The organism is Enterobacter sp. C3_dUdeg, assembly GCF_057536195.1.
Genome location: NZ_BAAKFX010000004.1, coordinates 111,325 through 226,667, shown reverse-complemented (window position 1 = coordinate 226,667; position 115,343 = coordinate 111,325). Strand labels below are relative to the sequence as shown.

Annotated in this window: 98 protein-coding genes and 1 pseudogene (2 of these 99 only partly in view); 68 read left to right on the top strand and 31 right to left on the bottom strand. The window is 55.8% G+C overall.

Features of this window, described 5'->3' with window-relative positions:
* A protein-coding gene (locus AC27FC_RS13130) for an aspartate:alanine antiporter (RefSeq protein WP_014169303.1) crosses the window boundary here: on the bottom strand, positions 1 to 1,676 show its 5' portion. The gene continues 10 nt to the left of window position 1, outside the view; the window shows 1,676 of its 1,686 coding nt (coding positions 1-1,676); it begins with the start codon at positions 1,674 to 1,676; the stop codon falls past the left edge of the window.
* Between the two features lie 273 nt (positions 1,677 to 1,949).
* Here AC27FC_RS13130 and AC27FC_RS13125 point away from each other — a divergent pair, with 273 nt between their 5' ends.
* Positions 1,950 to 2,324, top strand: coding sequence for an inner membrane protein YbjM (locus AC27FC_RS13125; protein WP_033145040.1), 375 nt, complete (start codon positions 1,950 to 1,952; stop codon positions 2,322 to 2,324).
* A 30-nt stretch (positions 2,325 to 2,354) separates the two neighbouring features.
* On the opposite strand, the gene AC27FC_RS13120 is transcribed toward AC27FC_RS13125, so the two are convergent.
* A complete protein-coding gene (locus AC27FC_RS13120) occupies positions 2,355 to 2,624 on the bottom strand; it encodes a GrxA family glutaredoxin (RefSeq protein ID WP_006809455.1) in 270 nt (89 codons plus the stop codon).
* Positions 2,625 to 2,808: 184 nt separating this feature from the next.
* Between AC27FC_RS13120 and nfsA the strand changes: the two genes are divergently transcribed.
* The 11 genes from nfsA to AC27FC_RS13065 all read left to right on the top strand — a co-directional run bounded on the left by nfsA (position 2,809) and on the right by AC27FC_RS13065 (position 13,656).
* Complete coding sequence (gene nfsA, locus AC27FC_RS13115) at positions 2,809 to 3,531, top strand: nitroreductase NfsA (protein ID WP_033145041.1); 723 nt, start codon at positions 2,809 to 2,811, stop codon at positions 3,529 to 3,531.
* Positions 3,532 to 3,600: 69 nt separating this feature from the next.
* Positions 3,601 to 4,503: a 30S ribosomal protein S6--L-glutamate ligase gene (gene rimK, locus AC27FC_RS13110; RefSeq protein ID WP_033145042.1), complete on the top strand. Its 903-nt coding sequence runs from the start codon at positions 3,601 to 3,603 to the stop codon at positions 4,501 to 4,503.
* A gap of 188 nt (positions 4,504 to 4,691) precedes the next feature.
* Positions 4,692 to 5,168 (top strand): YbjN domain-containing protein, encoded by a 477-nt coding sequence (locus AC27FC_RS13105; protein WP_014169308.1) that lies wholly within the window; start codon positions 4,692 to 4,694, stop codon positions 5,166 to 5,168.
* Positions 5,169 to 5,520: 352 nt separating this feature from the next.
* Entirely contained in the window at positions 5,521 to 6,633 is a 1,113-nt protein-coding gene (potF, locus tag AC27FC_RS13100) for a spermidine/putrescine ABC transporter substrate-binding protein PotF (RefSeq protein ID WP_023335062.1), read from the top strand.
* Positions 6,634 to 6,776: 143 nt separating this feature from the next.
* Positions 6,777 to 7,910 (top strand): putrescine ABC transporter ATP-binding subunit PotG, encoded by a 1,134-nt coding sequence (gene potG / locus AC27FC_RS13095; RefSeq protein WP_024907855.1) that lies wholly within the window; start codon positions 6,777 to 6,779, stop codon positions 7,908 to 7,910.
* 10 nt (positions 7,911 to 7,920) lie between these two features.
* Positions 7,921 to 8,874 carry a putrescine ABC transporter permease PotH gene (potH, locus tag AC27FC_RS13090; RefSeq protein WP_033145043.1) on the top strand — a complete coding sequence of 318 codons (954 nt, stop codon included), beginning with the start codon at positions 7,921 to 7,923 and terminating at the stop codon, positions 8,872 to 8,874.
* Positions 8,871 to 9,716: a putrescine ABC transporter permease PotI gene (gene potI, locus AC27FC_RS13085; RefSeq protein ID WP_029739447.1), complete on the top strand. Its 846-nt coding sequence runs from the start codon at positions 8,871 to 8,873 to the stop codon at positions 9,714 to 9,716. Before potH ends, potI begins: the two co-directional genes overlap by 4 nt.
* A gap of 65 nt (positions 9,717 to 9,781) precedes the next feature.
* Positions 9,782 to 10,255, top strand: coding sequence for a YbjO family protein (locus AC27FC_RS13080; protein ID WP_023310935.1), 474 nt, complete (start codon positions 9,782 to 9,784; stop codon positions 10,253 to 10,255).
* Positions 10,256 to 10,295: 40 nt separating this feature from the next.
* Positions 10,296 to 11,423, top strand: coding sequence for a 23S rRNA (uracil(747)-C(5))-methyltransferase RlmC (gene rlmC, locus AC27FC_RS13075; protein WP_064672194.1), 1,128 nt, complete (start codon positions 10,296 to 10,298; stop codon positions 11,421 to 11,423).
* 72 nt (positions 11,424 to 11,495) lie between these two features.
* A complete protein-coding gene (locus AC27FC_RS13070; protein WP_048979684.1) occupies positions 11,496 to 12,203 on the top strand; it encodes a response regulator transcription factor in 708 nt (235 codons plus the stop codon).
* Entirely contained in the window at positions 12,187 to 13,656 is a 1,470-nt protein-coding gene (locus AC27FC_RS13065; protein ID WP_196354678.1) for a sensor histidine kinase, read from the top strand. The genes AC27FC_RS13070 and AC27FC_RS13065 overlap by 17 nt, the downstream gene beginning before the upstream one ends.
* Positions 13,657 to 13,736: 80 nt before the next feature.
* Here the strand turns inward: AC27FC_RS13065 and artJ are convergent, their stop codons facing one another.
* The 6 genes from artJ to AC27FC_RS13035 form a co-directional block, all read right to left on the bottom strand.
* Positions 13,737 to 14,468, bottom strand: coding sequence for an arginine ABC transporter substrate-binding protein ArtJ (artJ, locus tag AC27FC_RS13060; protein ID WP_021240923.1), 732 nt, complete (start codon positions 14,466 to 14,468; stop codon positions 13,737 to 13,739).
* A gap of 195 nt (positions 14,469 to 14,663) precedes the next feature.
* Positions 14,664 to 15,332 (bottom strand): arginine ABC transporter permease ArtM, encoded by a 669-nt coding sequence (artM, locus tag AC27FC_RS13055; protein WP_033145048.1) that lies wholly within the window; start codon positions 15,330 to 15,332, stop codon positions 14,664 to 14,666.
* Positions 15,332 to 16,048 (bottom strand): arginine ABC transporter permease ArtQ, encoded by a 717-nt coding sequence (gene artQ, locus AC27FC_RS13050; protein WP_023310941.1) that lies wholly within the window; start codon positions 16,046 to 16,048, stop codon positions 15,332 to 15,334. Before artQ ends, artM begins: the two co-directional genes overlap by 1 nt.
* A gap of 6 nt (positions 16,049 to 16,054) precedes the next feature.
* Positions 16,055 to 16,786, bottom strand: a complete 732-nt coding sequence (artI, locus tag AC27FC_RS13045) for an arginine ABC transporter substrate-binding protein ArtI (RefSeq protein ID WP_033145049.1) — start codon at positions 16,784 to 16,786, stop codon at positions 16,055 to 16,057.
* Positions 16,787 to 16,805: 19 nt separating this feature from the next.
* On the bottom strand, positions 16,806 to 17,534 hold the full coding sequence (gene artP, locus AC27FC_RS13040) for an arginine ABC transporter ATP-binding protein ArtP (protein WP_023310942.1): 729 nt from the start codon (positions 17,532 to 17,534) through the stop codon (positions 16,806 to 16,808).
* 226 nt (positions 17,535 to 17,760) lie between these two features.
* Positions 17,761 to 18,279, bottom strand: coding sequence for a lipoprotein (locus AC27FC_RS13035; protein ID WP_045403666.1), 519 nt, complete (start codon positions 18,277 to 18,279; stop codon positions 17,761 to 17,763).
* Positions 18,280 to 18,376: 97 nt separating this feature from the next.
* On the opposite strand from AC27FC_RS13035, the gene AC27FC_RS13030 reads away from it, so the two are divergent.
* From AC27FC_RS13030 to AC27FC_RS13020, 3 genes are all read left to right on the top strand, one after another.
* Entirely contained in the window at positions 18,377 to 18,700 is a 324-nt protein-coding gene (locus AC27FC_RS13030) for a heavy metal-binding domain-containing protein (RefSeq protein WP_023310944.1), read from the top strand.
* Positions 18,697 to 19,527, top strand: a complete 831-nt coding sequence (locus AC27FC_RS13025) for an N-acetylmuramoyl-L-alanine amidase (RefSeq protein ID WP_196354677.1) — start codon at positions 18,697 to 18,699, stop codon at positions 19,525 to 19,527. Before AC27FC_RS13030 ends, AC27FC_RS13025 begins: the two co-directional genes overlap by 4 nt.
* A 260-nt stretch (positions 19,528 to 19,787) precedes the next feature.
* A complete protein-coding gene (locus AC27FC_RS13020) occupies positions 19,788 to 20,411 on the top strand; it encodes a helix-turn-helix domain-containing protein (protein WP_487160228.1) in 624 nt (207 codons plus the stop codon).
* A gap of 18 nt (positions 20,412 to 20,429) precedes the next feature.
* On the opposite strand, the gene AC27FC_RS13015 is transcribed toward AC27FC_RS13020, so the two are convergent.
* Together AC27FC_RS13015 and AC27FC_RS13010 are read right to left on the bottom strand one after the other, a co-directional pair.
* Positions 20,430 to 21,044 (bottom strand): hypothetical protein, encoded by a 615-nt coding sequence (locus AC27FC_RS13015; RefSeq protein ID WP_196354676.1) that lies wholly within the window; start codon positions 21,042 to 21,044, stop codon positions 20,430 to 20,432.
* The gene (locus AC27FC_RS13010; protein WP_196354675.1) at positions 21,044 to 22,618 is read right to left on the bottom strand and encodes an ExeA family protein; all 1,575 of its coding nucleotides are present in this window, start codon (positions 22,616 to 22,618) and stop codon (positions 21,044 to 21,046) included. The genes AC27FC_RS13015 and AC27FC_RS13010 overlap by 1 nt, the downstream gene beginning before the upstream one ends.
* A 300-nt stretch (positions 22,619 to 22,918) precedes the next feature.
* Here AC27FC_RS13010 and gspC point away from each other — a divergent pair, with 300 nt between their 5' ends.
* From gspC to AC27FC_RS12935, 15 genes are all read left to right on the top strand, one after another.
* Entirely contained in the window at positions 22,919 to 23,650 is a 732-nt protein-coding gene (gene gspC, locus AC27FC_RS13005; protein ID WP_196354809.1) for a type II secretion system protein GspC, read from the top strand.
* A 13-nt stretch (positions 23,651 to 23,663) separates the two neighbouring features.
* A complete protein-coding gene (gspD, locus tag AC27FC_RS13000; protein WP_196354674.1) occupies positions 23,664 to 25,589 on the top strand; it encodes a type II secretion system secretin GspD in 1,926 nt (641 codons plus the stop codon).
* A 12-nt stretch (positions 25,590 to 25,601) separates the two neighbouring features.
* On the top strand, positions 25,602 to 27,080 hold the full coding sequence (gene gspE, locus AC27FC_RS12995) for a type II secretion system ATPase GspE (protein ID WP_023310951.1): 1,479 nt from the start codon (positions 25,602 to 25,604) through the stop codon (positions 27,078 to 27,080).
* Positions 27,080 to 28,288, top strand: coding sequence for a type II secretion system inner membrane protein GspF (gene gspF, locus AC27FC_RS12990; RefSeq protein WP_196354673.1), 1,209 nt, complete (start codon positions 27,080 to 27,082; stop codon positions 28,286 to 28,288). Before gspE ends, gspF begins: the two co-directional genes overlap by 1 nt.
* A gap of 2 nt (positions 28,289 to 28,290) precedes the next feature.
* Positions 28,291 to 28,740 carry a type II secretion system major pseudopilin GspG gene (gspG, locus tag AC27FC_RS12985; RefSeq protein ID WP_072210895.1) on the top strand — a complete coding sequence of 150 codons (450 nt, stop codon included), beginning with the start codon at positions 28,291 to 28,293 and terminating at the stop codon, positions 28,738 to 28,740.
* Complete coding sequence (gspH, locus tag AC27FC_RS12980; RefSeq protein ID WP_196354672.1) at positions 28,740 to 29,225, top strand: type II secretion system minor pseudopilin GspH; 486 nt, start codon at positions 28,740 to 28,742, stop codon at positions 29,223 to 29,225. Before gspG ends, gspH begins: the two co-directional genes overlap by 1 nt.
* Positions 29,218 to 29,601: a type II secretion system minor pseudopilin GspI gene (gene gspI / locus AC27FC_RS12975; protein ID WP_023310955.1), complete on the top strand. Its 384-nt coding sequence runs from the start codon at positions 29,218 to 29,220 to the stop codon at positions 29,599 to 29,601. Before gspH ends, gspI begins: the two co-directional genes overlap by 8 nt.
* Positions 29,594 to 30,274, top strand: a complete 681-nt coding sequence (gene gspJ / locus AC27FC_RS12970; RefSeq protein ID WP_039261518.1) for a type II secretion system minor pseudopilin GspJ — start codon at positions 29,594 to 29,596, stop codon at positions 30,272 to 30,274. Before gspI ends, gspJ begins: the two co-directional genes overlap by 8 nt.
* Complete coding sequence (gene gspK / locus AC27FC_RS12965) at positions 30,271 to 31,290, top strand: type II secretion system minor pseudopilin GspK (RefSeq protein ID WP_039261521.1); 1,020 nt, start codon at positions 30,271 to 30,273, stop codon at positions 31,288 to 31,290. Before gspJ ends, gspK begins: the two co-directional genes overlap by 4 nt.
* Positions 31,291 to 31,305: 15 nt before the next feature.
* On the top strand, positions 31,306 to 32,451 hold the full coding sequence (gene gspL / locus AC27FC_RS12960) for a type II secretion system protein GspL (RefSeq protein WP_094934432.1): 1,146 nt from the start codon (positions 31,306 to 31,308) through the stop codon (positions 32,449 to 32,451).
* Positions 32,448 to 32,933: a type II secretion system protein GspM gene (gene gspM, locus AC27FC_RS12955; protein ID WP_094934319.1), complete on the top strand. Its 486-nt coding sequence runs from the start codon at positions 32,448 to 32,450 to the stop codon at positions 32,931 to 32,933. Before gspL ends, gspM begins: the two co-directional genes overlap by 4 nt.
* Entirely contained in the window at positions 32,930 to 33,727 is a 798-nt protein-coding gene (locus AC27FC_RS12950; protein ID WP_487160227.1) for a prepilin peptidase, read from the top strand. The genes gspM and AC27FC_RS12950 overlap by 4 nt, the downstream gene beginning before the upstream one ends.
* A gap of 257 nt (positions 33,728 to 33,984) precedes the next feature.
* Positions 33,985 to 36,750, top strand: a complete 2,766-nt coding sequence (locus AC27FC_RS12945) for a glycosyl hydrolase family 18 protein (protein WP_094934317.1) — start codon at positions 33,985 to 33,987, stop codon at positions 36,748 to 36,750.
* 133 nt (positions 36,751 to 36,883) lie between these two features.
* A complete protein-coding gene (gene iagB, locus AC27FC_RS12940; RefSeq protein ID WP_029739471.1) occupies positions 36,884 to 37,336 on the top strand; it encodes a type III secretion system invasion protein IagB in 453 nt (150 codons plus the stop codon).
* A 142-nt stretch (positions 37,337 to 37,478) separates the two neighbouring features.
* Positions 37,479 to 39,308: a chitinase gene (locus AC27FC_RS12935; RefSeq protein ID WP_029739472.1), complete on the top strand. Its 1,830-nt coding sequence runs from the start codon at positions 37,479 to 37,481 to the stop codon at positions 39,306 to 39,308.
* Between the two features lie 78 nt (positions 39,309 to 39,386).
* On the opposite strand, the gene AC27FC_RS12930 is transcribed toward AC27FC_RS12935, so the two are convergent.
* From AC27FC_RS12930 to poxB, 4 genes are all read right to left on the bottom strand, one after another.
* Entirely contained in the window at positions 39,387 to 40,400 is a 1,014-nt protein-coding gene (locus AC27FC_RS12930) for an NAD-dependent epimerase/dehydratase family protein (protein WP_045354430.1), read from the bottom strand.
* Positions 40,401 to 40,492: 92 nt separating this feature from the next.
* Positions 40,493 to 41,929: an SDR family oxidoreductase gene (locus AC27FC_RS12925; protein WP_094934316.1), complete on the bottom strand. Its 1,437-nt coding sequence runs from the start codon at positions 41,927 to 41,929 to the stop codon at positions 40,493 to 40,495.
* Positions 41,930 to 41,939: 10 nt separating this feature from the next.
* On the bottom strand, positions 41,940 to 42,941 hold the full coding sequence (gene ltaE, locus AC27FC_RS12920; RefSeq protein ID WP_196354669.1) for a low-specificity L-threonine aldolase: 1,002 nt from the start codon (positions 42,939 to 42,941) through the stop codon (positions 41,940 to 41,942).
* A gap of 38 nt (positions 42,942 to 42,979) precedes the next feature.
* Complete coding sequence (gene poxB, locus AC27FC_RS12915; RefSeq protein ID WP_039261536.1) at positions 42,980 to 44,698, bottom strand: ubiquinone-dependent pyruvate dehydrogenase; 1,719 nt, start codon at positions 44,696 to 44,698, stop codon at positions 42,980 to 42,982.
* A gap of 151 nt (positions 44,699 to 44,849) precedes the next feature.
* Here poxB and AC27FC_RS12910 point away from each other — a divergent pair, with 151 nt between their 5' ends.
* On the top strand, positions 44,850 to 45,284 hold the full coding sequence (locus AC27FC_RS12910) for a DoxX family protein (RefSeq protein ID WP_196354668.1): 435 nt from the start codon (positions 44,850 to 44,852) through the stop codon (positions 45,282 to 45,284).
* A gap of 90 nt (positions 45,285 to 45,374) precedes the next feature.
* On the opposite strand, the gene hcr is transcribed toward AC27FC_RS12910, so the two are convergent.
* The 4 genes from hcr to aqpZ all read right to left on the bottom strand — a co-directional run bounded on the left by hcr (position 45,375) and on the right by aqpZ (position 49,927).
* On the bottom strand, positions 45,375 to 46,343 hold the full coding sequence (hcr, locus tag AC27FC_RS12905) for an NADH oxidoreductase (protein ID WP_196354667.1): 969 nt from the start codon (positions 46,341 to 46,343) through the stop codon (positions 45,375 to 45,377).
* 10 nt (positions 46,344 to 46,353) lie between these two features.
* The gene (hcp, locus tag AC27FC_RS12900; RefSeq protein WP_196354666.1) at positions 46,354 to 48,006 is read right to left on the bottom strand and encodes a hydroxylamine reductase; all 1,653 of its coding nucleotides are present in this window, start codon (positions 48,004 to 48,006) and stop codon (positions 46,354 to 46,356) included.
* Positions 48,007 to 48,150: 144 nt separating this feature from the next.
* Positions 48,151 to 49,050, bottom strand: a complete 900-nt coding sequence (locus tag AC27FC_RS12895; RefSeq protein ID WP_196354665.1) for a LysO family transporter — start codon at positions 49,048 to 49,050, stop codon at positions 48,151 to 48,153.
* 181 nt (positions 49,051 to 49,231) lie between these two features.
* Entirely contained in the window at positions 49,232 to 49,927 is a 696-nt protein-coding gene (gene aqpZ, locus AC27FC_RS12890; RefSeq protein ID WP_033145073.1) for an aquaporin Z, read from the bottom strand.
* 372 nt (positions 49,928 to 50,299) lie between these two features.
* Between aqpZ and AC27FC_RS12885 the strand changes: the two genes are divergently transcribed.
* On the top strand, positions 50,300 to 51,958 hold the full coding sequence (locus AC27FC_RS12885) for an ATP-dependent endonuclease (RefSeq protein ID WP_029739481.1): 1,659 nt from the start codon (positions 50,300 to 50,302) through the stop codon (positions 51,956 to 51,958).
* Here the strand turns inward: AC27FC_RS12885 and AC27FC_RS12880 are convergent.
* On the bottom strand, positions 51,955 to 52,911 hold the full coding sequence (locus AC27FC_RS12880; RefSeq protein ID WP_196354663.1) for a VirK/YbjX family protein: 957 nt from the start codon (positions 52,909 to 52,911) through the stop codon (positions 51,955 to 51,957). The two genes, AC27FC_RS12885 and AC27FC_RS12880, sit on opposite strands and share 4 nt — an antisense overlap.
* A gap of 159 nt (positions 52,912 to 53,070) precedes the next feature.
* On the opposite strand from AC27FC_RS12880, the gene macA reads away from it, so the two are divergent.
* Both macA and macB read left to right on the top strand, forming a co-directional pair.
* Positions 53,071 to 54,186 (top strand): macrolide transporter subunit MacA, encoded by a 1,116-nt coding sequence (gene macA, locus AC27FC_RS12875; protein ID WP_196354662.1) that lies wholly within the window; start codon positions 53,071 to 53,073, stop codon positions 54,184 to 54,186.
* Complete coding sequence (gene macB, locus AC27FC_RS12870; protein WP_196354661.1) at positions 54,183 to 56,123, top strand: macrolide ABC transporter ATP-binding protein/permease MacB; 1,941 nt, start codon at positions 54,183 to 54,185, stop codon at positions 56,121 to 56,123. Before macA ends, macB begins: the two co-directional genes overlap by 4 nt.
* A 70-nt stretch (positions 56,124 to 56,193) precedes the next feature.
* Here the strand turns inward: macB and cspD are convergent, their stop codons facing one another.
* Positions 56,194 to 56,415 carry a cold shock-like protein CspD gene (gene cspD, locus AC27FC_RS12865; protein ID WP_006809408.1) on the bottom strand — a complete coding sequence of 74 codons (222 nt, stop codon included), beginning with the start codon at positions 56,413 to 56,415 and terminating at the stop codon, positions 56,194 to 56,196.
* 267 nt (positions 56,416 to 56,682) lie between these two features.
* On the opposite strand from cspD, the gene clpS reads away from it, so the two are divergent.
* From clpS to AC27FC_RS12850, 3 genes are all read left to right on the top strand, one after another.
* Entirely contained in the window at positions 56,683 to 57,003 is a 321-nt protein-coding gene (gene clpS / locus AC27FC_RS12860; RefSeq protein ID WP_006174393.1) for an ATP-dependent Clp protease adapter ClpS, read from the top strand.
* Positions 57,004 to 57,030: 27 nt separating this feature from the next.
* Complete coding sequence (clpA, locus tag AC27FC_RS12855) at positions 57,031 to 59,310, top strand: ATP-dependent Clp protease ATP-binding subunit ClpA (RefSeq protein WP_008499992.1); 2,280 nt, start codon at positions 57,031 to 57,033, stop codon at positions 59,308 to 59,310.
* 479 nt (positions 59,311 to 59,789) lie between these two features.
* A complete protein-coding gene (locus AC27FC_RS12850) occupies positions 59,790 to 60,242 on the top strand; it encodes a hypothetical protein (protein ID WP_094935403.1) in 453 nt (150 codons plus the stop codon).
* Between the two features lie 157 nt (positions 60,243 to 60,399).
* On the opposite strand, the gene AC27FC_RS12845 is transcribed toward AC27FC_RS12850, so the two are convergent.
* Entirely contained in the window at positions 60,400 to 61,674 is a 1,275-nt protein-coding gene (locus tag AC27FC_RS12845; RefSeq protein WP_126327549.1) for an IS1 family transposase, read from the bottom strand.
* A gap of 122 nt (positions 61,675 to 61,796) precedes the next feature.
* Here AC27FC_RS12845 and AC27FC_RS12840 point away from each other — a divergent pair, with 122 nt between their 5' ends.
* From AC27FC_RS12840 to AC27FC_RS12830, 3 genes are read left to right on the top strand one after another with little or no spacing between them, the layout of a single operon-like run.
* On the top strand, positions 61,797 to 63,350 hold the full coding sequence (locus AC27FC_RS12840; protein ID WP_033145078.1) for a bifunctional metallophosphatase/5'-nucleotidase: 1,554 nt from the start codon (positions 61,797 to 61,799) through the stop codon (positions 63,348 to 63,350).
* A gap of 22 nt (positions 63,351 to 63,372) precedes the next feature.
* A complete protein-coding gene (locus AC27FC_RS12835; protein ID WP_232959916.1) occupies positions 63,373 to 64,635 on the top strand; it encodes an aryl-sulfate sulfotransferase in 1,263 nt (420 codons plus the stop codon).
* A gap of 36 nt (positions 64,636 to 64,671) precedes the next feature.
* Positions 64,672 to 64,899, top strand: a complete 228-nt coding sequence (locus tag AC27FC_RS12830) for a hypothetical protein (protein WP_232959918.1) — start codon at positions 64,672 to 64,674, stop codon at positions 64,897 to 64,899.
* A 170-nt stretch (positions 64,900 to 65,069) separates the two neighbouring features.
* Here AC27FC_RS12830 and infA read toward each other — a convergent pair whose 3' ends face one another.
* The 5 genes from infA to trxB form a co-directional block, all read right to left on the bottom strand.
* Complete coding sequence (gene infA / locus AC27FC_RS12825) at positions 65,070 to 65,288, bottom strand: translation initiation factor IF-1 (protein ID WP_002211347.1); 219 nt, start codon at positions 65,286 to 65,288, stop codon at positions 65,070 to 65,072.
* A 284-nt stretch (positions 65,289 to 65,572) separates the two neighbouring features.
* Positions 65,573 to 66,277 (bottom strand): leucyl/phenylalanyl-tRNA--protein transferase, encoded by a 705-nt coding sequence (gene aat / locus AC27FC_RS12820; protein WP_033145080.1) that lies wholly within the window; start codon positions 66,275 to 66,277, stop codon positions 65,573 to 65,575.
* A 45-nt stretch (positions 66,278 to 66,322) separates the two neighbouring features.
* A complete protein-coding gene (gene cydC / locus AC27FC_RS12815) occupies positions 66,323 to 68,044 on the bottom strand; it encodes a heme ABC transporter ATP-binding protein/permease CydC (protein ID WP_196354660.1) in 1,722 nt (573 codons plus the stop codon).
* Positions 68,044 to 69,810 carry a heme ABC transporter permease/ATP-binding protein CydD gene (cydD, locus tag AC27FC_RS12810; RefSeq protein WP_196354659.1) on the bottom strand — a complete coding sequence of 589 codons (1,767 nt, stop codon included), beginning with the start codon at positions 69,808 to 69,810 and terminating at the stop codon, positions 68,044 to 68,046. Before cydD ends, cydC begins: the two co-directional genes overlap by 1 nt.
* A 114-nt stretch (positions 69,811 to 69,924) precedes the next feature.
* Positions 69,925 to 70,893, bottom strand: coding sequence for a thioredoxin-disulfide reductase (trxB, locus tag AC27FC_RS12805; protein WP_032638969.1), 969 nt, complete (start codon positions 70,891 to 70,893; stop codon positions 69,925 to 69,927).
* A 544-nt stretch (positions 70,894 to 71,437) separates the two neighbouring features.
* Here trxB and lrp point away from each other — a divergent pair.
* From lrp to AC27FC_RS12755, 10 genes and pseudogenes are all read left to right on the top strand, one after another.
* On the top strand, positions 71,438 to 71,932 hold the full coding sequence (lrp, locus tag AC27FC_RS12800; protein ID WP_000228469.1) for a leucine-responsive transcriptional regulator Lrp: 495 nt from the start codon (positions 71,438 to 71,440) through the stop codon (positions 71,930 to 71,932).
* Positions 71,933 to 72,067: 135 nt separating this feature from the next.
* Positions 72,068 to 75,778 (top strand): DNA translocase FtsK 4TM domain-containing protein, encoded by a 3,711-nt coding sequence (locus AC27FC_RS12795; protein ID WP_094935406.1) that lies wholly within the window; start codon positions 72,068 to 72,070, stop codon positions 75,776 to 75,778.
* A gap of 128 nt (positions 75,779 to 75,906) precedes the next feature.
* Positions 75,907 to 76,521 carry an outer membrane lipoprotein periplasmic chaperone LolA gene (gene lolA, locus AC27FC_RS12790; RefSeq protein ID WP_023310983.1) on the top strand — a complete coding sequence of 205 codons (615 nt, stop codon included), beginning with the start codon at positions 75,907 to 75,909 and terminating at the stop codon, positions 76,519 to 76,521.
* Between the two features lie 9 nt (positions 76,522 to 76,530).
* Positions 76,531 to 77,874, top strand: a complete 1,344-nt coding sequence (gene rarA / locus AC27FC_RS12785) for a replication-associated recombination protein RarA (protein WP_033145084.1) — start codon at positions 76,531 to 76,533, stop codon at positions 77,872 to 77,874.
* A gap of 92 nt (positions 77,875 to 77,966) precedes the next feature.
* Positions 77,967 to 79,259 carry a serine--tRNA ligase gene (serS, locus tag AC27FC_RS12780; RefSeq protein WP_008499983.1) on the top strand — a complete coding sequence of 431 codons (1,293 nt, stop codon included), beginning with the start codon at positions 77,967 to 77,969 and terminating at the stop codon, positions 79,257 to 79,259.
* Between the two features lie 210 nt (positions 79,260 to 79,469).
* A pseudogene (dmsA, locus tag AC27FC_RS12775) lies at positions 79,470 to 81,914 on the top strand (dimethylsulfoxide reductase subunit A).
* Positions 81,915 to 81,924: 10 nt separating this feature from the next.
* Positions 81,925 to 82,542, top strand: a complete 618-nt coding sequence (locus AC27FC_RS12770) for a DMSO/selenate family reductase complex B subunit (protein WP_021240882.1) — start codon at positions 81,925 to 81,927, stop codon at positions 82,540 to 82,542.
* A gap of 1 nt (position 82,543) precedes the next feature.
* Positions 82,544 to 83,407, top strand: a complete 864-nt coding sequence (locus AC27FC_RS12765) for a dimethyl sulfoxide reductase anchor subunit family protein (protein WP_487160226.1) — start codon at positions 82,544 to 82,546, stop codon at positions 83,405 to 83,407.
* Between the two features lie 275 nt (positions 83,408 to 83,682).
* On the top strand, positions 83,683 to 84,831 hold the full coding sequence (locus tag AC27FC_RS12760; RefSeq protein WP_033145087.1) for an MFS transporter: 1,149 nt from the start codon (positions 83,683 to 83,685) through the stop codon (positions 84,829 to 84,831).
* A gap of 123 nt (positions 84,832 to 84,954) precedes the next feature.
* Complete coding sequence (locus AC27FC_RS12755; RefSeq protein ID WP_023310990.1) at positions 84,955 to 85,476, top strand: anti-virulence regulator CigR family protein; 522 nt, start codon at positions 84,955 to 84,957, stop codon at positions 85,474 to 85,476.
* Between the two features lie 35 nt (positions 85,477 to 85,511).
* Here AC27FC_RS12755 and pflA read toward each other — a convergent pair whose 3' ends face one another.
* The 4 genes from pflA to ycaO all read right to left on the bottom strand — a co-directional run bounded on the left by pflA (position 85,512) and on the right by ycaO (position 91,815).
* Positions 85,512 to 86,252, bottom strand: coding sequence for a pyruvate formate lyase 1-activating protein (pflA, locus tag AC27FC_RS12750; protein ID WP_023310991.1), 741 nt, complete (start codon positions 86,250 to 86,252; stop codon positions 85,512 to 85,514).
* A 204-nt stretch (positions 86,253 to 86,456) separates the two neighbouring features.
* The gene (gene pflB / locus AC27FC_RS12745) at positions 86,457 to 88,739 is read right to left on the bottom strand and encodes a formate C-acetyltransferase (protein WP_033145088.1); all 2,283 of its coding nucleotides are present in this window, start codon (positions 88,737 to 88,739) and stop codon (positions 86,457 to 86,459) included.
* Positions 88,740 to 88,790: 51 nt separating this feature from the next.
* Positions 88,791 to 89,648: a formate transporter FocA gene (gene focA / locus AC27FC_RS12740; protein WP_008499974.1), complete on the bottom strand. Its 858-nt coding sequence runs from the start codon at positions 89,646 to 89,648 to the stop codon at positions 88,791 to 88,793.
* A 406-nt stretch (positions 89,649 to 90,054) separates the two neighbouring features.
* Entirely contained in the window at positions 90,055 to 91,815 is a 1,761-nt protein-coding gene (gene ycaO, locus AC27FC_RS12735; RefSeq protein WP_196354658.1) for a 30S ribosomal protein S12 methylthiotransferase accessory factor YcaO, read from the bottom strand.
* 127 nt (positions 91,816 to 91,942) lie between these two features.
* Here ycaO and AC27FC_RS12730 point away from each other — a divergent pair, with 127 nt between their 5' ends.
* The 13 genes from AC27FC_RS12730 to AC27FC_RS12670 all read left to right on the top strand — a co-directional run bounded on the left by AC27FC_RS12730 (position 91,943) and on the right by AC27FC_RS12670 (position 106,870).
* Complete coding sequence (locus AC27FC_RS12730; RefSeq protein WP_023310994.1) at positions 91,943 to 92,635, top strand: DUF421 domain-containing protein; 693 nt, start codon at positions 91,943 to 91,945, stop codon at positions 92,633 to 92,635.
* Positions 92,636 to 92,797: 162 nt separating this feature from the next.
* Positions 92,798 to 93,886, top strand: coding sequence for a 3-phosphoserine/phosphohydroxythreonine transaminase (serC, locus tag AC27FC_RS12725; RefSeq protein ID WP_029739497.1), 1,089 nt, complete (start codon positions 92,798 to 92,800; stop codon positions 93,884 to 93,886).
* A gap of 69 nt (positions 93,887 to 93,955) precedes the next feature.
* Positions 93,956 to 95,239: a 3-phosphoshikimate 1-carboxyvinyltransferase gene (gene aroA / locus AC27FC_RS12720; RefSeq protein WP_032658201.1), complete on the top strand. Its 1,284-nt coding sequence runs from the start codon at positions 93,956 to 93,958 to the stop codon at positions 95,237 to 95,239.
* 185 nt (positions 95,240 to 95,424) lie between these two features.
* A complete protein-coding gene (gene cmk / locus AC27FC_RS12715; protein ID WP_013097305.1) occupies positions 95,425 to 96,108 on the top strand; it encodes a (d)CMP kinase in 684 nt (227 codons plus the stop codon).
* 111 nt (positions 96,109 to 96,219) lie between these two features.
* Positions 96,220 to 97,893 carry a 30S ribosomal protein S1 gene (gene rpsA, locus AC27FC_RS12710; protein WP_008499966.1) on the top strand — a complete coding sequence of 558 codons (1,674 nt, stop codon included), beginning with the start codon at positions 96,220 to 96,222 and terminating at the stop codon, positions 97,891 to 97,893.
* 170 nt (positions 97,894 to 98,063) lie between these two features.
* On the top strand, positions 98,064 to 98,351 hold the full coding sequence (gene ihfB / locus AC27FC_RS12705; protein ID WP_008499965.1) for an integration host factor subunit beta: 288 nt from the start codon (positions 98,064 to 98,066) through the stop codon (positions 98,349 to 98,351).
* Positions 98,352 to 98,565: 214 nt separating this feature from the next.
* Entirely contained in the window at positions 98,566 to 100,830 is a 2,265-nt protein-coding gene (locus AC27FC_RS12700) for a ComEC family protein (protein ID WP_196354657.1), read from the top strand.
* 36 nt (positions 100,831 to 100,866) lie between these two features.
* Positions 100,867 to 102,615 carry a lipid A ABC transporter ATP-binding protein/permease MsbA gene (gene msbA, locus AC27FC_RS12695; protein WP_033145094.1) on the top strand — a complete coding sequence of 583 codons (1,749 nt, stop codon included), beginning with the start codon at positions 100,867 to 100,869 and terminating at the stop codon, positions 102,613 to 102,615.
* A complete protein-coding gene (gene lpxK, locus AC27FC_RS12690; RefSeq protein WP_094935412.1) occupies positions 102,612 to 103,589 on the top strand; it encodes a tetraacyldisaccharide 4'-kinase in 978 nt (325 codons plus the stop codon). Before msbA ends, lpxK begins: the two co-directional genes overlap by 4 nt.
* A 44-nt stretch (positions 103,590 to 103,633) precedes the next feature.
* Positions 103,634 to 104,863 carry a winged helix-turn-helix domain-containing protein gene (locus AC27FC_RS12685; RefSeq protein ID WP_196354655.1) on the top strand — a complete coding sequence of 410 codons (1,230 nt, stop codon included), beginning with the start codon at positions 103,634 to 103,636 and terminating at the stop codon, positions 104,861 to 104,863.
* Between the two features lie 45 nt (positions 104,864 to 104,908).
* Positions 104,909 to 105,091, top strand: a complete 183-nt coding sequence (gene ycaR, locus AC27FC_RS12680) for a protein YcaR (RefSeq protein WP_006174474.1) — start codon at positions 104,909 to 104,911, stop codon at positions 105,089 to 105,091.
* On the top strand, positions 105,088 to 105,834 hold the full coding sequence (gene kdsB / locus AC27FC_RS12675) for a 3-deoxy-manno-octulosonate cytidylyltransferase (RefSeq protein WP_023311001.1): 747 nt from the start codon (positions 105,088 to 105,090) through the stop codon (positions 105,832 to 105,834). The genes ycaR and kdsB overlap by 4 nt, the downstream gene beginning before the upstream one ends.
* A gap of 142 nt (positions 105,835 to 105,976) precedes the next feature.
* The gene (locus AC27FC_RS12670) at positions 105,977 to 106,870 is read left to right on the top strand and encodes a YcbJ family phosphotransferase (protein WP_047651301.1); all 894 of its coding nucleotides are present in this window, start codon (positions 105,977 to 105,979) and stop codon (positions 106,868 to 106,870) included.
* Here the strand turns inward: AC27FC_RS12670 and elyC are convergent.
* Positions 106,847 to 107,626: an envelope biogenesis factor ElyC gene (elyC, locus tag AC27FC_RS12665; protein WP_048979731.1), complete on the bottom strand. Its 780-nt coding sequence runs from the start codon at positions 107,624 to 107,626 to the stop codon at positions 106,847 to 106,849. The genes AC27FC_RS12670 and elyC overlap by 24 nt on opposite strands.
* A gap of 123 nt (positions 107,627 to 107,749) precedes the next feature.
* On the opposite strand from elyC, the gene cmoM reads away from it, so the two are divergent.
* The 5 genes from cmoM to ldtD all read left to right on the top strand — a co-directional run.
* Entirely contained in the window at positions 107,750 to 108,529 is a 780-nt protein-coding gene (gene cmoM / locus AC27FC_RS12660) for a tRNA uridine 5-oxyacetic acid(34) methyltransferase CmoM (RefSeq protein WP_023311004.1), read from the top strand.
* A 3-nt stretch (positions 108,530 to 108,532) separates the two neighbouring features.
* The gene (gene mukF, locus AC27FC_RS12655) at positions 108,533 to 109,855 is read left to right on the top strand and encodes a chromosome partition protein MukF (protein WP_033145101.1); all 1,323 of its coding nucleotides are present in this window, start codon (positions 108,533 to 108,535) and stop codon (positions 109,853 to 109,855) included.
* Positions 109,836 to 110,540 (top strand): chromosome partition protein MukE, encoded by a 705-nt coding sequence (gene mukE, locus AC27FC_RS12650; RefSeq protein WP_008499954.1) that lies wholly within the window; start codon positions 109,836 to 109,838, stop codon positions 110,538 to 110,540. The genes mukF and mukE overlap by 20 nt, the downstream gene beginning before the upstream one ends.
* A complete protein-coding gene (gene mukB, locus AC27FC_RS12645; RefSeq protein ID WP_196354653.1) occupies positions 110,540 to 114,991 on the top strand; it encodes a chromosome partition protein MukB in 4,452 nt (1,483 codons plus the stop codon). Before mukE ends, mukB begins: the two co-directional genes overlap by 1 nt.
* Before the next feature lie 176 nt (positions 114,992 to 115,167).
* A protein-coding gene (ldtD, locus tag AC27FC_RS12640; protein WP_196354651.1) for a L,D-transpeptidase crosses the window boundary here: on the top strand, positions 115,168 to 115,343 show its 5' end (the start). 1,648 nt of this gene lie beyond the right edge of the window; only the first 176 of its 1,824 coding nucleotides appear in the window; the start codon lies at positions 115,168 to 115,170; the stop codon falls past the right edge of the window.

The window sequence follows — 115,343 nt, the reverse complement described above, 5'->3', positions numbered from 1 at the left end:
CCAGGCCAGATGATGATGATCAGCGTACCCGCCAGCGTGAGCAGCACGTTAGCGATAGCGTACGTGCCCGCATACCCCAGCGCCGGGATGTTGCTGCGCGCGGTATCGCTGATGATTTCCATGGCCGGCGCACAGGTACGCGCGCCCATCATTGCCCCGAAGAGCAGGGCGCGGTTCATGCGCAGCACGTAGGCGCCGAACAGGAAGCAGATCACCACCGGCACCAGGCTAACGATAAGTCCGGAAACCAGCATCTGCCAGCCGACGGCGCCCAGGCTGTGGCCGATACCGCTTCCCGCGCTTAAGCCGACGCCTGCCATAAAGACCATCAGACCGAACTCTTTCACCATGTTCAGCGCGCCCTGCGGAATGTAGCCGAAGGTCGGGTGGTTGGCTCGCAGGAAGCCCAGCATGATCCCGGCGAACAGCAGCCCGGCGGCGTTACCGATGCCGAAACTGAAGTTGCTGAACTGGAAGGTGATCATCCCGATCATGAGGCCAACAATAAAGAAGGCGCAGAAGGCCAGCAGGTCGGTGACCTGGCTGTGAATGGAGATAAAGCCGATGCGGTCGGCAACGGTTTTCACGCGTCGCGCGTCGCCGCTGACCTGCAAAACATCGCCTTTGTTGAGCACGACGTTATCGTCGATAGGCATCTCAATCTGGCTGCGGATCACGCGGTTGAGGAAGCAGCCGTGGTCGGTCAGCTTCAGCTGCGCCAGACGTCGGCCCACGGCGTTATGGTTTTTCACCACGATCTCTTCGGTGACGATACGCATGTCGAGCAGGTCGCGGTCGAACACCTCTTTGCCGTTACGGAAGCTCGGGTCGAGACGGGCGTGGGCGTCCGGATAACCCACCAGCGCGATGTCGTCGCCCATCTGCAGCACCGCGTCGCCGTCCGGGTTCGCCAGAATGCCGTTGCGGCGGATACGTTCGATATAGCAGCCCGTCTGGCGATAAATCCCCAGCTCGCGCAGGTTTTTGCCGTCAGCCCATGCCACCAGCTCTGGACCGACGCGATAGGCGCGGATCACCGGGAGATAGACTTTACGTTTGGAATCGGTATCGAGACCGCGCTCGCGCGCGATTTGCTGGGCGCTGGTCTGCAGATCCTGATGCTGAAGTTTTGGCAGGTAGCGCGCGCCGACGATCAGGCTCACCAGACCAATCAGATAGGTCAGGGCATAGCCCAGGCTCAGGTGGTCGAGGGCGGTAGAAAGCTGCGCGCCGGCCATACCGGAATGGCGCAGGGTATCACCGGCACCCACGAGCACGGGGGTGGAGGTCATGGAGCCTGCCAGCATACCGGCCGTTAACCCGATATCCCAGCCAAACAGTTTACCCAGTCCTAACGCGATCAGCAGCGCGCTGCCGACCATCACCAGCGCCAGCATCAGATAATTTTTGCCGTCGCGGAAGAAAATTGAAAAAAAGTTCGGTCCCGCTTCCACGCCAACACAAAAAATAAACAGCATAAAGCCTAAGTTGAGCGCGTCCGTGTTAATGCTGAAGTGCTGCTGGCCTAATAATAAGGAGACGACTAAAACGCCAATGGAATTACCAAGTTGAACTGAACCCAGGCGCAATTTACCCAGGCAAAGGCCCAGCGCCAGTACCACAAATAATAACAGGATGTAATTCCCATTTAACAAGTCTGCGACGTTTATATTCACGGAGGCTAACTTCTTGTTTACCAGTAAGTTGTTGAATGAAAGGACTATTTGGGCTACTGTTTTCTGAGCCAGGGAACGTGTTCAACCCTCCCTGTTACCTAATTTATTCCCTAAAACATTAGCTGGCCGATAGTTTAATCGTATTAGCTACTGACAGCTACCTATTATCGCATCACCCTGTGCGTACTTTGGCAAGGATTGCCGCATTGCTTTATCTGACTGGGCGTCTACCCGACGAAGGTGTATTTGATAGAGATAAGTCAGGAGGATAGTTTGAACATTAAACGAAACTGGGCGGGGGTGATCAGCTGCTTTTTGCTGTTTACCGTCGTGTGCATGTCGCTCGCTTTTAATGTGAAGGGGGCATTCAGGGCTGCCGGACACCCGGAGCTGGGGCTGCTCTTTTTTACCCTGCCGGGAGCGGCAGCCAGTTTTCTTTCCCGTAAAGGGGAGGTGGTCAAGCCGCTTATTGGCGCAATGCTGGCGGCACCGCTGTGTCTGCTGCTGATGCGCATGCTGTATGTATCAACGCGAAGTTTCTGGCAGGAGATGGCGTGGTTGCTGAGCGGCGTCTTCTGGTGCGCCCTCGGCGCGCTGTGCTATTTGTTTGTATGCAGCCTGATTAAGCATCGACGGCACCACAAATAAAAACGCCCTCCGGGTGAGGGCGTCTTCGCATTACTGGGCGGCAAACAGGCCCAGATGCTCTTTGGCGTAAGCTTCAAAGTCAGTGCAACCGCCGATGTGTTTCTGATCGAGGAAGATCTGCGGTACGGTTTCAACCGGCTTGCCGACGGTTTTTTCGAGATCCGCTTTGGTGATGCCTTCCGCGTGGATGTCCACGTAGCGGAAGTTGAAGTCATCGCGCTCTTCGGTCAGTTTCTCAGCCAGCTCTTTCGCGCGCACACAGTAAGGGCACCCTGGACGACCAAAAATTACTGCAAACATTTCTCTCTCCTCAAAAAACAAGCCTGACGGCGAATAGGACATATAGTGCCCGATAACCTGTCGCCATTAAAGAAGGTTTCGCCTGTCGCTTTGATACAGTAAGGCTATGTTTCGCCAATTACACCGCGCAAATCATTGCCTATACTGGCTGCCATACGGTTTAAGCAAGACAAAGAGAGACAAGATGACGCCAACCATAGACCTGCTCACATCCCACCGTTCCATTCGCCACTTCACCGACGAGCCGATTACCGAGGCGCAGCGCGAAGCGATTATTAACAGCGCCAGGGCGACCTCCAGCTCCAGCTTTCTGCAGTGCAGCTCGATTATCCGCATTACCGACCCGGCCATGCGTGAACAGCTGGTCGCGCTGACCGGCGGACAGAAGCATGTGGCCCAGGCCGCGGAGTTCTGGGTGTTCTGCGCCGACTTTAACCGCCACCTGCAGATCTGCCCTGAGGCCGAGCTGGGGCTGGCCGAACAGCTGCTGCTGGGCGTGGTGGATACCGCGCTGATGGCGCAAAACGCCTTTACGGCGGCGGAGTCGCTGGGGTTGGGCGGTGTCTACATCGGCGGCCTGCGTAATAACATCGAAAGCGTGACCGAGCTGCTGAAGCTGCCAAAACACGTCCTGCCGCTGTTCGGCCTGTGCCTCGGCTGGCCGGCGGATAACCCGGATCTGAAGCCGCGCATTCCTGCCGCCATGCTGGTGCACGAAAACCACTACCAGCCGGTCGATCAGGACGTCCTGAATCAATATGATGAAGAGCTGGCGAACTACTACCTGACGCGCGGCAGCAATAACCGTCGGGATACCTGGACTGACCATATTCGTCGCACCATCATTAAAGAAAACCGCCCGTTTATTCTTGATTACCTGCACAAACAGGGCTGGGCGACGCGATAGTCCATTCCGCCTGCGCCTGCCTGCGTATATGATATGCAGGCTTTTTCCATGTCTTCAGAGAGGTGCAGGGTGAAAATTGCCATATTGTCCCGGGATGGAACGCTCTATTCATGTAAGCGCCTGCGAGACGCGGCGGCGAAACGCGGGCATCAGGTTGAGATCCTCGACCCGATGTCCTGCTATATGAACATTGACCCGGCCGCCTCGTCGATTCACTACAAAGGCCGCAAGCTGCCGCACTTTGATGCCGTGATCCCGCGCATCGGCTCCCAGATCACCTATTACGGCACCGCCGCGCTGCGCCAGTTTGAGATGCTGGGCAGCTATCCGCTCAACGAATCCGTCGCCATTTCGCGCGCCCGCGACAAGCTGCGCTCGCTGCAGCTCCTCGCCCGTCAGGGGATCGATCTTCCGGTTACGGGGATTGCCCATTCACCGGACGACACCAGCGATCTTATCGATATGGTGGGCGGTGCGCCTTTGGTCATCAAGCTGGTGGAAGGCACGCAGGGCATTGGCGTGGTGCTGGCGGAAACGCGTCAGGCGGCGGAGAGCGTGATTGATGCCTTTCGGGGCCTCAATGCCCACATCCTGGTGCAGGAGTACATCGAAGAGGCGAAAGGGCGCGATATTCGCTGCTTCGTGGTCGGCAATGAAGTGGTGGCGGCCATCGAGCGCCAGGCGAAAGAGGGCGATTTCCGCTCTAACCTTCACCGCGGCGGCGTGGCGCGGGTAGCTGATATTAGCGATCGCGAACGTGAAATTGCCGTAAAAGCGGCGCAAACCCTGGGGCTGGACGTGGCGGGCGTAGACCTTCTGCGAGCGACGCGCGGGCCGCTGGTCATGGAGGTGAACGCCTCGCCGGGGCTGGAAGGCGTAGAAAAAACCACAGGTGTCGATATTGCGGGTAAAATGATCGCATGGATCGAGCGTCATGCCACGCCGGGCTACTGTCTGAAAACGGGCGGTTAAATGGTATTGAACGCACTTTTTGCGTAATCTATACCCTAAATAATTCGAGTTGCAGGAAGGCGGCAAGGGAGTGAATCCCCTGGAGCTTACATTAGTAAGTGACTGGGGTGAACGAGCGCAGCCAACGCACATGCAACTTGAAGTATGACGGGTATATGCGAAGTTTTTAATTAAGAGGCTGCACAGCGATGGATTTACAGGTCGTACCTACACTGGATACGTTACGTCAATGGCTTGATGATGCCGGAATTACGTTCTTCGAATGCGATTCCTGCCAGGCGCTGCATCTGCCTCATATGCAGAATTTCGACGGCATTTTCGATGCCAAAATCGATCTCATTAACGACGTGATCCTTTTCTCCGCGCTGGCCGAAGTGAAGCCCTCCGCGCTGCTGGCGCTGGCCTCCGACCTGTCAGCGATCAACGCCAGTTCTTTGACGGTGAAAGCATTTCTCGACATACAGGATGATAATCTGCCGAAACTGGTCGTTTGCCAGTCTTTATTCTCCGGTGCCGGACTGTCGTTCAAGCAGTTCTCCTGGTTTATGCGCTTGAGCGAAGAGCAAATTTCCATGGTCATGATGGAAGCCAATGCACACCATCTGCTGTATAGCGCGGAAGATGATGCAGAGAATAATGATGCATCTCCCAATTTTCTTCACTGAACCTGTCTGACTTTTGCGCAGTCGCTGCCATAGCGGCTGCATAAGGCCATTTTTTCTGCTGCTTTTAACCTTTCTTTAAAGAATTTTTCACCTCCCTGAAGGCCGTTTCGGCTTATCACGTAGACATAACCTGCATAAAAAATTGATAAAAGGCGTTTTTTCGTCTGGGCTATAGCCGGAGACACGGGCTACAGTTATTCTTGCGATGCTTAAAAAAAGCGAGCGGAAGCTGCCGGGTAAAGAGGTTTCTTTTTATTTTGGGCAGAGCGACAAACTATGCATGATTATTGCATATCTTCAGATTGCACAGTTTTAGTTCGTTTGTTAACGAGCTTTCAGAAGGAATAAAGATATGATCGCCTTGAATAAAAAATGGTTATCGGGTCTGGTTGCGGGTGCTCTGATGGCCGTCTCTGCCGGCACGCTCGCTGCGGAACAAAAAACGCTGCACGTTTACAACTGGTCTGACTATATCGCGCCGGACACGGTGGCGAATTTTGAAAAAGAGACCGGCATTAAAGTGGTCTACGACGTATTCGATTCCAACGAAGTGCTGGAAGGAAAGCTGATGGCGGGCAGCACCGGGTTTGATCTCGTGGTGCCTTCCGCAAGCTTCCTCGAGCGCCAGCTGACGGCAGGCGTCTTCCAGCCGCTGGACAAGAGCAAGTTACCGAACTGGAAAAACCTCGATCCGGAAGTGCTGAAGCTGGTGGCGAAGCATGACCCGGACAACAAATACGCCATGCCTTACCTGTGGGCGACCACCGGTATCGGCTACAACGTGGATAAAGTCAAAGCGGTGCTGGGGCCGGACGTCAAGCTGGACAGCTGGGACGTGGTGCTGAAGCCGGAAAACCTTGAGAAGCTGAAAAGCTGCGGCGTCTCCTTCCTCGATGCGCCGGAAGAGATTTTCGCCACCGTGCTGAACTACCTGGGCAAAGACCCGAACAGCAGTAAAGCCGATGATTACACCGGCCCGGCGACCGATCTGCTGCTGAAGCTGCGTCCAAACATTCGTTACTTCCACTCGTCTCAGTACATTAACGACCTGGCGAACGGCGACATCTGCGTCGCGATCGGCTGGGCAGGGGACGTGTGGCAGGCGGCTAACCGCGCGAAAGAGGCGAAAAACGGCGTGAACGTCTCTTACTTCATTCCGAAAGAGGGGGCGCTGGCCTTCTTTGACGTCTTCGCGATGCCGGCTGATGCGAAAAACAAAGACGAAGCCTATCAGTTCCTCAACTACCTGATGCGTCCTGAGGTGATCGCCCACATCAGCGACCACGTTTACTACGCGAACGGTAACAAGGCCTCCGTGCCGCTGGTAAGCGAAGAAATCCGTAACAACCCGGCTATCTATCCGCCAGCGGATGTGTTCGCCAAGCTCTTCACCCTGAAAGTTCAGGATCCAAAAATTGACCGCGTGCGTACCCGCGCGTGGACCAAGGTGAAAAGCGGTAAATAACGGCGTTGGGTATTGTTGCCCGGTGGCGCTGTCGCCTACCGGGCCTGTACAACCCGTAGGCCGGGCAAGCGTTAGCGCCGCCCGGCGATGCGCACCCTGACGGTGCGTTTGCACCAGTACTGATCTATGCCGGAGAACACCCCGTGAATGACGCGATCCCCCGCCCGCAGGCGAAAGTCCGTAAAGCGCTGACCCCGCTTCTTGAAATTCGTAACCTCACCAAATCTTTCGATGGCCAGCATGCCGTGGACGACGTCAGCCTGACTATCTATAAAGGCGAAATTTTTGCCCTCCTGGGAGCTTCTGGCTGCGGAAAATCGACCCTGCTGCGTATGCTGGCCGGTTTTGAACAGCCCACCGCCGGGCAAATCATGCTTGATGGCGTGGATCTCTCCAGCGTGCCGCCGTATCAGCGCCCGATTAACATGATGTTCCAGTCCTACGCGCTGTTCCCGCACATGACGGTGGAGCAGAACATCGCCTTTGGCCTGAAGCAGGACAAGCTGCCGAAGGCCGAAATTACCGCGCGCGTGGCCGAGATGCTGAGCCTGGTGCACATGCAGGAGTTCGCGAAGCGTAAGCCGCACCAGCTCTCCGGCGGCCAGCGCCAGCGCGTGGCTCTGGCCCGCAGTCTGGCAAAACGCCCGAAATTATTGTTGCTCGATGAGCCGATGGGCGCGCTGGATAAAAAACTGCGCGACCGTATGCAGCTCGAAGTGGTGGATATCCTCGAGCGCGTGGGGGTGACCTGCGTGATGGTGACCCACGACCAGGAAGAAGCGATGACCATGGCCGGACGCATCGCGATCATGAACCGCGGGAAGTTCGTGCAGATTGGCGAGCCGGAAGAGATTTATGAGCACCCGACCACCCGCTACAGCGCGGAGTTTATCGGCTCGGTCAACGTCTTCGAAGGGCTGCTGAAAGATCGTCAGGAGGATGGCCTGGTCATCGAATCGCCGGGGCTGCAGCATCCGCTTAAGGTCGATCCGGATAACTCCGTGGTGGATAACGTGCCGGTCTACGTCGCGCTGCGTCCGGAGAAGATCATGCTCTGTGAGGATCCGCCTGCCGATGGCTATAACTTTGCCGTGGGCGAAGTGGTGCACATTGCCTACCTGGGCGATCTGTCTATCTACCACGTGCGGCTGAAAAGCGGGCAGATGCTCAGCGCGCAGCTACAGAACGAACATCGCTACCGCAAGGGGCAGCCAACATGGGGTGACGAAGTGCGCCTGTGCTGGGATGCTGACAGTTGCGTCGTGCTGACGGTATAAGGAGCTGCAAATGAGTGCACTTGAACCTCCAGCTCGCGCAGAAAAGCCGGGCGGTTTTGCCCAGTGGCTAACGCGCTTGCAGATGAACCACGGCCGCAAGCTGGTGATTGCCATGCCGTATGTGTGGCTGATCCTGCTGTTCCTGCTGCCGTTCCTGATTGTTTTCAAGATAAGCCTGGCGGAAATGGCGCGGGCGATCCCGCCCTATACCAACCTGCTGGACTGGGCCGACGGGCAGCTGACGCTGACGCTTAATCTCGGCAACTTCCTGCAGCTCACCGACGATCCGCTCTATTTCGAAGCGTATCTGCAGTCGCTGCAGGTGGCGGCGATTTCGACGCTCTGCTGTCTGGTGATGGGCTACCCGCTGGCGTGGGCGGTGGCGCACAGCAAACCGTCGACGCGTAACATCCTGCTGCTGCTGGTGATCCTGCCGTCGTGGACCTCGTTCCTGATCCGCGTTTACGCCTGGATGGGGATCCTGAAAAACAACGGCGTGCTGAACAACTTTCTCATGTGGCTCGGGGTTATCGATCAGCCGCTGACGATCCTGCACACCAACCTCGCGGTCTATATTGGCATCGTGTACGCCTATCTTCCGTTTATGGTTCTGCCGATCTACACGGCCCTGACGCGTATTGATTACTCGCTGGTGGAAGCGTCGCTCGATCTTGGCGCCCGTCCGTTAAAAACCTTCTTCAGCGTGATTGTCCCGCTGACCAAAGGCGGCATTATCGCCGGGTCAATGCTGGTCTTTATCCCGGCGGTAGGGGAGTTTGTGATCCCTGAACTGCTCGGCGGCCCTGACAGCATCATGATTGGCCGCGTGCTGTGGCAGGAGTTCTTCAATAACCGCGACTGGCCGGTGGCCTCGGCGGTAGCGATTGTGATGCTCCTGCTGCTGATCGTGCCGATCATGTGGTTCCACAAGCATCAGCAGAAACAGATGGGAGACCACGGATGAACAACTTACCGGTAGTGCGCTCCCCGTGGCGGATAGCGATCCTGGTGATCGGCTTTACCTTCCTGTATGCGCCGATGCTGATGCTGGTGATCTACTCGTTCAACAGCTCTAAGCTGGTAACGGTCTGGGCGGGCTGGTCGACGCGCTGGTACAGCGAGCTGTTCCACGACGATGCGATGATGAGCGCGGTGGGGCTGAGCCTGACCATTGCTGCCCTTGCGGCGACAATGGCGTCGGTGCTGGGCACGATCGCCGCGCTGGTGATGGTACGCTTCGGGCGTTTTCGTGGCTCAAACGGGTTCGCCTTTATGATCACCGCGCCGCTGGTCATGCCGGACGTGATCACCGGTCTCGCGCTGCTGCTGCTGTTCGTGGCCCTGGCGCACGCCATCGGCTGGCCGGCGGATCGCGGCATGCTCACCATCTGGCTGGCGCACGTCACCTTCTGTACGGCCTACGTGGCGGTTGTGATCTCCTCGCGCATGCGCGAGCTGGATCGCTCCATTGAAGAGGCGGCGATGGATCTTGGCGCGACGCCGCTGAAGGTCTTTTTCATCATTACCCTGCCGATGATTATGCCGGCGGTGATCTCCGGCTGGCTGCTGGCGTTTACGCTGTCGCTGGACGATCTGGTTATCGCCAGCTTTGTCTCCGGACCGGGCGCGACGACGCTGCCTATGCTGGTCTTCTCCAGCGTGCGCATGGGAGTCAACCCGGAGATCAACGCCCTGGCTTCCATCATCCTCGGCGTGGTCGGAATTGTCGGATTTATCGCCTGGTATTTGATGGCGCGCGCGGAAAAACAGCGCGTGCGCGATATCCAGCGTGCAAGACGCGGCTGAAGGATTTAAAATTTCCAGTGAAGTGCCGCGCATGACGCGGCACTGTTTTTCAGGGAAGTAAAACATTGGGATTATTAAAAAAATCACGTACTACGCACGCGCGTCCTAACGTACCTGCTCTGGTTCAGGTGGCGGCGCTCGCCATTATTATGATCCGCTGCCTGGACGTGCTGATGATTCTGAACACCCTGGGCGTGCGCGGCATCGGTGAATTCATTCACCGCAGCGTGCAGACGTGGAATCTGACGCTGGTCTTTTTGAGCAGCCTGGTGCTGGTGTTTATCGAGATCTACTGCGCGTTTTCGCTGGTCAAAGGGCGCAACTGGGCGCGCTGGGTCTATCTGCTGACGCAAATTACCGCCGCCAGCTATCTGTGGGCCGCCTCGCTGGGATACGGTTACCCGGAGCTGTTCAGCATTGCCGGGGAATCCAAACGCGAGATCCTGCGCGCGCTGTTTATGCAAAAACTTCCGGATATGCTGGTGCTCTGTCTACTCTTCGTTCCGGCCTCAAGCCGGCGGTTCTTCCGCCTGCAATAATGTGTATAATCGCAGCCCTCGTGATTCTTAAGGTTTTCATATGCAGTGCGCACTCTATGACGCCGGACGCTGCCGCTCCTGTCAGTGGATAGAACAGCCGGTCTCTCAACAACTCACCGCCAAAATGGCCGACCTGCAACAGCTGCTGGCAGCACAAGCGGTGGGCGAGTGGTGCGCACCCGTCAGTGGCCCGGAGCTGGGCTTTCGTAATAAGGCCAAAATGGTGGTCAGCGGCAGCGTTGAAAAACCGCTGCTGGGAATGCTGCACCGCGACGGCACGCCGGAAGACCTGACCGGCTGCCCGCTGTATCCCGCCTCGTTTGAACCCGTCTTTGCCGCGCTGAAACCGTTTATCGCGCGTGCAGGGTTAACGCCTTACAGCGTCGCCCGCAGGCGCGGCGAGCTGAAGTACCTTCTGCTGACGGAAAGCCAACTCGACGGCGGCATGATGCTGCGCTTCGTGCTGCGCTCGGAAGCCAAGCTGGAGCAGCTGCGCGCGGCGCTGCCGTGGCTGCAGGAACAGCTGCCGCAGCTGAAGGTCATTACGGCGAATATTCAGCCGGTGCATATGGCGATCATGGAAGGGGAGAAAGAGATTTTCTTCACCGACCAGCACGCGCTGGCCGAAAGCTTCAACGGCGTGCCGCTGTGGATCCGCCCGCAAAGCTTCTTCCAGACCAACCCGACCGTGGCAAGCAGCCTGTACGCCACCGCCCGCGACTGGGTTCGTGCGTTAAACGTCCATCATATGTGGGATCTCTTCTGCGGCGTGGGCGGCTTTGGCCTGCACTGCGCCACGCCAGAGATGCAGCTCACCGGAATAGAGATTTCTGCCGAAGCAATAGCCTGCGCGAAACAGTCCGCCGCCGGGCTGGGGTTAACGAATCTGCACTTCCAGGCGCTGGACTCCACGCAGTTTGCGACCGGCCAGGGCAACGTGCCGGAGCTGGTGCTGGTCAACCCGCCGCGCCGCGGCATCGGCAAGGCGCTGTGCGACTACCTGAGCCAGATGGCGCCCGAGTACATCGTCTATTCCAGCTGTAACGCCCAGACCATGGCGAAAGACATCGCCAGCCTGCCGGGCTACCGCATTGAACGCGTTCAGCTTTTCGATATGTTCCCGCATACCGCGCATTATGAAGTGTTGACGTTGCTCGTGAAATCTTAAACAAAATGTGAACTCTTCCCCCGCTCGAAATCAGGTAAGCTTACGTCATAAGAAATGATTGAAGGCTTACCCATGAAGCAGATCCTGCTGGTGGAAGACGACCACGATATCGCGGCGCTTCTGCGACTCAATTTAGAAGACGAAGGCTATGCCATCACCCACGAGCCCGACGGGGGCAAGGCCTTACAGCGTCTTGAAAAACAGCCGTGGGATGCGGTGATCCTCGACCTGATGCTGCCCAGCGTTGACGGTCTGGAGATTTGCCGCCGTATCCGTCAGATGACGCGCTACCTGCCGGTGATCATCATCAGCGCCCGCAGCAGCGAGACCGACCGCATTACCGGGCTGGAAACCGGCGCCGATGATTATCTGGCTAAGCCGTTTTCGGTGCAGGAACTCATTGCGCGCATAAAAGCGCTGTTCCGTCGTCAGCAGGCGATGGGGCAGGCGCAAACCGACGGTCAAATTCAGGCCCACGGTCTGACCATCGATCCTCTGGCGCGCAGCGTGCTGCTTCACGGTCAGGTGGTGGATCTCACCCCGCGCGAGTTCGAGCTGCTGTACTTTTTTGCCCGTCATCCCGGCGAGGTCTTTTCGCGTCTGGCGCTGCTGGAGCAGGTCTGGGGCTATCAGCACGAAGGCTATGAGCATACCGTTAACACCCATATCAACCGCCTGCGCATCAAGATTGAGAAGGACGCCGCCGAGCCGGAGATTATTCGCACCGTCTGGGGCAAGGGCTATAAATTTGCGGAGCCAAATCATGATGCGCCGCTTTAGCCTGAGTCAGCGCCTGACGCTGCTGTTCATTCTGCTGATGATGCTCTGCGCCACCGTCGCCTGCGCCGTGCAGCTCTACACCAGTACGCAGTACGGTAACGCGATGGTGCAGCGGCTGTCGGGCAGGCTGGCGCAGCAGATAGTCCAGCGTGAACCGATTCTGGACGCGCAGGGCAGGGTCGACCGAAGGGCTCTCAAGCCGCTGTTCGATCGGCTGATGACCTTTAATCCGAGCGTTGAGCTGTACGTTGTCTCCCCGGACGGCGATATCCTGGCCGATGCCGCACCGCCGGGCCACATTCAGCGGCAAAAAATCGATCTGGCACCGGTTCAGACCTTCCTGAGCGGTACCGCCATACCGGTCCTGGGCGACGATCCTCGGAGTCAAAATAAAAAGGTCTTTAGCGCCACGCCGCTGCGGCAGGACGGCGAGCTTAAGGGCTACCTGTACATTATTTTGCAGGGCGAAGAGTCAAACGCCCTGGCGGAAATGGCCTGGCATAAGGCGCTGTGGAGCACGGTGCTGTGGTCATTGCTGTGGGTCGCGCTGTTTGGCCTGCTGGCAGGTTTACTGATCTGGTACTGGGTCACGCGCCCGGTAAAACAGCTGACGGTGGAGCTCGCCGGGCTGGAGCAGGACAGCATCAGCGCTATCAGACAGCTGGCGGCGCAGCCGTCGGACGCGGCGGCAAAGGATGAAGTGGCGATCCTGCGCAACAGCTTTATCGAGCTGGCACGCAAAATCACCCGCCAGTGGGACCAGCTGGCCGACAGCGATCGCCAGCGCCGGGAGTTTATCGCCAACATTTCGCACGATCTCCGTACGCCGCTGACCTCGCTGCTGGGCTATCTGGAAACTCTGTCGCTAAAAGCCGCAACGCTGACGCCGCAGGAGCACCAGCAGTATCTCGCCACCGCGCTGCGTCAGGGACAAAAAGTCCGTCATCTTTCGCAGCAGCTGTTCGAGCTGGCGCGCCTTGAGCACGGCGGCATTAAGCCGCAGCGCGAGCGTTTCGCGATGGGGGAGCTGATTTCCGACGTGGCGCAGAAGTTTGAGCTCACCGCCCGCACGCGAGAAGTGAATCTGCATATTGACGTGCCGGGACCGCTGCCGCTGATTAACGCCGACGTGTCGATGATCGAACGCGTGGTGACCAACCTGCTCGATAACGCGATGCGCCATACGCCATCTGGCGGGGAAATTCGTCTGGCGGTCTGGCAGGAGAATGAACGGCTTCAGGTCGAAGTGGCTGACAGCGGAACGGGCGTGGATGCCTCGCTGCGCGACGATCTGTTCCAGCGGCCATCGGCGTTGAACACCCAGGCATCGCGGGAGAATCGCGGCGGACTGGGGCTGTTAATCGTGAAACGTATGCTGGAGCTGCACGGCGGTGGGATCAGGCTGATGGAGTCGGTGAGCGGGGCGCGGTTCAGGTTCTTTGTGCCGTTGTGAGAGAGTGCCGGGTGGCGGCTTCGCCTTACCCGGCCTACAGACTACCACCCCCGTAGGCCGGGCCACCCGGCAAAAAAATCTTACTGCGGGAACCACTGCTCGCTGATTTTCTGATACGTACCGTCAGCTTTAATCGCTTTCAGCGCGCCGTTCAGTTTTTCCAGCAGGGCCTTGTTATCCGGACGTACCGCGATGCCCAGACCCGTGCCGAAGTACTGCGGATCGGTCACTTTCTCGGTTGCGGTGCCCAGCTGCGGATTGGTTTTCAGCCATTCGTTCACCACGGCGGTATCGCCGAACACACCGTCGATGCGGCCATTTTTCAGGTCGATAATCGCGTTCTGGTAGCTGTCATAAGCCACGGTTTTTACTTCAGGATGTTTGTCCTGGAGGTATTTCTGGTGCGTGGTGCCGTTTTCCATCCCGATGCGTTTGCCTTTCAGCTGATCGAAAGAGGTATAGGCGCCTTTCTTCGCAATCACGACCGCCGAGTTGGCGTAGTACGGGTCGGTGAACGCAACCTGTTTGCTGCGCTCAGGCGTGATGTCCATCCCGGAGATCACCGCGTCGTATTTTTTGAATTTCAGCGACGGGATCAGGCTGTCGAAGGCATGGTTGGTAAAGGTGCAGTCGGCCTGCATTTGTTTGCACAGCGCTTTCGCCAGGTCAATGTCGAAACCCACGATCTGGTTGCTGGCATCCAGCGATTCAAACGGCGGATAGGTGGCGGACACGCCAAAATTGATTTTATCAGCTGCGGATGCGCCAGCGGCGAAGGTGGCGAGCAATGCGGCCAGAACTAACTTTTTCATTGTAATACTCCCGTCTGTCTTATTTATGCGCCGTGTCTGCGGCATGGATGTACAATGCCATTTAATGAATTTGTATGCAATATATATGAGTAAATATTTATACTTGGATAAAAAAAAGCGGATAACCAAAAAGTTATCCGCATTGATTAATCACATTTATGCACTTCTTGCCGGGTGGCGCTGCGCTTACCCGGCCTACGATCTGCGCTCAAACGCCAGCGCTTTACGCTCGATCAGGCGCATCATCAGCGTCAACAGGCCGTTAACCACCAGGTAAACCACGCCAGCCGCGCCGAACACCATCACGTCATAGGTGCGCCCGTACAGCAGCTGTCCGTGACCCATCACCTCCATCAGGGTGATGGTGTAGGCCAGAGAGGTACTCTTGAACACCAGCACCACTTCGTTGGAGTAAGAGGAGAGCGCGCGCTTAAAGGCGTATGGCAGCAGGATCGCCAGCGTGTCCTTCTTGCTCATGCCCAGCGCTCCGCAGGACTGCCATTGTCCTTCCGGAATGGCGCGGATCGCCCCGTAGAACAGCTGGGTGGTATAGGCCGCACTGTTCAGCGAAAGGGCAATCAGGGCACACAGCCACGGTTCAGAAAGCAGATGCCAGATAACCGGATACTCCTGCAGCGACGGGAACTGGCCCGGGCCGTAGTAAATCAGGAAGATCTGCACCAGCAGCGGCGTACCGGTAAACAGGGTGATGTAGCCGCGCACAATCCACACCAGCACCGGCGTTTTCAGCGTCAGGATGATGGTGAAGATAAGGGCCAGGATCAGCGCCACGATAATGGACGCCACGGTCAGCGTCAGGCTGGTGTGCAGCCCTTTCATCAGCTCGGGGAAATATTCAAGCATCAGCCTGGTCTCCGTTCAAAGCGCGTCGCACGCAGGTCAATACGCTTGAGGATGTACTGACTGAGCAACGTGATCACCAGGTAGATAGCCGCCGCCACAATGTACCAGGTAAAAGGCTCCTGGGTACGGGTGGCGATGCTTTTGGTTTGCAGCATCAAATCGTTAACGCTGATCAGGCTCACCAGCGCGGTATCTTTCAGCAGCACCAGCCACTGGTTGCCGAGGCCCGGCAGGGCATGGCGCCACATCTGCGGCATGACCAGACGGAAGAAGATGGCTGACTTCGACAGACCTAACGCCTGACCCGACTCCCATTGACCCTGCGGCACGGCTTTCAGCGCACCGCGCAGGGTTTGCGACGCGTACGCGGAGTAGAGCAGGGAGAGGGCAATCACGCCGCACAGGAACGGGCTGACGTCGAAGTTTTCAATCTGCATCTGCACCGGGATTTGCGCAAAGCCAAGATTGATCGTAAAACCGTCCGACAGCGTCAGCAGCAGCTGTGAGGAGCCGAAATAGATAAACAGGACCACCAGAATTTCCGGAAGCCCACGCAGCACGGTGACCAGCGCGGAGCCTGTCCAGGCGACGGGGAACCATTTCGCGGATTCCCACACCGCAAAGAACATCGCCAGCACGAGGCCGATAATCAGTGCGCAAACGGCAAGGCCGACGGTCATCCCGGCGGCGCTTGCTAAAGGAAAAATTTCATTCATCAGGAATTACTTCTGGAACCATTTTTTGTAGATGGTTTCGTAGGTGCCGTCTTTCTTCACTTTTTCCAGCGCAGCGTTGAATTTCTGCTGCAGCTCAGTGTTGCCCTGACGAACGGCAATCCCCAGACCGGTACCGAAGTAATCCTTATCGGTCACTTTGTCGCCCACTGGCGCCAGTTTATCGTTGGCTTTCAGCCACTCGGTTACGACCGCGGTATCACCAAATACGCCGTCGATACGGCCATTTTGCAGATCCAGCTTCGCGTTCTGGTAGCTGTCATACGGAACGGTGGTGATTTCCGGATGTTTATCCATGATGAATTTCTGGTGCGTGGTGCCGTTCTGCACGCCAACTTTTTTGCCTTTCAGCTGATCGACAGAGGTGAATTTACCTTTCTGACCAATGAACAGGGCGGAGTTGTCGTAGTAAGGCGTAGAGAACAGCACCTGCTTTTCACGCTCCGGGGTGATGTCCATACCGGCCATCACGGCGTCGATACGGCGGAACTTCAGGCTTGGAATCAGGCTGTCGAACGCCTGGTTGCTGAAGGTACAGGTCGCGTCGATCTCTTTACACAGGGCGTTAGCCAGGTCCACGTCGAAGCCAACAATTTTGTTGTTCGCATCAATGGACTCAAACGGAGGGTAAGAGGCTTCCGTGGCGAAACGAATGGTCTGAGCTGCGGTAGCGGAAAGGGTAACGCCAGCAAGCAGCACGGCAAGTAATACTTTTTTCATTATATTTCCCCTGACACAATCAATGAGATAAATAGTTTTTGAAGGCATCGGTTTGCGGGTTCGCGAAGCAGCTCGCATCACCTTGCTCAACGATATACCCGTTTTCCATGTAGACCACACGGCTGGCGGTTTTACGCGCCACTTCCACTTCGTGGGTGACGATAACCTGAGTAATATTGGTTTCCGCCAGCTCGCGAATGATGCTGACGATCTGGGCGGTAATTTCCGGGTCCAGCGCCGCGGTCGGTTCATCAAACAGCAGTACCGCAGGCTCCATCATCAGCGCGCGGGCAATGGCTACGCGCTGCTGCTGACCACCGGAAAGGTGCAGCGGATAGCGGTCGCTGTAGGGCTTAAGGCGCAGACGATCCAGCAGCTTTTCAGCGCGCGCGATCGCCTGATCCTTGCTTAACCCCAGCACGCGGCACGGCGCTTCAATCAGGTTTTGCAGGACGGTCAGATGCGGCCAGAGATTGTATTGCTGGAAGACCATGCCGACGTTTTGACGCAGTTCGCGAATCGCTTTATCAGACGGCGTTTTAGCGAAGTCAAAATGGTTACCGGCAATTGCCAGCGTACCTGAACGGGGCATCTCAAGCAGATTAAGGACACGCAGAAGGGAGCTTTTGCCTGCACCGCTTGGGCCAAGCAAAACCAGCGTTTCGCCTTCCGGGCAGTTCAGCGTGATGTCAAACAGCGCCTGGTGTGCGCCGTAGAAGCAGTTAATGCCGTTTAGTTTAATACTCATCGGGGCAGTCTTTACTCATCCAGGCAATCTATAGCAATTGAGGCCGCAGATAGTACCGTTGACAGAATAGTTATGCAATATTTATGCGTTAAAAGTTAAATATAACCCGTGTTTCCTCTTAAACATAGCACAAAATAGCGAACGGTAAGGTCGGCGAGTATAAATGTCGGCATTCCGCATGAAATGCCGCACATTTTACGGGGGTTACCGGGTTGTATCGGCGGGTTTAGCGATTCTCAATCGACTGGCGCAGCGTGCCTGCCGGGGCATGAACGCTGCCGCCAACGTAGCGCACGTCGTCTACCGCCCAGCACTGTCCTTCACGGATCATCAGCACTTCATCCTGCCAGGTTTGGGTTCCCTGCGTCAGCTTCACGCGCAGCGGAATATTACGGGCATCGGTATTTGGGATGGTTGACGCGCTGGCTACTTCGGCGCTGTCCGGCAGCGTGGTGCGGCTGGAGAACGGATCGGATTTCAGCAATGTGTTGTGCTGAGGATCGCGGGTGGCGTCGTTAAGCAGTTTTGCCAGACCGTCGCTCAGATACGGGCGCAGGCCGGTGAGATCGTTGCTGCGGTGCTGAATGCGATAATCATAGAACTGCTGCGCCACGGCGTCCGGGCCGCCCTCAATGCAGGGGCCGCTGCGGGTACCGATATCCTTAAAGGCTGGCGTGACCGTGGTGGTACAGGCGCTGAGCACCAGCGCGCAGGGCACCAAAAGTGTTAAAGCAGAATAGCGCATGTTGATTTCCTTATTTATTAACTATCCTTTCAATCATAGCGTAACGAACCGATAATGCTGTGCCTAAGGCATTGAACGCTAAAGAAGGAGAGAAACCATGCAGTTTTCAACAACGCCAACCCTGGAAGGGCAGACAATAACCGAGTATTGCGGTGTGGTTACCGGCGAAGCCATTCTCGGCGCTAATATCTTCCGCGACTTTTTTGCCGGTATCCGCGATATCGTTGGCGGCCGCTCGGGCGCATACGAAAAAGAGCTGCGTAAAGCGCGCGAAATCGCCTTTAAAGAGCTTGGCGAGCAGGCGGAAGCCCTCGGCGCTGATGCGGTTGTGGGGATTGATATCGACTACGAAACGGTCGGGAAAGATGCCAGCATGCTGATGGTGAGCGTAAGCGGTACGGCGGTGAAAACCCTTCGATGACGCGTTCGTTTGCCACGCTCCTGCTGGCGCTGCTGCTGGCAGGATGCGTCACGGAAAAAGGGATTATCGACAAAGGCACCTACGAGCTGGACACGCGTCATCAGGCGCAGGCGGCTTACCCGCGCATCAAGGTGCTGGTGATCCACTACACCGCAGATGACTTTGACAGCTCGCTGGCCACGCTGACGGATAAGAACGTCAGCTCTCACTATTTGATCCCGGCTAAACCCCCGGCACCGGACGGTAAGCCCCGCATCTGGCAGCTGGTGCCCGAGAGCGAACTGGCCTGGCATGCGGGCATCAGCTTCTGGCGCGGCACCAACCGGATTAACGATACGTCTGTCGGCATTGAGCTGGAGAACCGCGGCTGGCAAAAAACGTCGGGCGTTAAGCATTTTACGCCGTTTGAGCCTGCGCAAATTGCGGCGCTGGTTCCGCTCGCCAAAGACATTATTGCCCGCTACAACATCAGACCTGAAAATGTGGTGGCCCATTCGGACATCGCTCCGCAGCGCAAAGACGATCCCGGTCCGCTGTTCCCGTGGCGTGAGCTGGCGCAGCAGGGGATTGGTGCATGGCCCGACCCGGCGCGGGTGACGTTTTACCTGAACGGCAAGCCGCGCGATGAGCTCGTGGAGCCGAAGGTGCTGCTCGATCTGCTGGCGCGCTACGGCTATGAGGTGACCGATAACATGACAAATGCGCAGCAGAAGCGCGTTATCGTCGCGTTTCAGATGCATTTTCGCCCGGCGCGCTGGGACGGCGTGGCCGATCGCGAAACGCTGGCTATCGCGGAGGCGCTGCTGGAGCGCTACGGGCAGGGGTAATCCTTCGGGTTACCCGGCTTCACCTTTATAGGGTCTTCTTTTGGACTGCTTTTTTAATCACATTCACGGTGTAAATGTTTTATAGTTTCCTCAGTCGAAATTACTCGCAAACGTGGTTGACAATATATCAGCACGACAAATAAGAAATACGGATGTTCTAACGTCTTAGCTTTACTTTACATTTGTTAAATGGACTACGCATTTATGCGCTGTGATTGCACACGTTCACCTTTTTCAATTTAATATTAATAGGTATAACAATGTTAAGTATCTACAGTAAAAATAGCCGTCCACAAGCAGAACTTGACGCCCTTATCGCGGCAACTGAAGGTTTTGAAGAAAGAACCTTACGCAAATGGCAGCGTATCAGTACCGATAACAACGAAGATATTCATTTTATCGTTAGCGGTGAAGTTGAATTCCGCCGCGAGTCGGATGAACTGTGTATGTTCACCTTACAGAATAAATGTATTTTTGGTCTCTCCTCTATTTATTACAACTCAACGCATATGTACGGCCTGGTTCGTGCCAATAACGTGGTGCGCACCATTAAAAAAGATGATTTTGTCCGTCTGATAAGCGAAAAAAACCTGTGGGAAGCCTTGAGTAAAGTCCTCTCCTGGTACGTTTGCCTGCTCAGCAAGCGTGACGAAGTGCTGGTGGCCCGCAGCGCGTACTCGATTGTTCGCGAGTTCTTGCTGGAAATTAACGAACTGATTGTGCACCATCAGCGCGATATCAATATTTATGACTATATTCAGGAATATACCAGCCTGGCCCGCAGTACCATTATTAAAATCCTAGCCGACCTGAAAAAAGGTAATTATATTCAGGTTGAGAAAGGCCGCCTTATGTATTTATCAGTATTGCCAGAGAAATATTAATCGCTATTTACCTCCTTTTTAACTGAAAGGAAGGCTATGTTTCATTACATTATTTGCCTGCGTTCCTGCCGTGGATTCATCTACAGGAGGCGCGGGCATTTTCCCTTGCGAATAATCTTTTTCCTGCTCTTTTAACGCCTTCATCAATAATGCCTTGATCGCCCCGTCATCAACTGTCTGACCTGTATTATCCCGTTCGGGGATAGCGGAATGGCTCACTTCTGTCCCTGGCAATGTATCCCGGGAAAGATTATTCGGCATTTCACTGTCGGGCGCCTGCTGCCAGTCGGCATCGCCGCTATCAATGGGCATCTCCTGCAGCGGCGGCATCTCTTTTGTTACCGGTTCTGGCTTTGGTTCAGGCTGCGGGAACGGTTTACTGACATAGACATAATGCATATCCGATAGCGTCGTTTCTGGCTTAACGGCGCTCGCTTTTATCGGCTCAGGTGCCGGATGGCGCAGATCCCAGTAGAGATGAGCGTAGAGTCCGGCAGCGATCGTCATCACTATTCCCACCCCCCAGAGCAGGGTGGAGCAGACCGCTTTTTTCAGCGAGGGGCGCCGGTAAGAAAACCAGACCGGTGCGTTAAGGGTATAGCTGCGCTGGGCAGCCAGAGTAATCGTCGACATTATGAATGTTTCTCCTGCGCGTTGGGAGTCGCAGATATATTTGCGGACTGAATAAGTACGCTTGGCGTAGTCCTGGTTTCACGCATTAACTGCATCAATGTATCTTCACCCGCAATCCCGTCCACGTGCAGATGCATTTTCTGCTGAAACTCGCGGGTACGTTGCATCAGTTCGGCCGTCCACGCCTTTGTATGGGTTTCGGGTAGATTCAGCGCCAGGCTAAGCTGCTGATCCATCCAGCCCAGATCTTTGGCGCTGCTTTCGGCGCTCACGGCATCTTTCCCCTGCGGCGTAAGGCGGTGCAATTGGGTGTAATTGCCGGTTGCATGCTGGTTAAACCAGCTGCGGCTCACCTGCCAGGTGCGATTATTCATCAGCAGATCCAGCGAGTTATCGTCTACTCTGGCCACCACGGCATAGTTCAGGTGATCGCCTGTTTTGATCTCGCCGATCCACGGGTAACCCTCTTTTGCCAGCTCTTCGACCGGAGCGCTGCCCTCCTTACACATCAGATTGACCTGCCCGGCGTTCTGGCAGAGCGCCTCTTCCATCGTGGCGTCATAACCCCACATGGTATAGAGCTGATGCATCGCATCGGGCTTATTCACCACTTCATTATCAATAACCGGCACCGCTGGGGCGTCGGTTTTTGGTGCCTGCGGTTTCCAGCTGGCCATCACGGGAAGCTGTACCGGCAGTCTGGCGGTAATGGTGGGCATCAATGTCCAGCCGCAGGCGGCAAACAGTACGGAGGCAAAAAGGCCCATAACGGCAAGGCGTTTGCCCTTCGGTTTCGCCGGCAGAACTTCTCCTGCGGCGAGGCGCAGATGGCGCGGCGATACCTGCGCTGAACGCTCGGTCCAGGCGGCTAGCATCGCAAGGTGCGCCAGCTCGTTGAGTTTGCCTGTCTGTCCTTTGGTCAGAACATGCATCTTGCGCATGCGGGCCCGGGTGAACGGCGTCGCGTCGCTGCCATGCGCTTCACACTGGGCCTGAACATAGCTCAGGGACTCGCGGCAGGTGAGGGGCCGGAGCGTGTGATGCGTATGAAGATATTCACGCAACCCGGACTGCTGGAGGGCGGCTTCCTGGTCGGCCGATCCCATCAGCACAACCGACAGAGGCACATCCAGCTCCTGCGCGCGGGTTAACAACATGGACAGTGCCTCATGGCAATTCGCTTTCATCGACTGAATATGCGAAATGACCAGCACTTTACGCGTGGTTTTGCGGGACACCATCTCGTCCTGCCACTGACGCAGCACGGCATCAATAGCCTGGATCCGGGTTTTGCTCTCTTTAGTGGTGGCGTTGAGTTTATAGAGCAGGCCGCTGGCGCTGAGTTTTGGGAAGGCGTTAATGGCAAGCAGCGTGCCGTCACGCTTTTTCAGCGCTTCGCAAAACTGCGAGGCGAGATAGCTGTCGTCGCTAAAGAGCGCAGTGACGCCTGTTGTCTGGCACTTCTCTTTCAGCAAACCGAACACATCCTGATGATACGGAACAAAAAAATCACCTGACATCCGGGTGATAGCCCGGAAAGGCTGGGTAGTGAAATTAAAATGGCGCATATACATAGCGTATTACCGTCTCTTTGATTCATAGCAAGGAGCCGGAAAAGTAAAGGATATAGGCGGAAGGGGCAATTTGAATGCAGGATAAAAATATTCTGTCTGCGCCTCTATCATAGGTTTATTTAACAATCAACCTTTTTCTAAATTATTGTTAGCGGAAGTGTGAATAGTCGGGAGTGAGGATACTCATTAGTATTTACGCCACTTACTCATACAGCCCTGTGCTGTGAATTACTGACTGGCAGAAAGGCTCGTTAAAAAATGCGGATGTCATTTGTTACTCAATTGATTATGCCCTGCGTCATGTTTGTGCTGCTTATTTTCTGCGGCCAGCAAGGGTATATGGTTTATAAAGATTATAAAAAAGTGACGAACAGGTTGTCTGATTCAAAAAAGACTATGCAAAAAAAAAGTCACGATGAAACCCAGTTTGTACTTTTTACGCCGGCGGTGATGCCAGCGAAACAGCCAGCGGCGGTGAAAAAGCCGCTCAGTGCGGAAATCGAAGGTATTCTCAGCAGCGATGAAGCCTGGCTGTCCTTTGCGGTGATAAAAACTCCCACCGGACAAAAGAGCTATCGCGAGGGCGAAATGCTCGCCGGTTTTGACAATGCCTATATTGCCGAAATTCATCCTGATAATGTGGTGGTGAATTATGAAGGCGCGCCGCAGGTTATTTCACTTAAAAAACCAGACTATTTCAAAGGCGGCGTTGACAGCGCCCCGGTAACCAAATCGAAGAAAGATGCAGGGTTAGATAATCTGCATCTGGATGATTATCTGGTGTTAAAACCAATAATCGAAAAAGGCCAGCTGGAAGGCTACAACATTAATCCACGCAATGCGTCGCCTTTCTACAGCCATGCAGGCCTGGAAAAGGGTGATGTAGTGGTAAAAGTTGACGATGTGGATATGACTAAAGAGGCGCAGGCAAAAGAGATTGTTGCCCGCTGGTCAAAAATGAAAGAAGCGGATGTCGTAATCCGGCGTCACGCTCACCTTGAAAATATTCGGGTCAATGTTCTTAACAATTAATAAGTGTACAGACATGAAGAAATTTCCATGGGCGTGCGTAGCGCTGACCGCATTGTCGTTATATTCAGGTTCGCTGTTCGCGGCGAACTTTAGCGCCAGTTTTAAAAATACCGATGTCCGCGAATTTATCGATACCGTCGGGCGTAACCTTAATAAAACTATTCTGGTCGATCCTTCCGTTCAGGGAACGGTGTCGGTTCGCACCTACAACGTACTGACGGAAGATGAATATTACCAGTTCTTCCTGAGCGTGCTGGATCTCTATGGTCTGTCGGTGATTCCGATGGATAACGGGATGGTGAAAGTCGTGCGCTCCTCGGTAGCGCGCATGTCGGGCGCACCCATTGCCGACAGCAAAAACCCAGGCAAAGGCGACGAAGTCATCACCCGCGTGGTGCGGATGGAGAACGTTCCGGTACGTGAGCTGGCCCCCCTGTTGCGTCAGCTGAACGACGCCTCCGGCATCGGCAACGTGGTCCATTTTGAACCGTCAAACGTGCTGCTGTTAACCGGCAAAGCCTCGGTGGTTAACCGCCTGGTGGATCTGGTGCAGCGTGTGGACCAAAGCGGCGTCCAGCGCCGTGAAATCGTGCCACTGCGTTTTGCCTCGGCCAAAGAGCTTTCTGACATGTTGAACAACCTCAACAATGAAGAGCAGAAAGGGCAAAACGCCCCGCAGCTGGCGACCAAAGTGGTCGCCGACGATGAAACCAACAGCCTGGTGATCAGCGGCAGCCCGGACGCGCGTCAGCGCACCCGGACGCTGATCTCCCAGCTCGATCGCGAGCAGAACAACGAGGGCAACACCCGCGTCTTCTACCTGAAATACGCCAACGCCAGCAAAGTGGTGCCGGTGCTGACGGGGATCGGCGAGCAATTGAAGGATAAAGCGGGCGGTGGCAAGAGCAAAGCCGCGCCGATGGCAGGCGATCTGAATATTTCCGCCGACGAGTCTACCGATTCGCTGGTGATCACCGCTCAGCCAAACGTCATGAATTCGCTGGAAAAAGTGATCGACAAGCTGGATATCCGCCGTCCGCAGGTGCTGGTGGAGGCGATCATCGCCGAAGTTCAGGACGGTAACGGTCTGGATCTGGGCGTGCAGTGGACCAGTAAACACGGTGGGGTTCAGTTTGGTTCGACCGGCCTGCCGATCAGCCAGATCAAGAAGTCAAAAGTCATTGGCAGCTATACGGGCCTGGCGACCGGTTTCTTTAACGGCGACTTTGGCGCGCTGATGACGGCGCTGTCCACTAACGGCAAAAACGACATTCTGTCGACGCCGAGCGTGGTGACGCTGGATAACAAAGAGGCGTCGTTCAACGTCGGTCAGGACGTTCCGGTCCTCTCCGGTTCGCAGACCACCAGCGGCGATAACGTCTTTAACTCGGTGGAACGTAAAACCGTCGGTACGAAGCTGAAAATCGTACCGCAGATCAACGATGGCGACATGATCCATCTGAAGATCGAGCAGGAGGTTTCCAGCGTGGATAACACCTCGACGGCCGATGCCAGCCTGGGCCCAACGTTCAACACCCGCACCATCAACAACGAAGTGATGGTCCACAGCGGGCAGACGGTGGTGCTGGGTGGGTTGATGGAAAACGTCACCAAACAGTCGGTCTCGAAAGTGCCGTTGTTGGGCGATATTCCGGTTGTGGGTCAGCTGTTCCGCTATACCTCCCAGGACAGCGCCAAACGTAACCTGATGGTGTTTATCCACACCACCGTACTGCGCGACGACGACAACTACGGCGCGGCGTCGAAAGAAAAATATGAGCAGATCCAGGCGCGTCAGCAGCAGCGTATGGAAGAGCACAAGCTGGGCATCGTAGAGAATGCGGATTCACCGATGCTGCCAGTCTATCCGTCCCAGAGCCATGCCGCGCCGGTGAGCGCCAGTGCGCCGGTGTCGTCCCGCAACCCGTTTAAAGAGTAAGGCGCAAGCGACATGACCGAGATGAGTAATGCGCTCTGTACCAGCACCTGGGCGAAAGAGAACGGGGTCCTGTTCTATAACGATGAGGTTTATATCCGCGAGGATGCGCAGGCGTATGCCCTGCTGGAGATGCGCCGCGTGCTGGGGCGCTCCTATGCCCCGACGATCCTGACGGCGGAAGCGTTTGACGAACTGCTGACCAACATCTGGCAGCAGAACAGCGGCGTCTCGCAGCAGCTGGTGGACGACATGGACGCCGATATTGACCTGATGGCGTTAACCGAGGAGATCCCTGACAACGAAGATCTGCTCGATAACGACGAGAACTCGCCGGTGATCCGCCTGATCAACGCCATTATGGGCGAAGCGGTGAAAGAGGGGGCCTCCGATATTCATATCGAGACCTTCGAGCGCACCCTGAGCATTCGTTTTCGCGTTGACGGCGTGCTGCGTCCGGTGCTGCAGCCGGCGCGCAAGCTCGCGCCGCTGCTGGTGTCGCGTATCAAAGTGATGTCCAAACTGGACATCGCCGAAAAACGTCTTCCCCAGGACGGTCGTATCTCGCTGCGCATTGGTCGTAAGGCCATTGACGTGCGCGTCTCCACTATCCCGTCTCAGTACGGCGAACGCGTGGTGATGCGTCTGCTGGACAAAAGCAACCTTAAGCCGGACATCAACAAGCTCGGTCTGATTGACGAAGAGCTGGTGAAGTTAAAGGGACTGATTGAACGTCCGCACGGCATCATCCTGGTGACCGGCCCGACCGGTTCGGGGAAAAGTACCACCCTGTACGCGCTGCTGTCGGCGCTTAACGGCCATGAACGCAACATTCTGACCGTGGAAGATCCGATCGAGTATGAACTGGAAGGGGTAGGGCAGACCCAGGTCAACCCGCGCGTGGACATGACCTTTGCGCGCGGACTGCGCGCCATTCTGCGCCAGGACCCGGACGTGGTGATGATCGGGGAAATTCGTGACGGGGAAACCGCGCAAATCGCGGTACAGGCCTCGCTCACCGGTCACCTGGTGATGTCCACGCTGCACACCAACAGCGCCGCGGGCGCTATTACCCGTCTGCGTGATATGGGGCTGGAGTCATTTTTAATCGGTTCGTCGCTGCTTGGCGTCATTGCCCAGCGTCTGGTGCGTCGGCTGTGTCCGCACTGTCGCACGACCAGTCCGCTGGATGACAATGAGAAAGCGCTGTTCACCTTTATGGAAACGCCGCCGAAAGCGATTTATCGCGCCGTGGGCTGTGAACAGTGTCGCCAGAGCGGCTACCAGGGACGCGCAGGCATCCATGAATTTCTGGTGGTCGACAGCGCCATGCGCCGTGCGATCCATGAAGACAAAGATGAGATGTCCATCGAAACGCAGCTTTTCAAAGAGGCCTACAGCCTGCGTGAAAACGGTCTGCTGAAGGTGATCTCCGGCGTGACCTCGCTGGAAGAGGTGATGCGCGTCACCGCCGAGCGCGGGGGGGATGCGTAATGGCCTGGTATGCGTGGTCCGCGACGGACGCTGCGGGGAAAACTCAGCGCGGCACCCTTCAGGCCGAAGGGCCAAAGCAGGTGCGCCAGATGCTGCGCGAACAGAAGCTGATGCCAGTGAACATTGCGCCGACCAGCGATCCGGCGGCGGGAAAAAACGCCCGTAAAGGGGCAAAACTGTCGATTCCGGTGCTGTCGATGTTTACCCGACAGCTCGCGACGCTGGTCAATGCCGCGCTGCCGCTGGAGAGTGCGCTGAAGGCGATTGCGAAGCAGACGGAAGATAAAACCCTGGCGGCGATGGTGACCGAGATCCGCGACAAGATTGTAGAAGGTCACACGCTGTTCGACGCCTTCAGCCAGTTTCCGCGCAGCTTCGACAAGCTCTACTGCACCCTGGTAATGGCCGGTGAAAAGACCGGTCATCTCGGTGGCGTGCTGGAAAAGCTCGCCGAGTACAACGAGCAGCGCCAGAAGATGAAAAGCAAGCTCACCCAGGCGATGGTCTACCCCATTACCCTGACGGTGGTGGCGATCGCGGTGATCTCCATTCTGCTGGTCGCCGTGGTGCCGCAGGTCATCGACCAGTTCACCCACATGAAACAAGAGCTGCCGGTAACCACCCGCACGCTGATTGCGGTGAGCGATTTTTTACAGGCCTGGGGCATCGTTATCGCCAGCGGCCTGTTCGGGGCGTCGGCGAGCTTTAAATTTTGGATAAAAGTAGAAAAGAACCGGTTTGTTTACCATCGGTGGCTGTTGCTAAAGTCACCGCTGAAAAAACTGGTCTGCGCCATCAACAGCGCGCGCTACATCCGTACGCTGAGTATTTTGCAGGCCAGCAGCGTTCCGCTGCTGGAAGGGATGTACATCGCGATGGACGGGATTGAAAACCTCTATGCCCGGCAGGTGCTTGAGCAGGCGGCGGACACCGTGCGCCAGGGGGCATCCCTCTACAACGCGCTGGAACAGGCGAGAATTTTTCCACCCTCCATGCTCTACATGGTGGCCTCCGGGGAGGAGAGCGGCGAGCTGGGCTCGCTGATGGATCGTGCGGCGGAAAACCAGGAATCTGCATTACAGCATCGAATTACGTTAACGCTGTCGGTATTTGAACCGGCACTGGTAGTAACTATGGCGACCGTTGTTTTATTTATCGTTCTTTCAATATTACAACCGCTTCTTCAACTTAATAATATGGTGGGTTAATCATGTCTTTGAAAAAAAATAGCCTGAAGCGTCAGGCGGGGTTCACGCTGCTCGAATTAATGGTAGTTATCGTTATTCTCGGTGTGCTGGCCAGTATGGTTGTGCCTAATTTAATGGGCAATAAAGAAAAAGCCGATATTCAGAAAGCGACCAGCGATATTGTGGCGCTGGAAGGTTCGCTGGATATGTACAAACTCGACAACCATCGCTATCCGACCACCGAGCAGGGGTTGCAGGCGCTGGTGACCAAACCTGAAATTGCGCCTGTTCCGAAAGGCTACCGTGACGATGGCTATATTCGTCGCCTGCCGCAGGACCCATGGGGCAATGACTATATTCTGGTCAGCCCGGGCGAGCATGGCGCTGTCGATATTTTCTCAGCCGGTCCGGATGCAGAAGCTAATACTGCCGACGATATCAGCAACTGGTCTTTTGATAAAAAAGCTAAGTAATGAATAAGCAACGTGGATTTACCCTGCTGGAAATTATCGTGGCGCTGGTGATATTCGCCCTGAGCGCCATGATGGTGGTCACCACCATTCCATCACGCAGCGGCGCAGATACATTTGGTCAGCAGCTAAAATCCCTCGTTGAATATGGTTCTGACCGTGCGGTAATGGACGGAAATATTGTCGGGCTGGTGATGACCTCGTCAGAATTTGAACTGGTGACGCAGGTTGTAAATAACGGCGAGCGCCACTGGGCACCGTTAAAGTCGGGGCGGATCGCCACACGCGGCGAGTTTCCTGAGGAGATGCATGTCTCCCTCTCATCGCGAACGCTGGCGGCCACGCAGGACGATGAACCGCAAATCATTTTTTTGCCGGACGGCGAGCTTAGCCGCTTCACGCTCAGCCTCGAAAGCCTGGATAAAAAGCAGCGCTTTCACGTGACGTCACAGGGCTCTGTTCCCGTGGTGGTGGAAAACGATGACTAAACGCAAAACCAAAGAGCAGGGGATGACCCTGCTGGAAGTGATGGTGGCGCTGGTGATTTTCTCCACCGCGGCGCTGGCGCTGATGAACTCCGTCACCCTTAACGTGCGCTTTACCCACAGCCTGTCGGAAACGCTGCAGGCCGGATGGGTGGCGGAAAATCAACTGGCGCAAGCGCAGCTGGCTCAGACCGACTTCCCGGACGCCGAGCAGGTGGGTACCGAAACCATGGGCGGACAAACCTGGACCTGGCATATCCAGCGGGTGAAAACCGCCGAAAATACCTTTGCCGATGAGGTACGGGTTTACAGCGAAGCAAGCGATGCGCAACCGGTGGTGGCGCTTCAGCTCGCCGAACCGGAGGTGGATCGTGAGTAAGGTGCAGCGTCAGCAGGGCTTTACCCTGCTGGAAATTATGATTGCGCTGGCCATCTTCGCGGTGATCAGCATTCTCGCCTGGCAAACGCTCGACGGCGCGATGCGCACCTCGACGGCCAGCGACGAGGCGGCGACAAAAGTGACGGCGCTTCAGCGCACGTACAACCTCCTCTCGCGTGACTTTTATCAGCAACAGGCGCGCGCGCCGCGCAACAGCGGCGAGGTGTTCGTTCAGCAGCAGAATGGTGTGGAAATGACAACCCTGAACGGCATCAGCGGCCAGGTGCAGCTGGAGCGGGTTAGCTGGACGTTAAAGGACAAGCGCCTGTGGCGCAACGTCTGGGCTGCTATCGACGGTCCCGCCAGCGCGCAGCCGGAAGAAGTGCCGATTCTGAGCGATGTGAAAGAGATGAAATGGCGCTTCTGGCACGAAGGTTGGCAGGAAAAATGGACCGACATCGCCCATCAGCCTGATGGCGTTGAGCTGAATCTGACCATGGAAAACGGCGAAACCTGGCGCTGGGTTTTTCTCACTCCCGGCGATATGCCTGAGATCCAGACCGCGCCAAAAGAGACGAATGCGGACCCGGCGCAGCCGGCAGCGGAGCATGCGGCCCAGCCCGTAACAACCCCGCAGCCCGATACGGCAGCCGATCCAGGAGTGAGTTCATGAGCGGCAAAACAGCGCGAAAAGAGCGTGGCGTGGCGCTGCTGGTGGTGCTGATCCTGCTGGTGATGATGTCCGCCCTGGCGGCGAAAATCAGTCAGCAGTTCTGCCGCCACCTGCAAAAAACGCATTATCAGGTCAGCCAGCAGACGCTGCGCTGGGCCATTGCCCGTCAACAGAAGGTACTGGAAAACGTGTTGCAGAAAGCGGCCAGTTCAGAAGGGGCGGGGCTGTCGCCGCAAGGTGACTGGGCACAGCCGCTGAAAACCCACGGGGATAATTACACCGTGGTGAGTCAGGTGGAGGATGCCCGGACCTGCTTTAACGTCAATAGTCTGCTGGGCGGGGACGCGGCGCCAGCGGCCCCGGCCGACCCAACTGCGCTGCCGGAAAAACCGGTCAAAGAGCAGATTATCGAACAGCTGCTGGCTGAAAGTGGCGTCGGTACGCTGGCGGCAGAAGAGATTTACCAGCAGCTGGTGGATTATCTTGACGCCGACGACGTGACGGCGAAACAGGGCCAGGAGGTCGACGCCTGGGCGAGCGTGACGCCCGCCCGCGGTCCGGCGAATCAAATGATGCGCACCATCAACGAAATCAGACTGCTGCCCGCCTTTCCGCAGGCAGCGTGGCCGAAGGTCGGCAAGCTGCTGTGCGCCTTGCCGGATACGGATGGCACCATAAATGTCAATACCTTAACACGCGAACAGGCGCCGCTGCTGGCGGCGGTTTTTACCGGCGTGCTAAACACGGACGACGCTGCCCGCCTGATCGATTCACGCCCGGAGGAGGGGTGGGCGTCGCTGGAGGCATTCAGCAAAGTGCTGGAGAGCAACTATCCGCAGACCAAAGATATCCTTGCGCAGATTCAGGACAGGGTTGCGGTCATCAGTCGCTATTTTCGGGTGGAAACCACCGGCAATACCGATGATTTAACGCTGCGCGTCGTCAGCCAGCTTCACGTTGACAGTGAGGCTGGCAAGGTCGTGACCTGGCAACGCCGCTACCGAATGGTTGAATAAGATAAGTAGATGATAATGAAAAAGGTGCTTTTTATTCGTCCCGACACCCGTGAGGACGGCAAAATCTGGTGGTGTGAATCCGGTAACGATCGGGTGGAATATCTGACGGGCTGGAGCGCACTGAGCGAACTTTCCTGCCACCCGCTTTCTCAGCAGGTGTGCCTGCTGCTGCCGGCGAGCGAGACGATCTTTCGTCATTTTACCCTGCCGAAAAAAGGACTTTCCGCCCAGACGGCGCAGTTCTCGTGGATGGCGGAAGAGACGCTGCTCGGCGAGGTAGATACGCTGCACTGGACGGTGCTGAACAAAAAGGGGCCGGAGGTGGATGCCGTGGCCATCGAGGCTGAACGTCTGCGCCACTGGCTGGAGCTGTTCGCTCAGGCGGGGCTCACGGTGGCCCAGGCGCTGCCGGATGCCTGGCTGCTGCCGGTGAGCGAAGGGGGCACGACGCTGGTGAGCCTGGAGGAGAGCTACTGGCTGCGTTTTTCCCCCGGCAGCGCTGGCGAAGCCGATACGGTCCTGCTGCCGCTGCTGTTGAGTAAATGCCGGGCGGGTGAGGTGTGCTGCTACGGCGATGCGCCGCAGGAGGTACAGGTGGATGAACGGCTGGCGTGGCAGCATCCGCTGGTGCTGATCCAGCCCCAGTGGCAGGGCTGTCGTATCAACATGCTGCACGGGGAGTTTTCCGGGCGCAGCGCCAGCGGTCCGCGTTTTCGCCACGCGAAAAAGGCCCTCGCGGCGGCGGCGCTGCTTTGCGTCGGACTGCTGATCGGCCCCCGCGTTGGTATGGCGTGGATGCTCACTCATCAGCAAAACGAGATCCACCGGGAGATGACCACCGTAGCGCAGCACTATTTCCCGACCCTGCGCCAGACCAGCAACCTGAAATACTACGTCGGGCAAAATATCAGCAAGGCGAAGAAAGGGATCTTCCTGCAGCTCGAAGCGCTGAATCAAATCAGGCAGTCATTGCCGTCGCTGGAGATCAATAACGTGGAATATGACGAAACGCAAAATCAGCTGACGCTGAATGTGAAATCCATGGATAAACAGACCCTGCAGGATTTTGTCGCCCGCAGCGCCGAAACCTTTGAATTTACGATGCAGCCGATTTCCGGCGAGGCGCCTTATACCGCCATTATTACCGGGAGCTATAAATGAAAACGCAAATAGCCCAGTTAAAAAACCGCTGGCAACATTACAGTCCACGCGAGCGTAATTTATTTAAACTCTGCGGCGGGGCACTCTGCTGCGCGATGGTTTATTACGGCGCGATGATGCCGCTCGATACTCTCATCAAAAATAACGAGGCCGTGTTATTTAAGCAGAAGCAGACGCTGAACTGGATGCGCCAGGAAATTGATAAAAACCATCTCCAGTCCAGAATCGTCAATACCCCGAACCCGCGCAGCGTGGTGGAAGAAAGTGCCAAAGTCGTGCACGTCGCGTTGACAAGCGTGCGTCAGGAAGAGCAGTCGCTGACCTTTGATGTCGAGCGCGTCAGCGTTTCTGCCCTGCAAAACTGGCTGCGTGAGATGAACGTCTCTTCCGGTATCCATCTGGAGAAACTCGCGTTGACGCCGGTGGATCGTCAGAGTGACGTGAAAGCGCACATTACGCTGAGCTGGGCGAAAAGCGCATGAGCCCACTAATGCTGTTGCAGCAGGCGAATCTGCCGGGTCTGTGCGTCATGAGCGGAGCGCTGGGCGCGATCCTCGGCAGTTTCCTCGGCGTAGTGGCGGAGCGTATTCCGCCGCTGGTAATGGAAGAAGAGGGGGCAGGCAATCTGCTGTTTCGCGCCTCTCACTGCCCGGAATGCAACCACGCCCTGAGCGCGTGGGAAAATATTCCCATCATTAGCTGGTGTGCGCTGCGCGGCCGCTGCCGCCACTGCCATAGCGCGATTCCGCTGCGACTGCTGCTGGTGGAAGTCTGTAGCGCTCTCTTCTTTGCCGCCAGCGCCGCGCTGGCGCCGTCGTTTTTGGCGCTGATCGCGCTGTGGGTGATGTGGAGTCTGCTGCTGCCGCTGGTGGTGATCGACGCGCGCCATATGCTGCTGCCGGACTGCCTGACCCAGCCGCTGCTGTGGACGGGGCTGATGTTCCATGCCCTGTTCCGTACGCTACCGCTGACCGATGCTATCTATGGCGCGGTGGCGGGATATCTCTCGCTCTGGCTGGTTTACTGGGCATTCCGCCTGCTGACCGGCCGGGAAGGATTAGGCTATGGTGATTTTAAGCTGCTGGCGGCGCTGGGCGCCTGGTGTGGCTGGCAAGCGTTGCCCTCTATTGTGCTGATCGCGGCGCTGGGGGGCATTATCATGCATTGCCTGTTAAAGCCCTTTGAGAATAAAAATAACCTTATTTCCTTTGGTCCATATATTGCATTTTCCGGGCTGGTTGTATTTATCGCGCAAATCCCACATCTCATTTTTTAAATAATGTAGTCAAGTTTTTTTTGAAATTTTTTCATCGGGGGAATGAAAGGCGAAAATAAATTCCCCGCTGTATTCTTCTCTACGCAATAAAACATTTGTCGAAGTTTATGAGTGGAGGAAGGTACAGCGCAATAATAAGCAGGTCTTTCGCGAACCAGAAACGTTCACGATTAATTTATCAGTAAATAACGTTTGTCCATGTTTAATGGAAAAGCATGGGTATTTAATTTCACAAATCGTATTATCAGGATCAAATAATGAAATTTCTGAAGCCTAAATATCTGGCACTCTTCGTTGCAGCGGCTGCAAGCCCGGTGTTCGCAGCCGTGCCAGGTAAAGCAACTATCGCCAGTGGTAATGATAAATTTGCCATTGTCGAAGTTGATCAGTCTGCTACTGCTTACAACAACCTCGTCAAAGTCCATGATGGCGCCGATGTTAAAGTGCAGTGGGATGTCTGGAGCGGCGCGGCGCCGACTTCAGCGAAAGTGTTGCTCGACGGCAAAACCGTCTGGACCGGTGCAGGCAGCATGTCCGGCACGGCAACATTTAAAGTGACCAAAGGCGGTCGCTATCAGGAAACGGTTGAACTCTGCAACGCCAGTGGGTGCAGCACCAGCGCCAGCAAACTGATTATCGTCGCGGATACCGACGGTAGCCATCTGCTGCCGCTTAACACCACCATGCAGGAAAATAATAAAACCCTCTCTAAGCATACCGATAAAGTGGTCGGTGCCTATTTCCCTGAGTGGGGCGTTTATGACCGTAAATTCCCGGTGGATAAAATCCCGGCAGCTAACCTTAACCACATTCTGTATGGCTTCATTCCAATCTGCGGCGGCGATGGCATCAACGACAGCCTGAAAACCATCGAAGGGGGTAACAGCTTCGAAGCGCTGAAGCGCGCCTGTGCGGGCCGTCAGGACTTCCAGGTGGCGATTCACGACCCGTGGGCCGCACTGCAGCAATCCCGGACTGGCCTCGACAGCTGGGACGAGCCCTACAAAGGCAACTTCGGCCAGCTAATGGCAATGAAGAAAGCCAATCCAGGGCTGAAAGTACTGCCGTCTATCGGTGGCTGGACCCTCTCCGATCCGTTCTTCAAAATGCATGACAAAGCGATCCGCGATCGCTTCGTGGCTTCCGTGAAAGATTTCCTGAAAACCTGGAAATTCTTCGACGGCGTGGACATCGACTGGGAATTCCCGGGCGGCGGCGGTCAGAACGAAACGCTGGGCAACCCACAGCAGGATAAAGAGACGTATACCGCACTGATGCGCGAACTGCGCGCCATGATGAATGAACTGTCAGCCGAAACCGGCCGTACCTTTGAACTGACCTCAGCAATCGGTTCAGGCGGCGACAAAATTGAAGACGTTGATTACACCACTGCCCAGCAGTACATGGATCACATCTTCCTGATGAGCTACGACTTCTACGGCGGCTGGAGCAATACCGATCTGGGTCACCAGGCGGCACTGCGTGCGCCGGCGAACAAACCGGATACCAATTACACCACCGAAAACGGCGTCAATGCGCTGCTGGCGCAGGGTGTACAGCCCGGCAAAATTGTCGTGGGGACGGCCATGTATGGTCGCGGCTGGACCGGCGTTCACGGTTACAGCAATAACAACCCGTTCACCGGCACGGCAACGGGCATGGTGAAAGGGACCTGGGAACCGGGCGTGGTTGACTATCGTCAGATCGTTAACGAGTACAAAGGCAAAGCGGGCTGGGAATACAACTATGATGCCACCGCTGAAGCGCCGTATCTGTTTAACAAAACCACCGGCGATCTGATCACCTATGAAGATGCGCGTTCCGCAACGGCGAAAGGTCAGTATGTGCTGGCGAAAAACCTGGGCGGTCTGTTTGCCTGGTCTATCGACTCCGATACCGGAGACATTCTGAACGCGATGAATGAAAGCCTGACAGGCGGCGCTGCGCCGGTTGATCCGGTGGTGACCAACCATGCGCCGGTAGCGACTTCCGCTGACCAGAGCGTAACCGGTCCGGCGACGGTGACCCTGGATGGCTCGGCTTCTACCGATCCGGATGGCGATGCCATTACCTACAAGTGGACGCAGATCTCTGGCCCGTCGGTGACCCTCACCAACAGCACCAAAGCGAAAGCGACCTTCAACGTTGCCGCTGTCACCAGTAACCAGACTCTGGCGTTCCGCCTGACGGTCACTGATGCGAAAGGGTTGAGCAGCACCGCTGACGTCCAGGTCGTGAACAAAGCGCCGAAAGCAAACCAGGCGCCGGTCGTGAACCAGATGGAAGCCGTGACGCTGGAAGCGGGCCAGAGCTACTCTCTGCACGCTCAGGCTAACGATCCTGATGGCGACGCGCTGACCTACTCCTGGAGCGTTCCTGCGAATATGCAGGCGACAGGCGCAGACACCGCGAACCTGAACATCACCGCACCGGACGTGGACGCGGAATCAACGTACACGCTGACCGTGGTGGTAAGCGATGGCAAGTCCAGCGTACAGACTAACGTGCAGGTGACGGTAACGCCTAAAGCGGCGGAAACGCCGTCTGACGAAGGCAATACCCCTTCCGATGAAGGCAACACGCCGTCTGACGAAGGTAACACCCCATCCGATGAAGGCAACACGCCGTCTGACGAAGGTAACACCCCATCCGATGAAGGCACTACGCCGTCTGACGAAGGTTCTGCCACCAATAGCTGCGATAAGCCTGTTGACGCCAACGCCAGCAAATACGCTGCCTGGAGTGCAAGCAAGGTTTACAACGCGGGCAATACCGTCAGCTTCGACAACCTGGTCTGGAAAGCAAAATACTGGACTCAGGGCAACCAGCCGGGCTTCGGTGTGGATGCATGGGAGCTGGTAAGTCAGGTGAAATTCAACTGGCGCTCCGACGTGGTCTATAACGGCGGCGACACCACTACCTACAACGGTTACTCCTACACCGCGAAATGGTGGACGAAGGGTGATAAACCCGGTAGCAGCGATGTATGGGTGAAAAAAGGCCCTGCGGCTGACTGCCAGTAAGTCATAGCCATAACGATGCGGGTAAGTAACTTGCCCGCCATCACGGTCCACGTCCCGAGACGGGCGTGGGCCGTAAATCAGGAAACAGCGCGATAAGCGCGTAAGGAGACAATGAAAAAGAGCCGGACTGAAAATGAAAACGTTATTTTTATTGTTGCTGATAATAAGCCATAGCGTCTTTGCCAACTGCTGGGATAAAGCCGCCAGTTATTACCATGTGGATCCTTATCTGTTGTATGCCATTGCTAATGTTGAATCGGGAATGAATCCCAATGCGATTGGACAGAATAATGATGGAACGCGTGATGTCGGCCTGATGCAGATTAATAGTTCACATTTTTCCGAGCTGGAGCGAAAAGGCATTAATGAGTACCGGTTAATTACCGAGCCCTGCACCTCGATTATGGTTGGCGCATCGATATTATCCGGAATGATTAAAGTTTATGGCTATAACTGGGAGGCGGTCGGCGCCTATAACGCGGGTCTGAAAAAAGAGAATTACCCGCAGCGCATGGTCTATGCCCGTAAGGTCTGGAATAAATATCAGAAATTAAAACGTAGCACCCGTAACCGTTATTATTATTGATTTTTGTTTTTTGAAGAGTACCGACTGGTGTTCTTCATAAAACGAAAACTGCTCCCGGGTTTATTTATTAAATGATTAATAAATAAACCGCGAAACAAATTAACTTTTATATACCCTTAATATAATTAAGAGGACCATTGACATGAACAAAAGAACATTACTCAGTGTTCTTATCGCGGGCGCATGTGTTGCACCGTTTATGGCTCAGGCAACCCAGCTGCAGGCCAGCAGCGAACCTTACACCGTTAAGGCCAGCGATCTGCAGAAGAAGGAGCAGGAGTTGACCAACTTCCCGCTGATGGCTTCAGTGAAGTCAACCATCCGCACGCTGGACAACAGCCTGGTGGAACAAATTGAGCCGGGTAAATCGACAAACCCGGAAAACGTCAAGCGCGTGGAAGGGATTATCAAGGCCAGCGACTGGGAATATCTCTTCCCACTGCGTGCGCCGGAATATACCTACAGCAACTTCCTGAAAGCGGTCGGTAAATTCCCGGCACTGTGCCAGACCTATACCGATGGTCGTAACAGCGATGCCATCTGCCGTAAGTCTCTGGCAACCATGTTCGCGCACTTCGCGCAGGAAACCGGCGGCCACGAGTCCTGGCGTCCGGAAGCCGAGTGGCGTCAGGCGCTGGTTTACGTGCGTGAGATGGGCTGGAGCGAAGGTCAGAAGGGCGGCTATAACGGCGAATGTAACCCGGATGTCTGGCAGGGTCAGACCTGGCCGTGCGGTAAAGACAAAGATGGCGATTTCGTTAGCTACTTTGGTCGCGGTGCGAAACAGCTCTCCTATAACTACAACTACGGCCCGTTCTCTGAAGCGATGTACGGCGACGTCCGCGTACTGCTGGACAAACCTGAGCTGGTGGCGGACACCTGGCTGAACCTTGCTTCCGCGATCTTCTTCTTCGCCTACCCGCAGCCGCCAAAACCGAGCATGCTGCAGGTTATCGACGGCACCTGGCAGCCGAACGATCACGATAAGGCGAATGGTCTGGTTCCGGGCTTCGGCGTGACCACGCAGATCATCAACGGCGGCGTGGAGTGCGGTGGCCCGACTGAGATCGCCCAGTCTCAAAACCGTATCAAATACTACAAAGAGTTCGCCAACTACCTGAAGGTGCCTGTTCCGTCTAACGAAGTGCTGGGCTGCGCCAACATGAAGCAGTTCGACGAAGGCGGTGCCGGCGCGCTGAAGATCTACTGGGAACAGGACTGGGGATGGAGCGCGGATACCCCGTCAGGCCAGACCTACTCTTGCCAGCTGGTGGGTTACCAGACGCCATTCAGCGCCTTTAAAGAGGGTGACTACACCAAATGCGTGAAGCATTACTTCAACGTCAACGTGGTGGGTGAAGACGGCACTTCCGACGGCGGTAGCGTCACGCCAGCTCCGACGCCGACCCCTGTCGACCCAACGGACGAAGGCAACACCACGCCGGTGCCGGACGATAACACCCCGGCTCCGGAAGATAATACGCCAGCGCCGGTAAACCATGCGCCGGTAGCAAAAATCGCCGGTCCGGTGGGGGCGGTTGAAGCGGGTAAATCTGTTTCTCTGAACGCGTCTGGCTCGACCGACGAAGACGGTAACCACCTGACTTATACCTGGACGGCTCCGAACGGGCAGACCGTAAGCGGCGATGATAAAGCGATTATTACGTTCAATGCACCGGAAGTGGCGGCGGCGACGCAGTACCCGATCAACCTTACCGTCAGTGACGGCGAGCTGAGCAGCACTACCACCTATACGCTGAACGTACAGGCTAAGCAGACCAACGGCGGCCAGACCGGGACTTACCCGACCTGGACCTCCAAAACCAAATGGAAAGCAGGCGATATCGTTAACAACCGCGGCCAGCTGTTCCAGTGCAAACCTTATCCGTACAGCGGCTGGTGCAATAACGCGCCATCCTACTACGAGCCAGGTAAAGGGATTGCATGGCAGGACGCGTGGACTGCGCTGTAATCAGCACAACAGCAAAATGACAAACGGCAACCTTCGGGTTGCCGTTTTTTTTCTCATCGTAAAAATGCAGGACCCGATCTACCGATGAAGCTTCCCGTGATCCCGCAGCCACGCCGCCGTGCGCGTAATCCCTTCATCCAGCGTCACGATCGGTTTGTACCCAAGCTCGTTCTCCGCCCGCGAAATATCCAGCGTGAAATCAAAGTTCAGCTTCGATACGCCGTAATGCGTCAGCGCAGGCTCTTTGGCCGATTTACTGCCAAAACGCTCCATGCTGCGGGCAATCATATCCAGCATTGGGTAAGGGACTGAACGGATGCGGCAGTCGATCTGCAGCTCGTCAATTAAACGCTGCACAATGCTGCGCAGCGTGCAGGGTTCGCCGTTCGTGATGTTGTAGGCGCGACCGGAGATCAGCTTATCGCAGTCCGGCTGGCTTGCCAGCCACATGGCGTGAACGGCGTTTTCGTAATAGGTCATATCCACCAGCGCATCGCCGCCGCGCGGCAGCAGCACGCTGCCGTAGTGGTGCATCATCTGCGCCAGGCGCGGAATAAACACTTTGTCGTGAGGCCCGAACAGGCTCTGCGGACGTAAGACCGTAAAACGGGTGTGCGGGTTCGACTGTGCCAGCAGGTCAATCACCTCTTCGCTGGCCGCCTTGCTGCGGGCAAACTCACAGGCAAAGCGAGCCGGACGGAAATCTTCCTGCACGTCACGATGGTGGTGATAGTCGAAATAGAGCGACGGTGACGAGATATGAATAAAGTTGCGCACGCCCCAGGCAACGGCCCATTCGCCCAGACGGCGGGTTGCCCGCACGTTGGCGAGATCGAAGGCTTCCTGGGTACCCCACGGGGAGGTGAAGCTGGAGCAGTGCCACAGCGTGTCGATACCGGCGAGCATCACTTTCGCCTGAGAGGAGACCAGCTCCGTCAGGTCAGCATGGACGAACTCCGCGCCCATTTTTTGCAGCAGTTTTCCCATCGCTTCGTTGCGACCGGTAGCCCTGACGCTGATGCCCTTGTTGCGCAGAAATTCGACCGCATTTCGGCCTAAGCCGCTGGTCGCCCCGGTAACCAGTACCTTCATATCAATCCACTGTGTTGAAAAGAATTTCGTGCGCATTCTTTCGTGAATTACGGCGCTATGCAATGGGAAAGGTGAAAGAAAGAGAGTTTTATTTAGATCTTTTCCGTCTTTTGTTCTGCCCGTTGCGCAATCCGCTTTGCCATCCCGCGGAAGATAAACAGGTGGGCGGGGATCATCAACAGCCAGTAGAACAGACCCGGCATTCCGTGCGGATGCCACCAGGCGCGGACGTCCAGTTCACGACAATCGCCTTTGTCTTTCAGGGTAAAGCAGAGCCGGCCCAGCCCCGGGGCTTTCATACCGAACAGCAGCGCCAGCTGTTTTTCCGGCTCGACGATGATGACCTTCCAGCTGTCGACCGCGTCGCCCACCTCAAGATACGGGCGTGCCGGACGGCCTTTTGCCAGCCTGTGCCCCACCAGCAGATCCATTGCTCCGCGCGTTTGCCAGAGGATATTACCGAAGAAATAACCGTCTTTGCCGCCAATCTGGTTCACCACTTCCCACAGCGCGGCCAGGCTGGCGTGGGTTTTCACCGTGCAGCCCGCCTGTTTCGGGTAATAGCCGTACTCCGGCCGCCAGCGGGCAAACGCCTGGGCGTCGTAACCCCAGTCGCTGGAGTTCACCAGCTGCTCTTCTTCTTTCAGCGTATTGCGCACGGCATCGTCAAAACGGATCAGGTCCTGGGGAATGAGTGCCCGCAGTTCGCGATCGTCCGCCAGTAAATCATGTTTGAGCCCCTGGATCAGCGCTTTGGCGGTCGTCGGCGGCACGGAGGTGATCACATTCAAAAACCACACCGAAATCCAGCGGGTCGGGAAGGGAATGGGGATCAGCCAGCGGCGGCGGCCGCTGACGCGCATGAAATGTTCGAACTGCTCCTGATAGCTCAGCACTTCAGGGCCTGCCGCCTCCAGCACGCGGTGTTGCTCCGCCGGGCGATCCAGCATGGCCACCAGATAATGCAGTAAATTCTCCAGCGCAATCGGCGTGGTGCGCGAGCGCACCCAGCGCGGCGGCGTGAGTACGGGCAGGTTGTAAACCATATCGCGCATCACTTCGAAGGCGGCGGAGCCTGCGCCGACGATGATCCCGGCGCGCAGTTCGGTGACGGGGATATTCGCCCCGCGCAGGGTGTCAGCCGTCAGCTGGCGGGCGCGCAGGTGATCGGACTGCTCGTGTTCGGGCGCCTGGAGCGAGCTTAAAAAAATGACCTGCTTCACCGGGGTTTGCAGCAGGGCGTCGCGAACGTTCATCGCCACCTGCCGCTCGTGGGCGATGAAATCCCCGCCTTCGCCCATGCTGTGCACCAGGTAGTAAAGCGTATCGACCCCTTCCAGCAGGGCGGGAAGTTCCTTCGGCCAGTTGAGGTCAACGCTGTGGCAGGTGACGCCAGGCAAACTGAGTTTTTGCAGGCGTTCGGTATTGCGTGCCGCTGCCAGCACCTGGTGTCCCTGCTGGCTTAACGCCGCGGTGAGATGCTGACCGATGTACCCGCTGGCGCCGAGCACCAGAATTCGTTGCGGCACGTGATGCTCCTTATCGCTGTAAAAACGCCTGCCAGTGTTTCACCACGTCCGCCAGCTGTTCGCGGCTCACGTCGAGATGCATGACCAGGCGCACGACGGGTGAGGCGTTGATCAGCACGCCACGTGATTTCATAAACTCACCCAGCGCGGCGGCGCGGTCATCGCCCACGCGTACGAACAGCATGTTGGTGTCGTGGCGCATCACGTCGGCGCCAATCTCGCGCAGCTGCGCCGCCATCCACGCGGCGTTGTCGTGATCGTCCTTCAGGCGCGCCACGTTATTTTTCAGGGCATACAGCCCGGCAGCCGCCAGAATACCCGCCTGACGCATGCCGCCGCCGGTCATTTTGCGCCAGCGGTTGGCGCGCTTGATGTAGTCCGCGTTGCCTACCAGCAGAGAACCCACCGGCGTGCCCAGCCCTTTAGATAGGCAGATGGTGAACGAGTCGCAGTATTGCGCAATCTCTTTCAGCTCGCAGCCATAATCCACGACGGCGTTAAAGATACGCGCGCCGTCAACGTGCAGGCCGAGCCTGCGCTCGCGGGTGAATTCCCATGCTGCTTTCAGGTATTCGCGCGGCAGCACTTTGCCGTTGTGGGTATTTTCGAGGCTGAGCAGCCTGGTGCGGGCGAAGTGAATATCGTCAGCTTTGATTTTCGCCGCGACTTTATCGAGCGGCAGGGAGCCGTCCGGCGCGGCGTCAATCGGCTGCGGCTGAATGCTGCCGAGCACGGCGGCACCGCCTGCTTCATACAGATAGTTATGCGCGCCCTGGCCGACGATATACTCTTCCCCGCGCTCGCAGTGGCTGAGCAGCGCGACCAGGTTAGCCTGCGTGCCGGTCGGCAGGAACAGCGCGGCCTCCTTGCCGCTCAGTTCAGCCGCATAGCGCTGCAGTTCGTTAACCGTTGGGTCATCGCCGTAGACGTCATCCCCGACCGGGGCGGCCATCATCTCTTCGAGCATGGCGCGGCTCGGGCGGGTTACGGTATCACTGCGTAAATCAATCATTTCACATCCCTTTATTTTAAGAGGTCATGCGAAATGTTTTACCTGAGCCAGTTGGTTTTTGCCAGTTCGATCACCTCGTCGCCGCGCCCGCTGATGATGGCGCGCAGCATATACAGGCTAAAGCCTTTGGCCTGTTCCAGCTTGATCTGCGGCGGGATCGCCAGCTCTTCTTTGGCGACGACGACATCCACCAGCACCGGACCGTCGATGGAAAATGCGCGCTGCAGGGCTTCGTCCACCTCTGAGGCTTTCTCCACGCGAATGCCGGTGATGCCGCAGGCCTCGGCGATGCGTGCGAAATTGGTGTCGTGCAGCTCGGTGCCGTCCGTGAGATAGCCTCCGGCCTTCATCTCCATCGCCACGAAGCCCAGCACGCTGTTGTTAAAGACCACGATTTTCAGCGGGAGCTTCATCTGCACCACCGACAGGAAATCCCCCATCAGCATGCTGAACCCGCCGTCGCCGCACATCGCCACCACCTGACGCTCCGGGGCCGTCGCTTTTGCGCCCAACGCCTGCGGCATGGCGTTGGCCATCGAGCCGTGGTTAAACGAGCCGAGCAGGCGACGCTTGCCGTTCATCTTCAGATAGCGTGCCGCCCAGACGGTTGGCGTGCCCACGTCGCAGGTAAAGATGGCGTCGTCGTCCGCGAAATGGCTGATCTGCTGCGCCAGATACTGCGGGTGAATCGCTTTGTCGCTCGGTTTGGCGAGGTCGTCCAGCCCCTTGCGGGCGTCGCGATAGTCGCTCAGGGCTTTATCAAGGAACTTGCGGTCCGTTTTTTCTTCCAGCAGCGGCAGCAGGGCGGCAAGCGTGGATTTGATATCGCCCACCAGCGCCATATCAACCTTGCTGTGCGCGCCGATGCTGGCCGGGTTGATATCAATCTGAATGATTTTCGCATCCGTCGGGTAGAACGCGCGATACGGGAACTGGGTGCCGAGCAGAATCAGCGTGTCGGCGTTCATCATGGTGTGGAAGCCGCTGGAAAAACCGATCAGACCGGTCATCCCCACATCAAAGGGGTTGTCGTACTCGACGTGCTCTTTGCCGCGCAGGGCGTGAACAATGGGGGCCTTAAGCTTACCCGCAAATTCAAGCAGCTCCTTGTGCGCGCCCGCGCAGCCGCTGCCGCACATCAGGGCGATATTGCTTGAGTACCGCAGCAGCTGTGCCAGCTTTTTCAGCTCCTCTTCCGCAGGCGTCACCACTGGCTGCGGGGCGTGATACCAGTGGGTGCTGGCCCCTTCCGGCGCGGCCTTGAGGGCCACGTCTCCCGGGATGACGACCACAGAAACGCCGCGGTTCAGCACGGCCTTGCGCATGGCGATCGCCAGCACCTGCGGGATCTGCTCCGGGGATGAAACCAGCTCGCAATAGTGGCTGCATTCACGGAACAGCTCCTGCGGATGCGTCTCCTGAAAATAGCCGCTGCCGATTTCGGAAGAGGGGATATGGGCGGCAATCGCCAGCACCGGCACGTGATTACGGTGACAGTCAAAGAGGCCGTTGATCAGATGCAGGTTACCCGGCCCGCACGATCCGGCGCAGACGGCCAGTTCCCCCGTGATCTGCGCTTCAGCGCCTGCGGCGAAGGCGGCAACCTCTTCATGGCGGGTGGGCATCCATTCGATGGTCTTCATCTTGTTGAGGCTGTCGCTAAGTCCGTTCAGGGAATCGCCGGTTACGCCCCAGATACGTTTCACGCCAGCCTGTTCGAGCGTTTTCGCTATATATGCAGCCACGGTTTGTTTCATGGTTGTCCGTCTCCTTTTTGTGATATCGCTTACAAGCTTAGAAGAAAGTCTCCGTATTGCCCGTCGCATCCCCCCAATTAAAAGGTGCTTTTCACGCGCAATTATTCGGCATAATCTGGTGATGTCTCGGTGAAAACAGGAATAATTTCAAATGGTTAAATCATTGTTAATTGCTGTTAATGAAAAGCTATCGTGCGACGATCTTGGCAAACTCTTGTTACGACTTGCCGTCGGCGGGCTGATGCTATTTCACGGTTTGCACAAGCTTTTTGGCGGCGTGGGCTTTATCAGCGGCATGCTGGTGGAGAAAGGGCTGCCGGGGTTTATCGCCTACGGCGTGTTGGTTGGCGAAGTGGTGGCACCGATCCTGATTATTGTTGGGCTCTTTACGCGCCCGGCCGCGCTGGTGCTGGCGTTTACGATGATCGTGGCGTGGCTGATGGTGGGAATGGATGAAACGCTCGCCCTCGATAAGGTAGGCGCATGGGCGATTGAAAGCCTGGTGTACTTCTTTATCGGCTCGCTGGCTATCGCGTTTTTAGGCGCAGGGCGGTTTGCGCTGGGTAAAGCGCCCGCGTGGCGGTAGGGTTGTTGTAGGTCGGGTAAACGCAGTGCCACCCGACAAAAAGCCCGGTGGCGCTGACGCTTACCGGGCCTACGATCGAACGTTTACCGTTTATGCGAGGACCAGATCGCCCTGTGGATGGCATGAGCACGCCAGCACGTAACCCTCGGCAATTTCCGCGTCGGACAGCGTCATGGTGCTGGTGACGGTGTACTCCCCGGAAACCACCTTCGTCTTACAGCAGCCGCACACGCCCGCACGACAGGCAGCCACTACCGGCACCTGGTTGCTTTCCAGCGCCTCCAGCAGGGTGGTTCCCACGCGGCCAAAGAAGGTCTGCGCAGGCTGCAGTTTGGTGAAGGTAATGCCGCTGGTTGCCGCTTCCGCCACCGGCGTGAAGAACTGCTCTTTGAAGAAGCGGGTCACGCCAAGCGCTTTCACTTCTTTCTCCGCGATATCCATGTACGGCGCCGGGCCGCAGGTCATCACGGTGCGGTTCGCGATATCCGGCACGCTTTGCAGCAGCTCGCGGCTCAGGCGACCGGGCACAAAGCCGTGGGTCGCGTTGTGCTCCGCCACCAGCGTCACCGGATAATCACGCCATTCCCCGGCAAAAATCACATCTTCCGGGGAACGGACGCTGAAGATCGCCTGCACGTCGGCCTGCGGGCGGTTCTTCGCCAGCCAGCGGCGCATCGACATAATCGGCGTTACGCCACAGCCCGCCGCCAGCAGCAGGAATTTATCGTCTGCTTTGTCGTCACAGGTGAATTCCCCCTGCGCGTCAGACAGCCAGATGTAATCCCCGCGCTTGACGTCCCGCGTCAGCCACTGCGAGCCCGCGCCGTCGTCAATGCGTCGGACGGTGAGCGTAATGTACTCGCTCACGCCCGGCGTGGAGGAGATCGTGTAGGCGCGCAGCGTGTCCGCCGAATTGCGAACGCTGACCAGCGCGTACTGGCCTGCACGGTACGGATAGTAGTCATGGCACAGCAGCGACAGCGTCCACACATCCGGCGTCTCCTGATGGATGTGATGAACCTGCATCCGCCACGGACATTGTGAGGTTGGCATGGTCATGAATTACTCCTTACGCGCTCAGCAGCTGTTTCATATCATCTTCAACGTTGGTCACGGAACGCAGGCCGAATTTCTCGTTCAGCACCGCCAGCAGGTCTGGCGTCAGGAAGCCAGGCGCGGTCGGGCCGGTCACGATGTTGGTGACGCCGAGAGAGAGCAGGGTCAGGAGGATGACAATCGCTTTCTGCTCGAACCATGACAGCACCAGCGACAGCGGCAGGTCGTTCACGCCGCAGCCCAGTTTCTCCGCCAGGGTGACCGCCAGAATGATGGCCGAGTAAGCATCGTTACACTGGCCCGCATCGATCAGGCGCGGCAGACCTTCGATGTCGCCGAAGTCCAGCTTGTTGAAACGGTATTTGCCGCACGCCAGGGTCAGGATCAGGCAGTCTTCCGGCACGCTGGTGGCGAAATCGGTGAAGTAGTTACGCTCGCCGCGCGCGCCGTCGCAGCCGCCGACGAGGAAGATGTGGCGCAGCTTTTCACGGCTGACGAGATCGATCAGCGAATCAGCGGCACCCAGCAGGGTTTCACGACCGAAGCCGACGGTAATGAGGTGCGGGATTTCGCTGTACGGGAAGCCCACCATCTGCTGCGCCTGGGCGATAACCGGACCGAAATCGTCACCTTCAAGATGGCTCACGCCCGGCCAGCCGACGATGCTGCGGGTCCAGATGCGGTCATCATACGCGCCGACGGTAGGGTCGATGATGCAGTTAGAGGTCATCACGATAGGGCCAGGGAAGCGGGCGAACTCCACCTGCTGGTTCTGCCAGCCGCTGCCGTAGTTACCGATGAGATGCTTAAATTTACGCAGCTCCGGGTAGCCGTGCGCCGGCAGCATTTCGCCGTGGGTATAAACGTTAACGCCGGTGCCTTCGGTTTGCTTCAGCAGGTTGTAGAGATCTTTCAGGTCGTGACCGGAAATCAGAATGCACTTGCCTTCGGTTGCCTTGACGTTGACCTGCGTCGGCGTCGGGTGGCCGTAGGTGCTGGTTTCACCGGCATCCAGAATGCTCATCACGCGGAAGTTCATCTGGCCGATTTCCATTGAGCATTCAAGCAGGGCGTTCATATCGGCAGGCCAGGTGCCCAGCCACGCCATGATTTTGTGGTACTGGGCATAAATCTCATTGTCGTACTGACCCAGAACGTGCGCGTGCTCCATATAGGCCGCAGCGCCTTTCAGGCCGTACAGGCACAGCAGGCGCAGGCCGAGAATATTCTCGCCAATCGCCGCTTTGTCTTTATTCGGGGTGAATTCTGCCGCCTGACGCTGGAGGTCGCCCAAATCGTCGCTGACCAGCTGCAGTTCTGACATCGGGTTTTCCACGCGAGCGCCGGCATCCGACTTCAGGCACTGTGCTTTCAGCGCCTCACGCAGGGCAATTGCTTCGCGGGCGTAGCCGACAATGCGCGGAGAGTCGAAGTTAACGTTGGTCAGCGTGGAGAAAAACGCGCGTGGAGCGAAGCTGTCGACGTAGTGGTCGACAATGCCGTATTCGCGGGCTTTGAACGCCCATGCGGAAAGGCCTTGCAGAGCCGCAATCAGCAGGTCCTGCAGGTCAGATGTTTCTGCGGTTTTGCCGCACATACCCTGTGCGTAAGAGCAGCCATTGCCTGCCGGGGTACGGATGGTTTGTTCACATTGCACACAAAACATTATCACACCTGTTAAAGTTATATTTAATATACATGTTTAAGGTTATGCCTGTGCCAGAACGGAGAAAAGGGCTTTCTGCTACAAAATAGAGGGAGATTGATTTAGCGCAATTTTGGCGGCAGGAAACCTACCGCCAAAGAAGTATCAGGCAGAGAAGAAGGCCATCAGGACCGGAACCAGCAGGCTTAAAATAAAGCCGTGCACGATAGCCGCGGGCACCATCTCCAGCCCTCCGGAGCGCTGGAGTACCGGCAGGGTAAAGTCCATCGACGTCGCGCCGCACAGGCCCAGCGCGGTAGAACGACTGCGGCGAACCAGGCCTGGGATCAGCATGATGGCAATCAGCTCGCGCGCCAGATCGTTAAAGAAGGCGGCGCTGCCGATCACCGGTCCGAATGATTCGGTCAGCAGAATACCGGAGAGCGAATACCAGCCAAAACCGGACGCCATCGCCAGGCCGGTTTTCAGCGGCAGATCGAGAATAAAGGCGTTGATGACGCCCGCCACCATTGAACTGGCAACAACCATAACCGCAACCATCATTCCCCGACGGTTGAGGACAATTTGTTTCAGCGTCATGCCATTATTTCGCAGCTGAATACCGATCAGGAACAGCAGGAAGATCAGCGTATATTCACTGGCCTCAGTCGCGTGCTGTAAAAATGCCCAACCGGTCAGCCCAAGAAGAAAACCGAGCACCACGACGCCGCATAATTTTAATGATTCAAGCGCCATTGCAATTCGTGAAGGGAGTTTTTCCTGATGATGGTGATTTTTCCATGGAATAGTGCGTTCCAGCCACAGCAGCGCGGCAATATTGCACAGCAAAATAACCACTACGGTGACGACAGAATAATGGAGGATGGAGAGTAAATTCGCCGATAAGTTGTCCAGAAATGCCAGGCTAATCCCCATAAAGAAAAGAATAACGTAGACAATCCAGCTCAGGAATCGATTAATGAGCCTTAATGCGGATTCACGATGCAGCGGAATAAGATAGCCCACGATCAAGGGCAGCAAAATGATGAGGAGTCCTGAAAACATGAACAGCCGGTCCTTTTTGAGTATCGGTTAAGCGCCAGTGACACTACCCAATAAAGGCTGTTCAGTAAAGCGGCAAAAGAAAGCCGGGCGGCGGCTACGCTTTACCCGGCTTGTGTCTGCGTGGGGTGTGCGGCCTGAAGCCCTCACCCCGGAGCTCTCCCACGGGGAGAGGGAGGAAAGATTAATCGCGTTTTTCCAGCAGGGTGCGATACAGCACGCCACCCAGGATACCGCCGATAACTGGCATCACCCAGAACAGCCACAGCTGCTCAAGCGCCCAGCCGCCCTGGAAGATGGCGACGGCGGTACTGCGTGCCGGGTTAACGGAGGTGTTGGTGACCGGAATAGAAATCAGGTGGATAAGCGTCAGCGCCAGACCAATGGCAATCGGGGCAAAACCGGCTGGGGCGTGTTTGTCCGTTGCGCCGTGGATCACCAGCAGGAAGCCTGCGGTCAGCACGATTTCAATCACAATGGCAGACAGCATGGAGTAGCCGCCCGGAGAGTGTTCGCCAAAGCCGTTAGAGGCAAAGCCGCTGGCCGCCGCGTCGAAGCCGGCTTTACCGCTGGCAATCACGTACAGAACGCCCGCCGCGATAATACCGCCAACCACCTGCGCCACGATATAGCCAATCACGTCTTTCGCCGGGAAACGGCCGCCCGCCCATAAACCTAACGTCACTGCCGGGTTAAAATGACCGCCGGAAATATGTCCCACGGCAAACGCCATGGTTAATACGGTTAAACCAAAAGCCAGCGCAACGCCGACAAAACCGATACCTAATTCCGGGAATGCTGCTGCCAGAACGGCGCTACCGCAGCCACCAAATACCAGCCAGAATGTACCAAAGCATTCTGCTGCCAATTTTCTAAACATAACCACCTCAAATAATTATCCGCACGCATTCCCGCGTGCGGGATATATCGCCATAAAGGGATGACGACTCAAAGAGCCCGTATTTTAAAAACCAACAACACCCCTTCGCCACTTAAATAAATTCGATTAATTTGATTTAAGGCAATGTGATGTCAATCCTTGTTCAAACTGGAGGTAAATAGAGCATAGTCCAATTTGCGGGCGGTAGTATCTTGCGAGATGTTGGTTATTTCAAATGAAACCTAATGGATAAATTCTGAATTTTTCGTGCTTCCGCCAGGTTATGGAGGCGGATTGCAGTGTCAAGCCCGTCTGCATCCCGCTATACTGCTGATAACTTGAAGGAAAAAGTGATCATATCGCGGGGGATTTATGCTTCTCGAACGTGTGGAAATTGTCGGGTTTCGCGGTATTAACCGCCTGTCGCTGCAGCTGGAGCAGAACAACGTCCTGATCGGCGAGAACGCGTGGGGTAAGTCCAGCCTGCTGGATGCATTGACGCTACTGCTTTCGCCCGAGGACGATCTGTATCACTTCGTCCGCGACGATTTCTGGTTCCCGCCCGGCGACGTGACGGGGCGCGAGAAGCACCTGCATATCATCCTGACGTTCCGCGAATCCGAACCCGGACGTCACCGCGTGCGTCGCTTCCGCCCGCTGTCACCCTGCTGGGTGCCGTGCGATGACGGTTTCCACCGGATTTTCTATCGGCTGGAAGGCGAGATGGCGGAGAACGAGGGGGTACTCACCCTGCGTGATTTTCTCGATGAGAAAGCCAACCCGATCCCGCTGGACAATATCGACGACCTGGCCCGCCACCTGATCCGCCTGACGCCGGTGTTACGCCTGCGCGATGCGCGCTTTATGCGGCGTATTCGTAACGGTACCGTACCCAATATGCCGGAAGTGGAAGTCACCGCCCGCGAGCTGGATTTTCTGGCCAGAGAGCTGGTGTCGCGTCCGCAGAATCTGACCGATGGCCAAATTCGTCAGGGATTGTCCGCAATGGTGCAACTCCTTGAGCACTATTTTTCCGAGCAGGGCACGTCGGAATCGCGCCACCGTCTGATGCGCCGCCGCTCTCATGATGAGCAGCGAAGCTGGCGTTACCTCGACATCATTAACCGGATGATCGACCGGCCCGGCGGTCGCACCCATCGGGTGATTCTGCTGGGGCTGTTTTCAACGCTTCTGCAGGCCAAAGGCACCGTTCGTCTGGACCGGGACGCCCGGCCGCTGCTGCTGGTGGAAGACCCGGAAACGCGCCTGCATCCCATCATGCTCTCCGTGGCATGGCATCTGCTGAACCTGCTGCCGCTCCAGCGCATCACGACCACTAATTCCGGGGAATTATTATCGCTGACGCCGGTAGAACACGTCTGTCGCCTGGTGCGTGAATCCTCCCGCGTCTCCGCTTTTCGGCTTGGGCCGGGCGGTTTGAACGCGGAAGACGGGCGGCGCATCGCGTTTCATATTCGCTTTAACCGGGCGTCGTCGCTCTTTGCCCGCTGCTGGCTGCTGGTGGAGGGGGAGACGGAAACCTGGGTCATCAACGAACTGGCGCGCCAGTGTGGCCACCATTTTGATGCGGAAGGCATTAAGGTGATCGAATTCGCCCAGTCGGGATTAAAGCCGCTGATAAAATTTGCCCGCCGGATGGGGATCGAGTGGCACGTGCTGGTAGACGGTGATGAGGCGGGCAAAAAATATGCCTCGACCGTGCGGAGCCTGCTGAATAACGAGCGCGAGGAAGAGCGCGACCATTTAACCATGCTGCCCGCGATGGACATGGAACACTTTATGTATCGCCAGGGGTTCGACGACGTCTTTCACCGAATTGCCATGGTGCCGGTCGATGTCCCGATGAACATGCGGCGGGTGATCGCCAAAGCCATTCACCGTTCGTCAAAACCGGATTTAGCCATTGAAGTGGCGACGGAAGCGGGGAGGCGGGGCGTGGAGGCGGTACCGACCCTGCTGCGGAAGATGTTCTCCCGCGTGCTGTGGCTGGCACGCGGGAAAGCGGATTAGCGCTGTGTAGCCTGTTTCACCTGCTGAATCAGGCTATCCAGCAGCTCGTAGCGGCGGCGATATTCGGAACGTTTTTTGCTGGCGATCTCTTCCATCGGTTTACGCGGCATGACGAGCGGCAGCATAAAGTTACCGTTGTCCTGCTTTTCACCGCCGATGGAGAGCCAGAAACTGTCGTAATCGGCCAGCAGTTTGCCCTCTTTTTTCTTACGGTAGCGCCAGCTGCGATAAATGTGGGTATCGTTACTGACGGCGACTATTTGCTCTACCGGGAACGCGGCGCCGAGCGTCATTGCGGCCTCGACCAGCAGACGTTTCGGGAACAGACCGTGGCAGGCTTTCGTCGCACCCTGGATCAGCTCGTGGGGAACATGCGCTTTTGCGCCCTGCAAACCGCCAATGAACAGCGTCGATTTTCCCTCAAACTGGCATAGCGTAAAGGTCATCTCCGCCAGCGCCGTATTTTGACTGTCACAGAAAACGAGGGTAGCTTCTCCCTCTTTATCCATAAACGCGTCGGCACACAGGCGGACGGTAAATTGCTGTTCATCTTTTCCGGTTAAGGTCAGCAGGATCACCCCCTGTTTTGAAAGGTAACCCTTTGTCAGCGTTGCCGGCAGCTGGCGACACATCATCTGATAGTGCCAGGACAGCGATTCCAGCGCACGCTGTCGATCCATATTGACCGTCAGCCACGGACGATGAAGGCGACACGGCAGCCCCGGCTGAACCTGGAGCATTTGCATAAGGTGCGGATGTTTCGCAAGATCAGACAGCAGGCGAGCGGTGCTGAGCGGTGTCGCCAGTGAACGCAGCATGAACTTGCGTCGATAGGCGGTTTTTTCCCATGCCAGCCCGGGTGCGATCTCACCAAAAGCCAGGTTTTTGAAGAGCTGCCAGCCGGTTTTTGGCTGCGGCAGGTTTGAAAGTGATGTATCGACGATAGAAGACATGGTAGATCCTGATCCTTTTGGAATATCGCTATTTCAACAGGGGAAATGTCAACGTCTCGTAAACAAATTAGGACGATTTCGGAGAACAGGGGTTTCGTTGAGGAGTCGTTTAGATAGAATCAACATTTATAATTGCCAGAACATTTATTTGGAATATTTATGAACCTCAAGGGAAAACGCAGAACGCTGTTTCTGCTGCTGGCGGTCGTGATTTTAGCCGGTGGGTACTGGCTATGGCAGGTGCTGAATGCGCCGGTGCCGCAGTATCAGACACTGATTGTTCGCCCGGGCGAACTGCAGCAAAACGTCCTCGCGACGGGCAAGCTTGACGCGCTGCGCAAGGTTGACGTCGGCGCTCAGGTCAGCGGCCAGCTGAAAACGCTGTCGGTTGAGATTGGCGACAAGGTGAAAAAAGGCCAGCTGCTCGGCGTTATCGATCCTGAGCAGGCTGAGAACCAGATCCGCGAGGTGGAAGCCACGCTGATGGAGCTGCGCGCGCAGCGTGCGCAGGCGCTGGCAGAACGTAACCTGGCTCAGGTAACGCTGACCCGTCAGCAGGCGCTGGCCAAAACCCAGGCTATTTCAAAACAGGATTTAGATACTGCCACCACAGAACTGGCGGTCAAACAGGCGCAAATTGGCACGATTGACGCGCAGATCAAACGCAACCAGGCCTCGCTGGATACGGCAAAAACTAACCTCGACTACACCAAAATCGTCGCGCCGATGGCGGGCGAAGTCACCCAGATCACCACGCTGCAGGGCCAGACGGTGATTGCCGCGCAGCAGGCGCCGAACATTCTGACGCTGGCGGACATGAGCACCATGCTGGTCAAAGCCCAGGTTTCAGAGGCGGATGTGATCCATCTTAAGCCGGGGCAGAACGCCTGGTTTACGGTGCTTGGCGACCCGCAGACGCGCTACGAAGGCGTGCTGAAAGACATTCTGCCGACGCCGGAAAAAGTTAACGACGCTATCTTCTACTATGCCCGCTTTGAGGTGCCAAACCCGCAGGGCGTGCTGCGTCTGGACATGACCGCACAGGTGCATATCCAGCTGACCGGCGTGAAGAACGTGCTGACCATTCCGCTCTCTGCGCTCGGCGAGTCCGCCGGGGAGAGCCGTTATAAAGTGAAAGTGCTGCGCAACGGCGAAACGCGCGAGCGCGAGGTCGTGATCGGCGCGCGCAACGACACCGACGTGGTGGTGGTGAAAGGTCTGGAAGAGGGCGAGGAGGTTGTTGTCAGCGAAAGCCTGCCCGGAGCCGCTAAATGACGGCGCTGCTTGAGCTGAATAACATTCGTCGCAGCTATCCGTCAGGCGACGGTCCGGTGGAGGTGCTGAAGGGCATCTCCCTGCGCGTGGAAGCGGGCGAGATGGTGGCGATTGTCGGGGCATCGGGTTCCGGTAAATCGACGCTGATGAACATTCTCGGCTGTCTGGATAAACCGACCAGCGGTACCTATCGCGTGGCCGGGACGGATGTCTCCACGCTGGACGGCGACGCGCTGGCGAAGCTGCGTCGGGAACATTTCGGCTTTATCTTCCAGCGTTACCATTTGCTTTCTCACCTGAATGCGGCGCAGAACGTGGAAGTGCCTGCGGTGTATGCGGGCGTCGAGCGGAAAAAGCGACTTGAGCGCGCTCAGATGCTGCTGACGCGTCTGGGGCTGGCGGAGCGGGTGGAGTACCAGCCCTCGCAGCTGTCCGGCGGCCAGCAGCAGCGCGTGAGTATTGCCCGTGCGCTGATGAACGGCGGGCAGGTGATCCTCGCGGATGAACCGACCGGGGCGTTAGACAGCCATTCCGGCGAAGAGGTGATGGCAATCCTCCATCAGCTTCGCGATCAGGGCCACACTGTCATCATTGTTACCCACGATCCGCAGGTGGCGGCGCAGGCGGAACGCATTATTGAGATCCACGACGGCGAGCTGGTCAGCAATCCGCCGCCGCGTGAGTCCAGGGCAGCGGCGCCGAAAGAAGCGCTGCCGGCATCAACCGGCTGGGGGCAGTTCTCCAGCGGCTTTCGAGAAGCGCTGACCATGGCCTGGCTGGCGATGGCGGCCAATAAAATGCGTACCCTGTTGACGATGCTCGGCATCATTATCGGTATCGCCTCGGTGGTATCGATCGTGGTGGTGGGCGACGCGGCGAAGCAGCTGGTGCTGGCCGATATTCGCGCCATCGGCACCAATACCATTGACGTCTATCCCGGCAAAGACTTTGGCGACGACGAGCCGCAGTATCAGCAGGCGCTGAAATACGACGATCTGGCGGCGATTCAGAAGCAGCCGTGGGTGAACTCCGCCACGCCTGCGGTTTCGCAGAACCTGCGTCTGCGCGTGGGCAACGTTGACGTGGCCGCCAGCGCTAACGGCGTCAGCGGAGACTACTTCAACGTCTACGGCATGACCTTCAGCGAAGGCGCCACCTTCAACGCCGAGCAGCTGGCGGGCAGGGCGCAGGTGGTGGTGCTGGACGCGAACTCGCGCAGGCAGCTTTTCCCCAATAAAGCCAACGTGGTGGGCGAAGTGATTCTGGTCGGCAACATGCCTGCCACTGTCATCGGCGTGGCGGAAGAGAAGCAGTCGATGTTTGGCAGCAGTAAGATCCTGCGCGTCTGGCTGCCCTACACCACCATCTCAGGGCGGATTATTGGGCAGTCATGGCTCAACTCCATCACCGTACGCGTGAAGGAGGGCTACGACAGCGCGCTGGCCGAACAGCAGCTTGAACGGCTGTTAACCCTGCGCCACGGGAAGAAAGATTTCTTCACCTGGAATATGGACGGCCTCTTGAAAACGGCGGAAAAGACCACACGTACTCTTCAGCTGTTCCTCACGCTGGTGGCGGTGATTTCGCTGGTCGTCGGCGGCATCGGGGTGATGAATATCATGCTGGTGTCGGTAACCGAACGTACCCGGGAGATCGGCATTCGCATGGCGGTCGGCGCCCGGGCCAGCGACGTGCTGCAGCAGTTTTTGATTGAAGCGGTGCTGGTGTGTCTGGTTGGCGGGGCGATGGGTATTGCGCTCTCGATGATGATCGCGTTTGCGCTTCAGCTCTTTTTACCCGGCTGGGAGATTGGCTTCTCGCCGGTTGCCATTATTACCGCATTTTTGTGTTCGACCTTTACCGGCATTTTGTTTGGCTGGTTGCCCGCCCGCAACGCGGCGCGGCTGGATCCGGTGGACGCGCTGGCTCGGGAATAACCCGAAAATAAAAATGCCAGCCGATCGGGCTGGCATTTTGACTGCGGGATGTACACAATAAAACAGAGAGCTATGCAACCGTCTCTGCTTCAACGGGTACGATTAGGCTGGCATGATTGCCTTTTGGTCCCTGATGTACATCGAACCGGACGGACTGCCCGGCTTTGAGCGTTCTGTAACCATCCATCTGAATGGTGGAATAGTGAGCGAAGATATCCTCGCCGCCGCCTTCGGGGCAGATGAAGCCAAACCCTTTGGCGTTGTTGAACCACTTAACAGTACCCATTTCCATGCTTCGACATCCTTCGTAAATCTTATAAGTTAAGATGGAATGAACCGGTGGTGGAGTGGGGGCTGTTCAAAACCTCGCCATCTCACGCTTGTACAATTTAGAGAAACGAAAGAAGTCGTCAAGCGTTTGGCGCTGGAGATGGGACAATAATCAACCAAAGTTTGAAGCAGTTAACGCTATTGCAACAGTTTGTGACAGACATCGCGGATGACAGTAATAGATGATTGTTATCTAACATCTGAGGTAGATTCAAAGTGGTTATGCATAATGGGTAAGACCAACGATTGGCTGGATTTCGACCAGCTGGCGGAAGACAAAGTGCGCGACGCGCTAAAACCGCCATCTATGTATAAAGTTATGTTAATGAACGATGATTACACGCCGATGGAATTTGTTATTGACGTGCTACAAAAGTTCTTTTCTTATGATGTAGAACGTGCAACGCAACTGATGCTTACCGTTCATTATCGTGGCAAAGCTATCTGCGGCATCTTCACAGCCGAAGTGGCGGAAACCAAAGTGGCGATGGTGAACGACTATGCGAGGGAGAACGAGCATCCGTTGCTGTGTACGCTGGAAAAGGCCTGATAAGGCATAAAATTGGGGGAGGTGCCTATGCTCAATCAAGAACTGGAACTCAGTTTAAACATGGCTTTCGCCAGAGCGCGTGAGCACCGACATGAGTTTATGACCGTCGAGCATTTACTGCTCGCACTGCTTAGCAACCCATCTGCCCGCGAAGCGCTGGAAGCCTGCTCCGTGGATCTGGTGGCGCTACGTCAGGAACTCGAAGCCTTCATCGAACAAACCACACCGGTGCTGCCAGCCAGTGAAGAAGAGCGCGACACGCAGCCGACGCTCAGCTTCCAGCGCGTGCTGCAGCGCGCGGTATTCCACGTCCAGTCTTCCGGGCGTAGCGAAGTGACTGGCGCAAACGTCTTAGTCGCCATCTTCAGCGAGCAGGAGTCACAGGCTGCCTACCTGCTGCGCAAACACGAAGTCAGCCGCCTCGACGTGGTTAACTTTATTTCTCACGGAACGCGCAAAGACGAGCCTAACCAGGCATCGGATTCCAGCAATCAGGTCAATAACAATGAAGAGCAAGCAGGCGGGGAGGATCGTATGGAAAACTTCACCACCAATCTTAACCAGCTTGCTCGCGTTGGCGGTATCGACCCGCTGATTGGTCGCGATAAAGAGCTGGAGCGCGCGATCCAGGTGCTGTGCCGTCGCCGCAAGAACAACCCGCTGCTGGTGGGTGAGTCAGGCGTGGGTAAAACCGCGATTGCCGAAGGGCTTGCCTGGCGCATCGTGCAGGGCGACGTGCCGGAAGTGATTGCCGACTGCACCATCTACTCGCTGGATATCGGCTCGCTGCTGGCGGGCACCAAATACCGCGGTGATTTTGAAAAACGCTTCAAGGCGCTGTTGAAACAGCTGGAGCAGGACACCAACAGCATCCTGTTTATCGATGAGATCCACACCATCATCGGCGCAGGTGCGGCCTCCGGTGGCCAGGTGGATGCCGCGAACCTGATCAAACCGCTGCTCTCCAGCGGCAAGATCCGCGTGATTGGCTCCACGACCTACCAGGAGTTCAGCAACATCTTTGAGAAAGACCGTGCGCTGGCGCGTCGCTTCCAGAAAATCGACGTGACCGAGCCGTCCGTCGAGGAAACGGTGCAGATCATCAACGGCCTGAAGCCGAAGTACGAAGCGCACCACGACGTGCGTTACACCGCGAAAGCGGTACGTGCGGCGGTGGAGCTGGCGGTGAAATATATCAACGACCGTCATCTGCCGGATAAGGCGATTGACGTGATTGATGAGGCAGGGGCGCGTGCGCGCCTGATGCCGGCCAGCAAGCGTAAGAAAACCGTCAACGTGGCGGATATTGAGTCCGTGGTGGCCCGCATCGCGCGTATCCCTGAGAAGAGCGTTTCTCAGAGCGACCGCGACACGCTGCGCACCCTCGGCAATCGCCTGAAAATGCTGGTCTTTGGTCAGGATAAAGCCATTGAGGCCTTAACCGAAGCGATCAAGATGGCCCGCGCCGGGCTGGGGCATGACCACAAGCCTGTCGGTTCCTTCCTGTTCGCTGGCCCGACCGGCGTAGGGAAAACCGAGGTGACGGTTCAGCTCTCCAAAGCGCTGGGCATTGAGCTGCTGCGCTTTGATATGTCCGAGTATATGGAGCGTCACACCGTCAGCCGTTTGATTGGTGCGCCTCCGGGCTACGTGGGCTTTGACCAGGGCGGCCTGCTCACCGACGCGGTGATCAAGCATCCGCACGCGGTACTGCTGCTCGATGAAATCGAGAAAGCGCACCCGGACGTGTTCAACATCCTGCTGCAGGTGATGGACAATGGGACGCTGACCGACAACAACGGGCGCAAGGCGGACTTCCGCAACGTGGTGCTGGTGATGACCACCAACGCCGGGGTGCGTGAAACCGAGCGTAAATCCATTGGCCTGATCCACCAGGATAACAGCACCGATGCGATGGAGGAGATCAAGAAGATCTTCACGCCGGAGTTCCGTAACCGTCTGGACAACATTATCTGGTTCGATCACCTGTCTACCGAGGTGATCCATCAGGTTGTGGACAAGTTCATCGTCGAGCTGCAGGTTCAGCTGGATCAGAAAGGCGTGTCGCTGGAAGTGAGCCAGGAGGCCCGCAACTGGCTGGCCGAGAAAGGCTACGACCGTGCGATGGGTGCCCGTCCGATGGCGCGCGTGATTCAGGACAACCTGAAGAAACCGCTGGCGAACGAGCTGCTGTTTGGCTCGCTGGTGGACGGCGGTCAGGTGACCGTGGCGCTGGACCAGGCGAAGAACGAACTGACGTACGATTTCCAGAGTGCGGCGAAGCACAAGCCGGAAGCGGCTCACTGAGTTAAACGTTAATGTAAAAAACCGGGCATTTGCCCGGTTTTTTTATGCCTGCCAAGGTAAAAGCAAAACGACAACAGTGTTGTCGTTTTTAGTGTTTTCTCCCTCTCCCTCTCCCTCTCCCTGTGGGAGAGGGTTGGGGTGAGGGCATCAGGCCGCAGAGGAATTTTGCGAGGCGCTTTCCAGTTTCTTTCGAAGTCAGTTGCTGGATAAATCCACAGTAATAAAATGGCGGCGCACCTGCAAAATCAGGTGTCAGGATTGGCGTCCTGATTACACACATATGGAAAGATGTTGCTCACAGCAATGTCACTGGTTTCGTTCACTCTTTTGTTAGCTGCGGTATAATCCGTACCTTCAAATATGGTGGGCTGAACCGGGGCTTCTTTTGAAGCGCCGATTTTCCATATGGTCGGTACGCCAAACCGGTTCAGTCTGCCACCCGAAGTTGGCGTTTCTGGTGGTAGTTTTCAGCATCTAATATGGAAATTATGATTATGAAAAACCAGTCTATCTCCCAGCTTTATAGCGAACTCTCCCTCAACCCCGATCTCCCAACCCTTGCAGAGCGCTGCAAACTGCTCACTGAAATCCTCCTCGACTGCACATCACTCCCACAAACGCAGCCCGTCTGCCGCTGCCTGGGTGCGTATCTGGAAGAAATGAAAGCTGGCCTCACAGAATCAATGCGTGATTTTCAGGTGGTGGAATTTGAGGACGAAGCGGAACAACCGCGACAAAAAGAGTGGTTGCTGGAAGACACCGAAGCACATTGTGATTACTGCCGGGCGTTAAACCACATACTGCTGGTATCGCATTTTGACCGCGATATGTTGCCGCACCTGACGGGACTGCTGCATGACATAACGCATTCGATGGCCGCAGATGTCGTTGCACCTCAAAGTGCAAAAACGGTAATTCACATTATTTCCTGACGTCGATCCGAGGCGTCGGGGGAGTTCCTCTGACGCCAAATGGATTAATCTTCGTAAAAGTGGGTGTTACAGGAAGACGTTAATAACTTTTGATGACAATAAAAAATAGTGCAGTTCGCTTTCAGTTCGCTGCCGTACAGCTCGCGTTATGTAGCCCTTAACGGCCTGAATTTTCCTTTATCTGTTGGTTATAAATACAGCCAAGACCCACTAAATGCTGGCTCACTACCCGCGCCCCAAAGTTATGACACTGTAATGACCATGGATGGGATTTCAGCCAGACAGCAAATGCAGTGCAGGATGCAAGTGAAATCAACGCGGGCTCCGCTGTACTTTGCTGTCCGGTCAGCAGGCCAATCATCTTGCATATCTCGCCATTATCCCAACGCTGCCACACATTTTTCCACCATCCCATTTTCCAGCTACCAGTAAGGCAAAATGCTTTGTCAGAGAGGTTGGCGTTTTCAATATTTTCAGACACAAACCAAAGATCGGTTTTCCCAAGTCGGACTTCTGTTGACCAGGCAGTTATAGCGCCGCCGCGCAAAACGCACTCATGGGCGAGATAATGATCGGTTACACCCGGGAAGCGTCGTTTTAATCTCTGGAAATGACTGTGTATGGTAATGACAGGACGGACCATGCTTCCCCGGTCGTTTCGCTTAAGCTCGGCACTACCGTACTGAATTTCATCAAATTGGCTCCGTTTAAGAAATTGCATCTCTTGCTCCCGAATAAGATCGGTATCGCTCGACGGTAGTATCGAAGAAGGGAAAGACTTAGAACCCTGATAGAGCAATGAATTACCTGCCTTCCAGTCGCAATAGTTGGTTGTTACTTGAATAATTTTGCCGGAGTCAGCATCGGCACTGATCACAACATACAGTTTCTGCCTCGCAGAATGACCCTGAAACGGTATAACCATTGTGGTCGTTGACACCCTTGTTAGCGCAGGGAGTGAAACATGCAGATCGTGTTCGAAACCGTTAACCGCTTGCGCAAGGACCCTTTGGTTTGTCGTTTCACCAGAGTGCACCCCTTGTTCGAGCTGGGAAAGAAGGGTGATATTTTTATTCAGGCCTACAGCATTGTCATAGTGTGGAGTAAATACATAACGACAGGTGCAACATTGAAAGCGGGGTGTTCTGGCTTTTGTGTATCCATAGCGAATGATGTGCGCTGTAAAACAGCGGGGACAACCTTGTCCTGTATTTCCTAATTTTCGTTGCATGAATTGACTGAACCACTCGTCACATTCTTTGGTATTAAACAGTGGAGGAAGACTGCCACATTTTTGACATTCAAGTGCAGCGTAGCCCAGACGATAAACAGGAAAAACATAATCACTCGCATCTGGTATGCCGAGATTTGGACATGACCAGCTTTTACAAACATTGAGATCTATTTTTGGAGCGGATTCCATGTGCTTCACCAACTGATTCTGTTAGTCGCAAATTTTCGCGTCTCCCTTTTCCATATGTCGTGAGAAGGTTCACAAAATCTGTTTTTTGCTAATCGATAATGAAGTTCTTTCTTTAATTCGAGAGTTAAAAAATGAAAAAAACAGTAATCGCGGTTTTATTACTATCGGGATATGCTTCGCTAAGTCCAGCGCAGGACGTTACCGTCATTTATACCAATGACCTGCATGCACATGTTGAGCCCTATAAACTTCCTTATGTTGCAGAAGGTAAAAGAGCTGTCGGTGGCTTCGCAAATATTGCGACTTACGTCAAGCAAGAAAAGCAAAAGAATAAGGCTACTTTTTATTTCGATGCTGGAGATTACTTTACCGGTCCATACATTAGCAGCCTGACAAAAGGGCGGGCAATCATAGATATTATGAATACAATGTCATTTGATGCTGCGTCTGTCGGCAATCATGAGTTCGACCATGGTTGGGATAATACGCTGATACAGCTCAGTCAGGCTAAATTCCCGATACTGTTAGGTAACGTGTTTTATAAAAATAGTAATGTCCTTTTCTGGAATAAGCCGTATACAATCCTTGAAAAGGATGGCGTTAAAATTGGGGTCATTGGGTTGCATGGCGTGTTTGCTTTCGATGACACCGTTTCATCGTCAATGCGTCAGGGCATTGAAGCGCGTGACGAGGTGAAATATCTCCAGCGTTATCTGGATGAACTACGTGGAAAAGTAGATATAACCGTTGCACTCATGCATGAAGGTTTCCCTGCACGCCAGTCCAGTATCGGCAATACTGATGTCAAACGCGCCCTTGATAAGGATATCCAGACGGCGAAGCAGGTGAAAGGACTGGATATTCTGATTACCGGACATGCGCATGTTGGAACGCCGGAGCCGCTTAAAGTAGGTAACACGCTGGTGCTTTCGACTGACAGTGGTGGGATTGATATTGGTAAACTGGTCCTGGATGTGGATCTAAAAAAACATCACAACAAAATAAAAAGCTTCGAACTTAAGACCCTTTATGCTGATGAATGGAAACCCGATCCGGCAACTCAGAGTGTTATTGATAGCTGGAATAAAAAGCTCTCCGAAACGGTTCGCCAAAAAGTTGGAGAGACGCCTGTTACGCTTACGCGCGCCTACGGGGAATCATCTTCGCTGGGCAATTTATTTACCGATGCAATGCTTGCCGCTGCGCCTGATGCGCAACTGGCGCTCACTAATTCAGGTGGTCTGCGGGCTGATTTGAATGCCGGTCCGATAACCCTCGGCGATGTTATTAGCGCGTTCCCTTTTCCAAATGAGCTAACCGTAATGGATTTGAATGGGAAATCCTTACGAAATCTTATGGAGCATAGTGCGTCACTCACTAACGGTGTTTTGCAGATGTCGAAAGGACTGGAGATGCGCTACGACCAACATAAACCTGTCGGGCAACGCGTTGTGCTACTTACGCTTAATGGCAAGCCAATTGTAGACTCTGAAACCTATCGCGTAGCGACAAATAGTTTCCTTGCTCCTGGTGGCGATGGCTTTACTGCATTCATTGATGGTCAGAACAAACAGGTAAAAGGTGGATATAACCTTTCCAATGCGGTTATTGATTATCTGGTGAAAGGAAATAAGATCATTCCCCAACAGGTGAATGAGATGCGAGTAAAAGAAGTTACACAGTAATAATTAACAACAGGTGAATAATATGGCAATTACCTATCTTGGAATGGAACTCGCCCCTGCTAACAACCAGCTTGCGGTCTATCTGAAGTTTATAATTGATGAGGCGATAACATATTCCTATACGGTACTGGGAAGATCGACTAGCACGACAAGTTTAGACTTTACGTATTCATCAAATGACATTGTCTCTTTACCTGAGATAAAAATTCCGGTTATTGGACTGTATGCAAACTACCTTAACCATGTGCAGGTTATCTTTAAAAACCTTAGCGGAGTGGAAGTTTTTAATCAAACCATCCAGGTAAGCACACAGGAACAACTCTACCGCGATGGGACAATTTTCCATATCGATATTGAGCAAACGGATCCCGCTAACTTCACGACCGTATGGGGAAACAGTTGGTTAATGACTACCAATTGTGATGGCTACGACCGGAACGGCGATCTTCGCTGCTATTATGCTCAGCCCTACCGTAATCAGATGCTAAAAACGCATAATGGTTATTTCTATATCGGCAGTGATGAAGATGAACACTGGTATGGGCGACGCTTTTTCAAAATCGATATTTTGGGCAACGAGATTCTGGAGTTTGATTTACGTGACCGCGATGGTAACCGCTATGCTAACACCCACGATCTGATTTGGGATTCCGCCGATAATCTTTTCATGATTGGTAATGATAACCCGGACCGTTCGACCAATACGATGAGACAGGACGCATCAATTTTAAAATTTGATGAAAAGACAGGCGTGATGCTGTGGGCAAAAAATTATACCCGTGCATTTGATAATACTCAGATCCTGAATAATAGCCCCACAAACGATGCTCACCTTAACTCGCTTTCCTGGATCCCCGCAGGCGAGGCAAATGCTGAAGCGATTGTTGTCCATACTCGCTCTGCAGGCCTGACGTTTGGTATTTCTCCTGCCGACGGCAAGATATTATGGAGTATTAATACCGGGGGATTTAACAGTAATTTCGCAGCAGGACAGGGCGTTACGCAGATAGATACTTCCGGTATTGAGAGTTTTGAAAATGGCGCTCATACCGTATTCGTCACTAAAAATAGCGCTTTTGCTGGGTTAAGCAATGAGACTGAAGGAAAATTTGTTCTTTCGCTCTTTGATAATCGCTCCTGCGTTGATAATGAAGGCAATGCGGTTACTCGAGATATTACACGTGATTCAACAATTGATTCTTACAAAACCGATCCTGCGAGAGTCATGTTCTATGCTGTTGATCTCGTCGCCAATACAGCAACCCAGGCAGGTAGCATTATCTAGTTACCCTCCGATCGTGTTCCTCAGGTCACTGATTTTATGGGGGCAGCAATAGATTATGGTGACTACTATGGCATCTACACCAACCACGCACGCTCTTTCTTTATCAGCGATGCAACTGGCCATATTATTGCCACAATCTACGATCTGATTTGCTCGATGGATGGCTATCCAGAGTTCTCTGGTGAATGCTACCGGGCAAGGTTGTTTGCAAAAGACGAGCTTGATGCTTTGATAAATATAGGTTATCAGGTGGCAAACGGCTGATAGCATAGCCAGACACAGCCATTAAAAGGGCATTGCTGTCGAACAGACAGCCCTGACGCTGAATCGAACGGACAAATAATTGTTCAAATAATAGCCTGCAGCACAAAAAAGTAAGGCCGGGAAAATCCCGGCCTTAATTAATATTCATCTGCCATTATAGGCGAAAACAATTAGCGACTACGGAAGACAATGCGGCCTTTGCTCAGGTCGTACGGGGTCAGTTCAACAGTCACTTTGTCGCCCGTCAAAATGCGGATGTAGTTTTTGCGCATTTTACCGGAGATGTGCGCAGTTACCACGTGACCGTTTTCCAGCTCTACGCGAAACATGGTATTAGGCAACGTATCAAGTACGGTACCCTGCATTTCAATATTGTCTTCTTTGGCCATCTAATCCTCTGGGGTATCACTACCAAGTTTTGAACCGGCAAGATAATGCCGAAATTCATCAATTAAGTAAAGAATTGCGCGATTAAAACGCAGCAAAACAGTTTCGGCGCATTGCCCAAGCGTCACGGTACAACCGAACAGGAAGCGCATTCGTAAAGGGGAGACAACAGGATAAACGTCAGGACGTTATCTGAAGCGAGGGTCCCAAACGGCGGCGGGGCAACAGGCAGAAGCTACTCTGCGGCATAATTATAACACCCTCACAAAAAATATGCGGAAAACATTTAGGCATTGGGCATAAAGAGCGTTCTCGGTATCCAGAAGTCGCGCGGGAGCTTCTCCTGACGGCAGGTATCGAGATGTTCGATGTACTGGCGTCGCGGGATTTCAACAGCACCCAGCGAGGCCGTGTGCTCGTTGAGCACCTGACAATCGATCAGGCGTCCACCGCGCTGGGCAAACGCCTCGCAGAAGACCAGCAGTGCGGTTTTCGAGGCGTTAACCGCACGAGAGAACATCGACTCGCCGCAAAATAGCGTGCCTTGCGCCACGCCGTACATGCCGCCGACGAGTGCTCCGCCTTCCCACACCTCGATGGAGTGGGCGTAGCCAAGCTCATGGAGCTGGTGGTAGGCAGTAATGATATCGCGGGTTATCCATGTCCCTTCATAGCGGTCTTCAGCGCAGCCTTCAATGACCTGACCAAAGGCGTGGTTGAGGGTGACGCGGTAGGGTGATTTCGCATGGAAACGCTTCATGCTGCGGCTCGCGTGAAACTGCGCTGGCCACAGCACGGCACGCGGATCGGGGGACCACCATAAAATCGGATCGCCGGGAGAAAACCAGGGGAATATACCGCGCTGGTACGCCATTAAAAGCCGTGCGGGACTGAGGTCACCACCAAGGGCCAGCAGCCCGTTGGGCTCACGCAGCGCCCCTTCCGGAGAAGGGAACGCGATGTTATGACGAGAAAGCTGGACCAGGCGCATGACAGCAAAACTCCAGTACGCGAGTAAGGACGCTACAAATATAGTCTACAGACGCTGTTTAAACTGGTAGTAGCGACCCTGTTTCGCCAACAGCTCTGCGTGACTACCTTGCTCAATAATGTGTCCGTTGTCCATCACAATTATCCGATCAAAACTCGCCAGTCCGCGCAGGCGGTGTGTGACCATCAGCACGGTTTTGCCGGTCATGACATTCGCCAGCAAATCAAGGATTTGGCTCTCGGTGGTGGCATCCAGCCCCTCGGTGGGTTCGTCGAGCAGCATCAGCGGCGCATCGTGCAGCAGCGCGCGCGCAATTGCCAGACGGCGCAGTTCACCGCCGGACAGCTGACGGCCGCCTTCGCCCAGCCAGCTGTTTAGCCCGTCGTCCTCAAGCAGTTTTTGCAGTCCGACCTGCTCCAGCACGGCGCGAAGCGCATCATCAGAGGCCTCTGGCGCGGCCAGCAGCAGGTTATCGCGCAGTGTGGCGCTAAACAGATGCACGCGCTGCGGAACGACGCTCACCGTCTTGCGCAGGGCCTGCTCGTTGAAATCAGTCAGCAACGTGTTATTAAAACGAATCTGGCCGCGCTGCGGATCCCAGGCGCGGGTCAGCAACTGCAGCAGCGTCGATTTACCGCAGCCGGTACGGCCGAGGATCGCCATCCGCTGTCCTGCATTAACAGAAAGGTTGATACCGTCCAGCGCGTTCTGCGCCTGTTTGTTATAGGCGAAGGTGACATCTTCAAGCGTCAGCGCAACCTGCTCTGGTACCGCGGTCTGCCCGGCACTGAACGTGACTTCAGGCTCCTGCTTGGCAATCTGCGTGATGCGCAGGGCAGAGGCGATCACCTGGCCCAGATGCTGGAAGGCGCCCGTTACCGGGGCCAGCGCCTCAAACGCCGCCAGCGCGCAGAAGACGAAAAGGGCAATAAGAGGACCCGGCTGTGAATTCCCCCCGACATCGCCGGAAGCCAGCCACAGCATGGCAATCACCGCCACGCCGCCGATTAACATCATCAGCGCCTGAGAGAAGGCCGTCAGCTCCGACTGGCGGCGCTGGGCCTCATGCCAGTTAAGCTCCGTACTTTCCATGCGGGCGCGATAGCGCTTGCTGGCGCCAAAAATCGTCAGCTCTGCCTGCCCCTGAAGCCAGGAGGTGAGCTGCTGACGGTAGTCCCCGCGCAGGCGCGTCAGGTTTTCCCCGGTGGATTTCCCGACGCGGTAAAACAGCGGCGGCAGAATGATGAGCGTCAGCAGCATGATCCCGCCCAGCGTCAGCGCAACGGAAACATCCAGAACAGACAGCCCCAGCGTGACCACCACAATCACCACAAACGCGCCCACGATCGGGGAAATCACGCGCAGGTACAGGTGATCCAGCGTGTCGACATCCGCAACGACACGGTTAAGTAACTCACCCTGACGAAAACGCGCCAGCCCGGCAGGGGAGAGGGGCAGCAGTTTGCTAAAGGTGTAGATGCGCAGGTGCTGCAGCACGCGGAAAGTGGCGTCGTGGCTGACCAGGCGTTCGAAATAGCGACCGGCAGTACGGGTGATGGCGGTACCGCGAACACCGGCAGCCGGGAGCATATAGTTGAAGCTGTATAAACCGGCAAAGCCCGCGACGGCCGAGGCCGACAGGAACCAGCCGGAAAGCGTGAGCAGGCCAATGCTGGCGAGCAGCGTGACAATCGCCAGCACAATCCCCAGCGTCAGCATCCATTTGTGGCGTTTATAGAGCGCAAGATAAGGCAGCAGAGCACGCATCAGATGTCCTCCTGACGGTTCGCCAGCAGGGCGGCAAACGGTCCCTGCACGGCAACGAGAGAGGCGTAATCGCCTTGCTCAACAATACGGCCGTTCTCCATGACCCAGATCTGGTCCCAGTCGGCAATCCCCTCCAGCTGATGGGTGACCATCAGGGTGGTTTGCTGCCGGGAGGCGGCGTTCAGGGCCTCCATTACGCGCTGTTCGCTGTGGGCGTCCAGGCTGGCGGCGGGCTCATCCAGCAGCATCAGCTGGCATGGGTTAAGCAGCGCGCGGGCAACGGCTACGCGCTGCGCCTGTCCGACCGACAGCCCGGCGGACTGATCGCCGACCACGGTATCTACCCCCTGCGGAAGCAGCGGCAGAAACTCGCTGACCCAGGCGCGGTCGAGCACCGATTGCAGTTCATCTTCACGCGCGTCCGGGCGCGCCAGCAGGACGTTTTCACGCAGCGTAGAGGCTGGAAGCTGCGGGTTTTGTCCGACCCAGCTGAGCTGTTTACGCCAGGCGTCTGGATCGAGGTTGCGCAGTTCGGTTTTGTTGATCCGCAGTGAACCCGTGTAGGCCATAAAGCCGGATAGCGCATTCAGCAGCGAGCTTTTACCGGAACCGCTGGTGCCGACGAGCACCACCCGTTGTCCGGCAGGTAAGGTAAAGTTCAGCGGACCCGCGAGCACTTTGCCTTCGGGTGACAGAATAGAAAAGTCCTGCGCTTCAATCGTCACGGGGTCTTTAGCATTCAGCGTCACGTCACCCCGCTCCGGGTGTGCCAGCGGCGTTTCCAGGAACGTTTTCAGACTATCGGCTGCGCCAACTGCCTGCGCTTTGGCGTGATAGAAGGTTCCCAGATCGCGAAGCGGCTGGAAAAACTCCGGGGCCAGGATCAGCGCCAGGAAGCCGGCAGAAAGGGTTACCGCCGTGCCGTAATGGCCGAAATCCAGCGCGCCGAGATAGGAGAAGCCGAAGTAGACCGCCACGAGGGCAATCGACAGCGAGGTAAAGAATTCCAGTACACCGGAGGACAAGAAGGCAAGGCGTAGCACTTCCATGGTGCGCTGACGGAAGTCTTGCGATGCCTGGCGAATGTTTTCGGTTTCTGCTTCACCGCGGCCAAAAATGCGTAACGTCTCCATGCCTCGAAGACGATCGAGGAAATGGCCGCTCAGGCGACCCAGTGCCAGGAAGTTACGGCGGTTGGCATCCGCTGCCCCCATGCCGACCAGCGCCATAAACAGCGGGATCAGCGGGGCGGTGCCCATCAGAATCAGCGCAGCCATCCAGTTCACCGGGAAGATGGCGATCACGATCAGCAGCGGAACGAAGACGGCAAGGGCCATTTGCGGCAGATAGCGCGCATAGTAGTCGTGCATATCGTCAATCTGCTCAAGGATCAGCGTCGCCCAGCTACCGGCTGGTTTACCCTGGATCCACGCGGGCCCGGCTTCCTGAAGGCGATCGAGCACCTGACGACGGATCTCGTAGCGGATGTGCTGTCCGGCGTGAAAACCGACGCGCTCACGCAGCCACACCACCCAGGCGCGCAGGATAAAAATCAGGATCAGGACAATAAAAGGCAGCAACAGCGCTTCGCGCGGGATGTTCTCCATGATCATGTGATTAAGAATGCGGGCCAGCAGCCATGCCTGGGCAACAATCAACAGACCGCTAACGAACCCCAGGAGACGGGAAATCGTAAGCCAGCGGCGGGAAATAACGCTTTGCTGTTTCAGCCAGCGTGTTAACTCTTGTTGACGGGTTTTTTCCATTGCGTACTTTGCAGGTGACGTTATTAGAAATTGGGCAGCGCAATGTTACAACGGGGAGACAATAAAGGCGACTTATCGCCGCCTTTATTTACGTTTGTTACTGACTTGTAAAGATTATTTACCTTGTTCAGCCAGTCCATCGAGGTAGCGTTCAGCGTCCAGCGCGGCCATACAGCCGGTGCCCGCAGAGGTAATCGCCTGACGATAAATATGGTCCATCACGTCGCCAGCCGCGAACACGCCCGGGATGCTGGTCTGGGTCGCGTTACCGTGAATGCCGGACTGCACTTTGATGTAGCCGTTTTCCAGCTCCAGCTGACCGTCGAAGATCGCGGTGTTCGGGCTGTGACCGATCGCCACGAACAGACCCGCCACTTCAAGCGTTTCGACGTTATCGGTGTTCTGGGTATCACGAATACGCAGACCGGCAACGCCCATCTGGTCGCCCGTCACCTCTTCCAGGGTACGGTTGGTGTGCAGCACGATGTTGCCGCTGGCCACTTTATCCATCAGACGTTTGATCAGGATCTTCTCCGCGCGGAAGGTTTCGCGACGGTGGATCAAGTGCACTTCAGAGGCAATGTTCGCCAGGTAGAGCGCTTCTTCCACTGCGGTGTTGCCGCCGCCGATGACCGCGACTTTCTGATTACGGTAGAAGAAACCGTCACAGGTTGCGCAGGCAGAGACGCCGCGGCCTTTGAACGCTTCTTCAGATGGCAGGCCGAGGTAACGGGCAGAGGCGCCGGTGGCGATGATCAGCGCGTCACAGGTGTATTCGCCGCTGTCGCCCGTCAGGCGGAACGGACGGTTCTGCAGATCGACCTTATTGATGTGGTCGAACAGAATTTCAGTTTCGAATTTAGCGGCATGCTCGTGCATACGTTCCATCAGCAGCGGCCCGGTCAGGTCGTTCGGGTCCCCTGGCCAGTTTTCCACTTCGGTGGTGGTGGTCAGCTGACCGCCTTTTTCCATGCCGGTGATGAGTACCGGGTGCAGGTTAGCGCGTGCAGCATAGACCGCTGCGGTATATCCCGCAGGTCCAGAACCAAGGATTAGCAGCTTACTGTGTTTGGCCGTGCCCATGAGATCCCCATTGTTGTTGGCAGACATTTGGCTGGATTGTAGGGAATTTGTTGTCGTAAAAAAAGAGCGCAGCAATTTTGATATCAATCTGTGTAATAGCCACGAGCGATGAATGAGGCGCTATAACATCACGCTTTCGCCTGAAAACCGGTCGTTTGTAAGGCAATAAAATGAGGATTAATACCCTGCCGTAATGAATATCCGGCATGTTGTACTAAAAAACGATGTTTTGCTTTGACAATCCCCTGCGCTTTTGCGAAAACATTCAAGGAAGAAAAAAAACCGCGTTAACCGTATGCCGCATAGGCATGCACGTAAATGCCATTTTTACCGTGTCAGTGAAATCTACGCATGGCGTGGACAGACGCCATACGTGATGTCGGTGACTGCCTTAGGGCAACGGTCTTCTTACCAACAGAACCCGAATCCGCATCGCGTCTAATACAAAACCAGGCGATGTGATGACTAACGGGTACAGGCTCTGAACAGTGATGTGCACAGGGTCCAGGCAGGAGTAGGGAAGGAATACAGAGAGACAATAATAATGGTAGATAGCAAGAAGCGCCCTGGCAAAGATCTCGACCGTATCGATCGTAACATTCTTAATGAATTGCAAAAGGATGGGCGTATTTCCAACGTCGAGCTTTCAAAACGTGTGGGACTTTCCCCGACGCCGTGCCTTGAGCGTGTGCGCCGACTGGAAAGACAGGGTTTCATTCAGGGCTATACTGCTCTGCTGAACCCGCATTATCTGGATGCCTCACTTCTGGTATTTGTTGAGATTACTCTGAATCGTGGTGCGCCGGATGTGTTTGAGCAATTTAACGCCGCTGTACAAAAACTTGAAGAAATTCAAGAGTGTCATCTGGTGTCCGGTGATTTCGACTACCTGTTGAAAACCCGTGTGCCTGATATGTCCGCCTACCGTAAGCTGCTGGGGGAAACCCTGCTGCGTCTGCCAGGCGTGAACGACACCCGTACGTATGTGGTGATGGAAGAGGTCAAACAGAGCAATCGTCTGGTTATTAAGACGCGCTAACACGGAACAGGTGCAAAATCAGCGTAGTTTGATTACACTCCTGTTAATCCATACAGCAACAGTGCCGGGGAGTCCCGGCGCTGTTGTCCGTTTTAGCAAAAAGGCAGGATATGCCTGATACCTGGAGAGCCTTTTTTGAGCCAGGAATACACTGAAGACAAAGAAGTCACACTATCGAAGCTAAGCAGCGGACGTCGTCTCCTCGAGGCTTTGCTGATTGTTATTGCCCTTTTTGCCGTCTGGCTGATGGCAGCCTTACTCAGTTTCAACCCCTCAGATCCCAGCTGGTCACAAACTGCATGGCATGAGCCTATCCATAATTTAGGCGGTGTCCCCGGTGCCTGGCTTGCGGACACGCTGTTCTTCATTTTCGGTGTGATGGCCTACACCCTTCCCGTCATTATCATTGGCGGATGCTGGTTTGCGTGGCGTCATCGTCAGAACGATGATTACATCGACTATTTTGCCGTGTCGCTGCGCCTGATTGGCGCGCTGGCGCTGATCCTCACCTCGTGCGGGCTGGCGGCAATCAATGCGGATGATATCTGGTACTTCGCCTCTGGCGGAGTGATCGGCAGTTTACTCAGTTCTGCGCTGCAGCCGATGCTGCACAGCAGCGGCGGCACGCTGGCGCTGCTGTGCATCTGGGCGGCCGGGCTGACGCTGTTTACCGGCTGGTCCTGGGTGAGCATTGCTGAGAAGATCGGAAGTTTTATCCTCACCATTCTGACTTTCGCCAGCAACCGTACCCGCCGTGACGATACGTGGGTTGATGAAGACGAATACGAAGATGAAGAGGAAGATGACGCGCCTGTGCAGCGTCGCGAGTCTCGTCGTGCGCGTATTTTGCGCGGCGCGCTGGCGCGTCGCCAGCGTGTTGCTGAAAAATTTGCCAATCCGCTGGGTCGTAAAACCGATGCGGCGCTCTTCTCCGGTAAGCGCATGGATGAAGACGAGCAGGTGGCGTATCGCGCTGCGGGTGTCGCCGTCGATCCTGACGATGTGCTCTTCTCCGGCAGCCGGGCCACTCCGGGTGACTTCGACGAATACGATCCGCTGTTAAATGGCCATTCGGTTACCGAGCCGGTTGCAGCCGCCGCAGCCGCGACGACCGCTGCGCAGGCGTATGCCGCGCCTGTCGGGGCCGTGACGCCATCCGCGCCGGTTTCGCCGCCGGAATCCGTTATTCAGCAGCCTCAGGTTGACTGGCAGACTGCGCCAGGCGTTCACACGCCGGAGCCGGTTATCGCGCCTGAACCTGAAAGCTACATCCCTGTGCAGCAGGAGCAGTGGCAGCAGCCATATCAGCCGCCGCAGCCTGCATATGAACCGCAAGAGTCCCCGCACTATGAACAGCCTGTGGCCCAACCTTATCAGGAGTATGTGCCTGAACCGGTTGAACCTGTGCAGCCTTATGTAGAGCCGCAGCCTGAACCTGAAATCGTGGAAGAGGTAAAACCCTCTCGTCCGCCGATGTACTATTTTGAAGAAGTTGAAGAGCGTCGCGCGCGTGAACGCGAGCAGCTGGCGGCCTGGTACCAGCCTGTGCCTGAACCGGTGCAGGAGCCGGTGACGAAAGCGCCTTCTGTTTCCGTTCCACCGATCGACCCGACGCCTGCAGTCGCACCCGTAGCGGAAAGCGTGAAGCAGGCTACCGCGGCCGCTGCCGTGGCTGCACCTGTTTTTAGCCTGGCAACCAGTGGCGCGCCACGTCCTCAGGTGAAGGAGGGGATTGGTCCGCAACTGCCTCGCCCTAACCGCGTTCGCGTTCCAACCCGCCGTGAGCTTGCCTCTTATGGCATCAAGCTGCCTTCCCAGCGTATGGCGGAAGAGAAAGCGCGCGAGCCTGAGTACGAAGATGACGCCGATGAAATGCAGCAGGACGAGCTGGCCCGTCAGTTCGCCGCGCAGCAGAATCAACGCTACGGTGATGAATACCAGCACGATGAACCGGTGCTGGAAGACGAAGATGACGCGGCTGAAGCAGAACTGGCACGCCAGTTCGCCGCCACCCAGCAGCAGCGCTATTCCGGTGAACAACCGGCTGGTGCAAATCCGTTCTCGCTGTCTGATTTTGAATTCTCGCCGATGAAGGATTTGGTGGATGATGGCCCTAGCGAGCCTTTATTTACCCCGAGCGTGATGCCGGAAGCTGAGCCTGTGCGCCAGCAGCCAGCACCACAGGCCTATGCGCAGCCGCAGCAGCCTGTTCAACAGCCGTATGCGCAGCCGCATCAATCTGTTCAGCAACCGCAGCAGCCACCACAGCCGTCGCAGTTCCAGCAGCCTGCGCCTCAGCCGCAGGAAAGTCTGATTCACCCGCTGCTGATGCGTAACGGTGACAGCCGTCCGCTGCAGCGTCCAAGCACGCCGCTGCCGTCTCTGGATCTGTTAACGCCGCCGCCGTCAGAAGTGGAGCCGGTCGATACTTTCGCGCTGGAGCAGATGGCGCGTCTGGTTGAAGCGCGTCTGGCTGACTTCCGCATCAAAGCGGACGTGGTGAACTACTCGCCGGGTCCTGTGATCACCCGTTTTGAACTGAACCTGGCGCCCGGCGTTAAAGCCGCGCGTATTTCCAACCTGTCCCGCGACCTGGCGCGTTCTCTCTCGACCGTGGCGGTACGTGTGGTGGAAGTAATACCGGGCAAACCGTACGTTGGCCTTGAGCTGCCGAACAAGAAACGTCAGACCGTCTACCTGCGTGAAGTGCTGGATAACACCAAATTCCGCGATAACCCGTCCCCGCTGACCGTGGTGCTGGGTAAAGATATCGCTGGCGATCCGGTAGTCGCGGATCTCGCCAAAATGCCTCACCTGCTGGTAGCGGGTACCACCGGTTCCGGTAAGTCTGTCGGTGTGAACGCCATGATCCTCAGCATGCTCTATAAAGCGCAGCCGGAAGATGTGCGTTTCATTATGATCGACCCGAAAATGCTCGAACTGTCGGTCTACGAAGGCATCCCGCATCTGCTGACCGAAGTGGTCACCGATATGAAGGACGCCGCCAACGCCCTGCGCTGGAGCGTCAACGAGATGGAACGCCGCTACAAGCTGATGTCTGCGTTGGGCGTGCGTAACCTGGCCGGGTATAACGAGAAAATTGCCCAGGCTGTGCGCATGGGGCGTCCGATCCCGGATCCTTACTGGAAGCCGGGTGACAGCATGGATGCTCAGCATCCGGTGCTGGAAAAACTGCCTTATATCGTCGTGCTGGTTGATGAATTCGCTGACCTTATGATGACCGTCGGTAAGAAAGTAGAAGAGTTGATTGCCCGTCTGGCGCAGAAAGCGCGTGCGGCCGGTATTCACCTTGTGCTGGCGACCCAGCGTCCTTCCGTGGACGTTATCACTGGTCTTATCAAAGCGAACATCCCGACGCGTATCGCCTTTACCGTATCCAGTAAAATTGACTCCCGTACCATTCTTGACCAGGGCGGCGCAGAGTCGCTGCTGGGTATGGGTGACATGCTCTATTCAGGCCCGAACTCCACCTCTCCGGTGCGTGTCCACGGTGCGTTCGTCCGCGATGAGGAAGTTCACGCCGTCGTGCAGGACTGGAAAGCGCGCGGTCGTCCGCAATACGTTGACGGTATTACCAGCGACACGGAAAGCGAAGGCGGCGGCGGTGGCTTCGACGGCGGCGAAGAGCTGGATCCGTTATTCGATCAGGCGGTTAACTTCGTTACCGAAAAACGCAAAGCGTCCATCTCAGGCGTGCAGCGTCAGTTCCGCATCGGCTATAACCGCGCAGCGCGCATCATCGAGCAGATGGAAGCGCAGGGCATTGTGAGCGAGCAGGGGCATAACGGTAACCGCGAGGTGCTGGCGCCGCCGCCGTTTGATTAACCTTCAGCGATTGCAAAGAAGGGTAAATCAGCCAAAATTAAGCATTTTCTTCTGTCGCCTGCCTTCGGGCAGGTCCAGAATAGAAGACGGAAACCCCATATCGGGAAGACGTATTTTAAGGAATAACAATGAAAAAAATCGCCATCGCCTGTGCATTACTCACCAGTTTTGTCGCCAGCAGCGTCTGGGCTGATGCAGCCAGCGACCTTAAAAGCCGACTGGATAAAGTAAGCAGCTTCCACGCCAGCTTCACGCAAAAAGTGACTGACGGCAGCGGCAACGCGGTGCAGGAAGGTCAGGGAGATTTGTGGGTAAAACGCCCAAATCTGTTCAACTGGCACATGACCCAGCCGGATGAGAGCATCCTGGTGTCTGACGGCAAAACCTTATGGTTCTTCAACCCGTTCGTTGAGCAGGCAACGGCGACCTGGCTGAAAGATGCCACCAGCAATACGCCGTTTATGCTGATTGCCCGTAACCAGTCCAGCGACTGGCAGCAGTACAATATTAAACAGACGGGTGACGAGTTTGTCCTGACGCCGAAAGGCAGTAACGGCAACCTGAAGCAGTTCACCATTAACGTAAGCACCAACGGTACGATTAATCAGTTTGGCGCGGTTGAGCAGGACGATCAGCGCAGCAGCTACCAGCTTAAATCTCAGCAAAACGGCGCCGTTGATGCATCGAAATTCACCTTTACCCCGCCGCAGGGCGTAACGGTGGACGACCAACGCAATAAGTAAGAGGCGTGAGTGGGCAATCTGTCGCTCGATTTTTCAGATAACGCGTTTCAACCTCTGGCCGCCCGTATGCGGCCAGAAAATTTAGCGCAGTACATCGGCCAGCAACATCTGCTGGCTGCCGGTAAGCCATTGCCGCGCGCCATTGAGGCCGGGCATCTTCACTCCATGATCCTCTGGGGCCCCCCTGGCACCGGCAAGACTACGCTTGCAGAAGTTATCGCCCGCTATGCCAACGCGGACGTTGAACGTATCTCGGCGGTCACCTCCGGCGTGAAAGAGATCCGTGAGGCGATCGAGCGTGCGCGGCAGAACCGCAACGCCGGGCGGCGTACCATCCTCTTCGTGGACGAAGTCCACCGCTTCAACAAGAGCCAGCAGGATGCCTTCCTGCCGCATATTGAAGACGGCACGATCTTCTTCATCGGTGCGACCACCGAAAACCCATCGTTTGAACTGAACTCGGCGCTGCTTTCCCGCGCGCGCGTTTACCTGCTCAAATCGCTCACCACCGAGGATATCGAAAAGGTTCTAACCCAGGCGATGGACGACAAAGCGCGCGGCTACGGCGGGCAGGATATCGTTCTGCCTGACGACACGCGTCGTGCGATTGCCGAGTTGGTCAACGGTGATGCGCGGCGTGCGCTGAACACGCTGGAAATGATGGCCGATATGGCCGAAATCGACGATGCCGGGAAGCGGGTGCTGAAACCGGAACTGCTCACCGAGATTGCGGGGGAGCGCAGCGCGCGTTTCGATAACAAAGGCGACCGTTTTTACGACCTGATCTCGGCGCTGCATAAGTCCGTGCGCGGCAGCGCGCCGGATGCGGCGCTTTACTGGTACGCGCGCATTATCACTGCGGGCGGCGATCCTTTATATGTCGCGCGTCGCTGTCTGGCGATTGCGTCAGAAGATGTCGGCAATGCCGATCCTCGCGCCATGCAGGTTGCGCTGTCGGCCTGGGACTGCTTCACCCGCGTTGGACCTGCGGAAGGCGAACGTGCCATTGCGCAGGCGATTGTTTATCTGGCCTGCGCGCCGAAAAGCAATGCGGTTTATACCGCCTTTAAAGCGGCGATGTCCGACGCGCGTGAACGTCCGGACTACGATGTGCCGGTTCACCTGCGTAACGCGCCGACCAAACTGATGAAAGAGATGGGGTATGGGCAGGAGTATCGTTACGCTCATGATGAACCCAATGCCTACGCTGCCGGGGAGGAATATTTCCCGCAGGAGATGGCACAAACGCGCTATTATCACCCCACAAACAGAGGTCTTGAAGGCAAGATTGGTGAAAAGCTCACCTGGCTCGCCGGACAGGATCAAAATAGCCCTATAAAACGCTACCGTTAGTTCAATCGTTGCGGTAATGTTGGCAATGTATCCTTGTGGCCGCAGGCTGTGGTCACATTTTCCTATTTTAATTCGATAAGCACAGGATAAGCATGCTCGATCCCAATCTGCTGCGTAATGAGCCAGACGCAGTCGCTGAAAAACTGGCACGCCGGGGCTTTAAGCTGGATGTAGATAAGCTGCGCGCTCTCGAAGAGCGTCGTAAAGTTCTGCAGGTACAAACTGAAAATCTGCAGGCAGAGCGTAACTCTCGATCGAAATCCATCGGCCAGGCGAAAGCGCGCGGGGAAGATATTGAGCCATTACGCCTGGAAGTGAACAAACTGGGTGAAGAACTGGATCAGGCGAAAGCTGAGCTGGACGTTCTTCAGGCCGAGATTCGTGATATTGCCCTGGCTATCCCGAATATTCCTGACGACAGCGTGCCTGTCGGCAAAGATGAAAACGACAACGTTGAAGTGAAACGCTGGGGTACGCCTCGTGAGTTTGACTTCGAAGTGCGCGATCACGTGACGCTGGGCGAAATGCACGCGGGCCTGGACTTTGCGGCAGCGGTTAAGCTGACCGGCTCCCGTTTTGTGGTGATGAAAGGCCAGATTGCCCATCTGCACCGCGCGCTGGCGCAGTTCATGCTGGATCTGCACACCGAGCAGCATGGCTACAGCGAAACCTACGTGCCGTATCTGGTCAACCACGATACGCTGTACGGTACAGGCCAGCTGCCAAAATTTGCCGGCGATCTGTTCCATACCCGTCCGCTGGACGAGGAAGCAGACAGCAGCAACTACGCGCTGATCCCAACCGCTGAAGTGCCGCTGACTAACCTCGTGCGTGATGAGATCATCGATGAAGACGACCTGCCAATTAAGCTGACGGCACATTCACCGTGCTTCCGTTCTGAAGCAGGTTCTTACGGTCGCGACACGCGCGGTCTGATCCGTATGCACCAGTTCGACAAAGTTGAGATGGTGCAGATCGTCCGTCCTGAAGAGTCCATGGACGCGCTGGAAGAGATGACCGGCCACGCTGAGAAAGTGTTGGAGCTGCTGGGCCTGCCGTACCGTCGTATGGCCCTGTGTACCGGTGATATGGGCTTTGGCGCCTGCAAAACCTTCGATCTGGAAGTGTGGGTGCCTGCGCAGAACACCTATCGTGAGATCTCCTCCTGCTCTAACGTCTGGGATTTCCAGGCGCGTCGTATGCAGGCACGCTGCCGCAGCAAATCTGACAAGAAAACCCGTTTGGTGCATACCCTGAACGGTTCTGGTCTGGCTGTGGGCCGTACGCTGGTTGCCGTGCTGGAAAACTACCAGCAGGCAGACGGTCGTATTGAGATCCCTGAAGTGCTGCGTCCATACATGAAAGGCCAGCAGTACATCGGCTAATTCTTTGCCTCACAACAAAAAAGCGCCTTTGGGCGCTTTTTTATGCCTCTGAATTGACACGACGCAATACCCCCTCCCTCTAAAGTAGTAATACTCCTCCGAATGAAAGTCAGCATAAAAAGCTGATTACGTAAAAATTCGTTGTATATAAAACTACATAGCGGTTTGCGCCGCCACTCTTTTCTTTGTGAGCAACCAAAGTGAGTCTCTATGAAAATCAACGCGCCTGAAGCATTAATGGCTGCCGAGGTCACTCGCCGTGGGTTGATGAAAACCACGGCAATAGGCGGCCTGGCCGTAGCCAGCAGCGCCTTCACGCTTCCTTTTACCCGACTGGCCTCAGCGGCTGATGCACTATCCCCAGCCTCAGCTCCGGAAAAAGTGGTGTGGAGTGCCTGTACCGTAAACTGCGGTAGCCGTTGTCCGCTGCGTATGCACGTAGTGGATGGCGAAATAAAATATGTCGAAACCGACAATACCGGGGACGATAACTACGATGGGTTACATCAGGTTCGCGCCTGCTTGCGCGGCCGCTCCATGCGTCGTCGCGTGTATAATCCGGACCGCCTGAAATATCCGATGAAGCGCGTCGGTAAGCGTGGGGAAGGGAAGTTCGAGCGGATTAGCTGGGATGAAGCCTACGACATTATCGCCACCAATATGCAGCGCCTTATCAAAGAGTACGGCAACGAATCCATCTACCTGAACTACGGCACCGGGACGCTCGGCGGTACGCTGACCCGCTCCTGGCCACCGGGTAAAACGCTGGTGGCACGTCTGATGAACTGCTGCGGTGGTTATCTTAATCACTATGGTGACTACTCATCGGCGCAGATTGCTGCTGGCCTGAACTACACATACGGCGGCTGGGCGGACGGCAACAGCCCGTCCGATATCGAAAACAGTAAGCTGGTCGTGCTGTTTGGTAACAACCCGGGCGAAACACGCATGAGCGGCGGCGGGGTAACCTACTACCTGGAACAGGCCCGCGCCAAATCCAATGCCCGCATGAGCATTATCGATCCGCGCTATACCGACACCGGCGCCGGACGTGAAGACGAGTGGATCCCAATCCGTCCGGGTACCGATGCAGCGCTGGTCTCGGCGCTTGCGTGGGTAATGATCACAGAAAATCTCGTCGATCAGCCTTTCCTGGATAAATACTGCGTCGGCTATGACGAGAAAACCCTGCCAGCCAGCGCGCCTGCTAACGGTCATTATAAAGCCTATATTCTCGGGCAGGGCAGCGACGGCGTGGCGAAAACGCCCGAGTGGGCGTCCACCATCACCGGTATTCCGCCCGAGCGTATCGTTCAGCTGGCGCGTGAGATTGGCTCGGCCAAACCGGCCTACATCAGCCAGGGCTGGGGACCGCAGCGCCATGCGAACGGCGAAATCGCGACTCGCGCCATCTCCATGCTCTCCATTCTGACCGGCAACGTCGGTATTCACGGCGGTAACACCGGCGCGCGTGAAGGCTCGTATGAAGTGCCGTTTGAACGTATGCCGACGCTGGATAACCCTGTTCAGACCAGCATCTCCATGTTTATGTGGACCGATGCGATCGAACGTGGTCCTGAAATGACCGCCCTGCGCGACGGCGTGCGCGGCAAGGACAAGCTGGACGTGCCGATCAAGATGATCTGGAACTATGCCGGTAACTGTCTCATCAACCAGCACTCCGAAATCAACCGCACCCATGAAATCCTGCAGGATGATAAGAAGTGCGAGATGATTGTGGTCATCGACTGCCACATGACCTCCTCGGCGAAATATGCCGATATCCTGCTGCCGGACTGCACGGCCTCTGAGCAGATGGATTTCGCGCTGGACGCCTCCTGCGGCAACATGTCCTACGTGATCTTTACCGACCAGGCGATTAAACCGCGCTTCGAGTGCAAAACCATTTATGAGATGACCTCTGAGCTGGCGAAACGTCTTGGCGTTGAGCAGCAGTTTACCGAGGGGCGTACTCAGGAAGGGTGGATGCGCCATCTGCATGAACTCTCCCGTAAGGCGGTCCCTGACCTGCCTGATTTCGATACCTTCCGTAAGCAGGGTATGTACAAACAGCGCGATCCGGAAGGGCACCACGTGGCGTACAAAGCGTTCCGTGAAGATCCGCAGGCGAACCCGCTGACCACGCCGTCGGGCAAAATCGAAATCTACTCATAAGAGCTGGCAAAAATCGCGTCGACCTGGGAGCTGCCGGAAGGGGACGTTATCGATCCGCTGCCGATCTACACGCCAGGTTTCGAGAACTATAACGATCCGCTGACGGCGAAATTCCCGCTGCAGCTGACCGGTTTCCACTACAAAGCGCGCGTGCACTCCACCTACGGTAACGTCGACGTACTCAAGGCCGCCTGCCGTCAGGAGATGTGGATCAACCCGATGGATGCCAAAGCACGCGGCATCAGCAATGGCGATCGCGTGCGTATCTTCAATGGCCGCGGCGAGGTGCACATTGAGGCCAAAGTGACGCCGCGCATGATGCCAGGCGTGGTGGCGCTGGGGGAAGGGGCCTGGTACAACCCTGATGCCAACCGCATCGACCAGGCGGGCAGTATTAACGTACTGACCACGCAGCGTCCGTCGCCGCTGGCGAAGGGCAACCCATCCCACACAAACCTTGTCCAAGTTGAAAAGGTTTAAGGAGTAGCCGATGACAACCCAGTATGGATTTTTTATTGATTCCAGCCGTTGCACCGGGTGCAAAACCTGCGAGCTGGCCTGTAAAGATTACAAAGACCTGACTCCTGACGTCAGCTTCCGCCGCATCTACGAATACGCCGGGGGCGACTGGCAGGAAGATAACGGCGTCTGGCATCAGAACGTCTTTGCCTATTACCTGTCGATTGCCTGTAACCACTGTGAAGATCCGGCCTGCACCAAGGTCTGCCCGAGTGGGGCGATGCACAAGCGTGAAGACGGTTTTGTGGTGGTGGACGAAGATGTCTGCATCGGCTGTCGGTACTGCCACATGGCGTGCCCGTACGGCGCGCCGCAGTACAACGCCGCCAAAGGTCATATGACCAAATGCGACGGTTGCCACACCCGCGTGGCGGACGGCAAAAAGCCGATTTGCGTCGAGTCCTGTCCGCTGCGCGCGCTGGACTTCGGTCCGATTGAAGAGCTGCGTCAAAAACACGGTCAGCTTGCCGCAGTGGCACCGCTGCCGTCTGCGCACTTCACGAAGCCGAGCATTGTGATTAAACCTAACGCCAACAGCCGTCCTACAGGTGACACCACCGGCTACCTGGCAAATCCGAAGGAGGTGTGAGATGGGAAGTGGATGGCATGAATGGCCGCTGATGATCTTCACGGTCTTTGGCCAGTGTGTGGCGGGCGGTTTCATTGTGCTCGCGCTGGCGCTGCTGAAGGGGAATCTCAACGCTGAACAGCAGCAGCGTTTAGTGTTGAGCATGTTTGGCCTGTGGGTGCTGATGGGGATTGGGTTTATCGCCTCTACGCTGCACCTGGGTTCGCCGATGCGCGCGTTTAACTCTCTGAACCGCGTGGGGGCCTCATCCCTCAGTAACGAGATTGCCAGCGGGGCAATTTTCTTTGCCGTCGGTGGGCTGGGCTGGCTGCTGGCCGCTTTGAAGAAATTGCCTGCGGGTCTGCGCAGCCTGTGGCTGATCGTGACCATGGTGCTGGGCGTGGTGTTCGTGTGGATGATGGTGCGCGTCTATAACACCATCGATACCGTTCCAACCTGGTACAGCGTCTGGACGCCGATGAGCTTCTTCCTGACGATGTTTATCGGCGGACCGCTGCTGGGCTACCTGCTGCTGCGCGTGGTGGGCGTAGACGGCTGGGCAATGCGTTTGCTGCCGGCTGTTTCGCTGCTGGGGCTGGTGGTGAGTGCGATGGTCACCCTGATGCAGGGGGCAGAACTGGCAACCATTCACAGCTCTATCCAGCAGGCTTCTGCCCTGGTGCCGGACTACGGTTCTCTGATGGCCTGGCGCATCGTTCTGCTGGTCGCGGCGTTGGTATTCTGGATCGCTCCTCAGCTTAAAGGTTATCAGCCCGCGCTGCCGCTGCTGTCACTGGCCTTTGTGCTGGTCCTGGCGGGTGAACTGATTGGCCGCGGTGTGTTCTACGGCTTGCATATGACCGTTGGTATGGCTATCGCCAGTTAACGTTGCATTGAGTTATATCAAGCCGGGCCTGAGTGCCCGGCTTTTTCTTTTTTCGATCATGAAATTTTTCGACTGTCGTTTTGTTTTAATTTCGCCCATTAATAAATAAAAACAGACACATAATTAATATCTACAGCAGGCGTGGCATTAGCAGGATAAGTTTTTTAAATCGACAGGGAACATATTGTGCGAGGCGGCTAAATCAGTGGATTGACTTTGGTTTTGCCAGTGGCATGATGCGCACGAAATCTGAACTTCCTCACGGTTTTTAATCCATGACCACCTATACCCGGCCAGTGCTTCTGTTGCTTTGTGGCCTGCTTCTGTTGACCCTGGCGATCGCAGTGTTAAATACGCTCGTCCCGCTATGGCTCGCCCATGAAAACTTACCGACCTGGCAGGTGGGTATGGTCAGCTCGTCCTTTTTTACCGGGAACCTGCTGGGTACGCTAATGACCGGGAGCCTGATTAAGCGCTTTGGCTTTAATCGCAGCTATTATCTGGCTTCGCTGATTTTCGCCGCCGGGTGTGCCGGGCTGGGCCTGATGGTCGGCTTCTGGAGCTGGATGGCATGGCGCTTTATCGCAGGCGTAGGCTGCGCGATGATTTGGGTGGTGGTTGAAAGCGCGCTGATGTGCAGCGGCACCTCCCGCAACCGCGGACGCCTGCTGGCGGCCTATATGATGGTTTACTACGTCGGCACCGTGCTGGGGCAACTGATGGTCAGCAAGCTGCCAACCGATCTGATGAGCGTTCTGCCGTGGGTAACGGGCATGGTGCTCGCCGCGATCCTGCCGCTGCTCTTCACGCGCATTGTGAACCAGAACAGCGAGCATCAGGAAGCGACCCACGTCTGGCCGATGCTCAGACTCCGTCAGGCGCGCCTGGGCGTTAACGGCTGCATTATCTCGGGGATTGTACTGGGCTCGCTCTACGGCCTGATGCCGCTCTATCTGAATCATCAGGGCGTCAGCGATTCCGGAATTGGTTTCTGGATGGCGGTCATGGTGAGTGCGGGGATCGTCGGGCAGTGGCCGATTGGCCGTCTGGCGGACCGCTTCGGTCGTCTGCTGGTGCTGCGCGTGCAGGTCTTTGTGGTCATTATGGGATGCCTTGCCATGCTCAGCAACGCCGCGATGGCGCCTGCGCTGTTTATTCTCGGGGCGGCCGGCTTTACGCTCTATCCGGTCGCGATGGCCTGGGCCTGTGAGAAAGTTGAACATCACCAGCTGGTGGCAATGAACCAGGCGCTGTTACTGAGCTATACCATCGGCAGCTTATTAGGGCCGACGTTTACCGCGATGCTGATGCAGAATTACTCTGATAACTTATTGTTTATCATGATCGCCAGCGTATCGTTTATTTATCTCTTAATGCTGCTGCGCAAAGTGGGAGAACACCCAACGCCTGTGGCTCATGCCTGATTAATTAAAAGCCTGTCGATGACAGGCTTTTTTGTCCCTGTCACAACTAAGAGTTTTACTTATTGTTTGTTTATTGCGCCAGGCGATAATTCATGTGAGTCCTACCACTATAAGGCAGCAATCATGTCTATTCGTCGTTTTTCCACTACCGCACTTGCCGTAGTGTTGTCTTTAACGTTTGCAACGGCTCCGGTCATGGCTAATCCTGGAAACGGGAATGGCGGTGGTCACGGAAACGGTGGCGGGCAAGGTAATGGCGGTAATCATGGTAACGGAAATTCTGGTAACCATGGCAATAAGCAAAATAACGGTCAGGATAACCCTGGAAAATCGGATAAAAGCTTTAAAAGCAGTAAAGATGTCGGTAACGATGTCGACGCTCGCGTGAGCTTCGATCATGCCCGCCATCTGGCGCTGAATTATGGCCTAACGGGCTATGACTCTCTGCCTCCGGGTATCGCGAAAAACCTGGCGCGCGGTAAGCCGTTGCCTCCGGGCATTGCGAAGAAAACCGTGCCGGCCTCAATGCTGGGTCAGCTTCCTTCCTACCCTGGCTATGAATGGCGCGTGGTCGGAGACGACCTGGTCTTAATTGCGCTGAGTACAGCCATTGTGACGTCCGTTATTAACGGCGTCTTTAAATAGAATATAAAAAGGCCCGGTTTTCACCGGGCTTTTCTTTAATACATCACCTTGTGGCCGTACTGTTCAAGAATACCTTTGACGCGTTCCATCGTCTCTTTTTTTGGCGGCTTCACGCCATCAAGTTTGTACTCTTCGCCCATCGCCACCCATTTATGTTTACCCAGCTCGTGATAGGGCAGAAGCTCGATTTTCTCGACGTTGCCCATGTCGCGGGTAAATTCCCCCAGGCGGTGCGCGGAGTCGTCATCATCTGACCAGCCGGGAACCACCACGTAGCGGATCCAGGTTTTGATGCCTTTATCGGCAATGTATTTGGCAAATTCCAGCGTGCGGTGGTTTGAGACGCCAACCAGGTTCTGGTGGATCTCATCGTTCATCTGTTTAAGATCGAGCATCACCAGATCGGTCACTTCAAGCAGCTCGTCGATAACCGGATCGTAGCGGCGCACAAAGCCGTTGGTGTCGAGGCAGGTATGAATGCCTTCTTTATGGCAGGCGCGGAACCAGTCGCGGACAAATTCGGCCTGCAGAATGGCTTCACCGCCGGATGCGGTGACGCCGCCGCCGGACGCGTTCATAAAGTGGCGGTAGGTCACCACCTCTTTCATCAAGTCTTCAACGGTCACTTCTTTACCGCCGTGCGTATCCCAGGTGTCACGGTTATGGCAGTACAGGCAGCGCATCAGGCAGCCCTGGAAAAAGGTGATGAAACGGATACCCGGGCCATCGACGGTGCCACAGGATTCAAAGGAGTGAATGCGACCAATAATTGACATTGCGGTGATATCTCCAGCATCGGCCCGTCCGGGGCCTGAGTATGCACAGCTCAAAGCCGGCTGTGTTGAAGTCTGTTTTGGCTGATATCCATAGAGTATAGATAGCGGACAAAAGAGACTGAGGTGGAGAGGGTGCTAAAAAGGCCCCACTGACGTGGAGCCTTTATTGTACGCTTTTTAACGCGTGATTTCAGTCAATTCCAGTTACATGGACTGAGTGAAAGTACGGGTGATAACGTCCTGCTGCTGTTCTTTAGTCAGGGAGTTAAAACGTACTGCGTAGCCAGATACGCGGATGGTCAGCTGAGGATATTTCTCAGGGTGTTCCATCGCGTCGAGCAGCATTTCACGGTTCATGACGTTCACGTTCAGGTGCTGACCACCTTCGATGGACGCTTCGTGGTGGAAGTAACCATCCATCAGACCCGCGAGGTTAGTTTTACGCACTTCGTCGTCTTTACCCAGCGCGTTTGGCACGATAGAGAAGGTATAAGAGATACCATCTTTCGCGTAAGCAAACGGCAGTTTAGCAACGGAGGTCAGAGAGGCAACCGCACCTTTCTGGTCACGACCGTGCATTGGGTTAGCACCTGGGCCAAATGGCGCGCCAGCACGACGACCGTCTGGGGTGTTACCGGTTTTCTTACCATACACAACGTTAGAGGTGATGGTCAGAACAGACTGAGTCGGGATAGCGTTACGGTAAGTAGTCAGTTTCTGAATTTTCTTCATGAAACGTTCTACCAGGTCAACCGCCATGTCATCAACGCGAGAGTCGTTGTTACCAAACTGCGGATACTCACCTTCGATTTCGAAGTCTACAGCCAGGCCGTCTTCGTCACGAATTGGTTTAACTTTCGCATATTTGATTGCAGACAGGGAGTCAGCAGCAACGGACAGACCAGCGATACCACACGCCATGGTGCGGATAACGTCACGGTCGTGCAGCGCCATCAGAGAGGCTTCGTAGCTGTACTTGTCGTGCATGTAGTGGATTACGTTCAGCGCAGTGACATACTGTTTAGCCAGCCAGTCCATGAAGTGATCCATACGTTCCATCACTTCGTCGAAGTTCAGAACGTCGCCTTTGATCGGCTCAGACTTAGGACCAACCTGCATTTTCAGTTTTTCATCAACGCCGCCGTTGATTGCGTACAGCATGGTTTTCGCCAGGTTTGCACGCGCACCGAAGAACTGCATTTGTTTACCAACAACCATTGGGCTTACGCAGCAAGCGATAGCGTAATCGTCGTTGTTGAAGTCCGGACGCATCAGGTCATCGTTCTCGTACTGCAGAGAAGAGGTATCGATGGACACTTTAGCGGCGAATTTCTTGAAGTTCAGAGGCAGTTTTTCAGACCACAGAACGGTGATGTTCGGCTCCGGAGAAGGACCCATGGTGTAAAGGGTGTTCAGGAAGCGGAAGCTGTTTTTGGTTACCAGAGTACGGCCGTCAACGCCCATACCACCGATTGATTCTGTTGCCCAGATTGGGTCACCAGAGAACAGCTCATCGTATTCAGGAGTACGCAGGAAGCGAACCATACGCAGTTTCATGACCAGGTGGTCAATCATTTCCTGAGCGTCTTGCTCGGTGATTTTGCCTGCTTTGATGTCGCGTTCGATGTACGCATCCAGGAAGGTGGATACGCGACCGAAGGACATTGCTGCACCGTTCTGAGACTTAACAGCGGCCAGGTAGCCGAAGTAGGTCCACTGGATAGCTTCCTGAGCGTTGGTAGCCGGACCAGAGATATCGCAGCCATATTTTGCTGCCATCTCTTTGATCTGACCCAGCGCGCGGTGCTGTTCAGCGATTTCTTCACGCAGACGGATAGTCGCTTCCAGGTTTACGCCGTTTTCCAGATCGGACTGCAGGGAAACAAACTGCGCGTACTTGTCTTTCATCAGGAAGTCGATACCGTACAGCGCAACGCGACGGTAGTCACCGATGATACGGCCACGGCCATACGCATCTGGCAGACCAGTCAGAACGCCAGATTTACGGCAGTTCAGAATGTCTTTGGTGTAAACATCGAATACGCCCTGGTTGTGGGTTTTGCGGTATTCGGTGAAGATTTTTTTCAGCATTGGGTCCAGCTCGCGGTTATACGCTTTGCAGGAACCTTCAACCATTTTGATACCACCGAACGGGATGATTGCGCGTTTCAGTGGTGCTTCAGTCTGCAGACCAACGATTTTCTCAAGGGCTTTGTTGATGTAGCCAGCATCGTGAGAAGTGATGGTGGAAGCAACGGAGGTGTCAAAATCAACTGGCGCGTGAGTGCGGTTTTCCAGTTTAACGCCTTCCATTACGCTGTCCCACAGCTTGGTGGTCGCGTCAGTTGCGCCAGCCAGGAAGGATTCGTCACCTTCATACGGGGTATAGTTTTTCTGAATGAAGTCACGTACGTTTACTTCATTCTGCCAGTCACCTTTCGCAAAACCTTCCCAGGCTGTGGCTAACTTTTCATTAAGCTCGGACATGTAACACCTACCTTCTTAAGTGGATTTTTTATTTACTGCCTGAGAAAACCATCAATGATGATCGTCGCCACGCAGGTAAATGACCCAGTATGTCAACCCAACTAACAGACCCCCACCGATAATGTTCCCGATAGTGACAGGGATCAGGTTATCAGTAATGAAATTCATAATAGTCAGGTGAGAGAAACTTTCCGGGGATGAACCAACTGCGGTCCAGAACTCCGGGCTTGCAAAGTCGCGGATGACAATGCCCATTGGGATCATGAACATATTCGCGATACTGTGCTCAAAGCCGCTGGCAACAAACATCGCAACCGGCAGAACCATAATTAAGGCTTTGTCCATCAGGCTACGACCCGAGTAGCTCATCCATACAGCCAGGCAGACCATCAGGTTAGCGAGGATGCCGAGAGCAACGGCTTCGATAAATGTGTGGTGCATTTTGTGGTCGGCGGTTTGCAGGACGTTAAGGCCCCAGCCACCGTTGGCGGTCATGTACTCGCCAGAAAGCCACATCAACAAAACAAAGAGCAGACAGCCAACCAGGTTACCCACGTAGACGTTAAGCCAGTTGCGTGCCAGCTGACCCCAGGTAATTCTTCCGCTGGCCTTTGCCACGACAATCAGCACCGTTGAGGTGAAGAGGTCGGCGCCGCAGATGACGCAGAGAATCAGACCCAGTGAGAAGCAAATGCCGCCAATCAGTTTGGCCATGCCGAAAGGCATTCCGGCAGTACCGGTGGTGGCGGTGATGTAGAAGACGAAAGCGATAGAGATGAACACACCAGCCGTGATCGCCAGATAGAACGTCTTCATCGGGTGTTTCGTTGCTTTATAGACACCCGCTTCTTCGGCAACTTTGGCCATCGCAGCAGGGAGTAAAAGATCAAAAGGGTTGTCAGCTTTCACACTAACTCTCTCTTTATTAAGTCGGCGACGAGATACTAACAAAGCATTATAGAAGAGAAATTGATATAGATCATATCTCGCCTGGCTTATAGGCCCGCAGTGTGTATGGTTTTACAGCAAATGCGGAGTAAGTATTTGATTATCCGTATAAAAATAAATTTTAAAAGTTATGAAAAGAGTTGAATTTTTTCGTTCAGCCACCTCTGACACAGTTAATTAATATGGAGTATTTACCATAAAAAGTAACAGTAAAGCCCAGGTAAATATTATTATATTTACCCATGTTTAACTTTATTATTACAATCAACAGTCATTGCCGAAGAAAATAAAAAACGGGGCAATGAAATTGCCCCGTAATATAGCCCAGACGATTGAATACGCCTACAGCTGGTAATGTTATGTGCGCTTATTTTGACCAGTAAGCGGCTTTTGCTTTCTGCAGTTTTTCGTAGGCCTTCAGCAGCGACTGATGCGCCGGGAAGGCTTTCAGATCGCTATCAACAGCCTGCAGGCCATAGAACGGCTCTTCGCCGCTCAGGGCTGCACTGGCTGCTTCTACGGCCTCAGCTCCGTACATCCGCACGAAAGCATTCAGGTATTGCAGCGGCTCGCGATCCTCTTCCTGGGCCAGCAGCAGCAGGGTTTGCAGGCAGCGGTAATAATTGGTGCGCTCGGCAGAGAAGACCGACTGGTTGAATTCCATGGTCCACTCGGTCCAGGCCAGGGCCTGATCCAAATCGCCACCCGCCAGGGCCAGCATCGCTTTCAGCTCACCGATGCGCAGGGTATACCAGCCGTTGTCTTTACCGGTCGCCAGGCCCAGCAGTTCGCGTACGCGGGTAAAGTCATCGTGGCCTTCTTCGTCCAGCTGGGCGATCAGGTTCAGATAATCTTCTTTCTCCCACTCGCTGCCCGGCAGAGCCAGCAGCGTTTCGCGCAGGTGCGCGCCCATGCTGTTATTGGCCAGCCACAGATCTTCAGCCGGGTAGATGTCGGACATGCCCGGAACGATAATGCGGCACGCGTAGACGCCAAGATGTTCGTAGTCGGCAATGTAGACTTCCCGATCTTCCGCGTTGAAGATGGCCATCAGCGTGGCGAACTCTTCTTCCGTGGTCCCGGCAAAGCTCCAGTCCACGAACGGATAGTCGGCGTCCTGCTTGAACATATCCCAGGAAATTAAACCGCTGGAGTCGATGAAATGGGTTTCAAGGTTGGTATGCTCGGCCACTTCTTCATCGTCAAACGTTGGCGGGGTGAAGACGTCGAGATCTTTCAGGCTACGGCCCTGCAGCAGCTCGGTAACGGTACGCTCCAGCGCCACGCCGAAGTCAGGGTGCGCGCCGAATGAGGCGAAGCAGGTACCGTTGGTCGGGTTAAACAGCACGACGCAGATAACCGGATACTTACCGCCCAGCGAGCCGTCATAGGCAAAGATTGGGAAACCTTCGGCTTCCAGCTTGGCGATGGACTCCACTACGCCCGGGTAGCGCGCCAGCACGTCTGCCGGAATTTCAGGCAGGCTGATGGATTCGGCAATAATGCGGTTTTTGATGTGACGCTCGAAGACTTCAGACAGACCCTGCACGCGCGCTTCATTGCGGGTGTTACCGGCGGACATGCCGTTGGATACATACAGGTTGCCGACGATGTTCATCGGGATATAGACGGTCTGCTCGTCAGACTGACGGGTAAAGGGCAGGGCGCAAATACCGCGATCGTCGTTTCCGGACTGCAGATCGATCAGCATGCTGGCGGTCATTTCGCTGTCTGGATCGTAGAAGGCACGCAGGCGCGCGTCGAGAATACCTTCCGGCAGCTCGTCATCTTCGGTCAGCGGGAACCATTTTTCATTTGGATAGTGAACGAACGGGCCGTTAGCGATGGTTTCGCCCAGCCAGAAGTCAGCGAAGAAATAGTTGGTGGACAGACGCTCAAAATACTCACCCAGCGCAGAGGCCAGTGCCGCTTTTTTTGTCGCGCCTTTACCGTTGGTAAAGCACAGGGCACAGTCTTTATCGCGAATATGCACGGACCAGACGTGAGGTACCGGATTGAGCCAGGAGGCTTCTTCGATGTTAAAACCCAGGTCGGTCAGTTTCTGTTGGAAGCGAGCGATGGAATCTTCCAGAGCGGCGTCTTTGCCGGGGATAAACGTTTGAGTCATGGCGTTCACTTTTATCGTACGTAAAGCGCGCAATGATACGGGTTTTGCGTGACGGGTGCTATCTTCGGCGAAAATAAAAGGCTGGGCTATGCTTAGTGGCAGTAACTGACTGTTAAGGCATAGAAAAATGAAAGCATTTGATCTCCAGCGGATGGCGTTTGATAAAGTTCCTCCTGAATTTCTGGGCGAAGTGGCGCTGCGCAGCCTGTATACCTTCGTCCTCGTCTTCCTGTTTCTTAAAATCACCGGCCGCCGAGGCGTGCGGCAGATGTCGCTCTTTGAGGTGTTGATCATCCTGACGCTGGGCTCGGCGGCGGGTGACGTCGCCTTTTATGACGACGTGCCGATGGTGCCGGTGTTTATCGTTTTTGTCTCACTGGCGCTACTTTACCGTCTTGTCATGTGGCTGATGTCGAAAAGCGAAAAGCTGGAAGATCTGCTTGAAGGGAAGCCGGTCGTGATCGTCGAGGACGGACAGCTGGCCTGGGAAAATGTACAAAGCGCCAATATGACCGAGTTTGAGTTCTTTATGGAGCTTCGCCTGAACAGCGTTGAACAGCTCGGGCAGGTGCGTCTGGCGATCATGGAAACCAACGGGCAGATCAGCGTCTATTACTATTCTGACGACGAGGTGAAGCCGGGACTGTGTATCCTGCCGGATATGCTCATTGAGCGTTTCAGAACCGTACCGGAATCAGGCGAGTATGCTTGCGTAAGATGTAGCCATGTTGTCGCGATGCAGCCGGGGGATCGTCAATTATGCCCCCGCTGTGCAAATCCGGAATGGACGAAGGTTAGCCGGGCCAAACGCATCACCTGACAGCCATTTTGTCGGTTTTGTCCTGGCGAGGCGGCAGATTGTTTTGTGTGACGCGGGGCACATTTCGCGGGTCATAAGTTTTAGACATTGCGGCGCGTGTCACTGAATGATAAAACCGATATCCACAGTTATAACTTATGGCTTTTAGCGTGGTGAGGGGAAATGGCTCAAGTCTTTAATTTCAGTTCAGGTCCGGCAATGTTACCGGCAGACGTGCTTAAACAGGCTCAACAGGAACTCTGTGACTGGAACGGTCTCGGTACGTCGGTGATGGAAATCAGCCACCGTGGTAAAGAGTTTATTCAGGTGGCGGAAGAGGCAGAAAAGGATTTTCGCGATCTGCTGAATATTCCCTCGAACTACAAAGTATTGTTCTGTCACGGCGGTGGACGCGGCCAGTTTGCAGGCGTTCCGCTGAATATTCTCGGTGATAAAACGACGGCTGACTACGTTGACGCAGGTTACTGGGCGGCAAGCGCGGTTAAAGAAGCGCATAAATACTGCACGCCGAATGTTATCGACGCCAAAGTGACCGTTGACGGTCTGCGCGCCGTGAAGCCAATGAGCGAGTGGCAGCTTTCCGATAACGCAGCGTATCTGCACTACTGCCCGAACGAAACCATTGACGGGATTGCCATCGACGAGACGCCAAACTTCGGTAGCGATGTCGTGGTTGCCGCCGACTTCTCCTCCACCATTCTGTCTGCGCCAATTGATGTCAGCCGCTACGGCGTTATCTATGCGGGCGCGCAGAAAAATATCGGCCCGGCCGGTTTGACTATCGTCGTTGTGCGTGAAGACCTGCTGGGTAAAGCACATAAATCCTGTCCTTCGATTCTCGATTACACCGTGCTGAACGATAACGATTCGATGTTCAACACCCCACCAACGTTTGCCTGGTATCTCTCCGGCCTGGTCTTCAAATGGCTGAAGCAAAACGGCGGCGTGGCGCAGATGGACAAGGTCAATCAGCAGAAAGCTGAACTGCTGTATGGCGTGATCGACAAGAGCGATTTCTACCGCAACGATGTGGCGAAAGCGAACCGTTCCCGCATGAACGTGCCGTTCCAGTTGGCGGACAGCAGCCTGGACAAAGTATTCCTGGAAGAGTCCTTCGCGGCAGGTCTGCATGCGCTCAAAGGTCACCGTGTCGTTGGCGGCATGCGTGCCTCCATCTATAACGCGATGCCGCTGGAAGGCGTTAAAGCCCTGACGGATTTCATGATCGACTTCGAACGTCGTCACGGTTAATTTGCTGTTTTTCACCCCCGCAGCGTCCCTGCGGGGTTTTTATTATGTTGAGTTGAGAGTTTAGTTTTCATGGAATCCCTGACGTTACAACCTATCGCGCGGGTAGATGGCACCATTAATCTGCCTGGTTCAAAAAGTGTCTCGAACCGCGCTTTGCTGCTGGCAGCTCTGGCAAACGGCACCACCGTCCTCACAAACCTGCTGGACAGCGATGACGTGCGCCATATGCTCAATGCGCTGAAAGCGTTGGGCGTTCATTACACTCTCTCCGACGATCGTACCCGCTGCGAAGTGACCGGCAACGGCGGCGCGCTGCGTTCGGGCGAAGAGCTTGAGCTGTTTCTGGGCAACGCGGGTACCGCGATGCGCCCGCTGGCGGCGGCCCTGTGCCTGGGGAGCAACAACATCGTGCTGACCGGCGAGCCGCGCATGAAGGAGCGTCCGATTGGTCACCTGGTGGACGCCCTGCGTCAGGGCGGCGCGCAGATTGAGTATCTGGAGCAGGAAAACTATCCGCCACTGCGTCTGCGCGGCGGTTTTACCGGCGGTCACGTCGAGGTTGACGGCAGCGTTTCCAGCCAGTTCCTGACGGCACTGCTGATGACCGCGCCGCTGGCACCGCAGGATACGGTTATCACCATTAAAGGTGAGCTGGTCTCCAAACCGTACATTGATATCACGCTGCACCTGATGAAAACCTTCGGCGTTGAGGTGGAAAATCAGTCTTATCAGCGCTTCGTGGTGCGCGGGGCGCAGCAGTACCAGTCTCCGGGCAACTACCTGGTTGAAGGGGATGCGTCATCCGCGTCTTACTTCCTGGCTGCGGGGGCGATTAAAGGCGGCACGGTAAAAGTGACCGGTATTGGCCGTAACAGCGTGCAGGGCGACATCCGTTTTGCGGACGTGCTGGAAAAAATGGGTGCCATTGTCACCTGGGGCGATGACTTCATCTCCTGTACCCACGGCGAGCTGAACGCCATCGACATGGACATGAACCATATCCCGGATGCGGCGATGACCATTGCCACGGCGGCGCTGTTTGCCAAAGGCACGACCACGCTGCGTAATATCTACAACTGGCGCGTAAAAGAGACGGACCGCCTGTTCGCAATGGCGACAGAGCTGCGAAAAGTCGGTGCCGAGGTGGAAGAGGGCGAAGACTACATTCGCGTGACCCCTCCGGCAAAACTGCAGTTTGCGGAAATCGGCACCTACAACGATCACCGCATGGCGATGTGCTTCTCGCTGGTGGCGCTGTCAGACACGCCTGTCACCATTCTTGATCCGAAATGTACCGCGAAAACCTTCCCGGACTACTTCGAACAGCTGGCACGCATTAGCACGCTGGCCTGATAACGCCTTGCCGCATCGCCCGATGCGGCATTTGCTTACGCTTCATTACGAACACCTCCGCTCATTTCTTCTACACTCTGCTTCAATCATTCCGTAATTTGCACGCAAAGGTAACAGTTGCGCACGTTGGCGCGTATAATGCGCGGCGTTCATGTAAACGGTATGCCTTATTTAAGGAGAAAAAGATGACGGCAGTTGCCCCGGTAATCACCATTGATGGGCCGAGTGGCGCAGGGAAAGGTACTCTGTGCAAAGCGATGGCGGAAGCATTGCAATGGCATCTTTTAGATTCGGGAGCAATCTATCGCGTGCTGGCGCTGGCCGCGCTGCATCACCATGTGGATGTCGCGTCTGAAGAAGCGCTGGTTCCGCTGGCTGCGCATCTGGATGTGCGTTTCGTATCGACCGATGGCAACCTGGAAGTCATCCTTGAAGGGGAAGACGTGAGCGGCGAAATCCGTACGCAGGAAGTAGCTAATGCGGCCTCTCAGGTCGCGGCGTTCCCGCGCGTTCGCGAGGCGCTGTTACGTCGTCAGCGCGCGTTCCGTGAAGCCCCGGGTCTGATCGCTGACGGACGCGATATGGGAACCGTGGTATTCCCTGATGCACCTGTGAAAATTTTCCTCGACGCCTCTTCGGAAGAACGTGCTCAACGCCGCATGCTTCAGTTGCAGGAAAAGGGGTTTAGTGTTAACTTTGATCGCCTTTTATCCGAGATAAAAGAGCGCGATGACCGCGATCGTAACCGCGCCGTCGCCCCACTTGTTCCTGCAGAAGATGCATTAGTTCTGGATTCAACCAGTTTAACTATTGAGCAAGTGATTGAAAAAGCGCTACAATATGCGCGCCAAAAACTGGCACTCGCGTAATCGCGACCGATTTAGCAGTACCCCCGCTGCAAGGGATTGACGGCGGGTATGTGAAACAACCCCATCCGGCACGGAGCCAGGTGGACGTTAATATTAACCTGAAGATTAAACATGACTGAATCTTTTGCTCAACTGTTTGAAGAATCCTTAAAAGAAATCGAAACCCGCCCGGGTTCCATCGTTCGCGGTGTTGTTGTTGCTATCGACAAAGACGTAGTACTGGTTGACGCCGGTCTGAAATCTGAGTCCGCCATTCCGGCAGAGCAGTTCAAAAACGCCCAGGGCGAGCTGGAAATCCAGGTTGGTGACGAAGTTGACGTTGCTCTGGACGCAGTAGAAGACGGCTTCGGTGAAACCCTGCTTTCTCGTGAGAAAGCTAAACGTCACGAAGCATGGATCACGCTGGAAAAAGCTTACGAAGAAGCTGAAACTGTGGTCGGTGTTATCAACGGCAAAGTTAAAGGTGGCTTCACTGTTGAGCTGAATGGTATTCGTGCGTTCCTGCCAGGTTCTCTGGTAGACGTTCGTCCAGTTCGTGACACTCTGCACCTGGAAGGCAAAGAGCTTGAGTTCAAAGTAATCAAGCTGGACCAGAAGCGTAACAACGTTGTTGTATCCCGTCGTGCCGTTATCGAATCCGAAAACAGCGCAGAACGCGATCAGCTGCTGGAAAACCTGCAGGAAGGCATGGAAGTCAAAGGTATCGTTAAGAACCTCACTGACTACGGCGCATTCGTTGACCTGGGCGGCGTTGATGGCCTGCTGCACATCACCGACATGGCATGGAAACGCGTTAAGCACCCAAGCGAAATCGTGAACGTGGGCGACGAAATCACTGTTAAAGTGCTGAAGTTCGACCGCGAGCGTACTCGTGTATCCCTTGGCCTGAAACAGCTGGGCGAAGATCCATGGGTAGCTATCGCTAAGCGTTACCCAGAAGGTACTAAACTGACTGGTCGCGTAACCAACCTGACTGACTACGGCTGCTTCGTTGAAATCGAAGAAGGCGTTGAAGGTCTGGTACACGTTTCCGAAATGGACTGGACCAACAAAAACATCCACCCATCCAAAGTTGTTAACGTTGGTGATGTAGTGGAAGTGATGGTTCTGGATATCGACGAAGAACGTCGTCGTATCTCCCTGGGCCTGAAACAGTGCAAAAACAACCCATGGCAGCAGTTCGCGGAAACCCACAACAAGGGTGACCGTGTTGAAGGTAAAATCAAGTCTATCACTGACTTCGGTATCTTCATCGGCCTGGACGGCGGCATCGATGGCCTGGTTCACCTGTCTGACATCTCCTGGAACGTTGCAGGCGAAGAAGCAGTTCGTGAATACAAAAAAGGCGACGAAATCGCTGCAGTTGTTCTGCAGGTTGACGCAGAGCGTGAGCGTATCTCCCTGGGCGTTAAACAGCTCGCAGAAGATCCGTTCAACAACTGGGTTGCACTGAACAAGAAAGGCGCAATCGTAAACGGTAAAGTGACTGCAGTTGACGCTAAAGGCGCAACCGTAGAACTGGCTGACGGCGTTGAAGGTTACCTGCGCGCTTCTGAAGCTTCACGTGACCGCGTTGAAGATGCCACTCTGGTTCTGAACGTAGGCGACGACGTTGAAGCTAAGTTCACCGGTGTTGACCGTAAGAACCGTGCAATCAGCCTGTCTGTTCGTGCTAAAGACGAAGCTGATGAGAAAGATGCAATCGCAACTGTTAACAAACAGGAAGATGCAAACTTCTCTAACAACGCAATGGCTGAAGCTTTCAAAGCAGCTAAAGGCGAGTAATATCAGGTTCTCAGTATCATTTGCGCTGTAACGCATTTACAGCGTGAAGGATGAGGAGCAAACTTGACAGATTGCAGGATTCGTCCTGTAATCAATAACAAAGGGCGGCTACGGCCGCCCTTGTTTAATGAGCTGTTCAGCTAATTGGTTTGAAAGGAACCGGAGGAATCATGACCAAGTCAGAATTGATTGAAAGACTTGCCAGTCAGCAACCGCATATCCCTGCCAAGGCAGTGGAAGATGCCGTAAAAGAGATGCTGGAGCATATGGCCTCCACTCTTGCCCAGGGCGAGCGCATTGAAATCCGCGGTTTCGGTAGTTTTTCTCTGCACTATCGTGCTCCACGTACCGGGCGTAACCCGAAAACTGGCGATAAAGTCGAGCTGGAAGGTAAGTACGTTCCACACTTTAAGCCGGGTAAAGAACTGCGCGATCGCGCCAATATTTACGGTAACTGAGTTTAGCCAGTCGGTTAAACTGGGTTCGAAAGAAAGCACCTGCGGGTGCTTTTTTTGTCTCTGTCGCTTTCATTCTGAAGATACCCCGCATTTTCCGTTTCGTTTTCTGCAAACCGATAAAAACAGCACAGCGCGCGCTGTAAAACGCATTCTTACCATCTGACAATTCCTTCTACCTGATTACATACTGCCCCTCTGAAACAGGGAGGTAGCAATGGGAATTCCCGCGCTTAGTATCTGCGCCATTCTGGCGATAGCCCCGTTACTCTGGTTACCTGAACTGCCATCACGTCATACCGTGTGGATAATGATTGTTGGCGGGATCGTGCTGGCCGCACGGCGAAACGTACGACTGAAGTATGCGGGTATCACGCTGTTATTTTGCGTGTGGGGTATTTTGGCTGCGAAGGAGAGCGTCTGGTCGATGCAGCATTTAACCACGGGGGCCGTGCAGGCTGAGGTAGCGATCACCGCCACAGATGGCGCAACGCAGCATCAGGGAAACATTCTTAGCGTTGATGGCAAGCGCTGGTGGGCCTCTACCGGCATAACGCTGTATGGCAATTATCTGCCACAGAAAGCGTGTGCCGGTCAGCGCTGGACCATGACGCTCAGGCTCAGGCCTGCCCACGGCGAGCTGAACGACGGCGGTTATGATTCTCAGCGCAGCGCTTTTGCCCGCCACCAAACGCTGAGCGGGCGTTTCACCCGTGCGGAACTCGTTGATGGACGCTGCAGCCTGCGAGCGCAATATCTCATGTCACTGCAAAACCGCCTTTCTGCTTACCGATGGGGGGCGGTTATCCTCGGACTGGGAATGGGTGAACGTCTGGATATGCCCCGGGAAATACAAGACCTGATGCGCGAAACCGGGACGCTGCATCTGATGGCGATTTCGGGACTGCATATCGCGCTGGCGGCATCCCTCGCCTGGTTACTCGGACGTGGGCTACAGTTTTTATTACCCAGCCACCGGATCCACTGGCAAATGCCTCTTCTGGCCGGGTTATGCTTTGCCGCTTTCTACGGCTGGCTTACCGGTCTTCAACCGCCTGCGCTACGAACGGTCATCGCGCTTGCTGTGCTTGCAATGTTGCGGATCGCTGCCCGTCAGTGGTCTCCCTGGCAGGTGTGGGTCTGCTGTATCGCGGCGATCCTGATAAGCGATCCCTTAGCCATACTCTCGCAGAGTCTGCTCTTATCTGCATTTGCCGTCGCCGCGCTGATTTTCTGGTTTCAGTGGCTGCCTCTTCCTGGCTGGCGCAGGGCACGACATCTACGGCCGCTGCTGAACCTGATCTATCTGCAGGTGGGCATGCTGATGCTGATGATGCCGTTACAGGTTCTGATTTTCCACGGCTTCAGCATTTCTTCTCTGGTCGCGAATCTCTTTGCCGTTCCCCTGGTGACGTTTGTCTCCGTGCCGCTGATTCTGCTCGGTATGCTGCTTCATCTGTTGCCGTTGGCGGCACCTGAAAGCGTTGTCTGGTTCGCAGCCGATAAATCACTTGCGGGGCTGTTCTGGCTCCTCATGCGCCTGCCTGACGGCTGGCAAAATGTCGACCAACGCTGGCAGTACATGACATTACTGCCCTGGCTTATCATCATTGGCTGGCGCTTTCGTGCCTGGAAAACCCTTCCAGCCGTTTGTCTTGCAGGAAGTGCCTTACTGACATTTCCTCTGTGGCGAACGGAAAAAAGCGAGAGCTGGACGCTGCATATGCTGGATGTGGGTCAGGGGCTGGCGATGGTCATTGAACGGCAGGGGAAAGCCATTCTCTATGATACCGGGCTCGCCTGGCCGGGCGGGGATAGCGCGCAGCGGTTGATTATCCCGTGGCTTCGCTGGCATCACCTGCGGCCTGAAGGCGTTATTCTCAGTCATGAGCACCTCGACCATGCGGGAGGACTCGCATCGTTGCAAAAAGCGTGGCCTGACGCGTGGGTAAGAAGCCCATTGCGCCAGGCGGGGCATCGCCCCTGTTTTCGCGGGCAGAGATGGAAATGGCAGGGACTCTCCTTCACCGTCCATTGGCCCCCCGAAAATTACCCGGCGCAGGGAAACAACCATTCCTGCGTGGTCAAGGTGGACGACGGTGAGCAGAGCGTTCTGCTAACGGGGGACATTGAAGCGCAAGCGGAACAGGCTATGCTTAGCCATTACTGGCGTTATCTGACGTCTACGCTTATACAGGTGCCCCATCATGGCAGCAATACTTCGTCGTCATTGCCGCTGGTACAGCGGGTGGAAGGTCAGATCGCCCTGGATTCAGCGGCCCGCTATAACGCATGGCGATTCCCGTCGGCAAAAGTTGTTCGACGTTATCGAAAAGAGGGGTATATCTGGCACGATACCCCTCATTCTGGACAAATATCGGTGACATTCTCGCAACATCACTGGCAAATCCGGCGCTTGCGAGAGCAATTTTTACCCGTTTGGTATCATCAGTGGTTTGGCGAGCCCGTCGATAACGGGTAGAATATGCGGCTATTTCAACGAATGCTGGTTTTTTGAATGCATAACGACAAAGATCTCTCCACGTGGCAAACCTTCCGCCGACTCTGGCCGATGATTGCGCCCTTTAAAACAGGCCTGATCGTGGCGGGAGTAGCGTTAATCCTCAACGCAGCCAGCGATACTTTTATGCTATCGCTTCTCAAACCGTTACTGGACGACGGTTTTGGTAAAACGGATCGCTCAGTGTTGCTATGGATGCCTCTGGTGGTTATCGGACTGATGATCTTACGCGGCATCACCAGCTATATCTCCAGCTACTGTATTTCCTGGGTATCAGGGAAAGTGGTGATGACCATGCGCCGTCGCCTGTTCAGCCACATGATGGGCATGCCGGTCTCGTTCTTTGACAAGCAGTCTACCGGGACGCTGCTGTCCCGTATTACCTACGACTCAGAGCAGGTTGCCTCCTCGTCCTCAAGCGCGCTGATCACCGTTGTGCGTGAGGGCGCGTCAATCATCGGCCTGTTCGCGATGATGTTCTATTACAGCTGGCAGCTGTCGATCATCCTTATCGTTCTGGCACCGATAGTTTCTATTGCTATCCGCGTCGTCTCAAAGCGCTTCCGCAATATCAGTAAGAATATGCAGAACACGATGGGGCAGGTGACGACCAGCGCGGAACAGATGCTGAAAGGGCATAAAGAAGTTCTGATTTTTGGCGGTCAGGACGTCGAAACCAAACGCTTTGATAAAGTCAGCAATAAAATGCGTCTGCAGGGGATGAAAATGGTCTCGGCCTCTTCCATCTCTGACCCGATTATTCAGCTGATTGCGTCACTGGCGCTGGCATTCGTCCTCTATGCGGCAAGTTTCCCTAGCGTGATGGAGACGCTGACGGCGGGTACCATCACCGTGGTCTTCTCCTCAATGATCGCCCTGATGCGTCCGCTGAAATCCCTGACGAACGTGAACGCCCAGTTCCAGCGCGGGATGGCCGCCTGTCAGACGCTGTTCAGCATTCTGGATTCCGAACAGGAAAAAGATGAAGGTACTCGCGAGATTGAGCGCGCCCGTGGTGACGTTGAATTCCGCAATGTCACTTTCGCCTATCCTGGACGTGAAACGCCGGCGCTGCGTAATATCAACCTGTCCATTCCGGCGGGTAAAACCGTGGCGCTGGTGGGCCGTTCCGGCTCGGGTAAATCGACCATTGCCAGCCTGATCACCCGTTTCTACGATATTAACGAAGGTGAGATCCTCCTGGACGGTCATGACCTGCGGGAATATACCCTGCAGTCGCTGCGTAACCAGGTGGCGCTGGTTTCCCAGAACGTGCACCTGTTCAACGATACTGTGGCAAACAACATTGCGTATGCGCGCACGGATGAATACAGCCGTGAGCAGATTGAGAATGCCGCGCGTATGGCCTACGCAATGGACTTTATCAACAAGATGGATAACGGTCTGGATACGATAATCGGTGAGAACGGGGTGCTGCTCTCCGGCGGTCAGCGTCAGCGTATCGCCATTGCGCGTGCGCTGCTGCGCGATAGCCCAATTCTGATTCTGGACGAAGCGACCTCCGCGCTGGATACGGAATCTGAACGCGCTATTCAGTCTGCCCTGGATGAGCTGCAAAAGAACCGTACCTCGCTGGTGATTGCGCACCGTCTGTCGACTATCGAGCAGGCTGACGAAATCGTCGTGGTTGAGGACGGTATCATTGTTGAACGCGGAAGCCATGCTGATTTGCTGGAACACCGCGGCGTTTACGCCCAGCTTCATAAGATGCAGTTTGGCGAATGATTGCACGCATCTGGTCCGGTGAATCCCCGCTGTGGCTCCTGCTTTTGCCGCTCTCCTGGCTCTACGGCCTGGTGAGCGGCATTATCCGTCTGCTTTACCGTCTGGGGCTGAAGCGCGCCTGGCGCGCGCCGGTTCCGGTTGTGGTGGTCGGTAATCTTACGGCGGGCGGCAACGGTAAAACGCCGGTAGTGATCTGGCTGGTGGAGCAATTGCAAAAACGCGGTATCCGCCCGGGGGTGGTATCGCGCGGATATGGTGGTAAAGCGGCGCGTTATCCGCTGCTGCTGACGGCGGAAACCACGACTGCCGAAGCGGGTGATGAGCCGGTATTGATTTTCCAGCGCACCGGCACGCCGGTTGCGGTCTCCCCGGTGCGCAGCGACGCCGTTCAGGCACTGCTTGCCGAACACGCGGTACAAATTATTATCACTGACGATGGCCTGCAGCATTACGCCCTGGCGCGTGATAAAGAGATTGTGGTCATCGACGGGGTTCGCCGCTTCGGTAACGGCTGGTGGCTGCCGGCCGGCCCTATGCGCGAACGCGCTTCGCGTCTTAAGTCCGTTGATGCGGTGATTGTGAACGGCGGTGAGGCAAAAGCGGGTGAAATCCCGATGTACCTGCAGCCGGGCCTGGCGATCAACCTGGTGACGGGTGAACGCCGGTCGGTTGCTGAGTTGCCTTCACCGGTGGCGATGGCGGGGATTGGACATCCGCCGCGCTTCTTCGCGACGCTGGAACAGTGCGGTGCCCGGCTGGAAAAACGCGTTCCGCTGGCCGACCACCAGGCGCTGGTGGAAGGGCAGGTCGACGCCCTGACCGTACCCGGGCAGTCGCTGATCATGACCGAAAAAGATGCGGTGAAATGCCGTGCCTTCGCGAAAGAAAACTGGTGGTATCTGCCGGTTGACGCTGAACTCAGCGGCGAGCAGCCGGAACGTTTGCTCAAGGAACTGATTGCGTTGGTGAAATAAACGCTTACGCGGTTCTGGTGGCGCTTTGACTGACAGGATAACGCATGTCTTTACCGCAACTCTCGCTTTCAGCCGCACGTCATTTACACCTTACCGCGCAGGGGCTGCTTAAAAAGCCCCGCCGCCGCGCGCAGCCTGCCGATATTCTCTCGACCGTCCAGCGCATGTCGCTGCTTCAAATTGACACCATTAACATTGTGGCCCGTAGCCCTTACCTGGTGCTGTTTAGCCGTCTGGGAAATTATCCTTCGCAGTGGCTGGATGAGGCGCTCAGCAAGGGGGAGTTAATGGAGTACTGGGCGCACGAAGCCTGCTTCCTGCCCCGCAGCGATTTTGCCCTGGTTCGCCACCGTATGCTTGCCCCTCAAAAGATGGGCTGGAAATACCGTCAGGCGTGGATGCTGGAACATGCTGCCGAAATTGAGCAGCTTATCGCGCATATTCAGGAAAACGGTCCCGTACGCTCCGCCGATTTTGAACACCCGCGCAAAGGCACCAGCGGCTGGTGGGAGTGGAAGCCGCATAAACGTCATCTCGAAGGGCTGTTTACCTCTGGCAAAGTCATGGTGATTGAGCGGCGTAATTTTCAGCGCGTCTACGACCTGACGCATCGCGTGATGCCGCACTGGGACGACGAGCGTAACCTGCTTACCCAGGAGGCGGCCGAGGCTATCATGCTCGAAAACAGCGCCCGCAGCCTGGGAATTTTCCGCCCGCAATGGCTGGCTGATTATTATCGCCTTCGCCAGCCCGCGCTGAAACCGCTGCTGGATATCTGGCAACGCGAACAGCGCATCATCCCCGTCACGGTGGAAACGCTGGGCGAAATGTGGCTGCATGCGGATCTCCTCCCGCTACTGCCTCTGGCCCAGGAGGGGAAACTTCAGGCAACCCACAGTGCGGTGTTGTCGCCTTTCGACCCGGTCGTCTGGGACAGAAAACGCGCCGAGCAGCTGTTCGATTTTAGCTACCGGCTGGAATGTTATACCCCAGCGCCAAAGCGCCAGTATGGTTACTTTGTTCTCCCGCTGCTGCATAAGGGGCAACTGGTCGGGCGTATGGACGCCAAAATGCACCGCAAGACCGGCACGCTTGAAATCATTGCGCTTTATCTGGAAGAGGGCGTCAGGGTGACGGCGAGCCTGGAAAAAGGGTTAACGTCCGCCATTAGCGAATTCGCGCGCTGGCAGGGTGCCCGCGACGTGACGCTGGGCCGGGTGCCCGACGGACTGTTTACATCCTGTCGAAGTGGCTGGGAAACAGGCACTCCCTGAAAAGGGAATGTGTTAAGCTTTAGCGATTACCCATACGGAGGAACTATGGATCACCGTTTACTTGAAATTATTGCCTGCCCGGTTTGCAACGGCAAACTCTACTACAGCCAGGACAAACAGGAGCTGATTTGCAAGCTGGACAGCCTGGCTTTCCCGCTGCGTGACGGCATTCCGGTGCTGCTGGAAAATGAAGCTCGTTCCCTGGTGGCAGAAGAGAGCAAACCATGAGTTTTGTTGTCATTATTCCTGCGCGTTATGCCTCAACGCGTCTTCCGGGTAAACCGCTGGTGGATATCAACGGCAAGCCGATGATTGTGCATGTCCTTGAGCGTGCGCGTGAATCCGGTGCCGATCGCGTGATTGTTGCTACCGATCATCCTGACGTTGCCCGTGCGGTTGAGGCGGCTGGCGGTGAGGTGTGCATGACCCGCGCCGATCACCAGTCCGGCACCGAGCGTCTGGCGGAAGTGGTTGAAAAATGTGGCTTCAGTGATGATACGGTCATCGTTAACGTGCAGGGCGACGAGCCGATGATCCCGGCGGTGATTATCCGTCAGGTGGCAGAAAACCTGGCTCAGCGTCAGGTCGGTATGGCGACGCTCGCGGTACCCATTCACCACGCTGAAGAGGCATTCAATCCCAATGCGGTGAAGGTGGTCATGGATGCCGAAGGCTATGCGCTCTATTTCTCACGCGCCACGATCCCGTGGGATCGCGATCGCTTTGCGCTCTCTAAAGAGACAATCGGTGATACTTTCCTGCGTCATATCGGGATCTACGGCTATCGCGCCGGTTTTATTCGTCGATATGTTACCTGGGCGCCGAGTCCGCTGGAGCATATCGAAATGCTGGAGCAGCTTCGCGTGCTCTGGTACGGCGAAAAAATTCACGTTGCCGTTGCCAGCGAAGTGCCTGGAACGGGCGTTGATACGCCGGAAGATCTTGAGCGCGTTCGCGCCGAGTTGCGCTAATATCGCCTGCATCCCTCCTGTCGGAGGGATGTTCTCTCCCTCGATAATTCCTCTTTCTTTTTCCTAATTGTTCTCTTCCGGGTGACATCTCCCTTCAGGACGCTCATTATAAAAGCAGTAGTCTTAATGGGGGTAATCTCATATGGAACAGCTGCGTGCCGAACTTAGCCATCTGCTGGGTGAGAAATTAAGCCGGGTCGAATGCGTGAGTGAAAAGGCCGATACCGCGCTTTGGTCGTTGTATGACAGTCAGGGCAACCCAATGCCGCTGATGGCCAGAAGTTTCACCTCGCCGGGCGTTGCCAGGCAGCTGGCATGGAAAATGTCGATGCTGGCGCGGGAGGGAACCGTCCGTATGCCGACGGTGTACGGCGTGATGACCCACGAGGAACACCCCGGCCCGGACGTGCTGCTGATTGAGCGTTTACGCGGCGTGCCCGTTGAAGCGCCCGCGCGCACGCCGGAACGCTGGGAGCAGTTAAAAGACCAGATTGTCGAGGCGCTACTGGCCTGGCACCGTCAGGATAGCCGCGGGCTTGTCGGTCCGGTCGACAGCACTCAGGAAAACCTGTGGCCGCTGTGGTATCGCCAGCGGGTGGAAGTGCTGTGGGGAACGCTTAACCAGTTCAGCAATACCGGTTTAACCATGCAGGACAAACGTATTCTGTTTCGCACCCGCGAGTGCTTACCGGCGCTATTCGACGGTTTTAATGACAACTGCGTGCTGATTCACGGTAATTTCACCCTGCGCAGCATGCTCAAGGACTCCCGCAGCGATCAGCTTCTGGCGATGCTTGGGCCGGGGATCATGCTCTGGGCTCCGCGCGAATACGAGCTGTTCAGGCTCAGCGACAGCGGGGCGGCGGAAGGTCTACTGTGGCACTACCTTCAACGCGCACCCGTTGCAGAAGCGTTTCTCTGGCGGCGCTGGCTTTACCTGCTCTGGGACGAAGTCGCGCAGTTGGTTAACACCGGACGTTTTAATCGCGCAAATTTCGACCTGGCAACAAAATCACTCCTGCCCTGGCTCGCCTGACGATCCTTTCAGCCACTGCCAGAGGCGCCCGAGCGTCTCATAACCGACGCGATCGCTATGCATCAGCCAGGCCGGGGATGGGATCGCCCGTTCCCACGGGTTAAGCGGCGCGTCGATGGCCATCTGGTTTGCCGGTGCGGGCAGCGGGTGCAGGCCTTGCTTCTGGAAGAAAATCATCGCGCGGGGCAGGTGTGAGGCGGAGGTCACCAGTAAGAACGGGACATCGCCAATTGCCTGCTTCACTGCGGCAGCCTCTTCTTCGGTGTCTTTTGGGCTGTCCAGGGTGATAATCGAGGAACGCGGCACGCCGAGGGATTCTGCGACCCTGGCGCCCGCTTCAGCCGTACTCACCGGGTTCGTTTTGGCTGCCGCGCCGGTGAAGATCATTTTTGATCCCGGGTTCGCCAGCCAGAGGCGAATGCCTTCGTTTAGCCGTGGCAGGCTGTTGTTGATCAGGTTTGAACTGGGCGCCCAGTCAGGATCCCAGGTATATCCGCCGCCCAGCACCACGATGTACGCCACTTTCTGATTTCCCTGCCATGTTGGGTACGTGTTTTCGATGGGGCGTAACAGACCATCCGCGACCGGCTGCAGGCTCAACAGCAGCAGGACAAACCAGCCGAGCGAGATAAGCGTTTTGCCACTCTTCTGAAAGCGACTGAACCACACCAGCGCCAGCCCCAGCGCGATGGTGATGAGCAGCAGCGGAAGGGGAAGCATCATCCCTCCAATGTATTTCTTAAGGGTAAAAAGCATCCTTTTTGGTTCCTTTTTTGACCATATAGCAGGTGATTACCCGTGATATTACACCAGAGAGGTTCATTCTCCGCGCGGGTGTGACAAAATAGCGGTTTTGCAGTTAGCGAGTGGAACTTCCCAATGCGGGATCGCAATTTTGATGACATCGCGGAAAAGTTTTCGCGCAACATTTATGGCACCACGAAAGGTCAGCTCCGTCAGACGATCCTCTGGCAGGATCTGGACACCATTCTGGCTACCTTTGGTGGTCAAACGTTGCGCGTGCTGGACGCCGGTGGCGGTGAAGGGCAGACGGCGATAAAAATGGCCGAGCGCGGTCATCACGTCACGCTTTGCGATCTTTCTGCTGAAATGGTCGCCCGCGCGACGCGTGCTGCAGAAGAGAAAGGTGTGAGCGACAACATGCATTTTATACAATGCGCCGCTCAGGACATCGCACAGCATTTGGAAACACAGGTTGATCTGATATTGTTTCATGCGGTGCTGGAGTGGGTTGCCGATCCGCAAAGCGTGTTACAAACCCTGTGGTCTATGTTGCGCCCGGGCGGCACGCTGTCGCTGATGTTCTACAATGCTAACGGCTTCCTGATGCACAACATGGTTGCAGGAAACTTCGACTATGTGCAGGTCGGGATGCCCAAAAAGAAAAAGCGCACGCTTTCCCCGGACTATCCGCGCGATCCACAGCAGGTTTATGGCTGGCTGGAAGCGATTGGCTGGCAGATCGTCGGGAAGACGGGCGTCAGGGTGTTTCATGATTATCTGCGTGAAAAACACAAACAGCGTGACTGTTTTGACACCTTAACAGAATTAGAAACGCGGTATTGCCGTCAGGAGCCTTTTATCAGCCTTGGCCGCTATATTCACGTCACCGCGCACAAGCCGCAGATGCAAGGATAACCTATGAGTGAATTTTCCCAGACAGTCCCCGAACTGGTTGCCTGGGCCAGGAAAAACGATTTCTCCATCTCGCTGCCGGTAGACAGACTCTCTTTCCTGCTGGCGGTTGCCACGCTGAACGGCGAGCGGCTGGACGGTGAAATGAGCGAGGGTGAACTGGTGGATGCGTTCCGCCATGTCAGTGATGCGTTTGAGCAAACCAGCGAAACCATTAGCGTGCGTGCCAACAACGCAATCAACGATATGGTGCGTCAACGTCTGCTGAACCGCTTTACCAGCGAGCAGGCGGAAGGAAACGCCATCTATCGCCTGACGCCGCTGGGCATCGGCATCACCGATTACTATATTCGCCAGCGTGAATTTTCTACGCTGCGTCTTTCCATGCAGCTCTCGATCGTGGCGGGTGAGCTTAAGCGCGCCGCCGACGCGGCGGATGAAAACGGTGACGAATTCCACTGGCACCGTAACGTCTACGCGCCGCTGAAATATTCGGTGGCCGAGATTTTCGACAGTATCGATCTCACCCAGCGCCTGATGGACGAACAGCAGCAGCAGGTGAAAGACGATATCGCCCAGCTGCTTAATAAAGACTGGCGAGCGGCCATCTCCAGCTGTGAACTTCTGCTGTCAGAAACCTCCGGCACGCTGCGTGAGCTCCAGGATACGCTGGAAGCCGCAGGGGACAAGCTGCAGGCTAACCTGCTACGCATCCAGGATGCGACGCTGGCACACGACGATCTGCATTTTGTCGACCGCCTGGTGTTCGATCTGCAGAGCAAACTCGACCGCATTATCAGCTGGGGCCAGCAGTCGATCGACCTGTGGATCGGCTACGACCGACACGTGCATAAATTTATCCGTACCGCGATTGATATGGATAAAAACCGCGTCTTTGCTCAGCGCCTGCGTCAGTCGGTGCAGACCTATTTCGATGCGCCGTGGGCGCTGACCTACGCCAATGCCGATCGTCTGCTGGATATGCGCGACGAAGAGATGGCGCTGCGCGATGAAGAGGTGACCGGTGAACTGCCGCCGGATCTGGAATACGAAGAATTTAACGAGATTCGCGAGCAGCTTGCGGCGATGATCGAAGAACAGCTCGCTGTCTACAAAACCAGACAAGTGCCGCTGGATCTTGGGCTCGTGGTGCGCGACTATCTGGCGCAATATCCACGCGCGCGCCACTTCGACATTGCCCGCATTGTGGTAGACCAGGCGGTGCGCCTGGGCGTCGCGCAAGCAGATTTCACCGGCCTGCCGCCGAAGTGGCAGCCAATCAACGATTACGGAGCCAAGGTACAGGCGCATGTCATTGACAAATATTGAACAAGTGATGCCAGTTAAGCTGGCACAGGCGCTGGCGAATCCGTTATTTCCGGCGCTGGACAGCCAGCTGCGTGCCGGTCGTCACATTGGCTTAGACGAGCTGGATAATCACGCCTTTTTGATGGACTTCCAGGAGTACCTGGAAGAGTTTTACGCACGCTATAACGTGGAACTTATCCGCGCGCCGGAAGGGTTTTTCTACCTGCGTCCGCGCTCCACGACGCTGATCCCGCGTTCCGTGCTCTCCGAGCTGGATATGATGGTCGGCAAAATTCTTTGCTACCTCTACCTCAGCCCGGAACGTCTGGCGAATGAAGGGATCTTCACCCAGCAGGAACTTTACGACGAGCTGTTGACGCTGGCAGATGAAAGCAAGCTGCTGAAGCTGGTGAACAACCGCTCCACGGGGTCGGATCTCGACCGTCAGAAATTACAGGAAAAAGTTCGCTCTTCCCTGAACCGTCTGCGCCGTCTGGGGATGGTCTGGTTTATGGGCCACGACAGCAGCAAATTCCGCATTACGGAATCTGTCTTCCGCTTCGGCGCCGACGTGCGCGCGGGCGATGACGCGCGTGAAGCGCAGCTTCGCATGATCCGCGACGGTGAAGCGATGCCGGTGGAAAACCATTTGCAGCTCAATGACGAGCATGAAGAGAATCTGCCGGATAGCGGGGAGGAAGAGTAATGATTGAACGCGGTAAATTTCGCTCACTGACGCTGATTAACTGGAACGGCTTCTTTGCCCGAACGTTCGATCTGGATGAGCTGGTCACGACGCTCTCCGGCGGTAACGGTGCGGGTAAATCCACCACCATGGCGGCCTTTGTTACGGCGCTGATCCCCGATCTGACGCTGCTTCACTTCCGTAACACCACCGAAGCGGGAGCCACAAGCGGCTCCCGTGATAAAGGTCTGCACGGTAAGCTGAAGGCCGGCGTCTGTTATTCGGTTCTGGACGTCATTAACTCCCGTCATCAGCGCGTGGTAGTGGGCGTGCGCCTGCAACAGGTCGCCGGTCGCGACCGTAAAGTGGATATCAAGCCGTTTGCGATTCAGGGCTTGCCGACCTCTGTGCAGCCGACGGCGCTGCTGACGGAAACCCTGAACGAACGCCAGGCGCGCGTGCTGACGCTGCAGGAGCTGAAAGACAAGCTTGAAGCCATCGAAGGCGTACAGTTCAAGCAGTTCAACTCCATTACCGACTACCACTCGCTGATGTTCGATCTGGGCGTGGTGGCGCGTCGTCTGCGCACGGCATCAGACCGTAGCAAATACTACCGCCTGATCGAAGCGTCTCTGTACGGCGGTATCTCCAGCGCGATTACCCGCTCCCTGCGCGACTACCTGCTGCCGGAAAACAGCGGCGTGCGTAAGGCCTTCCAGGATATGGAAGCGGCGCTGCGCGAAAACCGCATGACGCTGGAAGCGATTCGCGTTACCCAGTCTGACCGCGACCTGTTTAAACACCTGATCAGCGAAGCCACCAACTACGTGGCGGCGGACTACATGCGCCACGCCAACGAGCGCCGCGTGCATCTCGATCAGGCATTAGAATACCGTCGCGAGCTGTTTACCTCCCGTAAACAGCTGGTGGCCGAGCAGTACAAGCACGTTGAAATGGCGCGAGAGCTGGGCGAGCACAACGGTGCTGAAGGCGACCTGGAAGCCGACTATCAGGCCGCCAGCGATCACCTGAACCTGGTGCAGACCGCGCTGCGTCAGCAGGAAAAAATCGAGCGCTATGAAGCGGACCTCGATGAGCTGCAGATTCGTCTCGAAGAGCAGAATGAAGTGGTGGCTGAAGCCGCCGACATGCAGGAAGAGAACGAAGCCCGTGCCGAAGCGGCCGAGCTGGAAGTGGATGAGCTGAAAAGCCAGCTTGCCGATTACCAGCAGGCGCTGGACGTGCAGCAAACGCGAGCGATTCAGTACACCCAGGCACTGCAGGCATTACAGCGTGCGAAAGAGCTGTGCCATCTGCCTGACCTTACGCCGGACAGCGCCGACGAATGGCTGGATACCTTCCAGGCCAAAGAGCAGGAAGCCACCGAGAAACTGCTCTCCCTCGAACAGAAAATGAGCGTCGCGCAAACGGCGCACAGCCAGTTTGAGCAGGCTTATCAGCTGGTAGTTGCTATTAACGGCCCGCTGGCGCGTAACGAAGCCTGGGACGTTGCCCGTGAACTGCTGCGCGACGGTGTGAACCAGCGCCATCTGGCCGAGCAGGTTCAGCCGCTGCGTATGCGTCTGAACGAGCTGGAGCAGCGCCTGCGCGAGCAGCAGGAAGCCGAGCGTCTGCTGGCGGAATTCTGCAAGCGTCAGGGAAAAAATTACGATTTCGACGAGCTTGAGGCCCTGCATCAGGAGCTGGAAGCGCGTATTGCGGCCCTGTCCGATACCGTATCAAACGCCAGCGAACAGCGTATGACCCTGCGTCAGGAGCTGGAGCAGATTCAGTCCCGTTCGAAGACGCTCCTGGAGCGTGCGCCGGTCTGGCTGGCGGCTCAAAGCAGCCTGAACCAGCTCAGCGAGCAGTGCGGCGAGCAGTTCGAATCCAGTCAGGAAGTGACCGAATACCTGCAGCAGCTGCTGGAGCGCGAACGTGAAGCCATCGTTGAGCGTGATGAAGTGGGCGCCCGCAAGCGCGACGTCGATGAAGAAATTGAGCGCTTAAGCCAGCCGGGCGGGTCAGAAGATCCACGCCTGAATGCGCTAGCGGAGCGTTTTGGCGGCGTGCTGCTGTCCGAGATTTATGACGACGTTGGCCTCGATGATGCCCCGTACTTCTCCGCGCTGTACGGTCCATCCCGCAACGCGATTGTGGTCCCGGATCTGTCGCTGATTTCTGAGCAGCTTGCCGGCCTGGAGGATTGCCCGGAAGATCTCTACCTGATCGAAGGGGATCCGCAGTCGTTCGATGATAGCGTATTCAGCGTCGACGAGCTGGAAAAAGCGGTGGTGGTGAAAATTGCCGACCGCCAGTGGCGTTATTCCCGCTTCCCGGAGCTGCCGCTGTTTGGCCGCGCCGCGCGCGAAAGCCGCATCGAGAGCCTGCACGCCGAGCGTGAAACGCTGTCTGAACGTTTTGCGACCCTGTCGTTTGACGTGCAGAAAACCCAGCGTTTGCACCAGTCGTTCAGCCGCTTTATCGGCAGCCATCTCGCCGTAGCGTTTGACGCGGATCCGGAAGCCGAAATCCGCAAGCTCAATACCCGCCGTGGCGAGCTGGAACGTGCGATTGCAAGCCATGAAAGTGATAACCAGCAAAGTCGCGTTCAGTTTGAACAGGCGAAAGAGGGCATCGCTGCCCTTAACCGCATTCTGCCGCGCCTGAATCTGCTGGCGGATGACACGCTGGCTGACCGTGTGGATGAGATCCAGGAGCGTCTGGATGAAGCGCAGGAAGCCGCGCGTTTCGTTCAGCAGCATGGCAATCAGCTGGCGAAGCTGGAGCCCGTCGTGTCTGTCCTGCAGAGCGACCCGGAACAGTTCGAGCAGTTAAAAGAAGATTATGCCTGGTCGCAGCAGGTGCAGCGCGAAGCGCGTCAGCAGGCGTTTGCCCTGACGGAAGTGGTGCAGCGTCGGGCCCACTTTGGCTACTCCGATTCGGCTGAAATGCTAAGCGGTAACAGCGATCTGAACGAAAAACTGCGTCAGCGCCTTGAGCAGGCGGAGGCGGAACGTACTCGCGCCCGCGAAGCAATGCGCAGCCATTCCGCTCAGCTGAACCAGTACAACCAGGTGCTAGCCTCGCTGAAAAGCTCCTTCGACACCAAGAAAGAGCTGTTAAACGATCTGCAGAAAGAGCTTCAGGACATCGGCGTTCGTGCCGACAGCGGGGCAGAAGAGCGCGCGCGTATTCGTCGTGACGAGCTGCATTCGCAGCTCAGCAATAACCGCGCGCGTCGTAATCAGCTGGAAAAAGCGCTGACCTTCTGCGAAGCCGAAATGGATAACCTGACCCGTCGCCTGCGCAAGCTGGAACGCGACTATCACGAAATGCGCGAGCAGGTCGTGACCGCCAAGGCGGGCTGGTGCGCGGTGATGCGCATGGTGAAAGACAATAACGTTGAGCGTCGTCTGCACCGCCGCGAGCTGGCGTATCTCTCTGCCGATGAGCTGCGCTCCATGTCGGATAAGGCGTTGGGTGCGCTGCGTCTGGCGGTGGCGGATAACGAACACCTGCGCGACGTGCTGCGCATGTCGGAGGATCCGAAACGTCCGGAACGTAAAATTCAGTTCTTCGTGGCGGTTTACCAGCACCTGCGCGAGCGTATTCGTCAGGACATCATCCGTACCGACGATCCGGTCGAAGCCATCGAACAGATGGAAATCGAGCTGGGCCGTCTGACGGAAGAACTGACCTCCCGCGAGCAGAAGCTGGCGATCAGCTCCCGCAGCGTGGCGAACATTATTCGTAAAACCATTCAGCGCGAGCAGAACCGTATCCGCCAGCTGAACCAGGGTCTGCAGAGCGTGTCGTTTGGCCAGGTGAACAGCGTGCGCCTCAACGTCAACGTGCGTGAGGCCCACGCGACGCTGCTGGAAGTGCTCTCAGAGCAGCACGAGCAGCATCAGGATCTGTTCAACAGCAACCGTCTGACCTTCTCCGAAGCGCTGGCGAAGCTGTATCAGCGCCTGAACCCGCAGATTGATATGGGCCAGCGTACGCCACAAACCATCGGTGAAGAGCTGCTGGACTACCGTAACTATCTGGAAATGGAAGTCGAGGTAAACCGTGGCTCAGACGGCTGGCTGCGTGCGGAATCCGGGGCGCTCTCTACCGGTGAAGCGATCGGTACCGGCATGTCAATTCTCGTGATGGTCGTACAGAGCTGGGAAGATGAAGCGCGCCGCCTGCGCGGCAAAGATATCTCGCCATGCCGACTGCTGTTCCTGGATGAGGCGGCGCGACTTGATGCCCGCTCGATTGCCACGCTGTTCGAGCTTTGCGAACGTCTCGATATGCAGCTCATTATCGCGGCGCCGGAGAACATCAGCCCCGAGAAGGGCACCACCTACAAACTGGTGCGTAAGGTGTTCCAGAACAGCGAACACGTTCACGTTGTCGGTCTGCGTGGCTTTGCGCCGCAGCCGCCGGAGTCATTGCCGGAAACCACGGCGGACGCTTCCTGAAGCGTCTTCTGACCCGAAGCGGCGCACTGGCGCCGCTTTTTTTTAAACTTAACTTGTGCTTGGGGCTGCGTTATCTTTAAACTTCTTTACATAAGGTAAGGCAACAGCTTAGCCGTCTACCTATAATGAAAGAAAGCCCCACGTGATGGGCATGTCGTGAAAACAGGGGGCAAGGGATGTTGCTAAAGAAAGAATGTGGTCGTCAGCTGTCTGCGCTGAGTTTATGCCTGGCAGTGATGTTTGCTCCGCTGTTAACCGCCCAGGCCGACGAGCCTGAAATTGTGCCGACTGACAGCTCGGCAACGACAGGCGCTCAGCCAACGTCGTTGTCCCAGCCGCTGGAGCAGTCTCC

Bases quoted from the DNA above. Each gene is read 5' to 3' on its own strand.
- AC27FC_RS12930 (WP_045354430.1), bottom strand. From the start codon at position 40,400: ATGAAGGTACTGGTTACCGGGGCGACCAGCGGCTTAGGCCGAAATGCG.
- cydC (WP_196354660.1), bottom strand. From the start codon at position 68,044: ATGCGTGCTCTGCTGCCTTATCTTGCGCTCTATAAACGCCACAAATGG.
- iagB (WP_029739471.1), top strand. From the start codon at position 36,884: ATGAAAACGTTATTTTTATTGTTGCTGATAATAAGCCATAGCGTCTTT.
- macA (WP_196354662.1), top strand. From the start codon at position 53,071: ATGAACCTCAAGGGAAAACGCAGAACGCTGTTTCTGCTGCTGGCGGTC.
- nfsA (WP_033145041.1), top strand. From the start codon at position 2,809: ATGACGCCAACCATAGACCTGCTCACATCCCACCGTTCCATTCGCCAC.
- AC27FC_RS12935 (WP_029739472.1), top strand. From the start codon at position 37,479: ATGAACAAAAGAACATTACTCAGTGTTCTTATCGCGGGCGCATGTGTT.
- gspF (WP_196354673.1), top strand. From the start codon at position 27,080: ATGGCCTGGTATGCGTGGTCCGCGACGGACGCTGCGGGGAAAACTCAG.
- poxB (WP_039261536.1), bottom strand. From the start codon at position 44,698: ATGAAACAAACCGTGGCTGCATATATAGCGAAAACGCTCGAACAGGCT.
- AC27FC_RS12755 (WP_023310990.1), top strand. From the start codon at position 84,955: ATGTCTATTCGTCGTTTTTCCACTACCGCACTTGCCGTAGTGTTGTCT.
- serC (WP_029739497.1), top strand. From the start codon at position 92,798: ATGGCTCAAGTCTTTAATTTCAGTTCAGGTCCGGCAATGTTACCGGCA.
- AC27FC_RS12700 (WP_196354657.1), top strand. From the start codon at position 98,566: ATGGGAATTCCCGCGCTTAGTATCTGCGCCATTCTGGCGATAGCCCCG.
- aat (WP_033145080.1), bottom strand. From the start codon at position 66,277: ATGCGCCTGGTCCAGCTTTCTCGTCATAACATCGCGTTCCCTTCTCCG.
- AC27FC_RS12830 (WP_232959918.1), top strand. From the start codon at position 64,672: ATGGGGGCAGCAATAGATTATGGTGACTACTATGGCATCTACACCAAC.
- AC27FC_RS12945 (WP_094934317.1), top strand. From the start codon at position 33,985: ATGAAATTTCTGAAGCCTAAATATCTGGCACTCTTCGTTGCAGCGGCT.
- AC27FC_RS12760 (WP_033145087.1), top strand. From the start codon at position 83,683: ATGACCACCTATACCCGGCCAGTGCTTCTGTTGCTTTGTGGCCTGCTT.
- AC27FC_RS13015 (WP_196354676.1), bottom strand. From the start codon at position 21,044: ATGTCGACGATTACTCTGGCTGCCCAGCGCAGCTATACCCTTAACGCA.
- potI (WP_029739447.1), top strand. From the start codon at position 8,871: ATGAACAACTTACCGGTAGTGCGCTCCCCGTGGCGGATAGCGATCCTG.
- gspK (WP_039261521.1), top strand. From the start codon at position 30,271: ATGAGCGGCAAAACAGCGCGAAAAGAGCGTGGCGTGGCGCTGCTGGTG.
- hcr (WP_196354667.1), bottom strand. From the start codon at position 46,343: ATGACCATGCCAACCTCACAATGTCCGTGGCGGATGCAGGTTCATCAC.
- gspM (WP_094934319.1), top strand. From the start codon at position 32,448: ATGAAAACGCAAATAGCCCAGTTAAAAAACCGCTGGCAACATTACAGT.
- trxB (WP_032638969.1), bottom strand. From the start codon at position 70,893: ATGGGCACGGCCAAACACAGTAAGCTGCTAATCCTTGGTTCTGGACCT.
- AC27FC_RS12765 (WP_487160226.1), top strand. From the start codon at position 82,544: ATGGGAAGTGGATGGCATGAATGGCCGCTGATGATCTTCACGGTCTTT.
- AC27FC_RS12885 (WP_029739481.1), top strand. From the start codon at position 50,300: ATGCTTCTCGAACGTGTGGAAATTGTCGGGTTTCGCGGTATTAACCGC.
- gspG (WP_072210895.1), top strand. From the start codon at position 28,291: ATGTCTTTGAAAAAAAATAGCCTGAAGCGTCAGGCGGGGTTCACGCTG.
- AC27FC_RS13105 (WP_014169308.1), top strand. From the start codon at position 4,692: ATGGATTTACAGGTCGTACCTACACTGGATACGTTACGTCAATGGCTT.
- AC27FC_RS12730 (WP_023310994.1), top strand. From the start codon at position 91,943: ATGAAAGCATTTGATCTCCAGCGGATGGCGTTTGATAAAGTTCCTCCT.
- gspI (WP_023310955.1), top strand. From the start codon at position 29,218: ATGACTAAACGCAAAACCAAAGAGCAGGGGATGACCCTGCTGGAAGTG.
- rpsA (WP_008499966.1), top strand. From the start codon at position 96,220: ATGACTGAATCTTTTGCTCAACTGTTTGAAGAATCCTTAAAAGAAATC.
- AC27FC_RS12670 (WP_047651301.1), top strand. From the start codon at position 105,977: ATGGAACAGCTGCGTGCCGAACTTAGCCATCTGCTGGGTGAGAAATTA.
- mukF (WP_033145101.1), top strand. From the start codon at position 108,533: ATGAGTGAATTTTCCCAGACAGTCCCCGAACTGGTTGCCTGGGCCAGG.
- AC27FC_RS13120 (WP_006809455.1), bottom strand. From the start codon at position 2,624: ATGTTTGCAGTAATTTTTGGTCGTCCAGGGTGCCCTTACTGTGTGCGC.
- potH (WP_033145043.1), top strand. From the start codon at position 7,921: ATGAGTGCACTTGAACCTCCAGCTCGCGCAGAAAAGCCGGGCGGTTTT.
- gspH (WP_196354672.1), top strand. From the start codon at position 28,740: ATGAATAAGCAACGTGGATTTACCCTGCTGGAAATTATCGTGGCGCTG.
- hcp (WP_196354666.1), bottom strand. From the start codon at position 48,006: ATGTTTTGTGTGCAATGTGAACAAACCATCCGTACCCCGGCAGGCAAT.
- potF (WP_023335062.1), top strand. From the start codon at position 5,521: ATGATCGCCTTGAATAAAAAATGGTTATCGGGTCTGGTTGCGGGTGCT.
- msbA (WP_033145094.1), top strand. From the start codon at position 100,867: ATGCATAACGACAAAGATCTCTCCACGTGGCAAACCTTCCGCCGACTC.
- AC27FC_RS13025 (WP_196354677.1), top strand. From the start codon at position 18,697: ATGACGCGTTCGTTTGCCACGCTCCTGCTGGCGCTGCTGCTGGCAGGA.
- elyC (WP_048979731.1), bottom strand. From the start codon at position 107,626: ATGCTTTTTACCCTTAAGAAATACATTGGAGGGATGATGCTTCCCCTT.
- AC27FC_RS12840 (WP_033145078.1), top strand. From the start codon at position 61,797: ATGAAAAAAACAGTAATCGCGGTTTTATTACTATCGGGATATGCTTCG.
- artI (WP_033145049.1), bottom strand. From the start codon at position 16,786: ATGAAAAAAGTATTACTTGCCGTGCTGCTTGCTGGCGTTACCCTTTCC.
- lolA (WP_023310983.1), top strand. From the start codon at position 75,907: ATGAAAAAAATCGCCATCGCCTGTGCATTACTCACCAGTTTTGTCGCC.
- macB (WP_196354661.1), top strand. From the start codon at position 54,183: ATGACGGCGCTGCTTGAGCTGAATAACATTCGTCGCAGCTATCCGTCA.
- rlmC (WP_064672194.1), top strand. From the start codon at position 10,296: ATGCAGTGCGCACTCTATGACGCCGGACGCTGCCGCTCCTGTCAGTGG.
- artQ (WP_023310941.1), bottom strand. From the start codon at position 16,048: ATGAATGAAATTTTTCCTTTAGCAAGCGCCGCCGGGATGACCGTCGGC.
- AC27FC_RS12770 (WP_021240882.1), top strand. From the start codon at position 81,925: ATGACAACCCAGTATGGATTTTTTATTGATTCCAGCCGTTGCACCGGG.
- cmk (WP_013097305.1), top strand. From the start codon at position 95,425: ATGACGGCAGTTGCCCCGGTAATCACCATTGATGGGCCGAGTGGCGCA.
- ltaE (WP_196354669.1), bottom strand. From the start codon at position 42,941: ATGATTGATTTACGCAGTGATACCGTAACCCGCCCGAGCCGCGCCATG.
- kdsB (WP_023311001.1), top strand. From the start codon at position 105,088: ATGAGTTTTGTTGTCATTATTCCTGCGCGTTATGCCTCAACGCGTCTT.
- aroA (WP_032658201.1), top strand. From the start codon at position 93,956: ATGGAATCCCTGACGTTACAACCTATCGCGCGGGTAGATGGCACCATT.
- AC27FC_RS12910 (WP_196354668.1), top strand. From the start codon at position 44,850: ATGGTTAAATCATTGTTAATTGCTGTTAATGAAAAGCTATCGTGCGAC.
- gspL (WP_094934432.1), top strand. From the start codon at position 31,306: ATGAAAAAGGTGCTTTTTATTCGTCCCGACACCCGTGAGGACGGCAAA.
- gspC (WP_196354809.1), top strand. From the start codon at position 22,919: ATGTTTGTGCTGCTTATTTTCTGCGGCCAGCAAGGGTATATGGTTTAT.
- serS (WP_008499983.1), top strand. From the start codon at position 77,967: ATGCTCGATCCCAATCTGCTGCGTAATGAGCCAGACGCAGTCGCTGAA.
- AC27FC_RS12850 (WP_094935403.1), top strand. From the start codon at position 59,790: ATGGAAATTATGATTATGAAAAACCAGTCTATCTCCCAGCTTTATAGC.
- cspD (WP_006809408.1), bottom strand. From the start codon at position 56,415: ATGGAAATGGGTACTGTTAAGTGGTTCAACAACGCCAAAGGGTTTGGC.
- AC27FC_RS12685 (WP_196354655.1), top strand. From the start codon at position 103,634: ATGTCTTTACCGCAACTCTCGCTTTCAGCCGCACGTCATTTACACCTT.
- gspD (WP_196354674.1), top strand. From the start codon at position 23,664: ATGAAGAAATTTCCATGGGCGTGCGTAGCGCTGACCGCATTGTCGTTA.
- cmoM (WP_023311004.1), top strand. From the start codon at position 107,750: ATGCGGGATCGCAATTTTGATGACATCGCGGAAAAGTTTTCGCGCAAC.
- pflB (WP_033145088.1), bottom strand. From the start codon at position 88,739: ATGTCCGAGCTTAATGAAAAGTTAGCCACAGCCTGGGAAGGTTTTGCG.
- mukE (WP_008499954.1), top strand. From the start codon at position 109,836: ATGTCATTGACAAATATTGAACAAGTGATGCCAGTTAAGCTGGCACAG.
- AC27FC_RS13020 (WP_487160228.1), top strand. From the start codon at position 19,788: ATGTTAAGTATCTACAGTAAAAATAGCCGTCCACAAGCAGAACTTGAC.
- AC27FC_RS13030 (WP_023310944.1), top strand. From the start codon at position 18,377: ATGCAGTTTTCAACAACGCCAACCCTGGAAGGGCAGACAATAACCGAG.
- artM (WP_033145048.1), bottom strand. From the start codon at position 15,332: ATGCTTGAATATTTCCCCGAGCTGATGAAAGGGCTGCACACCAGCCTG.
- AC27FC_RS12950 (WP_487160227.1), top strand. From the start codon at position 32,930: ATGAGCCCACTAATGCTGTTGCAGCAGGCGAATCTGCCGGGTCTGTGC.
- AC27FC_RS12880 (WP_196354663.1), bottom strand. From the start codon at position 52,911: ATGTCTTCTATCGTCGATACATCACTTTCAAACCTGCCGCAGCCAAAA.
- artP (WP_023310942.1), bottom strand. From the start codon at position 17,534: ATGAGTATTAAACTAAACGGCATTAACTGCTTCTACGGCGCACACCAG.
- AC27FC_RS12895 (WP_196354665.1), bottom strand. From the start codon at position 49,050: ATGTTTTCAGGACTCCTCATCATTTTGCTGCCCTTGATCGTGGGCTAT.
- lpxK (WP_094935412.1), top strand. From the start codon at position 102,612: ATGATTGCACGCATCTGGTCCGGTGAATCCCCGCTGTGGCTCCTGCTT.
- AC27FC_RS13010 (WP_196354675.1), bottom strand. From the start codon at position 22,618: ATGTATATGCGCCATTTTAATTTCACTACCCAGCCTTTCCGGGCTATC.
- AC27FC_RS13035 (WP_045403666.1), bottom strand. From the start codon at position 18,279: ATGCGCTATTCTGCTTTAACACTTTTGGTGCCCTGCGCGCTGGTGCTC.
- AC27FC_RS12835 (WP_232959916.1), top strand. From the start codon at position 63,373: ATGGCAATTACCTATCTTGGAATGGAACTCGCCCCTGCTAACAACCAG.
- cydD (WP_196354659.1), bottom strand. From the start codon at position 69,810: ATGGAAAAAACCCGTCAACAAGAGTTAACACGCTGGCTGAAACAGCAA.
- ycaO (WP_196354658.1), bottom strand. From the start codon at position 91,815: ATGACTCAAACGTTTATCCCCGGCAAAGACGCCGCTCTGGAAGATTCC.
- ihfB (WP_008499965.1), top strand. From the start codon at position 98,064: ATGACCAAGTCAGAATTGATTGAAAGACTTGCCAGTCAGCAACCGCAT.
- AC27FC_RS13065 (WP_196354678.1), top strand. From the start codon at position 12,187: ATGATGCGCCGCTTTAGCCTGAGTCAGCGCCTGACGCTGCTGTTCATT.
- infA (WP_002211347.1), bottom strand. From the start codon at position 65,288: ATGGCCAAAGAAGACAATATTGAAATGCAGGGTACCGTACTTGATACG.
- lrp (WP_000228469.1), top strand. From the start codon at position 71,438: ATGGTAGATAGCAAGAAGCGCCCTGGCAAAGATCTCGACCGTATCGAT.
- mukB (WP_196354653.1), top strand. From the start codon at position 110,540: ATGATTGAACGCGGTAAATTTCGCTCACTGACGCTGATTAACTGGAAC.
- pflA (WP_023310991.1), bottom strand. From the start codon at position 86,252: ATGTCAATTATTGGTCGCATTCACTCCTTTGAATCCTGTGGCACCGTC.
- AC27FC_RS13070 (WP_048979684.1), top strand. From the start codon at position 11,496: ATGAAGCAGATCCTGCTGGTGGAAGACGACCACGATATCGCGGCGCTT.
- aqpZ (WP_033145073.1), bottom strand. From the start codon at position 49,927: ATGTTTAGAAAATTGGCAGCAGAATGCTTTGGTACATTCTGGCTGGTA.
- clpS (WP_006174393.1), top strand. From the start codon at position 56,683: ATGGGTAAGACCAACGATTGGCTGGATTTCGACCAGCTGGCGGAAGAC.
- ycaR (WP_006174474.1), top strand. From the start codon at position 104,909: ATGGATCACCGTTTACTTGAAATTATTGCCTGCCCGGTTTGCAACGGC.
- gspE (WP_023310951.1), top strand. From the start codon at position 25,602: ATGACCGAGATGAGTAATGCGCTCTGTACCAGCACCTGGGCGAAAGAG.
- artJ (WP_021240923.1), bottom strand. From the start codon at position 14,468: ATGAAAAAGTTAGTTCTGGCCGCATTGCTCGCCACCTTCGCCGCTGGC.
- clpA (WP_008499992.1), top strand. From the start codon at position 57,031: ATGCTCAATCAAGAACTGGAACTCAGTTTAAACATGGCTTTCGCCAGA.